Below are 115,343 nucleotides of genomic sequence, written 5' to 3'. Positions count from 1 at the left end.
GGCGGCCAAATTGTCTTCGATCTGCTCGGCGACCTGTACCTGATGCCGATCACGGGAGCCGACGGAACCGAAGCGACGGGCAAGCAATTTCCAAAAAACTTGACCAATACGGTCGCTTGGGAAATGCAGCCACGCTTTAGCCCGGACGGCAGCCAGATCGCGATGACCAGTGACCGGACCGGAAACAACAAGAAAGCCGGCGACAACCTGTGGATCATCAATCTCGATGGATCTTCGCCGACCCAGGTGACCAGCGAAACGTATCGGTTGATTTGCAATCCAGTCTGGTCGCCCGACGGTCAGTACCTGGTCGGTCGCAAACACTTCACCAGCCGACGTTCGCTCGGTGCCGGCGAGTTTTGGATGTACCACCGCGATGCCGTGGCCAGCGGGGCGACCGCGGGCGTGCAGCTGACCAAGCGCCCCAACGACCAAAAAGATGTCAACGAACAGGTTTTTTCTCCCGACGGACGCTACCTGTATTACAGCCAAGACGTGACGCCGGGCGACACCTTTGAGTACGACAAGAATTCGCACCAAGGCATCTACGCGTTCAAGCGATTGGATCTGGTCGAAGGCGAGACCGAAACCCTGATCCGCGGACCCGGCGGAGCCTGCCGCCCGACGCCGTCGCCGGACGGCAAAACACTGGCATTTGTTCGCCGTGTCGGGGCGAAGACCGGATTGCATTTGTTCGATCTGCAGTCGGGCGAGATTCGACTGGTCGATGACAACCTGGAACGTGACATGCAAGAATCGTGGGCGATCCACGGCGTCTATAGCGCGTTTGATTTCGCCCCCGACGGTCGATCCATCGTGATCTGGGCGAAAGGGAAGATTCGCCGGATCGATCTTGAAAGCGGCGATTCCGAAATCATCCCCTTTCGCATCCGAGACAAGCGAACCGTCAAAACCGTCGTCCGCCACAAGACGCCGGTCGCGGAGGACGAGTTTGACGTCAAGATGTTGCGTGACGTCGCTGTGTCGCCGACCGGTGACCGGGTCGCCTATCAAGCACTGGGATACATCTACACCAAAGCCCTACCCGACGGTGACCCGGTTCGTTTGACGAATCAAACTCAACACTTTGAATTTGCACCGTGTTTCTCCCGTGACGGACACTACATCGTTTACACCACTTGGAATGATCGTGATCTCGGGACGATCCGAATCGCATCGACCGATCCGGCGGCCGACGAAAACTGGATCGTGACCGAGCAACCGGGACACTACACCAACCCGACGTTTTCACCCGATGGGAAACGGGTGGTGTTTGAACGTCGCGGCGGCGGCCATTTGCGGTCACCGCTTTGGTCACGCGAACAAGGGGTCTACCAAATCCATTGGCGCGACGGGGGAGCAGAACGGATCACCGAATCGGGGAGCGATCCGCAGTTTGCCGCTTCGGGCGATCGGATCTTCTTGACCCGCCGCGGCGGTGGGAAAGAATCGGACAACGTCACCCTGTACTCGGTCGACCTTTCCGGCCAACACGCCCGCGATCACTACACCAGTGATTGGGCGACCGAGTTGCAGGTCTCGCCGGACGGCAAGTCGCTGGCGCTGATCGAGCGGTTCCATGTCTATGTCACTCCCTTCGTTCACGCCCCGTCGGCGATCAAAGTCGGTCCCGGCGGGAAAGGGTTGCCGATCGCCCAGGTCAGCGAACAAGCCGGCGACTTTGTCCATTTCTCCGGTGACGGTTCGGCATTGCACTGGTCCCTCGGACCGGAACTGTTCACCTGTGACGTTTCCCGGGCGAGGGGCAAGTTGGCAACCGATGGTGCTGAACCGGAGCAGGCGGATCCAGAGCGGGAAGATGCGGAGCAGGAAGATGCGGAGCAGGAAGATGCGGAGACCGATCCCGAGGCGACCGAAGCAGGCGAATCGTCTGTGCCGGTCGTGCAGAACCTCCACATCGGATTCACCCATCCTCACGCCCAACCCGATGCAACACGGGTACTGGTCGGCGGACGGATCGTGACGATGGGGCCGGCCGGAGTGATCGAAGACGGCGTCGTCCTGATCCGGGGAAATCGGATCGTTGCCGTAGGAAACCGCGATCAAGTCGAACTGCCGGACGATGCGATCAAAACGAATCTCAAGGGACAAATCGTGCTGCCCGGGTTGATTGACACGCATGCCCACGGGGCCCAAGCCACCGCTGGAATCACGCCTCAACAGAATTGGATTGATTACGCCCGTCTGGCGTTTGGTGTCACCACGATCCATGACCCCAGCAATGACACGCACAGTATTTTCGCGGCCAGCGAAATGACCAAGGCGGGCGTGATCCATGCCCCGCGGACCTTTTCGACCGGCAAGATTCTGTACGGTGCAACCGGTTCCTACAAAGCCGAAATCGAATCCCTGGCCGACGCCGAGTTCCATCTCAAACGCATGCAGGCCGTCGGTGCGTTCAGCGTCAAAAGCTACAACCAACCGCGACGGGATCAACGGCAGCAAGTCTTGGCGGCGGCTCGAAAGCTGGACATGTTGGTCGTCCCCGAAGGCGGTTCCACGTTCATGCACAACATGACCATGATCGTCGATGGACACACCGGGATCGAACACACCCTGCCGGTGCAAACGGCTTATGACGATGTCATGGATCTATGGCGTGGCACCGGCGTGGGATACACACCGACGTTGAACGTCGCCTACGGAGGTCTTTCCGGCGAGCGTTATTGGTATGAAATCGACGACCTGTGGTTGCACACGCGTTTAAAAACCTTCATCCCACCCCACATCTTGAACCCCCGCGCCCGGCGCCGCGAAAAATCACCGCTGGAAGATTACAACCACATCAAGGTCGCGGAGATCGCCAGACAAGTGGTCGAGCAAGGCGGGCTGGTTCAAACCGGCGGTCATGGGCAACTTCCGGGAATCTGCACGCACTGGGAAATGTGGAGTTTCGTGCAGGGAGGAATGACTCCCATGCAGGCACTCCGCTGTGGAACGATCAATGGAGCGAAGTATTTGGGGCTGGATGACGATCTGGGATCGATCGAAGCGGGCAAGTTGGCGGACCTGATCGTGATTCGCCGGGGCGCCGACCCGACCAAGCAGATTCGCGATTCGGAAAAGATCCAATTCGTGATCGCCAACGGCAACCTGTTCGAAGCCGATCGGATGAATCGCATCGGAGACAATGCGCCCCGGGCAGAATTCTATTGGGAAGGCAACGCAGGTGCGGGGGTGTTGGCGACGGCATCCGATGCGGTCGGTTGCAGTTGCCATCGCGGGAGGTAGGTCACGCTGTGCGTGACAACCGGCATGCACAGCATGCCCTACGCTTCACGCAGACAATCGGCATGCACAGCATGCCCTACGCGTCGCGCAGCAACTGCATGAACCGGCCGAGCAATTGGTCGGTCGCGGGCGTGTCTTGCACGCTCGCCTCGAACGCTTCCAGCGATTCTCCGGTGATCGATTTGACGTAGGCCGGATAGGCGTGGATCCGTTGGATGAAGGCGAGGCGGTCCAGTTCGGGATGAAATTGGGTCCCATAGATCGGCCGATCCTTGACGCGAAACGCCTGGTTTTGGTTCGTTTCACTTTCCGCCAACAAGACGGCTTGTGGGGGCAATTGGACGACGCAATCCTGGTGTCCCATCGGGGCAAGGAAGCGGTCCCCCAACGGGCCGAACAGTGGATCGTCACGACCGGCCTGGGTCAATTGAACTTCGATGGAGCCCAGTTCGGCGCGTGAAGCGTCGGTCACGACTTCACCGCCGAGCGCCTTGGCCATCGCCTGGAATCCCCAGCAGGACGCAAAGGTGGGTTTGCCCAGTTCATACAACTCCCACATCGCCAGCAACGCCGGTGGCAGCCAGTCTCCACCCTCGGCGACCGAGTAGTCACCGCTGCCCCCCAGCAGAACAACGTCGACGGCATCGAGTTCTTGAATCGTTGGCGGTCCGGCCAACAAATCATGAACCCCGATCTGCGCCCGGTCACAGTTCAACGCCCTGGCAAAACACCCGATTTCTTGATCACGCATCAGGTCGTCCGCATTGCGGATTTGCAGCAATAGAAATCTGTCCATCGATCGCATTCTCTTCTGCGTTAGATCACTGTTCCGGCGAAAGTTTATCACACCATGTCAATCTATACCGGTTGCAGTGATTCGCCGGTAGGCGTGCCGTGCTTTCGAGGCTCAGGTCCGGTACAAGGCAAAGCATCGCGACAATCGTTCCGATAGGAAAACCGTATTGCACGTCGATCGGATGTGCTGTGGATCAGCTTGGCAGGGAGGCCTGTTGATCGTTTCTCATTTTGGAGTCTCGCGGTGTGCACGGATGCCATCAGACGTCGCAAGATGTCGCTATCGGCCTGTTGCTTGTTGTCCCTGGTCGGTTGCGCACAAGTCGGTTCGCGTCCCGACCCGCCAGCAATTTCGTCAACTAATCCATCGTCTGTGACCCCGCCGGAGCGCGCTGGGTTCACCGGTATCGAGTCCGGCGAGACAACGCGTGGACGCTCCACGTCCGCGAGTGAATCGGCCGGTAGGGTCGACACGGTCGCCTACGCGGAAGATGGCGACGAGGACGCGATCAGTTTTGCCGATCAATTGGAACGAATCGCATTGCAGCCGGTCGATATCCAGGCGGCTGAATCGCGATTGGAATCGTTCAGCGATCTGGTCACGACCGACGGGCCGCAAACGGTTGGCGAACCCGTCTACTCGCTCGAACAACTCGAACAGCTCGCGCTCGGCAATAACCCCGCGATCATCGCCGCCGGCGCGACGGCCAGCAAGGCTGCCGGTTTGCGGAGCCAAGTGGGGACGCGCCCGAACCCGACACTGGGCTATTTCGGGCAACAGCTCGCCGATGAGAATACCGACCAGCACGGCGTGTTTGTGGAACAGGAGTTCGTTCGTGGCAACAAGTTGGAACTCAATCGAGAAGTCTTGGGGCACACGATGTCGGCCCAACGTTGGGAGATGCAGACCCAACGGCATCGCGTCTTGACGGATGTTCGCGTCCGCTTTTTCGAGGCGGTTGCGGCGCAGCGACGAGCCGACGCGACTCGCAGTTTTGAAACCGTTGCCCGGCGCGGCGTTCAGGTCGCGACGGAGCGTCAGGAGGCCGAAGAAGGCAATCTGATCGAAGTCTTGCAGGCCCAGACCCTGCTCAGTGAAATCATGCTCGCCGCCGAACAGGCGGAAATCGAGTATCGGGGGGCGTGGCAGGATCTGGCCGCCGTCGCCGGACTGGGCGAAACCGCCCCCGCGCGACTGGTCGACGTTCCGGCGACACCGCAATCCTCACGCGATTGGGAAGCCGCCTACAGCCAGATTCTGGCCGAGAGTCCCGAACTGTCCGCCGCCAACGCGCTGGTGTGTGAAAAGTACGCGCTGCTGAAACGACAACGCGTTCAGATGATCCCCAACCTGACCGCTCAATTCGGTGCCGGCTATGACAACGCCACCGACTCGGGAATGATCAATCTGCAATTCGACGCGCCCCTTCCCGTCTGGAACAAAAACGCGGGCAACATCTCCGCAGCCTACGCCGACTACACGCGGGCCCTCGAAGATGTCAAACGTATCGAACAAGCGATCAAGTCTCGCCTGGCACGCACCGCGCAAGCCTTTGATTCATCATTGGCAGCGGTCACGAAGTACGAACAAGAGATCATCCCCCAGACGCAAAAGAGCTTGGACCTGAGTGAAGAAGCCTACCGCGCCGGCGAACTGGAGTTCTTGCAAGTCTTGGTCGTTCGCCGCAGCTATTTCGAATCGGCGATCCGATTGATTACCGCCCAAGGCCGACTGGCACAGGCCGACGCCCAAGTCGAAGGGCTGTTGTTGACCGGCGGGTTGGACGCACCGGCCGACTATACCGACGGCGACGGAATCCGAGGCGCATCCTTCGGCGGACAGTGACGCAGATGGGGGCGGAGTCGAAAGGCAAAACGATGGGGGCAAAACGATGGAGTGGCAGAATGATGGAGTGGCAGAATGATGGAGTGGCAGAATGATGGAGTGGCAGAATGATGGAGTGGCAGAATGATGGAGTGGCAGAATGATGGAGTGGCAGAATGATGGAGTGGCAGAATGATGGAGTGGCAGAATGATGGAGTGGCAGAATGATGGAGTGGCAGAATGATGGAGTGGCAGAATGATGGAGTGGCAGAATGATGGAGTGGAGTGGCAGAATGATGGAGTGGCAGAATGATGGAGTGGCAGAATGATGGAGTGGCAGAATGATGGAGTGGCAGAATAATGGAGTGGCAGAATAATGGAGTGGCAGAATAATGGAGTGGCAGAATAATGGAGTGGCAGAATAATGGAGTGGCAGAATAATGGAGTGGCAGCTGGGGCTTCGCAGGTCTTGCTCCGATCGCTCGCTCTCCCCCTCTCCTTGTCTCCTTGTCTCCTTGTCCCCTTCCCCGCTCGACCATGCCTTACCTCCATCGTTCTACCCGTCTCCGCGTCGGCATGTTGAATTGAAAGATCGCGTGGAAGGCAAGAGTTGATCACACGATGGACAGTTTCTATCCATGGAGACCGGCCAGCGACGTCATCGGATTGAAATTCCGGTGAGAAACGGCGGGCATTGGCGGGAATCGCGGGTGTTGTACCGAGGGAGTCGCGGGGGAGCGGTTTGGCACATCGGTTGCAAACCCGTCGAGAGGTCGATGGGATGGTGATCACCGCGAGTGCCAGAGATGTTCGATGCCGAAATCACTGATAGAATGGGAACTCTCCACCTGCCCGATTCAGGCACGCGAGCCGGAGGGTGGCTGGCGTCCTGTCACGCGGGTGCCTCGAATTCCCAGCCTTCGTCAGTGGTTTCGCATGTCCAACCGCGTGTCCGCCTTGTCATCGATCCTGCGTTCACCGACGCGAATTCTGGGGATCGTTTTGATGCTGGTCTTCACCGCCGAAGTCGGCGTGATGTTTCTATTGCCCCACGTGATGCCCGAGTTTCTCGGCGAATCGGGGACGGCGGTGCTCGATGCGGTGTTGCTGACGATGGTTTGCGCGCCCGTGTTGTGGTGGGTCATCATCGGCCCCTTGCGGCGAATCGCGATCCAGGAGCATCAACGTTCTGAAACGATCGTGGCCAACGCCAGCGAGGGGATCATCACGTTTGATCGTCAGGGGCGGGTCGCGTCATGCAATCGCGCCAGTTCGGAACTGTTGGGCGTCGACGCCGCAGATTGGGTCGGAAACACGACGCAATCGCGGATGCCGGACTTCCCCGACTCGTTCCAGACGCTTCCCTGTGAGTTTCGGATCAACGTCGATCGGCAGGACGGAACGTCGTTTCCGGTCCAGGTCTCCGTCAGCGAATACCCCTCCGAAACCGGGCAACTAAGAATCGCGATCATTCGTGATTTGACCGAGTTTGAGCGGGCCGAACGGGAACGATTGCTGATGGCGCGGGAAACCGAAGCGTTGCGTGCACAACAGATGGCCACGCTTGCTCAACTGGCTACGGGCGTCGCACACGAAATCCGCAATCCGCTGACGTCGATCAAAATGTTGATCCAAGTCAATCGCAGCAAGTTCGCCGACGAGGGGTTGCCGACCGACGATTTGGAATTGGTCGAGCAAGAGATTCGGCGGATGGAACGCTCGGTCAACAGTCTGCTCGACTATGCCCGCCCCGAACAAGGTGAATCGAAGACGTTTCCGATTCAAGACGCCATCGGCCGCACGGTTCAATTGATCGAAGGACGCTGCGGCACGCAAAACGTCAGCCTGACTCTGGATTGCCCCGATGCCCCGATCGCCATCGACGGCGACGTCGCACAGATTCAACAATTGCTCTTGAACCTGACACTCAATTCTCTCGATGCGATGCCCGATGGAGGAGAGTTGTCGATCGCGGTCACGTTGGATGATTCACAGGTCCAGGTCACCGTTGTGGACAGCGGGGAAGGAATCAGCGAGACGATCTTGGACAAACTCTTTACGCCCTTTGCGACCAGCAAACCCAATGGCGTCGGTCTGGGGCTGGGCATCTGTCGCCGGATCGCCCAAACACATCACGGCAGCTTGGTCGGTTCCAACCGAATCCCGCGGGGGGCACAGTTTCGACTGACGCTGCCGATCGCCAATCCAACCGGCGGCGCATCCGACCGAGATCCCGGCGCAGCGGACAGCGGTTCCGGCGACGCGCCGACGAGCGAGAAATCATGCAAAGCCTGTTAGTCATCGATGACGAAGCCTCCATTTTGAAGGCGTTTGAGCGCGCCTTCACGACCGAAACGACCTCGGTCATGACCGCAAAAAACGGAGCCGACGGGGAAGCGCTGTTCGTCCAGGCCAAACCCGACGTCGTGGTCTTGGACCTCAGCCTTCCCGACACCAACGGATTGGAATTGTTCAAGCGGCTGCGCGAGATCGACCCCCGCATCCCCTTCATCTTTATCACCGGTCACGGCACCGTCGAATCCGCGATCGAAGCGACCAAGTTGGGAGCGTACGACTATCTGTTCAAGCCGTTGGAGCTCGATGAGATGCGTGCGCTATTGGAAAAGGCGTTTAACCTCAGCCGCATGGTGCGGGTCCAACCGGTGTTGGCCGACGAAGACGCCCCGATGGATGAATCGGTTGCCGACGCGATCGTCGGTCGTTGTCACGCGATGAAAGAAGTTTACAAGGCGATCGGGCGTGTCGCATCGCAAAACTTGACCGTCCTGCTGTTGGGCGAAAGTGGAACCGGGAAAGAAGTCGTCGCCCAAGCGATCTATCACCACAGCGCCCGATCCAGCGGACCGTTCCAAGCCATCAATTGCGCGGCGATTCCCGACGCGCTGTTGGAAAGCGAGATCTTTGGCCACGAGAAAGGAGCGTTCACCGACGCCCATCGCCAGCGGATCGGTAAACTGGAACAGGCCGACCGCGGCACCTTGTTCTTAGACGAAGTCGGTGACATGTCGCCGATGACGCAAGCCAAACTGTTGCGTGTGCTGCAAGACCAGACGTTCGAACGTGTCGGCGGCAACACACCGATCAAAGTCGACGCGCGGATCATCGCGGCGACGAACCATGATCTCAAAAAGCTGGTCACCGAAGGCCTGTTTCGCTCGGACCTTTATTTCCGGCTCAGCGTGGTGACCATCCATCTGCCCCCGTTGCGCGAGCGTGAAGACGACTTAAAGGTATTGGCCGAGTATTTTCTGCGCCGCTACAGCAACGAATTCGGCAAAGACATTCGCACGATCGCCCCCGAGACGCTTGAAATCCTGGATCAATATCACTGGCCCGGCAATGTTCGAGAACTCGAAAGCGTCATGAAACAGTCGCTGTTGACGGCACGGGGCAACATCTTGCTGCCCGACTTCCTGCCGCCGCTCAGCGCCGTTAGCCCGCACGCGGACTCGCAGTCCGACAAGTCGAGTTTTCTGTCCGAGCAGTTTGTCGCCGAACGTTTAGAAGCGGGGAGTGACAACCTGTACGCCGAAGCGATCGCGATCGCCGAACGGCAACTGATCACGCAAGTGCTGGACCACACCACGGGCAACCAACTGAAGGCCGCGACGATCCTGGGCATCTCCCGCGTGACGCTGCGCAGCAAGATCAAATCGCTGGGCATCGACATCAAACAATTCTCCTGACGTGGGTTCTTCGTGGATTTTAGTGGCTAATCGCTTAGGACCCAGGTTTTTCGAGGCATTGCTGCGATGTCCGAATGGGGAGAGCGAGGACAAACGCTCGGTTCAAACGACCCTCCGCCGACACGGGGGCCGGCGGAGGGCACGAAGCACCTTCGGAGCATCGCAGACCAGGTTGTTCCTTGGCGGGTTGCTCCTCAGCCGCCGCAGGCCACAAGTGACCAAATGATTCCGAGGAACTGGGTGTGAGGATTATCATGTCGGATACGCGGCGGGTCGTGGAGGCCGTTCTCTACGTGGTGCTTCGTGCCCGCTTCTCAGCCTGGTCCCGGGAGTTTGCTTGAAAATGACATTGGTGGCTCGCCTCACGGCGTTGACCCCGTTTGAGAGAATAACAGAGCCCTACTCCCGCGCCTGCCGCGTTTTTCCGTTGAAGTCACCTTTCGGAGTTCCGCCATGGCCAAGAAGAAATCCTCTGGGAAACCTAAGCGTCGATCACGTGGTGGGTTTCCGATTGACAACGCACCCGTTCCACAATCACTTGACACAATCAACTTGAACGCTGCCGGCATCGATATTGGTTCGACCCAGCACTATGTTGCCGTGCCCTCCGATCGCGACTCATCACACGTTCGCTGCTTCGGCACCTTTACATCCGATCTGGCGTCGCTCGCAGATTGGTTGGAAGAGTTCGGCAATTTGTGTTCTGCGTTCTTACATGCGGCAACGAGCCATGCTCGTCGCCAACGCGAGCGAGCATATCCAACGGATGCAGAAGGCGATGATGGAAATGAATGTCCAGCTCCATCACGTCATTTCGGACATCACCGGCACCACTGGCCTTGCCATTTTGGATGCCATTGTTGCGGGCAGTCGAGACCCTCACCTACTCGCAAAACTTCGCGATCCAAGGTGCAAAAATGACGAGTCGACGATCGCGAAAGCTCTGGAAGGCAATTGGCGTGAAGAACATGTATTTGCGTTAAAGCAGGCTCTGGAACTGTACCGTTTTTACGGTTCCAAACTGTCGGAAGTCGATTCCAAGCTTGAAGAACATTTGGGTACATTTTCCGACCGAAGTGACGGTGAGATTCTGCCGAAGCTGAAGGCTCCTAAAGCTGGAAGCAATAGCCCCCGGTTCGATATGCGCAATCAGCTCTACCGGGTGCTGGGCGTCGACATGACGACCATTGATGGGATTAGCGGTCAATCCGCAATCACACTGATTTCTGAAATCGGTACCGACATGAGTAGGTGGGCAACAGAGAAGCATTTCACTTCTTGGCTTTGCCTATGTCCGGGCAGTAAGAAGACAGGTGGGAAATTGCTCAGTGGTAAAACACGTACAAGTGCGAACCGAGCCGCCGCCGCACTTCGAACAGCCGCCGCGTCCCTGGCACGATCAAACTGCGCCTTAGGAGCGTTCTTTCGCAGGATCCGTTCCCGTCTTGGTTCACCCAAAGCGATCACGGCGACGGCCCACAAGCTCGCGAAAATAGTTTATGGGATGCTGAAGTACGGGAGGGAATATGTCGATGTCGGCAACGACTATTACGAACAGCAATACAAGAAGCGAGCAATGGAAAACCTGGCGAAACGGGCAGCTGCACTCAACCTGAGAGTGGTCCCCAATGAACTAGCTGGGTAGGAAGTTCCTTGAGAGCAGAGCCCGCCTCCGCTTCACCTGGCTTCGCCATCCTACCGAACAGAACCATCGGACATCGCAGTCATCCCTCAAAAAACCTTCCCCGAGTATTCGAAAGCAGCCACTAAAATCCGCGAAGAACCCCTGACGTGGGAGAGGCTTCCAGGCTCTTCGATGCTGAATGACAGGCTGGAAGCCTATCCCACTGGGAACGACAGGCTGGAAGCCTATCCCACTGGGGATGACAGGCTGGAAGCCTATCCCACTGGCTTTCCAGCCGATCCGTCAGTGCAGCGTCGGTTCCGGTTCGCCATGATGCGTCAGTTTGATGTTCTGCAATCCACGTGCGAACCAGGGATAGATGCAGGGCACCACCAACGAGGTCAACAGGGTCGACGTGATCAAGCCCCCGATCACGACCGTCGCCAACGGACGCTGCATCTCCGCGCCGTCGCTCGTGGACAGTGCCATCGGCAAGAACCCCAGACTCGCCACCAAGGCGGTCATCAGCACCGGCCGCAGACGCACCTGGGCCGTTTCCGCACTGACCTCTCGCAGTGGAATCCCGGTGTGACGCAGATTTTCCGCGGCACTGACCCAAACCAACCCGTTCAGGACCGCGACGCCAAACAGTGCGATAAAACCGACGCCGGCGGAGATACTGAAGGGCATCGACCGCAGGTACAGCGCGATCACGCCGCCGGATGCCGCCATCGGGACGGCCAAGAAGATCAGCAGCGCCAATCGCAGGGATCCCAGGCTGGTGTGCAACAGCAACATGATGATGATCAACACGATCGGCAAAATGATGGCGAGTCGACGACTGGCCGATTGCAGGTTTTCAAAGTCACCGCCCCAGCGGATCTCGTAGCCGGGGGCGAATTCAACCTTCTCTTCCACCGTGGTTTGAGCCTCGTTGACGAACGTCGCGACATCACGCCCACGCACATTGGCGGAAATGAAGGTCCGCCGCCGTTGGCCTTCGTGTTCGATCGTCGGCGGTGTTTCTTCCAACCGAATGTCCGCAAGTTCCTTCAGCGGGATTGATTTGCCGGCCGCATTCGCCACGGGGACCTGTTCGAGCAGTTCGAGATTCTCCCGCCACTCGACCGGGACACGGACCATGATCGGATACCGGGCGCGGCCTTCAAAGATCTGACCGACTTGGTGCCCACCGAGCGACGAGACGACGTCGAGAACGGTTTGCGCATCGATGCCGTATTGTGCGAGCGCTTGGGGTTTGGTTTTGATGGTCAGCGTCGACAGGTTGGCTTGGTAATCCGCTTTGACGTCCACCGCTCCGGGAATCGACCGCAACACCGACTCGATCTCTTTGCCCTTGATTCCCAGTTCTTCCATGTCGTCCCCGTACAGCAACACGGCGACATCGGCCTTGACGCCGGCGACCAATTCGTCGACCCGCATTTCGATCGGTTGGGTGAATCCGAAGGCCACACCGGGAACGTTTGCGTTCAGCTCGTCGGACATCTGTTCGATCAACTCGTCACGCGTCTTCGGCTCAGGCCAACTGGCGACGGGTTTAAGCAGCACCCAGACGTCCGTTTGGTGCACGCCCATCACGTCATTGGCGATCTCCGGTCGCCCGGTTTTGGAAAACACGGTTTCGACTTCGGGGTACTTTTTCAGGATGTTTTCGATCTGGGTCGACATTTCGATCGATCCCTCCAGCGTCGCACTGGGCAACCGCAAGGCTTCGACCAACAAGTCGCCCTCTTCCAACCGCGGCATGAACTCCGCCCCCAAATTGCGTGCCATCGGCAAACTGACCGCAAAGATAGTGAGCGCCGAAGCGATCGTCACGATCGGGTGCTTGATCGCGCGGGTGACCAGCGGTGTGTAAAAGAACTTCACCACCCGCACCAGAAAGACCTCTTTCTCCTTCATCTTTTTGGGAAGAAAGATGGAGGCCATCGCGGGCATAAACGACAGGGACAGAACCAATGAGCCGCCCAGCGCGAACAGCACCGTCAACGCCATCGGCCGAAACAGCTTGCCTTCGGTCCCTTCCAGCAGCAAGATCGGCAAGAACACGACGGCGATGATTAATTCGCCGAACATGGTCGGCTTTCGGACTTCGACCGCCGCGTCGCGGATCACGTCTTCGTGTTTGGTGTCACCGTTGTCATGAGACAGCTTGCGGATGCAGTTCTCGACCATGATGACACTGCTGTCGACGATCAATCCGAAATCGATCGCCCCCAGACTCATCAGGCTGGCGGTGACGCCGGTGTAGGCCATCACGTTCGTGGCAAATAACATAGACAATGGGATCGCCAAGGCGACGATGATGCCGGCGCGCAGATTACCCAGCATCAGCAACAGCACGACGATCACCAGCATGCCGCCTTCGGTCAGATTGGTCAGTACCGTTTTCAGCGTTCGGCCGATCAGCGCGGCCCGGTCATAGGTCACTTCCAACCTCACCCCGTCGGGCAGCGTGACCTCGATCTCTTTCAGACGCTGTTTCGCCGCATGGACCACCTCGCGGGAGTTTTCACCGATCAGCATCATCACCAATCCCGTCACGACTTCGCCCCGACCGTCGCGTGTGACCGCACCTTGACGTGTCATCGGTTGGATGCTGACGCTGGCGATGTCGCGAATCAGAATCGGATTGCCGTCGCTTTCGCGCCGCACCACCACCTCTTCGATGTCTCCAGCGGTTTCCAACAACGACACGCCGCGGATGAAACGCTGTTCACCGTGGTGGATCACGTAGCCACCGCCGGAGGTGTTGTTATTGTTTTGCAGACGCTCGAACAGCAGTTCCATCGAAATGCCATAGCTGGTCATGCGGTCGGGATCGGGTTGCACCTCGAACGTTTTGTAGTAGCCGCCGTGGGTGTTGATTTCCGTCACGCCGCTGACTTCGCGCAACCGCGGTGCGACATCCCATTCCAACAGCGTGCGCAATTCCATGGGAGTGTGCCGTTCGCTGCGGACTTCGAACTGCAGGATTTCTCCCAGTGCGGTCGTCAACGGCCCGACGGTGGGGGATCCGTAACCGGGAGGAATGCTGGCCGCGGCATCCCCCAGACGTTCGGTCACCAGTTGGCGTGCACGATAGATATCGGTGCCTTCGGTGAACACAATCGTGACGACGGAGATGCCGAACTTGGAAACGCTGCGGAGTTCCTCCACGTCCGGCAGCCCCCCCATCGTGTTCTCGACCGGGTACGTGACGTAGCGTTCGACTTCGACCGGCGAGAGTGAACCGGCGTCGGTGACGACTTGCACTTGCACGTTCGTCATGTCGGGCACGGCGTCGATCGGCAGGTGCAACGCCGAATACATTCCCGCGGCGGCCATCAACAAGGTCAAAATGATGACCAGACCACGGTTGGTCAGTGAGAGTTCAATGATGCGAGTGAGCATGGTGTCAGAGTCGGAGTTGCTGCGCGAGTTGAGGTAGGATCAGTGGGATAGGCTTCTAGCCTGTCGATTCAGAGCTGACAGGCTGGAAGCCTATCCCACGTCGGGATGACAGGCTGGAAGCCTATCCCACGGGCGGTCACTCGCCTTCGCCTTGCAGCAACAGTTCGGACTTCAGCAGGAACGCCCCTTCGGTCACGACCCTTTGTTGCGGCGACAATCCTGCCGTGATTTCCACCCAGTCGTCCGAGACGTCGCCGGTGGTCACGTCGACGCGTCGATAGGAACCGCCATCGAGGTCGACGAAGACGAATTGCTGGTTGTCGTGTTGGATCACCGATTCGGGTTTGACCGACAACGCTTGGCGGCCTTGGCCGATGGGAATCGTCACGCGGACAAACATGCCCGGCCGCAACAGGCCGTCGCGATTGTCGATTCTTGCGACCAACGGGACGGAGTTGGTGTCGGATTGAACTTCGCGACCGACGTAGTGAATGTTTGCGCCGAAGGTCTGGTTCTCCAACGCCGGAACGCGGACCGAGATCTCCGTTCCGGGTTGCAGCGACACCGCGGACCAATCGCTTTCGCGAAGACTCGCTTCGACGTACAACGAATCGGTGTTGGCCAGCACGATCAGGGAGTCGCCACGTGAGACGCGTTCGTTGTCGGCGAACATCCGCGATTCGACGGTCCCGTCAAAGGGGGCGCGGACTTCCAGTCGCGACAACGCTTCTTCGTTGCTCAGATTTGCGGTTCGTTTGTCTTCCTTGTATCCGAGCAAGGTTTCGAGCGACTGCCATGCCAGATTCAGTTGACGGTCGGCCTGAGATAACTCGGCTTCGGCTTTCAGTTTTGCTTGTTCGGCGGCGAACGTCGCCTGGTCGCGGGCGGTTCGGAACGCCGTTTCGGCCAGTTGCCGCTCGCCCTCGCGCTGCCGCGCCGTCCGTCCTGAAACCGATCCCGATTCGACCAAGGGTTGAATCTTGGCGATCAACGTGTCGGCCAACTTCATTTTCGAGTAGCTCGACAAAATCTCTTGCCGGTAGCTGCCCAAGGCCTCGTCGGCGAACGCGGCTTCGATCACCTCGACAGATTCCCCCCGATCGAGCATCTCCGAGAGCAGCTGCAGGTTTTTGGAAAGTGTCGTTTCCCGTGCCAGCACCTGCCCCGCGATCTCACGCTCCTTTTGGCGTTTCAAGATTTCGGCACGTGCCTGTCCGATTTCGGGACTGCGCAAAACGGCGATCAGCTGACCGCTGGCCACGGCGTCGCCGGGGGTCACCAAGATTTCAGACAAAATCCCATCCATCGGGGCTTTCACGTCGACGTGTCTGGTTTGGTCGTAGCGCAGTCTGCCCGGAACGGTGTGAACATGTTGAACCCATTGACGCTGGGCCGGAACGGTTTGGATCCGCGCGACCGCCAGCTTGCCCTCGGGCAGGATCACGGTATTCGGATCGGCGGGCTGCTGGGCGTCCTCGGTCTGTGTTTCGATCGCCGCGGGGTTGTTGATTTTGTGGATCGCCAGCCAGCCGCCGGCCATGACGACCAACACCAGCAGTGTTGGAAGACCCTGCGAAAGTGTCTGCAAGAAATTCGGCTTGGCGGCGGGGCTCGTTGGATCGGTCATCGCGGGGAGCACTCGGGAGGGAAGGGATTCGGGGCGTGCCGGAATCCAGAAGCACGCACCGTGCCAGAGTGCGATAGAAGCACGAGGACGAGGTTTTGGGGCCGTTTTGGCCGGATTCGAAAGGCCACGGCCGTGCAAAGCACAGAGATTCGCCACGGGGGTGGACAGTTTCTGTCCATCGCAGCACGCCGTGACAGCCACCGGTACTGGTCCAACCACGCCGGCGAAACCTGTCGCTCTCGATGGGACCCATTGGTCTTATGCGACCCATACGTCCTATCTGTCCCATTCGTCCCACGGGACGGTCATTGCGCCAGCGAGCAACCGGCATTCAATACCAACGCATCAGTCGATCGCATCGAGCGGGGCGCGGAGTGGAAGCCATCGTTGGTTTCGGGTACTCTTGGCCCTGAACCAGGGGGCAGACTCACGATCGGTCGTCGCTCAGGATCGGCACGTCATGGTTGGGGATCACAGGAGCTTAAGGAGCAGTCATGTTCGACGCGGCAGAGCTGGGGCAACGTGTTAGCCAGCGTGAATTCAAGGAACGGGAGCTCGAGCTGCGGACCAAGCTGCTGACGTTGCAGTATCGCACGAACGAACTCGCACGATTTCCTGTCCTGATCGACTTTGCCGGCGTGGAAGGGGCCGGCAAGGCCACGGCGATCAACATGCTGAACATGTGGATGGATCCGCGTTGGATCCGGACGATCGGGTACCAGCGGCCGACGCATCTGGAAGCGGCACGCCCGCGGTTTTGGCGGTACTGGCGCGACATGCCGCCCAAAGGCCGCATCGGTCTGTACCTCAGCGGCCGTTACTCCGAGCCGTTGCTGGGCCGGGTCTATGGCGAGATCGACGAGCGGGAATTCGACAATCGCCTGTCCGAAATCATCCGTTTCGAAAACGCGCTGGTGGACGACGGCGCGCTGATTTTGAAGTTCTGGATGCACCTCGGCGCCACCCAGCAGGAAGCGCGTCTCCGAGAGCTCGAGGCCGATCCGCTGCTGAGCTACCAGGTCACCCAGGAAGATTGGAACAACCACGAGCACTACGACGATTTCATCGCGGCCGCCGAACGGCTGATCACCCGGACCAACCGCGGCGCCGCGTCGTGGCACATCGTCGAAGGGGGCAATGAGAACTACCGGCACCTCCGCGTCGGCGAAATCATCGCCGCCGAACTGGCTCGCCATCTCGACGCGCAAGAGCGAACAGCGGCCGCCGCGTCGGATCCGGTGCGGGTCGCCAGCCCCGACATGCCCAAGGTCGACACGGTCTTCGATGCGCTCGACCTGACACGCTCGGTGCCGAAGTCGGAGTACAAGAAAGAGATCAAAACCGGCCAGGCTCGACTCGGCGAACTCGGTCGCAAGGCCCAGGCCATGGAACAGTCGACCGTACTCGTTTTCGAAGGTCCCGACGCCAGTGGCAAAGGCGGCGCGATCCGCCGCACGGTCTGGAGTTTGGATGCCCGCACCTACCGCGTCTTCCAGTTCGCCGCACCCACCGAAGAGGAGCGCGCGCATCACTACCTGTGGCGTTTTTGGCGCCACCTGCCACGAGCGGGCCATGTTTCAGTGTTCGATCGAAGCTGGTACGGGCGGGTGCTCGTCGAACGCGCCGAGGGCTTCGCCAGCGAGGACGAGTGGCGGCGCGCCTACAACGAGATCAATGACTTCGAGCACCAGATCGTCGATCACGGCATCCTGCTGCTCAAGTTTTGGCTGCACATCGACGAGGACGAACAGCTCAAACGCTTCAAGAAACGCGAGAAATCGCTGTACAAGCACTGGAAGCTGACCGACGAGGACTGGCGCAACCGCGAACTGTGGCAAGCCTACAAACAGTACGGACAGGACATCATCCAGTACACGAGCACCAAAAAAGCACCCTGGATCCTCGTGGAGGCGAAGAACAAGCAGTATGCCCGCCTCAAGGTCTTGCAGACCGTGATCGATCATCTGCAGGAAAGGCTCGGCTGAACAACGCGAAACGAACTTAGGACCGTCGGAAGAAGAAGTGGGATAGGCTTCCAGCCTGTCATGACGAAAACGACAGGCTGGAAGCCTATCCCACAATCACTCCCCGCCACTTACTCTTCCAACGGTCCTAAGCAACGCACGATAAAAACCGATGACGTGGTGCAAGGGACCGACAGCACTCGGGGGGCGTGAAGCGTCGAAATTGTTGCGATCTCCGCGAATTTGTGGTCGATCGATCAGGACGGCCGTGGCCGGCGATATCGCCCTCCGGTGACTACACCAACATGTCCTTGAGAACACGAGCCTCTTCCACCCCGGTCAAACGCACATCAAGCCCCTGGAATCGCACGCTCAATCGCTCGTGATCCAGCCCCAATTGGTGCAAAATCGTGGCGTGAATGTCTCGCACGTGACAAGGGTTCTCGACCGGACCGAAACCAAACTCATCCGTCTCGCCGTAGACATGACCCGGCTTAAATCCGCCGCCGGCGAACCACATCGTGAACGCATCGATATGGTGGTTGCGACCGGTCGATTGACGCACTTCACCCATCGGTGTCCGACCAAACTCACCACCCCAGATCACCAGCGTTTCGTCAAGCAATCCACGCTGCTTGAGATCTGCGATCAAACCGGCGGTCGACTTGTCGATCTCTTCGCAAATCTTTGGCAAGTGTGTCTCCAGATTCTCCGTCGGTCCGCCGTGGTGGTCCCAATTCGTGTGATACAACTGCACAAACCGCACGCCACGTTCGACCAACCGACGCGCCAGTAGACAGTTGCGCGCATAACTCGATTCATTCGGATCCTTGATGCCATACTGCTCAAACGTCTCGGCCTTTTCGTCGCTCGTGTCCATCAGTTCCGGTGCACTCGATTGCATTCGGTAGGCCATTTCATAGGCATTGATGCGGGTTCCGATTTCCGGATCGCCGGTTGCCACGAGACGCTTCAGGTTCAATTCTTTCAGCGTGTCGACAAGTTGTCGTTGCTGGGTTTGGGTGACCGAATCGGGCGTTGAGAGATTCAAAATGGGGTCGCCTTGATTTCGCAGCGGCACGCCCTGATAAGTGGTCGGCAACATGCCGCTACTCCAGTGAACCGCTCCACCGCGCGGGCCACGTGGACCACTTTGCAAGACAACAAACCCGGGCAGGTTGTCGCATTCGCTGCCCAAGCCGTACGTCGTCCAAGCCCCCAAGCTCGGCCGACCGAACTGGCCGGTTCCCGTGTTCATGAACAACTTTGCCGGCGCATGGTTGAACAAATCGGTGCTGCACGTTTTCACGAGACTCAGCTCGTCGACGATGCCGGCCGTATGTGGCAAATAATCGCTGACCCAGATTCCGTTTTCGCCATGCTGTTGGAATTTGGGGCGGAACCCGAGCAGGTCCGTGCGGTGGCTACTGCTCATGAACGCGAACCGCTTTCCCTTGGTGAAACTTTCAGGGATCGGTTGGCCGCTGAGTTCGTTCAATTTCGGTTTGTAGTCGAACGTCTCGAGCTGTGACGGCCCGCCCGCCATGAACAGAAAAATCACGCTCTTCACTTTCGGTGGAAAATGGGCGACGCGAGGTTCGAGCGGATTCTTGATCGCAGCCATCGGATCGTCGCCGAGCGATTTGTCGGCCATCAACGATGCCAAGGCGATCGAACCGATGCCCATCGCGCAGTCGCTGAAGAAATGGCGCCGTGTCGAAGCCTGGAGTTCGACGTCATGATGAGGATGCATTTGATTATTCGCGATTGATGGTTTCATCGAGGTTCAAGAGGGCCCGCGCCGCGCCGAGCGAACCGAGTTGTTCGAGCAGCTCGAGTTCTTCTTTCATCGGTTTGCGTGTGGTGCAGCGGATGAAGGCAGACTCCAGCCCTTCGTCTTCGATGCGTTTTTGCAGCGCTTGGGCGAATTCGAAGAACGCGGCGTCGTTGAGCAACGTGAGTGCTTGCAGGGGCGTGTTGCTGCGAATTCGCCGCGTGCAACTGCTTTGCCCGTCGGGAGCGTCGAACACGTTGAGTGCCGGCGGTGGTGTGGCCCGATAGACGAACGTGTACAAGCCACGACGATAGCGATCTTCCCCTTTGCTGGCATTCCAGCTACGCCGCACTTGACCCAACGACATCACTCCATCAGGAATCGGTGGGAACACCGGTGGGCCGCCCATCTTCGGAGCGAACAATCCACTCGCAACGAGTGCGACGTCGCGCACAATTTCGGCATCGATTCGCAAGCGGTTTTGTCTCGCCAGCAGTAGATTGAGCGGATCGACCTCGCTCAAGTCTGCGCGCGCCAACGAACTCTGGCGGTAGGTTTGCGACATCACGATTTGGCGGTGCAGTTCCTTCATGCTCCAACCGGACTCGCGAAACGACACCGCCAACCAATCCAGCAATTCCGGATGCGACGGCGAGGTTCCTTGCAATCCAAAGTCGCTGTCGGTTTCGACGAGCCCTCGGCCGAAGTACTGTTGCCAGATTCGGTTCGCAATCACGCGCGCCGTCAAAGGGTTTTCGTCGGCAACCAACCAACGGGCCAAATCCAGTCGAGTTGCCAATTCCTGCTCGCTGTTGAGCGGATGCAGGACGGCGGGCGTGCCCGGTTGAACGGGCTCGTCAGGGCGGGTGAAGTCACCTTTGATAAAGACCGTTGTTTGTCGTGGCGTGGAACGCTCGGACAACACCATCGTCGAAACCCCTTTCGCCAATTCTCGATCGATGGCTGCAATGCGAGCTTGCTTGGTTTTGACTTCGTCCAACGAGTCCAAGGCACCGCTGGCCGCAAGGATCGTCAGCTTGTCGGTGAGTTTGCGTTTTTTGGCGTCAACGCCGATGGCTTTTTTGACATCGTCGGCCAGGTCTTGCCTGACCGAGTCATCGTCATCGAGGGCTTGTTCCCATGCGGCGACCGAATCGGCATGCTGGTCAACAAGCGTTCGCAACTCATTTTCAAGTCGCTTTTTCTCGACACCAAGTTTGGGCGCGTCGACGTCGTCGGGATAGACCTTCAGGTTCGGTTCGTCTTGATTGTTCAAGAACGCAAACATCCGGTAAAAGTCTTTTTGGGTGATCGGATCAAATTTATGGTCGTGGCACTGCGCACAACCAATCGTTAACCCCAGCCAAACGGTCCCCGTGGTGCCAACTCGATCAAAGATGCTGTCGACACGAAACTGTTCCGGATCGACGCCGCCTTCCTGGTTGATTTGCGTGTTGCGGTGGAAACCCGTTGCGACTTTTTGGTCGGTCGTTGCGTCGGGCAATAAATCACCGGCCAACTGCTCGACGGTAAATTGGTCAAATGGCATGTCGGTGTTGATCGCGTCGATGACCCAGTCACGGAACTTCCAAATCTGGCGTGGACCGTCGATGGAATACCCGTGGCTGTCGGCGTAACGAGCTTGGTCGAGCCACCATCGCCCCCAACGTTCTCCGTGGTGCGAACTGGCGAGCAAACGATTCACCAGCGATTGGTAAGCGGCATCCGGATCGGTTTGAGCCTCCCGCTGGAACGCTTCCACCTGTTCAAGCGTCGGCGGCAAGCCTGTTAGATCCAGACTGACTCGACGAAGCAAGGTTGTCGCGTCGGCAGGCGGTGACGGTGCGATCCCGTTTGCGTCGAGTTTGGCCCGCACGAAGCGATCGATTGGGTGGTCAACGCCGTCGACCTTCGGCGGCGTCGGTGCGGTCGGCGCGGTAAAGGCCCAGTGCGTTTCGTACTCGGCTCCCTGCTCGATCCACTGGATCAGTTTTTCTTTTTGGACGGCCGTCAAGGTTCGGCCCGATTCCGGCGGCGGCATCATCTCGTCGTGATCGGTCGACAAAATTCGCTCGACGAACAGGCTCGCCTGCGGGTCGCCCGGGACGATTGCCTCGGCATCTTCGGTCGCCCCTTGGCGTGTATCCAGTCGCAAGTCCGCCTCGCGCGCTTTGGCGTCGAACCCATGACAGGCAAAGCAGTTTTCCGACAAGATTGGTCGAATGTCGCGATCGAAACTCAATTTGTTTCCGACCGGGGGCTCCGCAGCCAATGTCTCAGCCGCCAACTTGTTACCAAGAAAGCCGACAGAACTGGTCGCGGCAAGCAAAGAAAGACTGAAGAACAGGCGATTCATGAAGACTGGATGACCTCGGAAGGAAGCTGATCAAAACTGACTCGCTTCAGGTTAACCGATCGCCCACCCATTTCCCATCTCGCGTGGAAGAACTCGGTGCAGAATTCCCCTGGGGGTTCTTCGTGGATTTTAGTGGCTAATCGCTCAGGACCGAGGTTTTTCGAGGCATTGCTGCGATGTCCGAATGGGGAGAGCGAGGACAAACGCTCGGTTCAAACGACCCGCCGCCGACACGGGGGCCGGCGGAGGGCACGAAGCACCTTCGGCGCATCGCAGACCAGGTGATTCCTTGGCGGGTTGCTCCTCAGCCGCCGCAGGCCACAAGTGACCAAATGATTCCGAGGAACTGGGTGTGAGGATTATCATGTCGGATACGCGGCGGGTCGTGGAGGCCGTTCTCTACGTGGTGCTTCGTGCCCGCTTCTCAGCCTGGTCCCGGGAGTTTGCTTGAAAATGACATTGGTGGCTCGCCTCACGGCGTTGACCCCGTTTGAGAGAATAACAGAGCCCTACTCCCGCGCCTGCCGCGTTTTTCCGTTGAAGTCACCTTTCGGAGTTCCGCCATGGCCAAGAAGAAATCCTCTGGGAAACCTAAGCGTCGATCACGTGGTGGGTTTCCGATTGACAACGCACCCGTTCCACAATCACTTGACACAATCAACTTGAACGCTGCCGGCATCGATATTGGTTCGACCCAGCACTATGTTGCCGTGCCCTCCGATCGCGACTCATCACACGTTCGCTGCTTCGGCACCTTTACATCCGATCTGGCGTCGCTCGCAGATTGGTTGGAAGAGTTCGGCAATTTGTGTTCTGCGTTCTTACATGCGGCAACGAGCCATGCTCGTCGCCAACGCGAGCGAGCATATCCAACGGATGCAGAAGGCGATGATGGAAATGAATGTCCAGCTCCATCACGTCATTTCGGACATCACCGGCACCACTGGCCTTGCCATTTTGGATGCCATTGTTGCGGGCAGTCGAGACCCTCACCTACTCGCAAAACTTCGCGATCCAAGGTGCAAAAATGACGAGTCGACGATCGCGAAAGCTCTGGAAGGCAATTGGCGTGAAGAACATGTATTTGCGTTAAAACAGGCTCTGGAACTGTACCGTTTTTACGGTTCCAAACTGTCGGAAGTCGATTCCAAGCTTGAAGAACATTTGGGTACATTTTCCGACCGAAGTGACGGTGAGATTCTGCCGAAGCTGAAGGCTCCTAAAGCTGGAAGCAATAGCCCCCGGTTCGATATGCGCAATCAGCTCTACCGGGTGCTGGGCGTCGACATGACGACCATTGATGGGATTAGCGGTCAATCCGCAATCACACTGATTTCTGAAATCGGTACCGACATGAGTAGGTGGGCAACAGAGAAGCATTTCACTTCTTGGCTTTGCCTATGTCCGGGCAGTAAGAAGACAGGTGGGAAATTGCTCAGTGGTAAAACACGTACAAGTGCGAACCGAGCCGCCGCCGCACTTCGAACAGCCGCCGCGTCCCTGGCACGATCAAACTGCGCCTTAGGAGCGTTCTTTCGCAGGATCCGTTCCCGTCTTGGTTCACCCAAAGCGATCACGGCGACGGCCCACAAGCTCGCGAAAATAGTTTATGGGATGCTGAAGTACGGGAGGGAATATGTCGATGTCGGCAACGACTATTACGAACAGCAATACAAGAAGCGAGCAATGGAAAACCTGGCGAAACGGGCAGCTGCACTCAACCTGCGAGTGGTCCCCAATGAACTAGCTGGGTAGGAAGTTCCTTGAGAGCAGAGCCCGCCTCCGCTACAGCTGGCTTCGCCAGCCTACCGAACAGAACCATCGGACATCGCAGTCATCCCTCAAAAAACCTTCCCCGAGTATTCGAGAGCACCCACTAAACTCGCGGAAGAACCCCCCGCAGGTGAGCTGCCAACCGGTTTGCTTACGAAAATGCAACATTGTGTCGCGGCCGTCGCCGGCAGAATCTCTGCCATAACACCGGAGGGCTCGCGCCCTGCCGCTAAAACCTCAAGAAACAGATGGGGAAAATGCTTCACAGCGTTGGGTGACGGCGCGGTGATCTCGCTGAGATTACTTGAGATTTGGGTGGGGAGTCGTCAAACTGCAAATCGGTCTGAACGTGATGATCAAGTTTTCCCACCCCATCTCGCCTGGTTGCACCCGCATGTTCCCGCGTCTCTCGCTACATCGAATGGCTACATTGACAGTACTCGCGACTGCATTCCTGTTCGCGGAGTTCCTGTCTGGGACGATGCTCAGGGCCGAGTCGGCTGATCGTCCCAACATCGTTCTGATCTTGGCCGATGATTTGGGGTTCTCGGATTTGGGGTGTTACGGCGGCGAGATCCAGACGCCGAACTTGGATGCGTTGGCCGAAAACGGGTTGCGGTTCACCCAGTTCTACAACACCGGACGCTGCTGGCCGACGCGCGGTTCGATGATGACCGGCTACTACGCCCAGCAGATTCGTCGCGACTATTTGCCGGGCGTTCCCAGCGGCGGAGGCAACCGCAGTCTGCGACCGGACTGGGCCGTGCTGCTACCGGAGATGTTGTCGCACGTGGGCTATCGCTCTTATCACACAGGCAAATGGCATATCGACGATACGCCGACCAACTGCGGGTTTGTGAAAACGTCGCTGAACCGGACAGGGCGTTACTTCAACCCCAAAACCGGTCCGAACGGAAAGCCTCTGCGACCGCTGGAGTTCGACGAGGAGTTTTACTTGACCAGCGCGATGGCTGATGATGCGATTACAAATTTGAAGGAACACGCCGAACAGCATCCCGACCAACCGTTCTTTCAATACCTCGCCTTCACCGCGCCGCACTTTCCGCTGCACGCCCTGCCTGAAGACATCGCCGTCTATGCCGACACCTACACGGAAGGCTGGGAGTCGATTCGTCGAGAGCGTTGGCAGCAGATGCAAGCGATGGGAATTTTGGATCCCGAATCCGCTCGCCACGTTTCGCCGGTCGAACGAGACTTGGGGCCGCCGTATCACTTTCCCGAAGCCTTCGAAATTCTTGGCGACGGAGAAACCAACCGGCCCGTTGCGTGGAATCGATTAACCGACAAACAGAAGTCGTTCCAGGCGACCAAGATGGCAATCCATGCGGCCATGGTCCACCGGATGGACATCGCGATTGGACGTGTCTTGGACCAAGTCCGAGCGATGGGCTGCTGGGAAGACACGATTGTGATGTTTCTGTCCGACAATGGTGCCAGCGCCGAAATCATGGTCCGCGGTGACGGACATGATCCCGCCCAGCCGCCGGGGTCGGCACTGACCTATTTGTGCCTCGGCCCCGGTTGGTCGACGACCTCCAACACGCCGTTTCGACGCCACAAAACGTGGACGCACGAAGGCGGCATCGCGACTCCGTTCATCGTCTCCTGGCCGAACCGAATCAAAGACCGCGGCCAATTTCGCCGCAACCCCCAGCACGTGATCGACGTGGCCGCAACGTTGTTGGACTTGACCGGCGCGACGCACCCCGACGACGCCCCGTCGCCGCCCGGGAGCAGTTTTCTGGCAGACCTTGAAGACGACCACTCCGCCGATGAACGGACGCTTTGGTGGTACCACGACGGCCACCGGGCGATCCGACGGGGCCGCTGGAAAGCCGTGTCTCCCGTCGGTGAACCGTGGGAGCTGTACGATCTGTCGAATGACCGGATCGAGTCGGTGGATCTTGCCTTGCCGCACGCCGATATCCTGGCCGAGTTGGTCGCGGCGTGGGAACAGCAACTTCAGGAATCGATCGAACTCGCCACCAAAGATCTCAGTGACGAAGCCCGTGGGAAGAAAGCTCAGTGGACTCGCCAGTCTGCCGTGATGTCCAAGGCCCAGCAGGACGGACGCATCAAACGCACCCAAGTACTGCCCAACGGAGAATCGTTCTTCGTCGCCGATCGGCATGCGTTTTTGATGAAACCCGATGCGCCGGCAAAGACCAAGCTCGGCAAGCCGTGGGTTTTTTACGCGCCCGCGCTGTCCCGCTATCCCGACACGCATGAGTCGTGGATGCACCAACAGTTTCTCGATGCCGGGATCGCCGTCGCGGGAATCGACGTGGGGGAAGCCTATGGAAGCCCGCACAGCCAACCGTTCTTTGACGCGCTGTACGATGAAATGACGTCTCGCGGATACAGCACCAAGCCGGCCTTGCTGGGGCGTAGTCGAGGCGGTTTGTACGTCAGCCGGTTTGCGATCGAGCGTCCCGAACGCGTCGCGGCAATCGGCGGGATCTATCCGGTGCTGGACTACACCAGCTATCCGGGCGTAGAACGGGCCGCGGCGGTCTACGGGGTTTCTGCGGATGAACTTCAACAGCGACAAGATGAACTCAATCCCGTCAAAAACTTGGACGTGATCGCCGAAGCCGGCATCCCCGTATACGTGATTCATGGAACCGACGACCGGGTGGTTCCGATCGAACGGAATTCGGCGGTGTTGGAATCGGCTTACCAATCGGCCGGCAATGAGTCCGCGATCACGCTCGAACGCGTCGATGGCCAAGGACACAATTTCTGGGAAGGCTTTTTCCGCAGCCAGAAGTTGATCGATTTCTTGATCGCTGCGGCCAAAGGCGACTGAGCAGGAGCGGAGGAGTAAGTCGGGTTGACCGACGCACTGTGGAGGAGCCGTGGGGACTTTGAAAGGTAGGAAGATTTTGGGTAAGAAAATTGGATGCTGCAGAGAGCCGTGACCTGCGGGGCAGCTATCGCAGCTGGGAATCTTCCTGCCCTTAATTTTCCTACCTCTTCTCTCGAGGCGCTGTGCACGGCGCAGTTCTGTGGGGGCCGGTCGGGTTGACCGACGCACTGTGGAGGAGCCGTGGGGAGTTTTGAAGGTAGGAAGATTTTGGGTAAGAAAATTGGATGCTGCAGAGAACCGTGACCGGCGGGGCAGCTATCGCAGCTGGGAATCTTCCTACCCTTAATTTTCCTACCTCTTCTCTCGAGGCGCTGTGCACGGCGCAGTTCTGTGGGGGCCGGTCGGGTTGACCGACGCACTGTGGAGGAGCCGTGGGGAGTTTTGAAGGTAGGAAGATTTTGGGTAAGAAAATTGGATGCTGCAGAGAGCCGTGACCTGCGGGGCAGCTATCGCAGCTGGGAATCTTCCTACCCTTAATTTTCCTACTTTTCTCTCTCGGTGCGTCGTGCACGGCGCAGTTCTGTGGGGGCCGGTCGGGTTGACCGACGCACTGTGGAGGAGCCGTGGGGACTTTAGAAGGTAGGAAGATTCTGGGTAGGAAAATTGGATGCTGTTGAGAACCGTGACCGGCGGGGCAGCTATCGCAGCTGGGATTTTTCCTGCCCGTAATTTTCCTACTTCTTCTCTCGGTGCTCTAGGCGTCTCTCGGGTGCCAAGGAAACGGCTAAAACTCAATGCCGGCAAGTGAAGGGCGAGCGCCTTGACACCGACAGCTTGTGCCGTTGCCATTGGTGACGAAGCTTTCTCAGCAGTGCGGCCTGCACCATCATTCCTTCTGCTTGGCGAGATGTTTGGCCAATTCGATCAGCGAAACACGTTTGTCGTCATCTTCGTCGGCCTGCTTCAAAGTGGTTTTGGCAAGTTGGCCGCTGACCGGTGACTCAAAGAATTCAGCCTCTTCGATGTAGGTGCTGCGGTCCTTGTCGTGGCGGGTGAGTAACTTGCGAGCCTCGGCCAGGTGATCGTCGTTAAAGCCGAGCGATTTTCGCGTCTGGGTGATGACTTGCTGGACTTCCATTTGCGTCAATTGGCCGTCTTTGTTTTTGTCCAATTCATTCAGAGGATTGGCACCGGCGTTGCCACCGAATGGTGTTGCCGCCGCCGCGTACTCTGTTTCATCAATCGTGCCATCGGAGTTCCGGTCATAGCGTTCAAACAGTGACCGCACCTTTGCGAGATCCGACTTGCTCATTCCGGACTCGCGGCGATGCTTGGCCAGCATTGTGGCAATCTCCATGATGCCGAGTTTGCCGTCGTCGTCTTCGTCAAATTCTTTGACGGGCAAGGGCAGAAAGGCACCGGCTTGTTCGTCCTTGTCAAGCTTTTGGTCCCGATCGGTATCAAACGTTCGGACGGTGCGAATCGCGGTGACTTGATCGACTTGTTCGATCCCCATTTCACGCCGCAAACCGGCCATGTAAGCAAATCGTTTTGCCATTTCCGCGAGCGTGATCACCCCGTCGTGGTTGGTGTCAAACTCTTCCGGATCGCTGGGCCAACCGCCTGCGATCTCGTCGGGATCGAGCTGGCCGTTGCCGTTCTTGTCGTGTCGCCGCAGATAGACCTTGGCATTGTTGACGACTTTCTGGGTCACGCCCGATTCGTCGCGCAGTTTTGCGAACCGGACGCAGAGTTCCAGGTGGGTCAGTTTGCCGTCGCGATTGAGATCGAACTGATCGATTTTGTCTTTCCAGCCGATCCGTTTCTGTTCGTCTTTGTCAATCGAGCCGTCTTCGTCGGTATCGTAGACGGTCATCGATCGCGCCGCATCGGTCAAATCGATCGGCTCGATGATCAACGCATAGAGGTCCGGTTTATCGCCGCTGAGAATCTGTGCCGACGCGGTGCCGGCGAAGATGACGATCGACAGACCGACGAGAGAGAGAGTCCTGGACATGCGACACCTAAACGAAACGCGAAGAGAAGGGTGTGGTCATCACCCCTGCGATTCTATTCGATCTGGTGTCATTGCGGGGCAAGACGTCTTGTTCCCAGGCTCCCGCCTGGGAACGCGGATTCCCGGAGGCTCCGCCTCTGGTCGCCCGGCCGATTGTGGCGGGAGCCACATGTACCGTGCGTTCCAAGTCAGAGCCTTGGAACGAGGTTGACGAGGTTGGCGAGTTGTTAGCGGAAGGGCGCAAGCCCTCCGGTTCCGCGTCTTTGCCAAAACACCGGAGGGCTCGCGCCCTGCCGCTAATAATCGTTCATGGCGTAGGGCTCCGCCTCCCGTGCGTTCCAAGGCAGAGCCTTGGAACGAGAGCTTCGACGGAACACTCACGTTCCGATCAGTTTCCGATCGCGATGCAGGCGGCTTCTTCGGTGCTGCGGACGTAGATGCGTCCGTCGCTGTAGGCCGGTGTCGACCAGCACTTGCCGCTGAGCACGTCGGCGCGGGCCAGTTCCTGGTACGCGTCGGGGGCCGCCGCGGCGATCACGACTTCACCGGAATCCGACAACACGACCAGCTTTTCACCGACCAGGATGCAGTTGCCGGGGCCAAATCCGTATTCTTTCCACTTGATCTCGCCGGTCGCCAGCTCGACACATTGAAGCGGTGCACGGCCGTACTTTTTGAATTCAAAGATCCCGTACAGGTGTCCGTTGTGAACGATCGGGGTGCTCCAGTGATTCATCAGCTCGTTGGCCTTGAACCAGACCTCGTCGACGTTGCCGTCACCTTGGACCTTGAACAGTCCGGCGCCGACGCCGTAACCGGCGGAGCAATAGACCAAGTTGCCATCGACGACCGGCGACGCGGCGGTGGAAACACTGAAGGGAAACTTGGCTCGCCAACGTTCCGTTCCCGTCGCCGCATCGACTGCGACCAAACCGGATTGCACGAAGAAGACCAATTGTTTTTCGCCTGAGATCGTCGACAGGGAGGGCGTCGCGTGGGTGATGGTTTCGTCACCGCTTTTCCAGACCAGCTGGCCATCGTGCTTGTTGAATGCGAGGAAAGATTGTCCCGCTCCGCCGCCGCTGACATAGACCACGTCTCCGTCGACGATGGGGCTGCTGGCATTGAGCCACTTGATGTTGCGGCCGGCAAAGTCTTTGATGATGTCTTGTTTCCAAATCAGGTTTCCGGTCTTGGCGTCGAAGCACTGCAACACCATGTAGGAATCGTAGACATAGACGTTGCCGTCGGAGACCGAGGGCGTCGAGCGTGGTCCGTCACCGCCTTTGTTACCCGCCGCCCCGGCGTTGCCGCCGCCCTGTTCGTATTGGCTGCTGCCCATCGGCTCCCGCCACAGTTCGTCGCCCGAAGTTGCATCGAGCGCCAACAGCACTTCGTTCTGGTCGGTCGCGATCACGGTGAACAACCGCCCGTCTGCGACGGCGAAGGAGCTGAAGCCGAGCGGAGTCTCAGTTTTCCAAACGACGTTTGGACCGTTGCTCCAGTTCGTCCGGCCGATCGACTCGGCCGATTTACCATCGGCGGCAACGCCACGGTACTGGGGCCAGTCTTCGGCAACGCCGACGGAAGAAACAATGGTGAAGCAGGCAGCCGCAAAGGTGACGACGTTTTTCATTTTCACTCTGGATGCGCAGGTGGGATCAAACAGGCGGGAATTCAATCCGACCAGAATAATCGATCGAATCGGTTTCCGAAAGGAAGCGAAAGCCGGGAGTCGTCGTCGGGAATCCCTCCGAAGATCGCGGGTTGGCTGGAGCCATCTCACTAGTCGTGGAGAAGACGGATGGGCGGTTACCCTTGACGCCGTTGCTGGCCAGACGTGCTGCCCCTCACCCCCGGCCCCTCTCCCCAAAAAACGCTCGACGCTTCGCGTCTTTGGCGTTTTTTGGGGAGAGGGGAGCCAGTGTATTTATTAGATGTCCGCAGTCATGAAATCAACGTCCCGAGGGATGTCAGCGAGTAGCCGGAGGTAATCGCAGCGACACCTCCGAGAAACACGTCATCGGAGCCTATCGCCTCCCGTTCCGGGGCATGCCAACAATCGTACCGGCAGCTAGCCGGCGATCGCCCCGCCGCGTTTCTTGACGAAACCGACGATCACCGCGACGCCGTACACGACGATCAACCCGATGATCACGGGGAAGGATTTCGGATCGTTGGCCTTCTCGCTGATCGCCGACACGGCCGCCACGGTCGCTCCGATGACCGCAAACAACATCAACACATTCCAAGCAAGCATCCGCCCACCGGTCGGTTTTTCTGCACCCAGGATCCGTTTGTTGTTCATCATCAGGAAAAACGTCACGTAGGCGATCGGCAACAGCATCATGCCGAACGTGCTGGCAAAAATGGCCAGCCAGAACTTGGCTTCCCCGTCCCACAAATACCACCACGTCGCGCCGCTCAGTCCCGCGACCAGACAACCGGCGACAAACGGGACCGCCCCGTCGGGCTGCCCGGCCATTTCGCGAAACGCATAACCGTTGATCAGCATCAGGATCACGATCGTGGAGAAACCCATTCCGAACACGCCGAGGCCGAACACGAGGTTGGAAAGCGATTGACCGAGCAGGGGTTCCAGCGTGCCGGACAATTGAAACGCATTGCGTTTGACCAGCGACAAGGCGACTCGTTTTTCTTCCACGCTGAGCGCGGCGATTCGCTGCAGTTTCTCTTCGCCGGACATCGATGCGGCCGCTTCGGGGCCAAGTTCGTGATCGACCCGACCCAACAAGATCGGTTCGACGCCGGTGTAATACGGGCTTTCTTGCATCGTCGCCAGATTATTGCTGGCCAGCGAATCATCGATCTTGTTGTGCAGCGAAAATGATGCGGCGATCACGACGCAACTGGTCACCACCACGTAGGGGATGGCCATGCCGGTGGACAGGTCGAATCGTGCCAATCCGCGGAACGGTTTGTCCCAGCCGCGGGCGAGCATCGAATAGGGCAAGAGAAATGTCATGTTGATCCCGACCGCGGTGGCGGCTGCGGCGATCATCACCGATCGCTGCGTGCTGACCAGTTGGCCCGTCCAATAGGATTGCTCGGATTGCCCCAGCGATGCCACGACCGCCGTCATCTCACCGGCCGGATTGTTCCATTGCCCCAGGTCGGGGATGAATCCGGCCAAGATTCCTCCGAATTCAAGTTCGCCGTTGATGGCCAGCAACACCACGACGCCGAAGAAGCAGATCACGACCATGCCGACCAACGATTTGAGCACGATGTCAAACAGCTTGGCAGCGCGACCCTGTTTGGTGTTCAGCAGCACCACAAATCCGGCGGCGAAAAAGAGCAAGACGGTGACGATGATCTTGGTGCTCCTGGCATCGCCGAGCCCGTCGCCTCCGGCCAGGTTGGCGAGGTTTTTGTCGATCGCGTCATAACAGAGACTGAATTGTGGCATGCACCAAATGATGTTCGCCATCGCCGTCGCGATGATCCATCCCCACCCCAACGCCGGATTGATTTCATTGTTGATCGCTTCAAACGGGCGCCGCCCGGTCGACAGCGTCACGTAACTGATCGCCGACAGCATGATCACACCCATCGTGATCGCCAGCAGTTGCAGCCACAGCATGCTGGTCCCACCCAGCACGCCCAGGAACAGTGCACCGGCCAAGGAGCCGCCACCCAGGGTGATCGCGGCTTGCAACCAGCCCGGCCCGGACAGCCGCACGTACGTTGACAGCGTCTTACCGCTGGCCTGGGCGTCGAGCAACAGCTTGCGGTCGGCGAGCACTTTTTCGCTGACTGGGGGGCCAGACACGGATGGAGCGTCAGAATCAGAGGTGGGTTGATCGGTCATCGAACACGCGGCAAAGGAAAAGGAGGTGAGGGAGGGGGCGATCTGCCGCGAAATATAGCCGAAGATGCGCCGCGTGTGGTGCAGGGACACGCAAAGTGGGGTAAGCATCCTGCTTGCCACCGTCGCAACGTGGGGTAAGCATCCTGCTTGCCACCCCCGCCGGCTCCGCCGGCGGGCTCACGAGGCGGGAGCCTCCGACACACCTGCGTGACGAGGCGGGAGCCTCGTCACGAGGGAAAGACTGAAGATCCTACTCCAATTCGACCAGATACCGTTCGGCGTCGAGTGCGGCCATGCAGCCGGTGCCGGCCGAGGTGATCGCTTGGCGGTAGTAGTCGTCGGCGACGTCGCCGGCGGCGAACACGCCCGCGACCGAGGTGTGGGTGCGAAACGCCTTGGCCCATTGGATGTAGCCGGCTTCGTTCATTTCGACGGCCCCTTCCAGGAAGGACGTGTTGGGCGTGTGCCCGATGGCGACAAACATGCCGCCGACTTTCAAATCGCGAACCGAATCGTCGACGGTGCTTTTGACGCGGAGATTATTGACCAGGTTGCCGTCGCCCTGGACTTCGTCGACCACTGTGTTCCACTGGATGTCGATGTTGGGGTGATTGATCGCGCGGTCTTGCATGACCTTGCTGGCCCGCATTTCATCGCGTCGCACCAGCAGGTAAATCGTGTCGGCGCCTTTCAAGTTGGCCAAGTAGGTGGCTTCTTCGACCGCGGAGTCGCCGCCGCCGACGACGGCCAGCGGCTTGCTGCGATAGATCGGCAAGGCGCCGTCGCAGACCGCACAGGCGCTGACGCCCTTGTTCTTGTAATCCTCTTCGCTGGGCAGTCCCAGGTAGTTCGCCCGGGCACCGGTGGCGATGATCACCGTGTGAGCCTGGACGGTCGCCCCGCCGCTGGTGGTCAGCTTTTTCACCGGCGCGCTGAAATCCACGCTGACGATGTCTTCACCGATCACACGGGTCCCGAAGTTGAGCGCCTGTTGTTTCATCAATTCCATCAATTCGACGCCTTGAACCGCGTAGTGCGGCTTGCCGTCTCGCTCATGGCCTGCCGGAACCGGCGGCAAGTTCCAGTGGCGGTCCTTGTCGACGGCCGATTCGACAAACGAGCGGATGTCACCGGCCGGAAAACCCGCAAAGTTTTCCACTTCGGTCGTGAACGCCAATTGCCCCAGCGGGATCATCTCCGGCTTGACGGTTCCCTCGTAGACGACCGGGTTCAGGTTGGCCCGAGCGGCGTAAATGGCGGCGGACCAGCCGGCAGGGCCGCTGCCGATGATGATGGTTTTTTCGATCTCGTTGCTCACCGTGTGAGAACTCCTTCAGAGATGGTTCTGGCAAATGTTCGGGGCTGATTCGGGGGGATTATAGGACCGCGTCACCGGCTGTTCCATGGCAGGCAGGCGTGTACACCCGCGGGCTTCGCTGTGAAGCATCTTTTTTAGCGGTAGGGCGCGAGCGGGCTGTCGTTTTTGTGAGCCGCGACGCGTAAGCGGCCGGGCACTCGGGCGCCCGCCCGAGGCCTGACGGCCGACGGCTCACCAATGACTCAGCAGATCCCGACTCAATCGACAGCCCGCGAGCCTCTCCGGTGTTTTGGCAAAGATGAAGAACCGGAGGGCTCGCGGCCTGTCGCTAAAACCTCAAGAAACACAGGGGGAGAATGCTTCACCGTGTTACCCTGCGCGGTGCATTCGATCTGACGTGGAAACGACAAACCGCCGCCGATCGGTTAAACTCCTCGATTCTTCTCATTGCCTTCCGAATCGAATTCCCGCCATTTTGGGCCGCTGGCCGTATCCCCCATGAGCACTCTCCTCGTCGCCGTCTTGTCGATGGTCGGATTTGTCGTCGCCTACAACACGTATGGCCGTTGGCTGGCCAAGCGTCTGTTCGGGCTGACCGACGACGCCACGATGCCGAGCGAGGAATGCCGCGACGATGTCGATTTCGTCCCGACTCGCAAATCGATCGTGTTCGGTCACCATTTCACCAGCATCGCCGGGACGGGACCGATCGTCGGACCGGCATTGGCCGTGTTTTGGGGCTGGCTGCCGGCGCTGCTGTGGGTGGTGTTCGGGTCCATTCTGATCGGAGGCGTGCATGACTTGGCGGCCCTGGTGATCTCGATCCGCAACAAGGGGCAGACGATCGGACAAGCGGCCGGTCGACTGATTTCTCCACGCGCCAAGGTGCTGTTTTTGATCGTCCTGGCGCTCGCACTCTCGATCGTTTTGGCCGTCTTCGGATTGGTCATCGCCAGTATCTTTGCGATCTACCCCGAATCGGTGCTGAGCGTTTGGATTGCGATGCCGATCGCCGTCGTGATCGGGCTGCGGTATCGCAGCGGCGGCGGATTGGTGATTCCCAGCCTGGTCGGATTGGCCGCGTTGTACGTTGCGGTTTACCTGGGTGCCTATCACTTGCCCGTCGATTTGACGCCCTACCTGCCCGCGGACAGCCTGCTGTGGACGCCGACGGTCGTCTGGACCATCGCGCTGCTGATTTACGCGTTCATCGCCTCGGTGCTTCCCGTTTGGTTGTTGCTGCAGCCGCGGGACTACATCAACAGCCTGCAGTTGTTCGTCGCACTGGCGCTATTGTTGGCCGGTTTGGGCATCGCGTCGATGACCGGTCAAGCACAGTTGTCTGATTCGGCTCCGATGATCGCCAGCGAAGTTCCGGCCGATGCGCCGAGCATGTTCCCGTTCTTGTTCATCACGATCGCCTGCGGAGCCTGCAGCGGGTTTCATTGTCTGGTCAGCAGCGGAACGACCAGCAAGCAGCTCGAAAAAGCGAGCGATGCCCAGGCGGTCGGCTACGGCAGCATGTTGCTCGAAGGCATGTTGGCCGTGCTGGTGATCCTGGCCTGTTCGGCCGGCGTGGGCATGGGGCCGCTCAATCGTAGCGTGACGATGGTGGGCGAAGGAGCCGCGGCCCGGTCCGTCGTCAACATCGAGCGGGCCGATGTGTCGGGAAACCAGGCTTGGCGGGAATACTATCGAACCGGGGCTGACGGAGAGCCGGACGCGGGTTGGAAGAAGCAGAACCTGGCCAAGAAACTTCGGGCCTTCGTCGACGGTGGGGCAAACTTCTTGTCCGCACTCGGCCTGCCGTTACGCATGGCGATTGCGATCATGGCGGTCCTGGTCGCCTGTTTCGCCGCCACGACGCTGGACACCGCCACCCGTCTGCAACGCTACGTGATCAGCGAACTGGCGCTCTCGGCGGGCGCCAAGCCGTTGGCCAACAAATACGTGGCCACCGCGATCGCCGTCGGGATCGGATTGGCCATCGCCGTGTTCGCCGGTGACAGTCCCGGCAAGGGAGGCTTGGTGCTGTGGCCCCTGTTCGGCGCGACCAACCAGCTGTTGGCCGGATTGGCGCTGATGGTCGCGCTGATTTTCTTGGCCCGCCGCAGCAAACCGCTCGCGTCGGTCATGATCCCGATGTTTGTGATGTTGTTGATGCCCGCCTGGGCGATCACCTACGACCTGTTTTTCAACTGGCTGCCGTCCGGCAACGTCGTGCTGACCACGTTCGGGTTCTCGATTCTGGGGCTGCAGATCTGGATGGCCATCGAAGGCCTGATGGTGTGGGGACGCTGCCGAGGTGTCTTGGAACAGCCCGCCGAAACCGCCGCCGGCTAGTGGGGTAAGCATCTCACTAGTCTTAAAATGAGAATGGGGCTATGATAGGGGTGGTCGACTGCGGGAGAATTCCCCGTCGCAACAGGGGCTTCGAATCGCGGTTTGATCGCCAGATCCGTGAGTTCGTCACGAAATCTCTGAGCACGGCGGGGGATCGTAGTCGTTGACAAGGCGAAGATCGCTTTGAGTCGACCGTCACTCACCCCCCACGACGTGAATGAATCATGGTCGCGTACTTAGCGGTCGAAACCGGGCCCGAGAAGGGCCGCCATTACCCCTTGGACCCCGAGCGGCCGATGCACGTTGGGCGCGGGTCGACCTGTGAGATCATGTTGTCCGATCCGGTCTGTAGCCGGTTTCACGCCGTCGTGTTCTATGAGGACGACCGCTGGCAGGTCCGGGACACGGGCAGCCGGAACGGGACGTTGGTCAACAGCCAAAAGATCGATACGGCCCAGATCGCCGACCAGTGTGTGCTGACCATCGGCGGCACGGAGCTGCGTTTCATCGATCCGTCGTCCGACAGTGGCGAGCTGGACGATGCGTTTCAGACGATCGTCCAAGACGTTTCGTTGATCGATACCAAGTCGACCGATGACCCGATGCGCGACGTTGCCCACGCCGGGTATTTGTTCGATCTGTATCTGCTCAGTCTGTCGATGCTGCGGTTGGAGAATCCCGACGAAGTGATCGACTCGGTGCTCAAATTGCTGCGTGACCGAACCAGTGCCGACGCCGTGGGGCTTTCCTTTGACAGCGGCGACGGTCGGCAACGTCCGCACAAGGTCGAACCCGCCGATGAAGTCGACAAAGTCAAAGTCAGCCGGGCGATCTTGCGTCGTGTCGTCGGCGGCGGTGAAGCCATCTGGGTCAATGACAAACGATCGCAAGACACCGACTTGCAGGAAAAACTGCCGGCGAAGTCCGTTTGGTCCGATGCGATCTACGTTCCGCTGGACACCAATGAAGCGAACATCGGCATTCTGCACCTGTACCGCAACCGTCCGTCTTTCAATGAAATCGACTTCGAATTGTCGATCGCCGCGGCCCGCTTGTTGGCCGTCGGATTGGATCGCGCGTTGCAGCACGACCAGTTGCGCGTCGAAGCCAAACAGATCGCGAAGCGGAACGCCGACACGGATGAGTTGATCGGCGAAAGCCCCGTGATGCTGCGGCTGAAAGAAAAGATTGCTCGCGTCGCCGCGGCCAACGGATGCGTTTTGGTGCGGGGTGAAAGCGGTTGCGGAAAGGAACTGGTCGCCCGCGCCGTCCATCGCAGCAGCAAACGGGCGAAGCGACCGATGTTGACCGTCAACTGTGCGGCGATTCCCGCCGAGCTGATCGAAAGCCAACTGTTCGGACACAAAAAAGGATCCTTCACCGGCGCCGACAGCGACCACGAAGGCTGGTTCCAACAAGCCCACACCGGCACGCTGTTTCTCGATGAGATCGGTGAACTGACGTTGGAAGGACAAGCCAAACTGTTGCGGATCCTCGAAGGCCATCCGTTCTTGCCCGTCGGCGGAACCCAGGAAGTCCACGTCGATGTTCGCGTGATCGCGGCGACCAATCGTGATCTGGCCGAATTCGTTCGCGAGAAACGTTTCCGCGAAGATCTGTTTTATCGATTGAGTGTTTTTGAATTGCTGTTGCCCCCGTTGCGCGAACGTGGCGACGATTTGGATCTGCTGATCGACCATTTTCTGGAACACTTTCGGCTGCAACATGGTCGTGCCCAGCTGAAACTTTCCGACGCCGCTCGCGCGCGGATGCACCAGTACATGTGGCCGGGGAATATCCGACAATTGCGCAACGTCATCGACAGCGCGATCGTGATGGCCGACGACGTCGAAATCCAACCCGACGACCTCGGGCTGCGCGACGCGGGAATCAGCCGCCTGGATACGTTCCGGATCGATGAGTGGGAAAAACGTTTGATCGTCAAAGCGCTCGAACGAACCGCCGGCAGTGTGCCCGAAGCGGCCAAGCTATTGGGGATCAGCCGAGCCACAGCGTATCGCAAGATCACCGAATACGAAATCGACCGCTGAATCCCATTGAACAGCTCCCCCCATCGCCGGCTGGCCATCCTCTCCGCCCCCGGCTCGCGCGGCGATGTCAATCCGATGCTCGCGATCGGGACGGAGCTTAAACGCCGTGGCTACGATGTCGCGATCTCGTTGGCCGAACCGTACGCCGATCTCGCCGAAGCGGCCGGTTTAGAACCGCATCCCTTGATGGATCGCCAAGCGTTCGACACGATGCTCGCCGATCCGGCGATGTGGACGCTGCTGCGTGGCATGCGGCGAGTGATCGGTGGCGTTGCGGCGGCGTATTTGCAGCCACTTTTCGATCTGATCCGATCGCTGCACCGCCCGGGGCGAACGGTGTTGGTCTCGCACCCGCTGGATTTTTCCGCGCGGATCTTTCGTGATCTGGATCCGACGACGCCGCTGGTCGACGTGCACCTGGCACCGGTCATGTTGCGAACGCCCGAGCAACCCGCGCGTTTGACGCCATGGCGATTTGAACCGACGCGCCATCGCCGCACCTTTCGACTGGCCTATTGGTTGGGCGACAAGATCCTCTTGGACCCACTGCTGGCCGGTCCGATCAATCGCATTCGGCGGCAACACGGTCTTGCCCCCGTGCGGCGGATCATGCATCGCTGGTGGCTGTCGCCCGACCGGGTGCTGGCCTGCTATCCGGAATGGTTCGCGCCGTCGACGATCGACGCGATCCCGCAATTGCGCCACGTGGGATTTCCCCTCTCCGATGGACCACTGTCTGATGGGGACCTGTCCGATGGCCCCGATCAACCGCTCGATCTGCCGACGGACCGGCCGCTCGTGTTCACCGCCGGTTCGGCCAACTGGCACACGCGTGAGTTCTTTCTGCGTGCTGGCGAGGCGTGCGTGAAACTCGACCGGCCCGGCTTGTTGCTCGGTGGCAATCCCGATTGTTTTCCCCCATCACTGCCGCCCGGTGTTCGCACGCAAGGCTACGTGCCGTTGGGCAAGTTGTTGCCGCACTGCAGTGCCATCGTGCACCACGGCGGGATCGGCACAACCTCACAGGCCTTGCGCGCCGGGGTGCCGCAAATCATTCGCCCGCTGGCGTTCGACCAGTTCGACAACGCCGATCGGGTGGCAGCACTGGGGTGCGGCGTTTGCTTGCATCGCGATCGTGACCTTGCCGGCAAGCTGGCATTTGTCCTAAACGATGTCGGTACGGCGGAATCGACGCGACGGATTCGAGATCGATTTGGTGGTTCGTCCGCCCCACAGCTTGCGGCGGACGAGATTGATGCCGTCCTGACCGGCAGAATCGCGCAGGTTTGACATCCGCTGTGAGAGTTTGCCGACTGTGACGAAGATGCGACACGAATTCGTGGTCCGGTTGTTCCAGTTCTGCCGTGCAGATGGTCGATAGGACAAAAACCAATTCGACCCGATGGCGGGTTCGTCCGGATGCTGCCGGCATCGCCGGCTGATCGCCACCCTACGCGGCAAACATTGATGACCAGATCCAACGTGCGTACCACGAACACCAAACGTCGACTTTTGCGCAACCTCGTCACCGCGCTGACGATCGCGACGACACTGCCGGCTAGCGTCGGTTGCCACGTCTGGGATCGAATCGGTCCCGGCCCCCATGATACCACCGCCTCGTACCATCGTGGCGTGGGGCTGTCGATCGAGTACCCCGAAGTGGCCGAATGTGCGACCGCGGTGACGGTCGCCGCCGGGGCGGCCAGTGCGCCGCATTCGTTGGAAGACCCGTCGAAGCTCCCCGCGATCGAACTTTCGCTTGAAGAAGCCGTGGCGATGGCCATGCGGGACAGCCCCGTGATTCGGGCGCTTCCGATTGGTGCATCGTTCAGCACCCAGAACGCGACAACGGTCTTCGACCCGGCCCAAATGGCGTCCTCGACCCAGGGCGTCGAAGCGGCATTGGCGCAGTATGATGCGCAATATAGCAACACGCTGAATTGGTCGGGGGCGGACACGCCGCGGAACATTCTGATCAACCCGTTCACACAGGCCTTCCAGCGTCAAGTCGACGAAGGGACGTCCGCCGCCTATGCAAGTTCGCTCAGCAAAAAGTCCGCCTTCGGATCTCAGTTCACCATCCGGCACGTCGTCAATTACACCCGCAACAACAACCCGAACCGCAACTTTTCTAGCGATTTCGTCGGATGGGTCGAAGCGGAGTGGCGGCAGCCCATCCTGCGCGGATCGGGATTGCAGTACAACCGGATCGTCGGATCCAGCCAGACACCGGGCGTCTACAACGGTGTGTTGATTGCGCGAACCAACGAGGACGTCGCGCTGGCTGATTTCGAGGACTCGGTCACCAAACTGGTTGCTGATGTCGAACAAGCCTACTGGGATTTGACAACCGCCTATCGGTTGCTGGAAGCAAACATCAAAGGCCGTGAGTCGGCACTGCGAACGTACCAGTACCAAAAGGTGCGGCTGGATGTCGGTGCGGGACGCCAGGACGAAGAAGCGCAAGCTCAGTCACAGTACTACCAATTCGAAGCAAACGTTCAATCGCAACTCGGTGGATCCACCGGCCTCTACGCGACCGAACAAAAACTGCGCTACCTGCTGGGCATGCCCGCATCGGATGGGAAAATCATCAAACCGACGACCGACCCGCTGGATTCCAAAGTCGTCTTCGATTGGAATTCCGCACTGTCGCAAGCACTCGATCGCCGCGTCGAAATCCGCAGACAGCGATTCCTTGTCAAGCGACGTGAGTTTGAACTCTATGCATCGCGGCTCAATAAACGTCCCCAACTCGACTTCGTAGGACTCTATCGCTACCGAGGCTTGGGCGATCACCTTCTCGGTGACATCGACGATGGACGCTTCGACGGACTCAGTTCATCGATTCTCAACGGCGAATTTCAGGAGTGGCAGGCTGGCATCGAATTCACGCTACCGGTCGGCTTACGTCAAGCCAGCGTCGCGATTGCCAACGCAAATTTACAGTTGCAACGAGAACGAGCGATCCTGGCTGAAGTCGAGCTCAGGGTCAGCCACGACTTGACCGAGGCCGCACGCAACATTGACGTGACCTATCAATTGGTGGAAACCAATTACAACCGCTACCAAGCCGATCTGCGACAGGTCGAGGTCCTTGTCCGTCGCTACTTGGACGGAACCGATAACATTAACTTCTTATTGCAAGCCCAGCGATCAGTGGTCCAAAGTGAAATCGCGTTCTATCAGGCACTTGCCAATTACAATTTGGCCGTCCGAGACTTGCATTGGGAAAAGGGGTCCTTGCTGGCGTACAACCAAATCCAGCTGGCCGAAGATGCCTGGGCGGCCGGTGCCGGGCGCGACGCCTACGAGAAAGGCTTGTTCCTGACGCCACGTCAAGATCCGAGCGACGTCACGATGACGCCACCGGTGACGCGGCAGTCGTTTGACCCGTCGCAAGTCCAGGCGACCGGAGTCGGATTCTCGATGCAAGACGGGGCGACCATCACCGAGCAGGGCCTCGTGCCGAGCGAAGCTCCCGTCCCGGACACCGACGTGTCTCCGCTGATCGATGAAGCCGTGCCGGCGGACGGGCTGCAGTTGAGCGAGTAGGTGGGGCGCCGGCGGAGCCGGCGGGGGTGGCAAGCAGGATGCTTACCCCACTTCCGTTGTTCCACAGCGGAGCGAGGGCCTGCAGAAGTTACGGTTGCTTCACCGTTCGCGTGGTCGGCGTGTGCGGCGTGATCCGGCCCAAGCTGCCGCGTCCGTCTTCCAGACGCGATTGCACGTCCTCGGCAAGTTGTTCGCTGTCGGCATCCCAATAGGCGTGCTTCTGCGCCTCCGTCATCGGCGCCAGCGGCGCGATGATTCGAAATCCCGTCGTTCGGCTTTCTTCAGACGTCATCCACCACGAGCTGCGTGGAAACTCGGGATCGTCGTCCCACCACTCGACCGTCGTCCGAACCATCGATTCCGCCGTGCAGTCTTCCGCGGCGCTGTCACGGTCTCCGCCGCAGGCGACGTGGCCCTCACGCAATCCCGTGACCGCCGTGTCTTCGATCACCAATTCAGCAACGTTGCCGTGAACATCATGCAGCCCCCAGGCGTTCGGTTTCTTGGTGCCCACGCGCAGGGTCAACGCATCGTCCGACGTGTTCTCCAGATAGACGGCAAACTCGCCGAGCCGTTCGACGTCGTCCCCGTAACAGTAACGCGTCCCGCTGCCCGCTCGGCAGGCATGTTGCCATTCGCTCCGCAGCGGCAGGCGATAGGTTTGGCCGGTCAGCAGACTCAGATACTTGGTGTACTGGCGAGCCGCAAATTGACTGACCGTCGGCACGGGTGAATCCGGCGCATCGGAATACTCGAAATTGTATCGGGGGTCATAAATGTCCGTCGGTCCCGTCACGGCGTCGATATCCGTCGGTGAGTTCGCTTGATTGACGCCCTTGGATTCATCCTTCTTCTGCACGTAGTACAGCTGTCGATACGGCAGGTACTGCTCCATCGTGATTTCGTACTTGCCGACCCAGAACGGTCCAAAGGAAACCGTTTGCTCGGTTCCCGCCGGTTGGTCCTTTGCGACCGGTTTTCCGAAGTCATCGAAGTGCTGAAACGGTGGCGGTGGCTGAATCGTTACCGTACCACCGGGAACCGGCAGCATCTCGATCACCACGTTGGAACCGGGGATGGGCTGCTCATAGGGGACCATGAATCCCTGTGCCGTCTTCACGAACCGCCCCTCGGCGGGCTGATTCGGCACCAACCGCGTTTCGGGGCCTCCGGCAAAGGTGCAGGATGCAAACAGGGCCACCGTCAATGCAACGCGAGTTGACAGGTTCATCAAGAACTCTCCTCAGGTATGCCCACCGCGAATCAGCCCTGCCTAGTCAAACCAGCATAGCCGTTCTCGGACTCTGCCGGGGAAGGGTGCTCGAGAGAACAATTTCTCCCTTGTTCCCGGGCTCCGCCTGGGAACACCATGTGACGGAGGCTCCCGCCTCCTGCCGGCCATCGCGTGTGGCGGGAGCCACACCGGTCGTGCGTTCCAAGGCGGAGCCCTGGAACGAGTTGAAAACTCAATGCATTTTCTGAGCTTTTCATTCTCTTATTAGCGTTCATCAGTGTTCATTAGCGGTTTCCACACTCACCACTCCTCGCCAATCCACCCTACCTCGCACTCAGTTCTTTGACGGTTTCGACCAGCGCGATCGCGTTTTCGACCGGCGTCTCTTTGAACACACCGTGACCGAGGTTGAAGATGTGTCCGTTGCGGCCGGCGACGCTGTCCAATAGGTCTGCGGCGCGATCACGAATCACCTCGGGATCCGCCAACAGGACCGCCGGATCGAGATTCCCTTGCACACTCTTGTCGCGGCCGATGCGATCCCAGGCCAGCGGCAGCGGGATCCGCCAGTCCACGCCGACCACCGTCCGGCTGTCGCCGCGAAGCAACGGCAACAACTCGGGATTTCCGGTGGCGAAATTGATCACCGGCACTCCCGGCGCGATTCCCGCAATGATCTGATTCATCCAGGGCAACACGAACTCGGTGTACTCGATCGGCGACAGGCATCCGGCCCAGCTGTCGAACAGTTGCACGCATTGCGCCCCGGCGGCGATTTGATGATTCAAGTAAACCGTGATCGCTTCGGACAACGTGCTCATCAATTCCGCCCAGGCCCCGCCGCCCGATTGGGAACACGACTGGTACATCAACTTCTTCGTGTTCGTGTAAACCTTGCTTCCGCCGCCTTCGATCGCGTAACTGGCCAACGTGAACGGTGATCCGGCGAACCCGATCAAGGGGATCTCGGCGGGCAGATCGGCGCGGGTTTGTCGGACCGTTTCATAGACAAATCCCAGCGACTGGGGATCGTCCAGGCGTTTCAGTCGTGTCAGGTCTTCGCTGCTGCGGATCGGATTGTGGATCACCGGCCCGTCGCCGGCGACAAATTCCAGATCAAACCCGAGCGGTTGCAACAGCGGCAACAGGTCCGAAAAAATGATGGCCGCATCGACGCCCAGTCGGGCCACGGCGGTGCACATCACTTCGCTGCACAGGGCCGGGTTGGCACACAGTTCCAAGAAGCTCTGTTTGGCGCGGACTTCGCGGTATTCGCTCATGTAGCGTCCGGCTTGCCGCATCAACCAGATCGGTGTCCGTTCGGTCGGTTCGCCGCGACAGGCTTTCAAGAACAGGCTGTCGTGGGACGGATGTTTCTCGGTCGTCACCTGTGACTCCGTGACGAACGAAATGGATTGACGAATCTTGTCGTCGGTTTCTTTCAATCGTTTCTTGGCGGCAACCAGTTGCGCCGAACGTCGGGCCGATTCGACGACCAAGTGTCCCATCTTGGGATGCGACGGTTCCAGGTCGGCGTGCAAGTCACATTCGGTCAACATTTGCGACGTCGTCGGGCCGATCGATGCGATGGCGGTGGTTCGCAATCCCGATCGCAATTGATCGGTGATGCCCATCGTTTCGGCCATCCGCATCATGTTGACGATCTGGTGGGCGCTGGTCAGCAACAACAGGTCCCGCTGTCCGTCGGCGATGGCCTGGATGTTTTCGCGCAGCGGATCGGTTTGTTCGGGAAAGTCCCAGCCGTAGACGCGAATCGGTCGGACCGACGCGCCACGGGCCTCCAGTCCGGCGACCAGCGAGGCGTTGGAGATGCCGTACTCCTGCAACCCGATCTCTTGATTGGCGACGGCCAGTTTGTGTTCATCGATGTAACGCAAGATCTCGCGCCAGGTATTCGGTTCGCCGATGCGGTGTGTCGCTTTGACCCCTGCTTCGCGTAGCGCCGCGACGGGTTTGGGGCCGCGGCAAATGGTGGTGATGTCCGAGAGCGAATCGAGGAATCGCTGGGTATTGACGTGTTTTTCGATCGAACGCATCAGGAAGCGAAATCCGACGCCGGTCATGAAAATCACGGTGCTGATTTCGCCGGTCATCACGCGATAGGCAAAATCGATGGCCGCACGGTTCGGTTCAATCGGGACTTCGCGCATCGACGGGCTCACGTGGGGGACGCCTCCGTGCCGCTCGATCAATCGCCGCATGTCGTCGGCGCGGCGGCTTTCCAAGGAAGCGACGTGGAGGCCGGCGAAATCAGCGTCTTTGGGCATGGGTCGTTTTTTGTGCTGTTCAAGTGGAGAAGCGGAGGGCACCGGATCGGTGGCGGCATTGTAGACGTTTTCGCTGTCGTTACGATTACCTCTTGACGGCCAATTGACATCATCCCCCGACGACCGGTTCCGATTTTTCCGATGCCCCGCAGCCCCATTCGCGCCCCGAAACCGACGCTTGACTTGACCGACCATTTGTTCGTTTTCCGCCAGCCCGTCCCAGGCGAATTGGCCTCGGGAAGCGACACCGGATCGGAAATGCCCTTCCCCGAAGTGCCCGAGACGCTCGCCAGTGAAACCGTTTTCGGAAACGATCAGCCGTTGGAAATCGAAGTCGGCAGCGGAAAAGGGCTGTTTTTGACCAACGAGTCCGGCCGCAATCCCGAGCACAATTTCTTGGGCATCGAAATCATCCACAAATACGCCAAACATTCCGCCGCACGGCTGGCCAAAGCCGGCCGCGACAACGCCAAGATGATTTCGGGCAACGCCGAGCCGTTGCTCTCCCAACGGGTGCCCGCCGAATCACTCGAAGCCGTTCACGTTTATTTTCCCGATCCCTGGTGGAAAAAACGGCACCGCAAACGCCGCGTCGTCAATGAACGCAGCGTCAAAAATTTCTTGGCCGCGCTCCGCCCCGGCGGCCGGTTCCATTTTTGGACCGACGTGCTGGACTACTTCGAAGCCACCATCGAGATGATTGCCGAAATCGCCCCGGAATTCGGCGTCCCGATCCCGGAGGAAAAAGCAGCCTCGTCCCACGACCTGGACTACCGCACGCATTTCGAACGCCGTAGCCGGCAAAACCAGATCCCGGTTTACCGGGTCCGGTACGAGAAGCGGTGATGGGGCAAAACAATGGGGGCAAAACAATGATTTGCTCGAATAAAGATCGGGATGGGAGCCACCGGGGCATTCTCGAAACAGGCGTCTCAATCGGGCATTTTATCGTTTTGCCCCCATCGTTTTGCCCCCTCTTACCCCCGGTCCGTCCAATTATCGGAGCGGTGGCAGACTGCTAGAATGACCGCCGATCGAGCCTCAGCCAGCCTACCCACGGAAGAGCCTTTTCGCATGTCGGACAACGTCAGCAGCGACACCATCATCACGCCCGCCAAGCCCTTCGTCCACCTGCATTGTCACAGCCACTACAGCTTGCTGGACGGTGCCGGTGACATCAAACGTCTGGTCAACCGCGCCGTCGACCACGGGATGAACGCGTTGGCGTTGACCGATCACGGCAATCTGCACGGGGCGTTGGAATTCTATCGCGCGGCCAAAGGTGCCGGGATCAACCCGATCATCGGCTACGAAGCCTACATCGCGCCGGGCAGTCGGTTCGACAAGGGCGGCGCCGGACGCAGCAAGGATGCCAGCTATCACCTGACGCTGCTGGCCAAGAACCGCACCGGTTTCAAAAACCTGATCAAGTTGGCCAGTGCGGCGTCGTTGGAAGGATTTTATTTCAAACCGCGAATCGACAAAGAAATCCTGCAGACGTTCAACGAGGGCATCATCTGTCTGTCCGGGTGCGTGAGCAGCGAATTCAGTCGCACGGTGATGAAATCCAGTGACACCGGCGAACACGAAAAGGAAGCGATGGAGATCGCCGGCTGGTTCCACAAGGTGTTCGGCGACCGTTACTTCATCGAAGTGATGAACAACGGCTTGGACATCCAACGGATGCAACTCGAAGGCGCCGTCGACATCGCCAACAAGATGGGATTGCCGGTGGTCACGACCAGTGATTGCCACTACGTCAACCAGGAAGACGCCGAAGCGCAAGACATCATGCTGTGCATCAACACCGGACGTTTCCGAACGGACACGTCGCGGATGAAGATGGAGAACGACCAGTTCTTCCTGCGCAGCCCCGAACAGATGTACGAAAATTTTCCCGGCATGGAAGATTGCGTCGCGCGGAGCCAGGAAATCGCCGACAGCGTCGACATCGATATCGAATTGGGCAAGTACTACTTCCCCAAGTTCGAATGCCCCAACGAGATGAAGCCGATCGACTACTTGCGCGAGCTGTGCATCAAAGGGTTGCTGGAACGCTACGAAGGCGACGATGAACGGATCGTCGACGGCAAGCTGTCCGACGAAGTGATGGCGCGGCTGGATCGGGAACTCGGCGTCATCGAAAAACTGAATTATCCGACGTACTTCCTGATCGTCTGGGACTTCGTCATCCACGCTCGGAAAAAGGGGATCTCGGCGACCGCGCGGGGTAGCGGCGTGGGGGCCATCGTGTGTTACGCCCTGTACATGTCGCACGTGTGTCCGCTCCGCTATGACCTGCTGTTCGAACGGTTCTTGGACGAAAGCCGAACCGAGCCGCCGGATATCGATATCGACTTCGAAAAAGAACGCCGCGTCGAAGTCATTGACTACGTGAAAGAACGTTACGGCAGCGAAAACGTCTGCCAGATCGGAACGTTCGGAACCCTGGCCGCACGGGCCGCGATCAAGGACACCGGGCGGGCGCTGGGGATTCCGCTCTCTCGCGTCAACCAGATCACCGAGATGGTGCCCGATGAGCTGAAGATCACGATCAAGAAAGCGCTGGAAAAAAGCGCGGACATGAAGCAGACCTATGACGGCGATCCGGAGATCCGCGAGCTGTTGGATCTGGCGATGAAGATCGAAGGTCTGGCGCGGAACGTCGGCACGCACGCCGCCGCGGTCGTGATCGCCGACAAACCGCTCTCCGAATACGTTCCGCTGACGCGCGTCCCCGGCAAGCAAGACGTCATCACCCAGTGGTCGATGAACGACGTCGAAGCCAGCGGCTTGCTGAAGATGGACTTCCTGGGGCTCCGCAACCTGACGATGCTCAGCCGTTCGGTGAAGTTCATCAAGCAGACGACGGGCAAAACCGTCGATCCGCTCAAATTCCCGCTCGACGACAAAGCGACCTATGCGCTGTTGCAACGCGGCGAAACCAAGGGCGTGTTCCAACTGGAATCCGGCGGGATTCGCGACCTGCTGACGCGGATGAAGCCCGACTGTTTCCACGACATTATCGCGACCGCCGCACTGTATCGTCCCGGTCCGCTCGAAGGCGGCATGGTCGACGACTATGTGAACATCAAACACGGTCGACAGAGCCCGGAATACAAACACCCGGTCTTGAAAGAGATCCTGGAAGAAACCAACAGCATCATGGTTTACCAGGAACAGGTGATGCGGATCCTGAACCGCCTGGGCGGCGTCCCGCTGGCCAAAGCGTACACGTGCATCAAGGCGATCAGTAAAAAGAAAGAAGCGCTGATCAACCAGAACCAGGAGGTGTTCTTAAAAGGCGCCGTCGAAAGCGGGCTCGCCCAGAAAGACGCCGAAGACATTTGGAATCTGATCGTCAAGTTCGCCGGTTACGGATTCAATAAATGCGTCGTCGGCGAAACAGAAGTGATCGACGCGGTCAGCGGAGAATCGACAACCGTTGAAGAGCTCTTTCAAAGCAAACGGGCATTCACGATCCATGCATTGAACGACCGTCAAAAACTGGTGCCGCGCAAGGTCACCGATGTCGTCTGGAATGGCGTCCGTCAAACATACACCGTCACCACGCGCACCGGACGTCAAATCACAGCCACGGGCAACCACCCGATGAAGACTTTCGACGGCTGGGCGAACATCGACGATCTGAACGTCGGAGACAAGATCGCGGTCGCCAGAACGATCGAACCGATGCAAACCGTCCAGTGGTCCGATCACGAAGTGATCACCCTGGGCTGGCTGATCTCAGAAGGAAATCTTTGCCACCCGACCTGCCTGTACTTCTATTCGAATTCGCAGTCTCAGGTCGACGACTTTGTCTATCATTCGGAACAATTTGACGAGACATCGGCGCGAAGCGATTACCGCAGCGACGGGCGTATCGAAGTTTGTCTGTCGACCGGTCGTGACACGCGACTGGGAAGTCTCGATCATTCAGGGGTTGGAACCGCGGTTGCCGCAAAACGCATCACCGGGCTGCGGAGCGGTGCCTTTACCTGGGCCAGTTCTCTCGGGCTGACAGGAAAGAAAGCCACCGAAAAACACCTCCCAGAAGCGGTGTTCCAATTCGATCAGCGTCAGACGGCATTGCTTCTGGGAAGACTTTGGGCAGGTGATGGATATGTCGAACAACCGTCGCAACAATCCTATTACGCGACGTCGTCGTTACGTCTGGCCAGAGACGTTCAGAGGCTTTTGCAACGTTTGGGAATTGTTTCGCGGGTCACTGAAAAGTCATTCGCCTACGCGGGACGGGCAGACGGAAAGCCAAGGAACGGTTACACGGTTCATCTCATTGGGCACGAATCGCGGCTCAAGTTTCTTCAAACCGTCGGCCCGCAGATCGTTGACAAACAAGCAGCTGTGATGTCAGCGCTTGATCGTATCGACGCGGGCGAAGCAAGAACGACTGGAGACTTGGTGCCAGTCGAGGTGCGCTCGCTCGTTGCGGAGGAACGCGTTCGTCGCCAGATTCCGTGGCGCGACTTGGAGTCACAAAGCGGCGTTTCGATCCGTGAGTTTTGCCGTACGGGGCAATCGTCCAAGCGAGGCTTCCAGCGCTCGACGGTCCAGCGTCTGGCTGATTTTTTTGACTCGGAATCCCTCGCCGATCACGCTCAGAGCGATCTTTACTGGGACGATATCGTTTCGATTGAGCCTGCGGACGTGGTGGACGTTTACGACTTGACGGTCGAGAACGATCACAACTTCGTGGCCAACGGATTGGTCGTCCATAATTCGCACAGTACCGCCTACGCCCTGGTCGCGTTCCAGACCGCGTACTTGAAGGCGCATTATCCGGTGGAGTTCATGGCGTCGTTGTTGTCCAGCGATATCGATGGGCGCAACTTCAAACGCAAGGACGCGCTCGTGGAGCACATGGAGGATTGCGATCGGATGGGCATCGAAGTGGTGCCGCCGAGCGTCAACACCTCCGAGGCGGACTTTAGCGTCGCCGACGGCAAGATCCACTTCGCCATGTCTGCGATCAAAGCCTGTGGCGGCTCGACCGCGATCTCGATCGAAGAAGAACGAAAAAAGAACGGCCCCTTCAAAGACATCTTTGATTTCTGTGAACGCGTCGACCCCCACGCTTGCAACAAGTCCGCGATCGAAACGCTAATCAAAGCCGGCGCGATGGATTGTTTCGGTGCCAAACGCAGCCAACTGGTCGCCGTGATCGAAAAAGCGATGCAGGCCGGTGCCGCCGTCCAAGCGGACAAAAAGAGCGGACAAGCCAGCTTGTTCGGTGCCTTTGAGGAAGAGGAAGAATCCGGCGACGCGCCCGCGGTCGTCCTGCCGGAGATGGACGAATGGCCCGACCGCGAAAAACTGGGCAACGAAAAAGAAGTCCTGGGCTACTACCTGGATTCCCACCCGCTGGCCGAGTATGAGCCGAAACTCGCCACGTTCCGCACGCACACGACCGACTCGCTGTCCGAAATCCAGGACCGTGGCGAAGTGATTTTGGGCGGCATGATCAGCTCGATCAAAATCGCCCACACCAAAAACCCCAAGCCGGGCCAGCCGTCCAAGTACGCCAACTTTGACCTGGAAGACATGCAGGGCGCGATCCGCTGCATCCTGTGGCCGCGCGGCTTTGCCGACCATGGCGAAAAGGTCCTTCCGGACGCGGTGGTGCTGGCCAAAGGGAAAGTCGATCGGCGGGGCGGCGGCGATGAAGCCAATTTAATCATCGACGAACTCATCCCGCTCGATGATTTGGACAACCGCTACACCCACGGGATGCGAATTCGGCTGGACGAAGCGAAACACGACGGGCAGACGATCTCACGTTTGCGTGAGATCGTTCGCGGCTACCCCGGCAATCAAGAGTTGCTGTTCAGTATGAAACTGGCCGAAGGCGAATTGGTGCACCTGAAAGCGGACAAATTCAAAGTCCAGGTGACCCCCGAGATGCGCTCGCGGATCGATGATCTGTTGGGATCTGGAAACTACCGCTTGATGATGAGCAAACCAAGGTAGCGCGCCTGACTCGGCGAGCGGTGCATGAGCCGTCGGGAGCTTAAAACACCCCAGTCCCGATTGGCACGTCCCGATTGGCACGTCCCGAATGGCACGGGCATTAGTAAAACGGGATTCAGCGACCGTTGGTGTCTAGCCTTTAGCCCGGATATTGCATCCGCTGATACGATTCCCCCTATAGCGCGAAAGCCTTAGTTCGTGTATCTATTGGAGTTACGACACTTCACAGAACACGAAACCAAGGCTTTCGGCAATGACAAAGCGTAATCGAAAACGTCCCGCATTGAAACGCCTCCGCAGGCAGGCCGTTGAGGTGGATTTCAACGGCGGATCGCTCACCTCCGACGGAGGCCTCGTCCTGCTTCGTGAAGTCGACAAAAAGCTCAATTTGATCGAGCGGATTGACCAAGCCATCGACGACCCACGTGATCCGTTTCACACCAAGCATTCGCAAGCGGAAATCCTCATCAGTCGAATCTTTGCGATCGCTGCAGGATACGAAGATGCAAACGATCAACAGCATCTTCGCAACGATGCCGCCTTTCAAGTCGCCGCCGGACGGACCCCTCGAATCAATGCCGGGGCGGACGACGATGAAGATCCCACTCTGGCAAGTCCCTCGACGCATTCGCGATTTGAAAATCGAATCGGCAAAAAAGAACTCTTCGAGCTCAGCAAGATCCTCGTTGATATTTTCCTTGACAGCTTCGACACCCCGCCTGGTGAAATCACGCTCGATCTAGACGCAACGGACGACAAGGTACACGGCGAGCAAGAAAGAAGGGCTTTCAATGCCTACTACGACAGTTACTGCTTCCAACCGCTGTACGTATTTTGCGGCGACCAACTTCTCGTCTCTTATCTTCGTGCGGCCAATCTCGGTGATGCACACCACGCACGCGGGATCACAAAATTACTCGTCGCAAGGATCCGCAAACGATGGCCTCAGGTCAAAATTACCCTTCGTGGTGACGGAGGCTTTGCGATCGAACGCCTGATGCGTTGGTGCGACAAAAACGATGTCCACTACATCTTTGGTTTGCCCAAGAATAAGGTTTTAGTCAAGGAAATTGCTTGCGAAATGACACGGGCAAGAATCCTTCGATCACACCGGGGTGGGAAACAAGCCTGCTTCAAATGGTTTCGCTATCGCACCGGCAGGACTTGGGACCGCCATCGCTGGGTGGTCGGCAAAGCAGAGTACACTGGCAAAGGCCCCAATCCTCGCTTCGTCGTAACAAACCGTTTCTCAAGTGATGGCATTGTCGACACGACCTACCATCGACCGATGGTCAACGGCAAAAGGCAACCGTTGCAAGTTAAGACTCCAGGAACATGGTGTTCTGTCGCCTTTGACCCGGAGAAGTTTTATCGAGAGCACTACTGCATGCGTGGCGAGATGGAGAATCGGATCAAAGAACAACAGCTTTGCCTGTTCGCTGATCGCACCAGTTGCACCCGTTTTATTGCCAATCAGTTCCGCGTGATGCTTTCATCATTTGCTTACGTTCTACTCGATGGGGTGCGTCGCCTGGGCCTGAGTGGAACGAAACATAGTCGTCTACGCGTGGACACAATTCGATTGCGTCTATTGAAAATTGCAGCACGCGTGCGTGTGACTTGCCGTCGTGTGATCTTTCATCTCTGCAGCCACTGCCCCTGGGAACCGCTGTTCAATCAGGTGCTGACGCGTCTTTGTCGTAGCGACTAGCTACCCCCATCGCATCGCGATTCATCACCCAGCGACAATTTTGTCCTCTGGGGGTGGGGGGCCTCTGCCCAAAGCCAATCAATTGCAGCGAAAATCGGCCATAATAGGCAACGCCGCCGTAACTCAGTCCAAAATCACAGTCAACCACTCAGCGGATGCAATATCCGGGTTAGGCGATTCCCGGTCGCTGCTACGCAGCGATAATGGGCGGCTAAAGCCTGCACACCAACGCTTATGCCCGTGCCATTTACCCCCGTCCCCTTTTCGCTGAAAAATAGCCCTCCGATCGCTACGTCTCCCGCCCGTCTGCAATCTGCATGAGATGGATGGCTCGCGACGTGTCGAGCGTCGTGTCATGACTGGCGATTTCAATGCTCTTGGTGAGCCAAAGCTTGGCAGAATTAGGTTCGTCGCATTGGAGATACTGCTCTGCGATTTCAACCATGGTCGTGTGACTCTCGAAATCGGATACCCCGTTCGTCGCAAGCAGCTTCGTGTACTCCTCTATACATCGCTTTCGGCTACCAAGCTTGTCGTAAGCCAGGGCGCGAAGTCCAAATAGCTGTCTCTTGGTAAACTCTGAAGCATCGGAAAAGGTAGATTGGTCGAATTCAACAACACCTACGTAATTCTGTTGTTGAAGCATCCGGACCATTCGGCGGAGCGTCTCCGCGCTCTCGTCGCGTTCACTCATTCTCGTTTCACCAGAAATCGATCGTTTGCCCAGGTGTGATCCCGGTTTCTCCTTGTCTCCGAGACACTATTGAGCGGGGGCTCCGGCGGTGAACCCCAAAACGTGGGGAAGAGCCAAGCAGAGTTTTGAAGGTAGGAAAATTTTGGGTAAGAAAAGTGGATGCCGGAAAGCATCGAGACCGGTGAATCAGCCATTGCGGCTGAGATTCTTCCTACCCGTAATTTTCCTACCTCACTCTCGGAACGCCTCGAATCGCGTTGTTCGTTCAGCGACCCGATTCGTTTAAAACCCCTTGTCTCCTTGTCTACTTGTCTACTCTTCTCCCTGCTGCGACTCTCGGTGGCGGCGCAGGTTTTGGCTGACTCGTTGCAGTAACGCGCGGTCTTCGTGGCTGAGGCCTTGGGTGCCGTGCTGGCTGACGATCTGTAACACTTGGTCCAGGCGGGCCGCATCGTTTGCTTCCTCGTGCTCACGTCGCATTGCCGCGCGGACTCGTTTGCGTTTTTGACGCATCCGCACCGAGTCGATCATCTCGCTGATCCAGGGTGTGCGGGTGGTCACGGCGGTCGAGTCGTCGGCGACGTCACCGGCACGTAATTCGGTGACGTCGAAATGCGCCGCGATGGGGTCTGCAGCGGCGAGATGGACGGAGGTGATCCAGTCACGCAGATCGCTTTTTCGGGTCGAGACCCACAGCACGACGGCGAGGAACAACAGGACCGGCCAACGGGGCAGGTTGACGTCGCCGTCCCCGATCAGGGTCGCGATCGCGATCACGACGGTGATCAGCGAAATCAATTGCAGCAATCGGCGCAGCAATTTGAGTTGCAAGTCATCCTTGGCATCGGCGGCGAACAATGCGATCGCCGACGCGATGGCTCCGCGGCCCAGGTTTTTCGGCAGCGGATACGCCTGGCACGCCGCTTGAATCCAAAACAACCAGGCGGCCGTCAAGTAGCAGTTCTCCACGGCATCCAACCCTAAACCCGGCGTGGCCAGCTCTTGCAACCACAGCGTGCCGTCGGCATAACCGGCCGTCCGCGTCAGCATGTGAACGGCCAGACAGGCGGCGCCAAAGATCACCAAAGCGGTCAACGAAAAACACGCCGCCATCAGATTGGCGACCGCGGACCAGGGGTAGCGACGGTACAGCGGATTGGCGGCCTCGACGCCCAATAACCCGATCGTGATCGATTCACTTTTGGCATCCGTCCAGGCATGCAGCCCGAGTTGCACGAGCAGCTGCAGCCCCCATCCGAAGCACCAGATTGCCACGGCGGTCAGGGTGATCAGCGGCAGGTCGCCGTTGCCTTGGCGGCTTTGGACCGTCGCGACCAGCCCCGCCAGGATCGCCAGCGCGACGAACACGGAATACGAGATGTACAGCCGGATGCCGGCAATCGCTCCCAGCGGCATCGACCAGTTGTCAGTCGGCTGGGGTTCAAAGGAGCCGCCCGGGCTCTGCGAATCGACGTCGAATGCGGGCATGGTCCGGACTGGCGAAGCAAGCGTTCCAGGGAGGGACGGGGTAGATTCCGGTGATTATACCGACGAGAAACCGTTTCTTCGCGATGAGATTTGGCAAAGTTCAGTGAAAAAGGGAACGGGGCGAAGGTTTAATCGTGCCCAAGGAAGCCGCGAGAAATTCGCGTGAAACTGATCTTGACGTGAAAACAGCCGATCGTGAAACTCCCCGGGCTCGTATGCGAAGCATCGATCAGGCCCCCTCCTCTCCAGACGGGAGTGATCCCCGTCGGAGTCCGGTGGGGCCCGAGATTTGTTACGCTGCAACGGAGTGCGTGTGATCGAAATTTGCTCGAACGGCTTTCAGGAGAAAGCCTTTGCCGCCCCGCGGGAGAGAAGGGACGCCGTGAAACGGACCCTTGATCCGGCGGACCAGGCACGAGTCGACCGATCCGGATGGTTTCGCCAATCCTGCGCGATTTCGGAATGAATTCGCAGGGACATTTTCAGCGAGTGGCTTTGTCCGCAATGATGGACCTGGACCTCAAAGAGCGAGTGCGTGCCGCCGTCGACCTTGTCGACGTCATCGGTGCGTCGTTGACGCTGGTCCCGAAAGGACGCATGCTGGCCGCCCAGTGCCCCTGGCACGACGACCGCTCGCCTTCGCTGACCGTCAACCGCGAACGCCAGACCTGGAAGTGCTGGGTCTGTGACATCGGTGGAGACGTGTTCAGCTATGTGATGCGCCGCGACGGCGTCGACTTTGTCACCGCGCTGCGATCGTTGGCCGAACAAGCCGGGATCGAATACCAGACCGGGCCCAAGGTGGACGCCGGATCCAAAGACGACAAGTCCACGTTGCTGGCGGCGGTCAAGCTGATTTGCGACGCCTACTTTGATCAACTCGATTCGCCGTCAACCGACGACGCCAAAATCGCTCGCGACTATCTGGCCAGCCGCGGAATCGACGACGAACACCGACATCTGTTTCGCATCGGGTTCGCCCCCGACAGCTGGGACTTCGCCACCGGGCTGCTGAAGCAAAACAAGTTCCGCGCCGAGATCCCGGTCGCCGCCGGCGTCGCACTCAACCGACGCGGCGGGAACGGCAGCTACGATCTGTTCCGCGGCCGATTGATGTTTCCGATTCACGACATGCAGAACCGCCCGATCTCGATGGGCGGCCGGGTGATCCCGGAGATCGCGGCACGGCACGGTGAGAACGCCGGCGGGAAGTACATCAACGGGCCCGAGACCAAACTGTTTCGAAAGTCGGAGCAGCTGTACGGGTTGCAGCTTGCCAGGGAATCGATCCGCAAGGGCGGCCAGGCCCTGGTGATGGAAGGGTACACCGACGTCATCGCGGCCCGGCAATCGGGGATCGAGCCGGTTGTCGCCGTCCTCGGCACCGCGCTCGGTGAAGCCCACGTCCGCACGCTTAAGCGACTGGCCGACCGCGTCGTGCTGGTGCTCGACGGCGATGCGGCCGGCCAACGCCGCGCCGACGAAGTGCTGGAATTGTTCATCAAGGCCGATGCCGACCTGCGTGTCCTGACGCTGCCCGATGCGATGGACCCGGCTGATTACCTGAATCAACACGGCCGCGAAGCGTTGCAGCATTTGGTTGCCGAGGCGCCCGATGCCTTGGAACACAAATTGGGATCCCTGACGGCGGGAATCGACGTCACCCATGACACGCACGCGGTGATGCAGGCGATCGACACGATGACGGGGATTCTGGCCAAAGCCCCGATGCTGGATCCGCTCAAGCAAGACCAGATGATCCTGCGGCTTTCGCGAACCTTCGAGATTTCCCAGGCGCGGCTGGAAGATCGCTTGGAAAAGAAACGTGCGGAAGAGAAGGAGCGGAAACGCAAGGCGGCGCGATTCCGCGCCGCCGCGGACGCTGCCGGCAGGGATTCGCGTCCGAGCGAGACGTCCGCCGGTCCTGGCGCACGAAACGCCGGCCCCGCCACACGGAACACGCCTCCGGCGCCGGCCGGATCGGCAACCGGGCCGATCGACCCGAACCTGTTGCTGGCCGAAGCCGCCGAAATGGAATTGGACGATCCGTGGTCGATGGAGCAATCCGGGGCTGCCGCGGGCCCTGCAGCGGCGACTGCCAAACCGAGCCAGGATCGCGAAGTCCCGCTCAGCGGTTTTGATCGCGAGTTGTTTGAAACGATGATCGAATCGCCCGAGTTGGCCGGCCGAGCGGTCGAGGCGATCGATCCCGAATGGCTGGACACCCTGTCGGCGAAAATGATCTTGGCGGCGTATCAAGAACTGGATCTGCAGGGGCGAGAGCTGACCGTCGAAACCTTGCTGGCATTGATTGAAAACGACTTCTTGAAAAACGAAGTCGTCACGATGCAGTTTCGCCTGGCGCAGCGCGAAGGAAAAATCACGCAAACTCCCGAGCAGCGGTTCCAGTCTTTGCTGGAACAATTTCATCGGCGAGAAAACATCGCAGAAAAGCATCGACAAATTGCAAAACTTGAATCATTGGCCTTGGACGAAAACGAAGAGCTGGATCTACTGAAGCAGCTTTTCGATTCGGAAAAAGATCGTCAGCAAATCGATCACTAGGGAGGAGCTGAACGACCACGACCGAACGACGCCCGCAACGTCAAGCAAACATCAACGCCGCGTCTGGATGAAAGCACCGACGCGGTGAAAAGGAACGACCCGCACGCCCATGATGGGCAACTCAAACATGAGGTTTTGAACAATGCTTTTGATGGATCGAGAACTTGCCGAATTGGTAGAGCGTAGTCACGAGCACGGATGCCTGACCTACGATGACATCAACGCCTACCTTCCCGACGAAGACGGCAGCCCGAAAAAGCTGAACAAGCTGATCGAAGTGATCGAGCGATTCGGGATCAAGCTGGTCGACGGGCACAGCGTGCCCGCTGCAACGACGCGGCGCCCCGAGCCCAACGTCCGCGGACTGCGGGACGTCGCCGATGGCGGTCCTGCGGCGGACGAGGACGACGATCAAATGCCCGGTGCCGCGGCCGCGGAAGAACTGGCAAGCGTGGACATGCCCAGGGCGAGTGACGATCCGATTCGCATGTACCTGAGCCAAATGGCCGAGATCCCGTTGCTGGGCCGCGACCAAGAAATCTCGCTGGCAAAAAAGATCGAAGTCACGCGACGCCAATTCCGACGCTGCCTGCTGGAATCCGACTACGCCTTGCGTCACACCGTCGAAGTCCTGCATCGCGTCCACGAAGGCGAACTGCCCTTCGATCGCACCATCAAGGTCTCGCTGACCGAGCACCTGACCAAAGAACAGATCTCGGCCCGGATGCCCCACAACCTGCGGACGCTCGATCGCCTGATCACTCAAAACCGCGAAGACTTCGAAGCGCTCGCCCGCAAGAGCACCCCGCCACGGTTGAAGGCCGAAGTCCGTCGCCGATTCATCGCCCGTCGCCGAAAGGCATTGGAGCTGGTCGAGGAACTGAGCCTTCGCAGCCGACGCGTCACCCCGATGCTGGCTCGGCTGGAAGAGTTTTCCAAACGCATGAACTACATCCGCGCCCGTCTGGCCGAACTCGGCAAAGACGCGATCAGCCGTGACGAAGCCGCCGATCTGCGTCAAGAACTGCGCGAGTTGATGATGCTGACGCAAGAGACTCCCGAAAGCTTGCACAAACGCGTCACCAAAGCTCGCGAACACTTTGAACGATTCGAAGCCACCAAACGAGAACTCAGCAGCGGCAACCTGCGATTGGTCGTTTCGATCGCCAAGAAATACCGCAACCGCGGATTGTCTTTCCTGGACCTGATCCAAGAAGGCAACACGGGGCTGATGCGCGCGGTCGACAAGTACGAGTATCGACGCGGATTTAAATTCAGCACGTACGCGACGTGGTGGATTCGTCAAGCGATCACCCGGGCGATCGCCGATCAGGCACGCACCATTCGGATCCCCGTTCACATGATCGACGTGTTGAGCAAACTGCGTCAGGCACAGAAGAAGCTGACCCAGCAACTCAAACGAGAACCGTCGTACGAAGAAATTGCCGAGCTGACTGAAGTGCCGTTGGAAGAGGTTCAGCGTGTGATGGACATCGGCCGGCATCCGGTCAGCCTGGATCGTCCCGTCGGCGAAGGCGAAGACAGCAGCTTTGGCGAGTTCGTCGAAGACAACGACAGCCTGAATCCGGTGCACATGGCATCCGGCGGAATCCTGCGTGGCAAAATCGATGAATTGCTCAAGACGTTGACGTATCGGGAACGCGAAATCATTCGTTTGCGTTACGGCCTGGTCGATGGTTACAGCTACACGCTGGAAGAATGCGGCCGGATCTTCAAGGTCACACGTGAACGGGTGCGTCAGATCGAAGCCAAGGCGGTCGCAAAGCTGCAAAGCCCCAGCCGCGCCGATCGACTCGCCTCGTTCATCAAAGTCGCCGCGTAACGGGCGGCTTGGTTGCTCGCAGTGACCGAGAGCCGTTGTACGACGTCCTTTCCAGGTCGTCGGGGCGAGCCCTGGGGGCGACGGCCCGGAAGGGCCATCGTACGTGCGGACGGTTGTACGACGTCCTTTCCAGGTCGTCGGGGCGAGCCCTGGGGACGACGGCCCGGAAGGGCCATCGTACGTGCGGACGGTTGTACGACGTCCTTTCTAGGTCGTCGGGGCGAGCCCTGGGGACGACGGCCCGGAAGGGCCATCGTACATCAGAAAAGCGACCGCCTTAAGCTGAATGGTCTCTGAAGGCTGGACACCAACAGGCGGGCGTTCTCCCCGCACTGGCAACAGCTGACACTTGGGGGTAGCCGATGCGCTACTGTGCGTCAGGTCTTTTCACGCCCCCTCTTGATTCGTGCCATCATGAAATTTCGCCGCCTCTTGTCCTGTTTCTTGGTCTGCTGTTCGTCCCAGATTGTCGCTGCCGATCCGGGCGATTGGAGTCAGTGGCGGGGCGAGAATCGCGACGGCCAACTGGCCGTCGGCGAGCTGCCAGAAAAACTGCAGGGGAACCTGACGCTGGCTTGGGAAAAGCCGCATGCGCCCAGCTACAGTGGACCGGTTGTGTTTGACGGCATGCTGTACACGACCGAGACGGTCGACAAAAAAGACGAGAAAGTCACCGCGTACAACCTGAGTGATGGTCGCGTCGCCTGGACCGCTCAGTGGGAAGGATCGATGGCCGTGCCATTCTTCGCAGCCTCCAACGGAGACTGGATTCGCGCCACGCCGGCGTGCAGCCCCGATGGATTGGTCGTCGTCGGAATGCGCGACGTGATCGTCTGTCTGGATCCGAAAACAGGTGCCGAAACGTGGCGGGTTGATTTTCCCAAGGCGATGGGAACGCCGTTGCCGATGTTCGGTGCGAATTGCTCGCCGTTGATCGACGGGGATGCCGTCTACATGCAAACCGGCGGCGCCACGGTCAAACTTTCGATGAAAGACGGATCGGTGATCTGGCAGACACTGGAAAACGCCACCTCCAGTTCACCCGGTGCCTTCTCCAGCCCGATCATCGCAACGATCGCCGGAAAGCGACAACTGTTGGTACAAACCCGGTTGGAGTTGTGTGGCGTGGAACTGGAAACCGGCCAGCCGCTGTGGAAGCAACCGATCCGAGCGTTTCGTGGGATGAATATCTTGACGCCGCTGCCGATCGGCGATCGCGTTTTCACATCCGCCCACAGCGGCACCGCTCAGCTGTTTGAAGTGTCCCGCGACGGCGACGATTGGACGGTCCAAGAGGTCTGGAGCCAGAAGCAGCAAGCCTACATGTCATCGCCCGTTCTGTTGGATGGGCGGATCTACATGCATCTGAAGAACGAGCGGATGACGGCGCTGGACGCCGAAACCGGCGAAGCCAGTTTCACGACCAGGCCGATCGGAAAGTACGCGAGTCTGATCAGCGACGGAAATCGAATCCTCGCGCTGACCAACAGCGGCACGCTGATGCTGCTCGACGGTTCCACAGCGGATTACAAACTGATCGACGAAATGAAGGTGGCTCAGAATTCTTGGGCGCACGTCGCAGTGGCCGCTGACTACCTGGTCGTGCGAGACCTCGGGACGCTCAAGGTGTACCGCATCAGCTGCTGATCAGCTTGTTGGCGAAATAGGCGAGCAGCAGTCCGCGGGCTGTCCATAAGATCGTGCGGATCCAATTGCTGCCGACGAGCAGTTGGTAGTCGGCTTGGCTGAAACCGTGTTGCGTCAGCCGGTTATGACACGGCACTTGAATGAACGCGGTCGATAACCAGATTGCGACGGCGGCCAGGAATGCCGTCACCAACGCCCAGCGTGGAATCCCGGCCGGCGCAAGCGCGAGCAACATCCCTGCCGTCGCGATTTCGATCAGCATGGGCGGGCCGACGATTGGCGTGATCAGATTGGAATGATCGATTTCGTACTTCACGAACTCCGCTTCGCCGACGCGGTCGAACATCTTGTAATGCACGATTTGAACCATCCAGATCAATCCGACCATGTACCAGGTGGCCACCAGATTGACCAAAAAGACCAGGTTCGCATTCATTCGATCGATTCCAATCGATTGATGCCCAGGTGGTAACGCAACGCTTCGTCGGCTTGGGTGAAGCGAAATTCGTATCCGGTCTTTTGCAGCACCGATGGGATCACGCGCGTACTGGACAGGAGCAACGCGTCGGCCATTTCGCCGAGCGCGAGACGCAGCGCGAACGCGGGAGCCGGGATCAACGCCGGGCGCGAGATCACTCGCCCGAGCGTCTCGGCAAAGTCGCGATTGGTTAGCGCTTCAGGTGCGGTGACATTAAACGGACCGGAGACGCGGTCGTCGCAAATCGCGTGGTAGATGGACCCGATCACGTCATCGATCGATACCCAGCTCCACCACTGATTGCCGCTACCCAATGCGCCGCCGAATAGTTTCGCGGGGGTCAGCATTTTTTCGAGCGCTCCACCGCCCGGGTCCAGGACGACCCCCAGCCGAGCATTGGCGACGCGAATGCCTGCTTGTTCGGCCGGCCGACACGCCTGCTCCCATTCCGATGCAACCTCCGCCAGGAATGTGTCGCCCGGCGCACTTGATTCGAACAACACTTCGTCCCCACGGTCTCCATAGATCCCGATCGCCGAGGCGCAAAGAAAGACCTTGGGCGGATCCGTCAGTCCGGCCAGCGCATCGGCCAAACGATGGGTCAGATCGACACGGCTCTCTCGAATCGCTTGTTTGACGGAGTCGGTCCAGCGCCGGTCCGCGATCGACTTCCCGGCCAGGTGCACGACGGCATCGACGCCGGAAAGCTTAGCCGCCTGTTCGGGCGAGTCCCACGGAGCGATCGCGGCTTGGCCATCTTCGATGCGATCGAGGGAGCGTTCCAGCCGAATCACCTCGTGCCCAAGCAACGTCAGCAACGCGCAGAGCTTTCGTCCGACCAGTCCGGACGAACCCGAGACGGCAATCTTCATCGGGGCGGCTTGGTACTTGGCTGCCAGTTCCAGGTCGTCGCGCGTGACGCGGTGGCGGTAGGCGAACATCGTCTCCAGCTCTTTGCGGGCGAACGAATCGCCGAGCGTTCCGCCGAGTGCACCGAGCGGCAATTGGTACGTGATCGAATCACGCAGCACGCAGCCGTCGGAGGTGGCTGCGTCGAACAAGTGGCGATGTTCCCAGTGGGCGAAGGGACCGGAACGCTGGACGTCGACAAAGCAGTGGGGGGGATCGTACTCGGTGTGCTGCGCGACCCATCGCATCGAGAGCGGGCCGGACTTCAGCCGCAACACGACCACGCTGTTCGGTTTCAGGCTGCCGTCGGACGATTCAACGGAGACCTTCTTCCAGGGTGGGATCAAACGATCGAGGGCGCCCGGTCGTTCGTGGTAGGCAAAGGCCTGCTCCGCATCGACCGGCAACGTCGTTGAAGCCAAATAAGTTTTCACTGCGTCTCCAGTTCCGCAAGGTTGACATCGCCTGCCATCGCACGCAACTTGTCCATCGCCCGACGTTCGAGCTGGCGGACCCGTTCCTTGGAAACACCAAGCCGGTTGGCGAGCGATTGCAGTGTATGAACTTTGCGGTGCGCCCCGAGCGAAAAACGGGCACGGATGATAAATTTCTCGCGACGATCCAAATCATTCAACATCACGCTCAAGCGACTTCGTAATTCGTGCCAGCGTTTTTCGCTGATCGCCGACTCGCGACCTTCATCGGTCAAATCCAGATCCATGTCTTGCAGTCCGCCCACCGTCTTCTGACGTTCTTGTTGTTTCAAGACGACGGTGCGATACGAGTTTCTACGGATGACCTGGGTCGCATAGGTGCTGAAGCGAAATCCGCGGTCGAAGTCAAACTTTTCCACCGCACGGATCAGCGCGACGATTCCGTCGCTGAGCAGATCATCAAAGCTGTTGTTCGGATTGACGAATTTCTTGACGATCGAAAAGACGAGTCGCAAGTTCGCTTCCACGATCCGGTCACGGTGCCACGAGGCCAACGCGATCAAGCGATCGATCAATTCCAGCCGCACGCGCGAGGGTCGCGATGGATTCAGAAGGCTGCGATGGACTGCGGCCTGCTGCAGCAAATAATTCATTCGCTGGAACAGCATTTGTTCCTGTTCGGGGGTCAACAGCGGTGCTTCGCACAACCGCCCCAAATGGATCGGCATGTCGATCCCACTGCGACGGATCGCCGCAATGCCCAACTCCGCTTTCCGGGGAGCCAATTTCAGGGGCTCGGCGAACAGCTTTTTACCCAGGTCGGTGTCGCCGAAATCGGGATTGGAGATGAAATCGATCTCCTCACGGAGTCGACGCTTGGTCCGGCTTTTCAGTTCGTCGCTGGTCGCTGCCGCCAGAGGGACGAGCATGCCGTCCGCTTCGTGGTTCGCATCGTTCAATTCGTCCATGTTCAACCAAGCCGGCCGACGGGCACGGAGTTTCGACGCGCCCGGCTGGGGAGCGGTTTTCTTCGTGGCGGTCGCAGGGGCGGGGGCAAGCTTGGTGGCCATCGGTTGTTCCTTGGAGTAGGTGCCCGAACGAGAAATCGTTCAAAACGTTCAATACGGTATATCGAGAGATTCGTGCAACAACAATGCCCGGATGCAGAAAATGGCGAAATATGTTTGAGATCCGCCAAACTGCTGCGGAAAACACGAAAGTTTTACGATTCCAAGGTTGGCGTGGCGGAGGTTTTCGCTACGATTCAAAAACGTCCACCGTGGACGTTTTTCGGCCAAAACGTTCATGGCTGTTTGGTTGAAGCTGTCCGATCCCATTCCCTTGGGCCATCCGCCTGTGACTGACTCGTTGCCCCAATTTTCTCCGAAACAGATTGCCAGCTCGCTGCATGTCAGCGAATCGTCCGTCAAGCGTTGGTGCGACCAGGGGGTGATCCCGACGGTCCGAACGGTCGGCGGGCACCGTCGAATCACCCTGTCGGGTTTGCGTCAGTTCCTCCAGTCGACCGAGCGAACGATTGTCGACACGAAGGTGTTGGGGATCGATGGCAGCGAGCTGGAGATCGCGTCCAAGCCGGCGTCCCGCCGCACCCCGATCCGCGGCGCCGGCACCGAGCCGACGCAGCAGGAGTTTCGGGCGGCACTGGCCGATGGAGACGAGCGTCATTGCATGGGTCTGCTCGAGGAGCGGATTGGGTTGGGTTGGTCCCGTGCCGAAGCGGCGGAGGATCTGATCACCGACGCGATGCGGGGGCTCGGTGATGCATGGGACTGCGGGGAGCTGGAGGTGTACCAGGAGCGTCGCAGTTGCACGATCTGCACGCGGTTGATCTACAGCCTTCGCGAGGGGCTAGCATCCCTTCCTGTGGAGGCGCCGATAGCGATCGGTGCGGCGCCGGAGTCGGACCCCTACCAATTACCCACCGCGTTGGTGGAGCTGGCGTTGCGAGAAAGCGGCTGGAACGCGGTCAATTTGGGTAACGATTTGCCGCTGGTTTCGTTGATGCAGGCGGTCCAGGATTACCAGCCCAAGATGGTTTGGTTGAGCGTGACGGCGGTCGCCGATCCGGTCCGTTTTGTGCGTGAGCAGAACAAACTGGCCGACTCGCTGGGCGACCGGGTCGGCCTGATCGTCGGGGGGCGTGCGTTGGATGATCAGTTGCGTCCCAAGCTGCGTTACACGGCGCATTGCGACAGCCTTCGGCACCTGATTGAGCTGGCTGACATTCTGAAGCGTTAGTTTTGAAAGCGTTTCTAATTTTGTCTTTTTGACACTGGCTTTCTGTGCTTCAGCGTTGACACATCGTCCGCGCTGTCCCTACGTTTGTAGCGAGCCGTCAGCAGCGTGTTGATGCTTTTTCACTTGCTGAGTCCCGGTTTGCTATGAACCGTTTTGATGCGACCATGATTTGGAATTCCGTTAGCGATCACGTTGCCGACGGAAAGGACAGCGCCCCGCACCCCGTCGACGCACTCGATGCGGAAGAGCACGCCGACGGTACACCGAGCAGTTGGTCCGCGGCGATCCGTTCGCAGACGTTTTTCGTACCGCTGCATTACGAAGCGAACTACCGCTACCCGTTGGTCGTCTGGCTGCACAGCGACGGGTTCAACGAAAATCAAGTTTGCCACGTGATGCCGCATGTCAGCTCGCGGAACTACTTGGCCACCGGCATTCGCGGTCCGATGGCGTCGGATGCGTCGGGCCATCGGTTCGGGTGGAGCAACTCGGCGGCGGCCTTGCAATCGGCGGAGCGCAGCGTGCTCGAAGCGATCGATCGCGCCGCAAGTCAATACAGCGTCCATGCCGAACGCATCGTGTTGGCGGGTTACCAAAGTGGTGGCACAATGGCGACGCGGATCGCGATGCGTCACCCGGAACTGTTTGCCGCCGCGGTTTCACTCGGCGGCGCGTTCAATCTGCCCGCCCATCCGGAACTGGACCGTCAGCGACTGAAGGAACGGCGATTGCCAATGCTGTGGCAGCGATCCATCGAGAGTGAGTTTTATGACCAGGCACGCTTGGTTTCCGAAATTCAAGACGCCAGTTCGATCGGAGCACAACTGGAAATTCGTCAGTACCGTAACGACGATGAAATGAATACCGTCGTTTTGTCGGATCTGGACCGATGGGTCATGAATCATGTGGTGAGCGGTGCTCCAGTTGCTAAACTAAGCCATTGGGATACGAGTCCGACTTCGTTCTCGGACAATTAAACTTCTAGTTTCACCTCCAGGTTCCACTGTATGGCCGACGAAGACTCTGACGATCTCCCCGAAGTGGTTCAAAGCGATCGCGGTGCCAAAATTCTGATCGTCGACGACGATGTAGAAATCATCGAGTCGGTGCGTTATGCGTTGGAAGGTGCCGGGTACGAGGTCGTCGTTGCCCGTGACGGAAACCAGGGGTTGGCGTTGGCCGAGCGCGAATCGCCGGACCTGATCATCTTGGACATGATGATGCCCAAACGCAGCGGATTTCTGGTGCTGGAAAAGTTGCGTCGGATGTCCGAATCCATGGTGCCGGTGATCATGATCACCGGCAATGAAGGCAGCCGCCACAAAGCCTACGCCGAGCTGCTGGGCGTCAGCGAATACATTCGCAAACCCTTTCAGATGGACAAGCTGCTGCGCGCCGTTGACACCCAGCTGACCTCGGCATGACCCCTCCCAATCGATTCCTGCTCGTTGCCGCCGCGATTGCCGGCGCCACGGGCGTGGCCCTGGGGGCCTTTGCGGCGCATGGGCTGGAGGGGTTTCTGCAATCCCAAGGCTTGGAACCCGAACGGGTCGCAAAGCGGGTGGGGCAATTCGAAACCGGATCCAGGTACCACCTCGTTCACGCGGTCGTCTTGTTGGCGCTGAGTGCCTTGGGCACCAACGCCTCGTCGCTGATCGTGAAATCCGGCAGCTTGTTCTTGGCCGGCATCGTGCTGTTCAGCGGCAGCCTGTATCTGCTGGTGTTGACCGAGACAACTTGGATGGGAGCGATCACACCGTTGGGAGGTGTGGCCTGGATCATCGCCTGGGCGATGCTCGCGTTTGCGACATCCAAGCTGTAACGCGGCAAAGCATCGATTCCCTCTGTTTTGCGAGGTGTTAGCGGAACGGCGCGAGCGGGCTGTCGTATTTGTGAGCCGCGCCGCGTAAGCGGCCGGGCACTGCGACGCTGCCCGAGGCCTTACGGCCAGCGGCTCACCATTAACTCAGCAGAACCGGACTAAATCGACAGGCCGCTCGCGCCGTCCCGCTCCAACGGCCGACGGGAAGCCTCTGCCACTTCCTTTCCGCCCGCTCGCGGATTTGCCATCAATTCATTAGGCTAACGTTCCGTCGCCCTTTGGAACAAGAAATCGGCTGGTCACGGAGAAAGGTGGTTGATGAACGTGCCTGATTTGACATCGTTTGCGGAGCGTTGGGATCGTCGGCACTTGTTGGATTTGGAATCCCTGTCGGCCGAAGAAATCACCATTTTGCTGGACGTCGCGAGTCGGTTGAAGGAAGCGACCGAGGGTTGTCGCCGCAAGTTGTCGCTGTTGAGCGGCAAGACGTGTGCGAACCTGTTTTTCGAAAACAGCACGCGGACGCGGAACAGTTTTTCCTTGGCGGCCAAACGCCTCGGCGCGGACACGGTCGAATTCGGCTCGAGCGGTTCCAGCACCGCCAAGGGGGAGACGTTTGCCGACACCGCCAAGACGATCGAAGCGATGGGGGTGGACTGGGTGGTCACCCGTCACGGGACGCCCGGAACCCCGAACCTGCTGGCCCGCGAACTGGGCTGTTGCGTCTTGAACGCCGGGGACGGTCCACACGAACATCCCACCCAGGGGCTGTTGGATCTGTTGACGATTCGCCAGCATCGCGGCAGTCTGGACGGTTTGACCGTTGCACTGGTCGGGGACATCGCACACAGCCGCACCGCGCGGAGCAACATCTGGGGGCTCAAACGCATGGGGGCGCACGTGATCATTTGCGGGCCGCCGACCCTGGTCAGCCCACGCTGGCAGGAGTTGGGTTTCGAAGTGGCCCACCACTTGGACGAAATCCTGCCCCGCTGTGACGTCTTGAATCTGCTGCGGATTCAATTTGAACGCCAGCACGCGCGGCCGTTTCCCAGTGTCCGCGAATACGCGGCGTTGTACGCGATGAACGCCGTGCGAATGCGCCAGGCCAAAGAGAACATCCTGATCATGGCGCCGGGGCCGATCAACCGCGGCGTGGAAATCACCCCGGAGGTCGCCGATGGCCCGCACTCGGTGATCCTGGAACAGGTCACCAACGGAATTGCCGTTCGCATGTCGGCCTTGTACTTGTTGTCCGCGGCCGACGATCGGTACCGCAGCGGCAACCAAGCATCCGCTTAGGAATTTGAAGAGATCGAGCGACTGATGAAGAAGCCCCTGCTGATCGAAAACGGTACTTTGATCGACCCCAGCCAGAACTTGAATCGTGGCGGTCGAATCATGATGGTCGACGGCGTGTTCGCGGCGGTTGATCCGAGTGACGGCGACATCCCACAGGACTGCGATGTGATCGACGCCGGCGGATGCCTAGTCGCGCCGGGTTTGGTCGATTTGGGAGTCGAACTCCGAGAGCCGGGATTCGAGGAAGACGAAACCATCCATAGCGGATCACACGCCGCGCTGGCCGGCGGCTACACGTCGATTTTGGCCGCGTCCAGCACCGATCCGGTGATCGATTCCCACGGCGCGGTCGAATTTGTTCGCCAAAAAGCAACCGCGGCACGAGGCGCGCGGGTTTACGTCGTCGGTTGCCTGAGCAAGGGGCGTTCGGGTAAACAGATGGCCGAACTGGGCCTGTTATCCGAAGCCGGGGCGGTCGCGTTCAGCGATGCACCGCGTGCCGCGCCCAGTGACGCGCTGTTGAAACGGGCGCTTGAATACTGCCGCATGCTCGGCCGTCCGATTTTTGATTCGCCCGAAGTCCCCGAGTTGGCGCTCGGCGGTGTGATGCATGACGGTCAGGTTTCCCTGGTGCTGGGATTAAAAGGATTGCCGACCGAAGCGGAAGATTTGGCCGTCGCGCGCGATGTTCGTCTGGCCGAAGCCACCGACGGGCGACTGCATGTCGGTCCGGTCAGCACGATGGGGGCGGTCGACATGTTCCGGCGCGTCAAGTCGCGCGGCGTTGTCGTGACCGCTTCGGTGTGTCCGCACAATTTGATGTTGAGCGACGCGGCCATGCGTTCTTACGAATCCCGATTCAAGGTTCATCCGCCGCTGCGCAGTCCCCGTCACGTGGCGACGCTCTGCCAGGCGGTCAAAGACAAGACGATCGACGCGATCCAGTCCGGCCACATGCCGCGCAGTCGCGAAAAGATGATGAACGACCTGGATCAATCCCCGTTCGGAATCTCCTCGTTGGAAACCGCCTTGGCGACCGCCGCGACGGCTTTGGTGCGAACCGGCACCCTGGATTGGATCGAATTGATCGACCGCATGTCGACGCGTCCGGCACAGATCGCCGGACTGGACGCCGGCACGCTCGGCATCGGCCGCCCGGCCGACGTCACCATCATCGATCCCAACGCGGGATGGAAAGTCGATCCCGGTCAGTTTCGATCAACCTGTATCAGCACGCCGTTCGCCGGCATGGAACTGATCGGCCGGGTCCGGCACACGATCGTCGGCGGCGAGTTGCGGTTTAGTGGTTGAAGGTAAACTCGGTACTCGTCAACACGCTCCAGGCGACATCTTGCAGCCCGGTCAAACGATCTTCCCGGCCGTATTCTGACAACACGCCCAGCAAGGCATCCCGTTCCGATTCCAGGGGCTCGCGGGAGAGCCCGCGAAGAAACAAGGCGCGGAGGATGGCTTCGTCATCAAGCCCTTGTTCGACCGCTTCGGTGATGACGTTTCGCTTGGCGGTCAGTTTTGGATTCAACGTGTCGCCGTTGGACAAGTGCAACACCTGAACCATGCTCGGTTCGTCACTGCGTTCGCATTCACAGGTGATTTCGCGCGGGTTACGCCCGAAGGTTTTCAGGAAGTACGAATTGACCGACGCGTCAAACAGTTCGATCGCGCGGGTGCCGGTTTCATAAAAATCGGTCTTTTGGCGGTCTGCACCGGGAAACGCCACCTCGTTGAACGTTGTCGAGGTACCCAGGACCTGGTCGATCGAATCCAGCATGACTTCGGCCATCAGACGTTTGGGATAGTATCGACTGTGATACTTTCCTTCGCTGCCGTTTTCGGGTAGCGCAACGCTGCTCCGCTGATACGTTTCGCTCTGCAAAATCGTCCGCATCAGTTGCTTTAAATCAAAGTCCACGTCGACGACGTGATCACTGAGTGCGGTGAGCAACGATTCGTTGGACGCCGGATTGCTGAGGCGTAGATCGTCGACTTGCTCAACCAACCCACGGCCGAAGAAGTTGGCCCAAACACGATTGCTGATCGAGCGGGCGAAGTACGGGTTGTCGGGATCGGTCATCCAAGTCGCCAGAACCTGGCGCCGGTCGTCTGGATTATCGAACGCGATCGGCGGGGCATCCAGCGGGGCGGGCGGTTGGGGGTGACCGCGGTTGGGTTGAATCAATTCACCCGACGTCGAAACGTACAGGGTTCGCAATCCGTCACCGTTGCGGCCGTCGCCGCCCCAGCCCTTGGCGCGGACACGGGCGAACAGATTGGCCATCGCGTAATATTGCTCGTTGGTCCACTTTTCCAGCGGATGGTTGTGACACTTCGCACAGCCGATCGAAAGCCCCAAGAAAGCCTGGCATGCGTTTTCGGTCATGTCTTCGGGCGATTGATGCAGCGCGTAGAAATTGGTGGCGCCGTTTTCATCGCTGCGTCCGGTCGCGGTCAAAATCTCGCGGACGAATTCGTCCCAGGGCTGGTTTTGCCGGACCCGGTCACGCACCCACGCGTAATACGTCTTCACGGCGATCGGCCGCAGGCGTGTGCCGTTGATCAGCAGCATGTCGGACCACTTGTAGGCCCAATACGAAACAAAGTCGTCGCTGGACAGCAGCCGTTCGATCCAATCATCGCGTCGATCGCGGGGGTCGGATGCGAGGAACTGTTGACGTTCCTCCGGCGTGGGCAGACGTCCGATCGTGTCCAGGGTGGAACGTCGCAAGAAGGTTTCGTCGCTGCAGCGCGGCGATGGAAGTAAATTCAGCGTTCGCAACTGCGTCAAGTTCTCTTGATCGATGAAGTTTCGCCGCGGAGCGTCCTGGTAGGATTCCGCCGCAACGCTGTGTTCGTAGGGCACCGTCATCCGGGCCAACACGACCTTGCTTCCGAACCAGACCAGCACCGCCGCTTCGCCGCTTCCGCGCACCCGCGCCAAGCCGTCACCATCGACGCCGGCGACGGCTTCATCGGTGGCGGTGAATTTTGCCCAGTGGGTGACATCGATGACGCGCCCGTCATCGTAGTGGGCGCTGACCAAAACCTGGGACGTGTCTCCCGGCGACAACAGCGCGTTTTCGGGCATCACGCTGATGCGTTCCAGCGTCGGATCGTCATCACGGGGGCCTTCGGCGCCGTCGGCGATCCATCGGCTGATCACCCGATAGTCATGCGAATCCACCTCCAGACGCAGTCCGCCCTTGTGCGGCAGGGCTCCGGTCGGTTTGGCCAGCAACAAGCTTCGCCCCGGGTCGGCCATCTCAATCCGACGGCCGCGCGCCTGACGCGTGATCGACAAGAAATCGCTTTGGCTGTCATAGCCGCGCAGCGAGAGGCGAAACCCGCCCTTGCCGGCCAGCGCGCCGTGGCAAGAACCCATGTTGCATCCGGCCTTTGCCAGCACCGACTGCACGTCATGACGGAAACTCCAACGATGTGTCGTCTCAGTTCCCGAAACGACGACGGGGACATCGATCACCCGTGCGCCGACCCGACACCGCAGCGTCGTTTGCCCATCGGCCACCGCCGTCACGACACCGTCCTGAATGGTGGCGATTGTGGGATCTTCGATGGTGATGGAGTAGGATTCTCGATCGAGCACCGCCGACGGCATCTGATCGCGGAGGCCGACGATCGAAATTCGCTGGCGGGATTCGCGGCCCTGCAACTCGATCGTCGGCGGAAGCACGGCGAAATCGGCTTCGCCGGCTGGTGCGGCGGCCGAAACGATGCAGTCGCCGAGGAACGCAATCACGACAACGAGCAGCAGCGAACGGAATGACTTCAGGCGTGGTCGCATGATGAGAGGTTTCAATGTGGAAGCAATGGACGAGGAAATCATCGGTGGCAGTGGCGTAAGCTTCCAGCTTGCGAACACGAGCAACCGCAAGCTGGAAGCTTACGCCACTGACCTGCTACGCAAACAGCTCTTTGACTTCGCGCATGCCGAAGTCGACCAAGGGGAACGGGCGCCCGCCGGGGCCGGGGATTTCGGCGTGCAAGTCCAACCCCAGGGAGTGAAAGATCGTGGCGATCAACTCGCCCGGTTGAGTCGGTCGCTCGGCCGGCACCGCGCCGATCGGGTCGCTCGCACCGATCGCTCGTCCGCCTTGCACGCCGCCGCCGGCAAACGTGGTGGAGAAGCATTGCGGCCAATGGTCCCTGCCGCCGGCCGGATTGACTTTGGGCGTTCGCCCGAATTCGGCCAATCCACAAACCAGCGTGTCGTCCAACATGCCCCGATCGTCCAAGTCGCTCAGCAGCGCCGAGTAGCCCTGGTCGTACATCGGTGCGACGATGTTCTTCATGCCTTCGATGGTGGTGAATGGTTTGCTGCCGTGGATGTCCCAAGTGACTTCGTTGAACACGGTCAGGAACGTGTTGATGGTGACAAACCGGACGCCCGCTTCGATCAAGCGTCGCGACAACAGGCAGCATTGTCCAAAGCGGTTCATCCCGTAACGCTCGCGAACCGTGGTCGGCTCCTTGGTCAAATCAAACGCCTGGCGAGCTTGTGTGCTGTTCATCAACCGATAAGCGGCTTCGAAATTTTTGTCCAGCATCTTGGCCGACTCGGTGGATTCCAGTTCGTTCATCCGGCCTTCGATCGCCGCCCGCATCCGTCGCCGACGATCGATCCGCACGTCGCCGAGCGTCGGCGGCGGCAGCAGGTCGGGAACTTTGAAATTCTCTTTGCTGGGATCGGCCATCAAGGCAAAGGGATCATAGGTTTTGCCCAAGAACCCGCCGGCTTGGCCGTTGGGCAGGTTGCCGCCGCCGCGTCCCATCGTTTCGGGCAGGACGACGTGGGCGGGCAGATCGCTGCGACGTCCGCGCATGTATTGCAACACGGCCCCGGCGTGCGGGTAATTCACGCCGCCGGTAAATTGGCGTCCGGTTTGAAGCATTTGCCAGCCCGCATCGTGCACGGCCGCCGCGGTGTGATAACAGGACCGAATGATCGAAAACTTGTCGGCGATCTCGGCGTGGCGCGGCAGGATTTCGGAGAGCTGGAAATCACCCTTGGTCGAGATCGCTTGGAACGGTCCGCGGACCTCGGCCGGCGCCTCCGGCTTCATGTCGAACGTGTCCAACTGGCTGGGCGCACCCAGGTTGAAGATCATGATGCAGGAACGCTTGTCCTTGTGCGGATCCACCACGCCGCGCTCGGCGGCGGCAAGGTACTGGGGCAGCCCCAGCCCGAGCGCACCCAAGGTTCCGATTTGCAAGAAGTCGCGTCGGGTCGTGCCGTTGCAGGTGTGGGACGTTCCGCGAGCGGTCAGATTGAGCATGACGAATCCAATGACGGATTGGGAGGGTCGGGGGGGGAGAATCGAGTGAAGATCAGGGTCGGAAGGCTCGATTCCACCGACGGAGGGACCTTCATTCTATTAGATTGAAGCGGCAAACGGAAAATCGAATTTCGAATTCATGGGACGGCAAGGGCATTTTCTTGGACTCGACGCAATTTAATCGCCGTGCATGGGATAAGATCGCGACCAGCCGGCGAAAGTGGTTCACACCGGCGACCGCCGACCAAATCGATGCGGCCCGCCGCGGAGAGTTTTCGATCCGGCTGACGGCGACCAAGCCGATCCCCGCCTCTTGGATGGGCGACGTGCGTGGCCAAGCGATCTTGGCGTTGGCGGCGGGGGGAGGGCACCAGGGGCCGCTGTTGGCCGCCGCCGGAGCGGACGTGACGGTGGTCGATTTTAGCGCCGGCCAACTGGCGATCGATCAACGACTGGCCCGCGAACAGGAACTGGCGATCCAGACGATTCAGGCCGACATGGCGGATCTGGCCCCGCTCGCGGACGGACAGTTTGATCTGGTGATCAATCCCTGTTCGGTCAACTTCGTCCCAGACGTGCGGCCGGTTTGGAAGGAAGCGGCACGGGTGTTGAAACCCGGCGGGGCACTGATCAGCGGCGTGATCCAGCCGGTCAACTTTCTGTTCGACGCGGTCAAACGCGATCGCGGCAAGTTGAAGGTGCGGTTTAAAATCCCCTACAGCGATCTGGATTTGCCGCCCGAGGAACTCGACCAAACCATCGGACCGGAACGCCCCATCGATTTCGGACACTCCTTGACGGATTTGCTGGGGGGCCAGCTCGACGCCGGGTTCATGCTGACAGATATAATGGAGGACGGTTGGGGAGGTGAGGATGCGTTGTCCGACCGAATCGCAACTTTCATGGCGACCCGAGCGATGAAACGAAACTGAATCCGCAATGAAATCACAGCTTGCACTCGGAATGCTCTTCGCCTGGGCCATCACCGCGTCGGCGGCCGACCGCTTTCAAGCGGCACGTGATCGATTGGTCGACGAACGCGTGGCGACGGCCGGGGTCACCGACACGCGTGTGCTCGACGCGATTCGCAGGACTCCACGTCACGAGTTTGTCCCCCGCAGCCAATGGCCGCGCGCGTACTTTGACATGGCGCTTCCGATCGGGCATTCGCAAACGATTAGCAGCCCCTTCATCGTGGCGTCGATGACCGAAGCGTTGCAGCCTCAATCGACCGACAAGGTTTTGGAGATCGGCACCGGCAGCGGCTACCAGGCGGCGGTCTTGAGCCCGCTGGTCGAACATGTTTACACGATCGAGATCGTCCGTGAACTCGGCGAGCGTGCCGCCGATACGCTGGCTCGGCTGGACTACGGAAACGTCTCGACCCGCGTCGGGGACGGTTTTTTGGGTTGGCCCGACGCCGCACCCTTCGACAAGATCATCGTCACCTGTAGCCCCGAATCGGTGCCGACGCCGTTGGTCGAACAGTTGCGCGAAGGCGGCGTGATGATCATTCCGGTCGGCCAACGCTACCAGCAGACCCTGTATCGATTGATCAAGACCGATGGCAAATTGATCCGCGAAGCGCTGCGTCCGACACTGTTTGTGCCGATGACGGGCGAAGCGGAAGAAAACCGCCAGACGCTTCCCGATCCGGCCAACCCCGTCGCCATCAATGGCGATTTCGAAGTCGCGGCGTCCGGTGACGAAGCCACGTTGTTGGAGTTTGTCCCCGGCTGGTACTACGGCCGCCAAGTGACACAGCTCGAATCCTCCTCCGGCGATCCGGCGCCCCAGGGCAAGCGTTACGCGAGTTTTCGCAATGAAACGCCCGGCCGCAACTCGCATCTGTTGCAGGGAATCGCGATCGACGGCCGCGAGGTGTCGCAGATCCGGCTGAGCGGGCAGGTCCGCACCGACGGCATCCAAAAGGGGCCCGGCTCCGACGCGATGCCGATGATCGCGATCTCGCTGTATGACGAACTGAGAAGCGACCTGGGCACGTTTTATTTGGGGCCGTTTCGCGGCACACGGGACTGGAGAAGCCACAGCCGGCTGATTCGCGTGCCGATCAAGACTCGTGAAGCGATCCTCCGCGTCGGCCTGTTCGGGGCCACCGGCAAAGCCGACTTCGACGACATCAAACTGGAGACGGTCGACCGCTGATTGGCGGACCTGCGCCGGCGGGCTGCCGGAAAAGCTTCGCCGACCCGGACCACCGGTCGCCAGGATGGTGTCAGAGCTGCATTCTGAGGCCGCTTTGAAGTAGACCCCAGCGGCCGAACCGGCTATTTTTTCGGTTGATTCTTTGGGCGACAGTGAGGGATCGGGGCGCCAGACGCCGCCCCGCCGGAACTCCGCCCCCCCAACACCCAACACCATCGGAAACCCACCCCCCATGCCAAACCCCCAGCAAGACAACGGCCCGACGGAGCGGCCATTGCTGGAGCGCCGGACGCTCTTCGGAGTTTCCTTCGCACTGGTTGTGCTGTTCGGCTTCTTCTTCTTGATGCCGTTCGCGTTTCGCGCCGCGCGGTTGAGCCTGAATAAGAAGGAAAACGACATCAAGGACTGGCTTCCGTCGGATTTCGTCGAGACGGCGGAATTGGAATGGTTTGCCGACCATTTCGCCGGGGAAAGCTTTGTCATCGCCACGTGGCCGGGGTGCACCGAAGACGACCAGCGATTGAAACTGCTCGAATCCAAGCTTCGCCATGAATCCAGCAAAACGGATCCGGGAGCCGGAATCGCGGACCCCGAGCTGGCCGAGGACTATCGAGCGGCCAAGGAATATGGAATCCGGCTGGGATTGTTGCCCGCTTCACGCAAGCTCGACAATTGGGGCGGTGAAAACGAACGGTGGTTCGCGACCGCCGACGGCAAGTGGTATTACATCAAACCGAACGGGCATCTGCATCGTTGGGAAGGGAAATCCAACGGTCCCGCCGCACTGATCCGCGGCATCAAACAGTCGATGGGCAAGCACGAATTGCAGGGCACCTTCGTCGCCGCATTTGGCCCCCAAGACGAGGAGCGTGCCAACCCGTTCCACAACGACCCGTCGTTGCTGTGCGCCCCGATGTTTCGCTCGGTCGAGACCGGCGTGTCGCTGGTCAATGAATTGTCCAAAGAAGGCGGATTGCTGTGGCCGATTGACTTTAGCGATCAAGCAAGGCGTCCGATCATTGCCCGCCGACGCGCCATGGAACGACTGACCGGTTCGCTGTTCGCCCCGGCGGTCCCACAGGACTTTGACTGGACACCGGAAGCGTTTCGCGAGGCCGTGCCCAATGATCGACGCTCGGCCATCCCGGAAAACTTTGAGGAGCTGGTTGAGATCACGCTGCGGACGTTCGCCGAGGAAAACTTCGACGGTGATCGTCAGCGATTGGCGACCGCTAGCACCGAAACACAAACCGACGCTTGGTATGCGGTGTTTGATGCCGCCGGGGTCCAGCCACCACCGCGCCAGACCTGTTTGTTGATCACGCTGACCGACATCGCCCAGGACAACCTGGCGTATGCGCTCGGCCGTGGCGTGTTGGGCGCACCACGCGGCCGGCTGTTGGAACTGGCCAACGACTCGGGGGTTCAACCCGCGGCGCCTCCCTCGATGGCTCCGCCACCGTTCAACCGGACGGAAGTCGAATCGATTGCCGGCGCTCCGCCGCTGCGTCTCGGTGGCCCTCCGGTCGACAACATCGCGATCGACGAGGAAGGCACGGTGACGCTGGTGCGTCTGGTCGGCTACAGCATCCTGGTCGGTGCCTTGCTGTCCTACCTGTGTTTCAGCAGCGTCAAGATCACATTGATGGTGTTTGTGGTCGGCGGCTCGGCGGCGATGCTCAGCATGGCCGTCGTCGGTTGGACCAACGGCAGTGTGGATGCGATTTTGATGAGCATGCCCTCGTTGGTCTACGTGCTGGGACTTTCTGGCGCGATTCACGTGATCAATTACTATCGCGACGAAGTGCGTCAAAAAGGGCGTGGTGGTGCGGCCGGCCGCGCCCTGCAGCACGCGATTTTTCCCTGTTCACTTGCGGCGCTGACTACCGCGATCGGACTCGGTTCGTTGTACACCAGCAATTTGGCACCGATCAGCAATTTTGGGCTGTACTCGGCGATCGGCGTGATCGCGACGCTCGCGATCCTGTTTTCCTACCTGCCCGCGGCGCTGCAAATCTTCATCACCGAATCGCACGCCGAACCGGAAACGCCGACTCCACAGCCAGCGGAAGAAAAAGAATCTTGGCTGTCGGACCGATGGGCAGCCGCCGGCGCGTGGATCTGCAGACGACACCTGTTGGTGACCAGCGGGTGCTTGATCGCGTTGGTCGCCGCCGGGCTGGGGCTTTCCAAAATCAAGACGTCGGTGCTATTGCTGAAGCTGTTCGACGAAAACGCCCGAATCATTCGCGACTATGCCTGGCTGGAGAGCAACTTTGGAAAGCTGGTCCCGATGGAGCTGGTGCTGCGTGTACCGCCCTCGATGCAGTTGGAAACCGTCGCCCAGGCAACCCCCGCGGCGGAACAAGACGGCCCAACCGAATCCGCGGCGCCGGAGTCGGCACTGCCGCTGAACGTCTTGGAACGCGTCGAAGCGGTCGCCCGAATCAACAATGTCGTTCATCGAACCCTCGGCGAACCCGGCCTGGGCATTGTCGGTTCCGCGACGGCCGTCAACACGTTTTTAAAGCCCCTCCCGGGTGTGACCAACAGCTGGAATCCGGTTCGTTCTCAATACATCACCGAGCTGAACGAGGGCCGTGAGGAATTGTTGGCCAACGACTACGTTCGTCTGGAAAAGAATGGCCCTTACGCGGGAAGCGAACTTTGGCGGATCAGTCTTCGCGTCGGTGCGCTGGCGGATGTCGACTATGGCGAGTTCATCAAGACGCTTCGTGTCTCGGTCGAACCGGTGCTCCGTGCCTACGACATGCGTGACGAATTGCTGAATCAAATCGCGGCGGCGTCGCAATCGGGCCAAAGCAAACAGCCGGTCATTGTGATGATGGGCGCCCCACGCCCGAGTCCGTTGTCGGAAACGGAACTGGTGGATCTGGGCGATGACGTCGATCTGGCCAGCGAAGACCGCATCCGAACCCGATCGATTTATTTGTCCGTCCTGGAAGAGTTGCTCCGCGGCGAACGGCTGCGTGAACCGATCTGGGTGGACCACCGCTCGGAAGACAACCCGATTGAAATCGGCGGTGATCTTTGGAACAAAGTCATCGGCAAAGCAGACGTGTTGGTCTGGGTCGGCGACCAGCCGGCGCCCGAAACCGCGCTGGCGAACGCCAAAACCTTGATCGACGCGCAAGCGATCTTCACCAAACCGATCAGCCATGACTTGGTCGGCGACGGCATCCCCGAGGTGACCGGCGCCGGATCGATGCAGGTCGTTTACACGGGTGTGGTCCCGGTCGTTTACAAGGCGCAGCGGACACTGCTGGGCAGCCTGGTGGAATCCATCGCGCTGGCGTTTGTGTTGATCTCCGTGGTGATGATCATCTTGCTCAATCCGGCCCGCACACCGTTGCGGATGTTGGGGCCGGTCAATCTGGGCTCCGGTCTAGGCGCGGGGGCTATTTCGATGATCCCCAACATGTTCCCGGTGCTGTTGGTGTTTGGACTGATGGGGCACTTTGGCCGCCTGGTCGATATCGGAACGATGATGACCGCATCGGTCGCCATGGGTGTGGCGGTCGACGACACGATTCACTTCCTCAGTTGGTTCCGTTCGTATTTGGATCGTGGCTATGATCGCATCAAGGCGGTGGAGTTGACCTACCGTCGCGTCGGTCCGGCGATGACGCAAACCACGATCGTCGGTGGGCTGGGTTTGTTTGTCTTTGCCTTGTCGACGTTCACGCCGACGCAGCGTTTCGGGACGCTGATGTTGGTGCTGTTGGTCGCCGCTTTGGTCGGTGACCTGGTACTGCTACCCGCCCTGCTGGCCGGCCCGTTTGGAAAACTGTTCCGACCGCGTGTCGGTTCTCGCGGTGCAAGCGGAGCAGAGCCGCTCGAAGAACTGGCGGTGCTGCAACCCGACGATGGCGGCCCCGACGGCGGTTCGTCCCAGGTTGACGAACAGGAGGCTGCGGCGACCACGTTGGTGATCGACAAAGAATCGCTGCCGAGCCTGAAAGTGCACTCCCCATCGCGTCGCAGCGATCGCCCCCACCGGATGAAAGGCCGTTAATCTCTTCTGGGATCGAGGTCGGTGGGGTAGCGTTTCGAGGTAGGATTGAACGCTCGACGGACCATTACGCTGCGGCCGTTTTTCGCAGGTACGACGGCCCTTCCGGGCGGTCGTCCGTGGGGCTCGCCCCGACGGGGCTGGAAAGGACGTCGTACAACGATCCGCCGACCGCATCACACCCAATCGACGAAACCGTTGGTTATTGTCACGTTTTGAATCTCTCCTAAGCTGGCCGGTCCCTCGACGCCATCCACCGGGCAAGTGAGCACCGTGTCGACTTCCGCTACACTACCTCACTGGCCGCCAGACCATTCAGCTTCGGGAGACGCAATCGGTGAGTCTAGTCCAACGTGTAGAACATCCACTGATCGACCATCATCTGTGTAGAATTCGCGACGCGGCGACGCCGCCGAGTGAATTCCGTGCCGCGGTCAATCGCCTGTCGATGATCCTGGGGGTCTCGGCCACCGTCGATTTGGCGACTCGCCCGAGAAAGATCACCACGCCGATTTGCGAGACGACGGGATACGAACTGTCGGTCCATGTGGGCATCGTTCCGATCTTGCGCGCCGGGCTGGGGATGGTCGACCCGATTCTGGAACTGCTACCCGACGCGTCGGTCTGGCACCTGGGGCTGTATCGCAACGAGGAGACCGCCGAACCGGTCGGGTACTACGACAAGCTGCCCCACGAGAACGCGCCCAACATCGCGATGGTTGTCGATCCGATGCTGGCGACCGGCGGCAGCATCGACTTGGTGATTCGGCGATTGCAGCGTTGGGGCGTCGATGAAATTCGAGTGCTCAGTCTGATCGCCTCGCAGCCGGGCATCGATCGCGTCAGACGTGACTTTCCGGACGTCAAATTATTCGTCGCGGCGATTGACCCGGAACTGAATGAACGATCCTTTATCGTGCCGGGACTTGGCGATGCAGGGGACCGAATTTTTGACACCCCACAAAACGGCTAGTCCGGATCATGGAACGACTCATCTGCGCCTTGGGACTGGTGGTCTTCATCGGCGTTGCGTGGCTGATCAGCAGTGATCGCAAACGTTTTCCGATTCGAATCGTGATCGGCGGTTTGGCGTTACAAATTCTGCTTGCGTTTTTGGTTTTGGGAACGTCGTGGGGGCAACGTTTTTTTCAGTCCATCGGCGGTGCGTTCACGTTGGTGATGGACTCAGTGACCGCCGGCAGCGGATTTCTGTTTTCCGCCCAGGCGCCGACGATCGGCGATTCGATGTTGGGAACGTTCGCCTTTGGGGTGCTGCCCACGGTGATTTTCTTTTCCGCGCTGATGAGCATTCTGTATCACCTCCGCATCATGCAGTGGGTGGTTTGGGCGATGGCCTGGGTGATGCGTTTCACGTTGAAGACGAGTGGTCCGGAAACCTTGGCCGCGGCGGCCAACGTGTTTGTCGGCCACACCGAAGCGCCACTGGTGGTCCGCCCGTATTTGGCCACGATGACGCGGAGCGAACTCAATGCGATGATGACCGGCGGGTTTGCGACCGTGACTGGCGGATTGCTGGGGGCCTATGCCGGGATGGGAATCGACATTTCCCACCTGTTGACCGCTTCGGTGATCAGCGCCCCGGCGGCCTTGTTGATCGCCAAAGTGATGGAACCGGAAGCGGAGGGTGCCCAAGTGTCTTCGTCGCTGCAGATGAATCACGCGGCGTCCGAAACAGACGGAGACGACGTCGGGCATGTGAATGTCATCGCCGCAGCCGTCGCCGGCGCCAGCGACGGATTGAAATTGGCGCTCAACGTCGGCGCGATGCTGATCGCGTTTCTGGCGATCTTGAAACTGATCGACGTGCTGCTGGGGCTCGGTTGTGAGCAACTCGGCTGGGTCGATCTGACCGGCACACCGTTGATCAGCCTGGGCGTCATCCTCGGCTATGCCTGTTGGCCGATCGCCTGGTTGTTGGGGATTCCGGCGGCCGAGTGCGTCGAGGCGGGCCGATTGATCGGGCTGAAAACGGTCGCCAACGAATTCATCGCGTATCAATCGCTGGGTGAGATGATGCGGTCGAGCGATCCGGCGATTTCTCAGCGGACGGCCGTCATTTTGACCTATGCGTTGGCCGGATTCAGCAATTTTGGCGCGATCGGGATTCAAGTGGGCGGCATCGGCGGCCTGGAACCGTCGCGAAAGCAAGACCTGGCCCGGCTGGGATTGCGGGCCATGTTCGGGGGGCTACTGGCTTGCTGTATGACGGGGGCCGTCGCGGGACTGTTGCTGTAAGCCGTTCCCGTCGGTGACGTTGTGCGTCACGATGGGCCGTGGGAACAATGCTCAGCCGTTTTGAACCAATTCTCATTGGAATCGGGCGGGGGCTTGGGCCAAAATGGTAAACTGAACAGCCCACCTGAACCGAGCGTGTTCGTTTGCGGCTCGTTTTGCCCGGACGATTCGTGCCGGAGACAAACGAGCGGCGCTCCCCTTCCTGCCGCCGCACGCTTCGAACCGTTCGACTGCTGGCCCAATGACCCGCCTCCGGCAACACCACCATGATGCCCCATTCTGAGTCCGTCTTGAAAAAACGCATTCTGATCGCCGCCGCCTTGACCTGTTTGTGGGGACAAGTGACCTTCGCCGCGACAACGGAAATCGACTTTCAAAAACAAATCCAACCGATCCTGGCAAAGAAGTGTTATGCCTGTCACGGACCGGATGTGGCCGAAAGCGGTTTGAAATTCACCAGTCGCGACGCCGCGTTGGCGGAGACCGAGTCGGGCAGCTTTGCGATCGTGCCGGGCGACCTGGACGCGAGCTTGTTGATCGAGCGGATCACGACCGACGATGAATTCGAACGGATGCCACCGGAGGGTGATCCGGTCACCGAGGACGAAGCGGCATTGCTGAGCGCGTGGATCGCCGAGGGCGCCGCATGGCAAAAACATTGGGCGTTTGAACCGCTGTCCAATCCAACGCCGCCGACGGTTGCGTCGGCCGATTGGCAATCCAACCCGATCGACGCCTTCATCTACGATTCGCTTTCCGACGCCGGTTTAAAACCCAACGGTCCGGCGGGCAAACGCGAATTGATCCGGCGCGTCTATTACGACCTGACGGGGTTGCCGCCGACCAAGGCCGAGGTGGATGCGTTCATCGCCGACGAGTCGCCCGAGGCAATCAAGCGGGTGGCCGATCGGCTGCTCGATTCACCGCACTACGGCGAGCGTTGGGGCCGCCATTGGCTGGACCTGGTTCGCTTTGCCGAAACCAATTCGTTCGAACGGGACGGCCCCAAAGACAACGCGTGGAAGTTCCGCGATTATGTGATTCGGTCGTTCAACGAAGACAAGCCGTATGATCAATTCATCCGCGAGCAACTTGCCGGGGACGAGCTGGATGAAGTCACCAAGGAAACGTTGACCGCGACCGGTTACTACCGCTTGGGGATTTGGGATGACGAACCTGCCGATGAGCTGCAGGCCCGTTTTGATGGGCTGGACGACATCATCCTGACGACCGGACAGGTGTTCTTGGGATTGACCATGAATTGTGCGCGTTGCCACGACCACAAGATCGATCCGATCCCGCAGAAAGACTACTACAGCATGCTGTCGTTCTTCGAGGACGTGACCCCCTACGCCCGTCGCGGCGATTTAGCCTCCTTCAGCCAGATTGACGTCAGCTCCGACCAGTTGCGGGCACGCTATGCCGCCAACGACCAACAGCGGCGATCGATCGAGCAGGAAATGCACGACATCGAGCAGGCCGGGATCGCCAAGATGTCGGCTCCCGATCAACGCGCCACCGAAGGGGCCAAACGTGATCGCAATCGCGTGCTGGGCCAAAAACTGAAGGCCAATCTGAGCGACGAGCAGTGGGGCCGATACAAGGAACTGAAATCACAACTGAAACAGAACGCCGAACAGCTCAAGACACTGCCCGAGCGGGAACGCGTGATGGGGCTGGCGACGTATCGCGCGGTAGACGAGCCGACGTACGTGCTGTATCGCGGCAGCCCGCATTCGCCCAGCGACGAAGTCTCACCCGCGTTTCCGACTCTGTTTGAAGACGAACCGCCGGCGTTGCCCCCGACCGAATCGACGTCCAACCAATCTACCGGGCGTCGTCGCGTCCTGGCCGATTGGATCGCCAGTGAGAACAATCGGTTGACCGCCCGAGTGATCGTCAATCGAATCTGGCAATTCCATTTCGGCCGTGGCATCGTCCGCAGCAGCAACAACTTCGGCCAACTCGGCACGCCGCCGACCCATCCCGAGCTGTTGGACTTCCTGGCCAATCGCTTTATCCAAGACGGTTGGAGCCTCAAGTCGATGCACCGGCTGATTCTTTCCAGTCGCGCCTATCAGATGTCATCCCAAGGCAGCGAAACCTCCTTGGCCGCCGACCCCGACAACGATCTGTTTTGGCGATTTGATCCGCGACGATTAAGTGCCGAAGAGGTCCGTGATTCGATCCTGGCCGCAAACGGTTCGCTGAACACCGCGGTTTACGGACCGAGTGTCTACCCGACGCTGTCGCCCGAAGTCCTGGCCGGTCAATCCAGACCGGGCAGCGGTTGGGGAAATTCCAGCGAGAGCGACCAGAATCGACGCAGCGTTTACATCTATGTCAAACGATCCTTGTTGACGCCGATGTTGTCCGCGTTCGACTTTCCGGATCCCGATCAAACCTGCGAAGCGAGGTTCATGACGTTGCAGCCCGCGCAAGCCCTCTCGCTGCTCAACGGAGACTTCGCCGCCGAGCAGGCCGCCAAGCTGGCCGATAGCGTCGATGCCGGGGCAATCGACAATCGCGAATTGGTCCGCCGCGTCGTCGCCGCCGTGCTGGCTCGGCCGGCGAGCGAAGCGGAAATGGATGACGGTGATCGATTGATCGCAAGCCTTCAAAAGAAACATCATCTCGATGCCGGGCAGGCCAAAACGTTGTACTGTCTGAGCGTGATGAATTGGAACGAATTTTTGTTTGTCGACTGACGGAAGTGTTATGAAGAATCAAAAGCGAAACTTTTGCGGCCGCACACGTCGTGAGTTCCTGTGGCAAACCGGTGGCGGCTTCGGCGCCGCGGCGTTGTCATCGATGCTCTCACAAGACGGGTTTCTCTCCGCCGCGGATTCCGTCGGCGACGCCAACCCCTTGGCCGCCAAACTGCCCCACTTTGCCCCGAAAGCGAAGAGCGTGATCTTTTTGTTCATGTACGGCGGGCCGAGCCACATCGATACGTTTGATTACAAACCCAAGATGGTCGGCATGGACGGCAAGACCGTCGACGTGAAAACGTTCGGCCGCGGCGGTCGAAAAAACGGCGGCCGCATCGTCGAACCACGCTGGGAATTTTCACAGCACGGGCAATGCGGCAAGTACGTCAGTACGCTGTTCCCCCATCTGGCCAACCACGTCGACGACATCGCGTTCTTGCATTCGATGACCGCCGATTCGCCGATCCACGGTTCGGCCATGTTGATGATGAACAGCGGCAAAATCCTGTCCGGCAGCCCCGCACTCGGTTCCTGGGCGACCTACGGTCTCGGTTCGGTCAACGAGAACCTGCCCGGTTACGTCGTCATGCTGGACCCCAAAGCCGGACCGATCAGCGGTGCAAAAAACTGGAGCAGCGGTTACATGCCGGCGACCTACGCCGGAACCGTCTTCCGCACCAAAGGCGCACCGATTCTGAACCTGGATCGTCCCGACGGCATGACCGAAGACGTGCAGCGTGAATTGATCGATTCGATTCAACACGCGAACCAACGTCATCTGGAAACCCGCAGCGACAACGACGACTTGGCGTCGCGGATCGCCAGCTACGAACTGGCCTTCAAGATGCAATCGGCCGCCCCCGAAGCGGTCGATCTGTCGACCGAAGATGAACGCACGTTGTCGATGTACGGGATTGATCGCGAGCAGACCAATGACTTTGGCACCCGCTGCCTGATCGCCCGACGTCTGGTCGATCGCGGCGTCCGCTTCGTGCAACTCTACAGTGGCGGGGCGCACAACGATGACAATTGGGACGCCCACGGCGACTTGGAACTCAACCACAATCGCCATGCCGGTCGAACCGATCTTCCGATCGCCGCGCTGCTGACCGACCTGAAACAACGTGGCATGCTGGACGAAACGTTGGTGGTCTGGGGCGGCGAATTCGGTCGCCAGCCGACCGCGGAATACGCCAAGGGGTCCGGCCGCGATCACAATTCCTTCGGCTTTACGATGTGGATGGCCGGCGGCGGCATCAAGGGCGGAGTGTCCTTCGGCACCACCGACGAACTCGGCTCGGCCGCCGTGGAAAACCCGCTGCACGTCAAGAACATGCACGCAACCGTGTTGCACCAGATGGGACTGGACCCCAATCACCTGTCGTACTTCTACGGCGGACTCGATCAAAAACTCGTCGGCGTCGAACACGTCGAACCGATCCACGAAATCATCGGTTAGGACCGTCCAGCATAAGGGGACCGCATTTCGCACGTACGATGGCCCTTCCGGGCTGTCGTCCGTTGGACTCTCCCCGACGACCTGGAAAAGACGTCGTACAACATTCCGCTCACCTTCCCCCTCGGCGACATCCCATGAACCTCACCACTCTCTTCTCGCTCGTCGCCTTGCTCACCTCGCTGGTCGTGGGCACCGTCAACGCCGCACCGCCCAACGTGTTGATCATCTTGGCCGACGACTGCACCTACAACGATTTGCCGTTGTACGGTGGGCAGAACGCAAAGACACCGAACTTGGATCGTTTGGCCAGCCAAGGTCTGACCTTCAACCGCGCGTTTTTGTCCGAAGCGATGTGCCAACCCTGTCGCGCGGAACTTTATTCGGGCCTGTACCCGATGCGAAACGGCTGTGCCTGGAACCACTCCTCCAGCCACAGCGACATCGAAAGTATGCCGCATCATCTGGGAGTCGCGGGGTATCGAGTCGGATTGGCCGGGAAGGTGCACGTTTTGCCCCGACAGGCCTTTCCCTTTGAACCCGTCGGCGGATTCGACAAAAATTGTGTCCGCGACCCGACGCATCCACACCAGATCGATCCCGCGGCCGAATTCATGTCGCGAAGTGATGATCCGTTTTGTTTGGTCGTCGCACTGGTCGAGCCCCATGTGCCGTGGGTGATGGGCGATGCCAGTGCGTATCCTCCCAAGTCGCTGAAGCTGCCACCGAACATCGCCGACACCCCCGAAACGCGACGCGCGTTCGGCGCCTACTTGGCCGAGATCACCTACATGGACTCCCAAGTCGGCCAGTTGCTCGAAACGCTCGAAGCGAGCGGCAAGGCGGACGACACGTTGGTGCTGTTTTCCTCGGAACAAGGGTCACAGTACCCGGGGAACAAGTGGACCAACTACAACACCGGCGTGCACACGGCGTTGATCGCTCGATTCCCCGGCGTGATCGAAGCGGGAAGGCGGACGGATGCGTTGGTCCAGTACGCCGATGTCTTGCCGACCTTGATGGACCTGGCCGGAATTCAGCACGACACGAACCGGTTCGACGGCAACAGCTTTGCGGATGTGCTGCGTGGCCAAACCGAACAGCATCGGCAGTATGTTTACGGTGTTCACAACAATGTTCCCGAAGGCCCGCCGTATCCGATTCGCTCGATCAGCGACGGACGCTACCACTACATCCGAAACCTGCAGAACCAGAATCTGTACATCGAAAAGCACTTGATGGGCGTCAAGGGCAACGGGAAATTGAACAATCACTATTGGCAAACGTGGGTCTTCGAGTCGTTTGATAATCCGAAAGCGTTGCGATTGATTCAACGCTACCAGTTGCGGCCGGCGGAAGAACTTTTTGATCTGGAGAATGATCCTTACGAGATGAACAATCTGGCCGGCAGCGCGAGCGTCGCGGCGATCCAATCCGAGCTGGGCGATGAACTCGATCGCTGGCTCGCCGCACAAGCCGATCCGGGGATCGAGCAAGACACCGTCCGAACGCACCAAGCCGCCAAGCAGGGCCGGCATCGATTCCGCCCGAAGTGACGGTGACGCCCGCGACCGTCCATCCGCCGGGCGACCGTTCCGATGTGCTGCGTAGGGCATGCTGTGCATGCCAACGTGCCGTCAGGCACAGCCTGACTTACTGGCCTCGGCGAGTCAGGGATGGCAGAACGATGGAGTGGCAGAATGATAGGGTAGCCGTATGATTCTGCCCCGTCTCATTCTGCCACTTCTAAATCACGGGTTCCTCAGTCCGACAGCGCGACGACCCAGGCCATCGACACGATCACGATGGTGGCCAGTCCGGCCAGCCACTGGACTTTTTCGTCGGCCAGCCAGTGCGTCGGCAGACGACTGCTGATGGCACCCAACAGCAGTCCTGCCAAAAAACCGGTCACGTGAGCGGTGACATCGGTTCGTTCGCCGCCAACGCCGATCAGGCCGAGCAACATCAAACCGCCGACCAGCGGTCGCCAGCGGCGCAACAAACTTTCGTGGCTGGACACTCTCGGCCGCAAGGCATTGGCGACCAGCAATCCGAGCGCGGCGAAGACGGCGGTCGAAGCGCCCACCGACGTGTGTTCGGGTTGCTGGACGAGCGCGTTGAGCAGATTGCCCAGGGCTCCCGCCAACACGATCGTAAGCCAGCCGACGCCGCCACCGACGGCACGACCGGCGAGGAACCCGAACAGGATCCCGAACAGCAGGTTCGAGGCCACGTGTCCTTCGTCCACGTGCAGGGTCAGCGCCGTCACCGTCCGCCACCCGTCGCCCGCCAGCACCTTGCCGGTCTGCATTTCACCCGGCGTGAACAGGTCGAGTGCCAACCCCCACGGCAGCGTCGCCAGGGCGATCAGCGTGACCAAGGCCGCGTACGCGATCACTCCCACGGTCGCACCCGCATAGACCGGCGCGACCGGAATTGCCGCGGTGGAACGCGACTCGTTTTCGCGGCGGTAGGCGTCCAGTTCCGCTTCCGCCTCGGACAAATCCCCGGCTCCGACGATCAGAAACCATTGCCCGTGCTGCCGCTCCGCTCGGGCCGCGATCCCGGCGGCCTCGAGCACGAAACGCAACTCCATGCATTCCGCTCGATCGGTCGATTGGAACGCCACCGCAGGGTCTTGATGTAATCCATTCACGCTATTTTCGGCGTCCCGTTCCAGTCGACCATCGGATTGTCATTTCTGCTTCATTTCGTACGTCAAGACGAAGGACTTCACCCAATCGTCCGTTGCGTCATCTTTTTTGTACATCGTCATCGTCGAGGGCTCGCCAGGGACATCCGTCAAGACGGACTTCATCTTCTCCGGCTGGTTGGTTGCCGGATCGATGTCGTCGAAGATCATCGTTAATTCGTGCTTCGATTCATCGTACGTCCCCTCCATCACGGCCAGATAGGGCGACATATTGTTCGCCCAGGTTCCGATGTATTTCTTCTTGATGGGATCGTATCCGCTCATCCCACGTCCCTTGTAGGGCCCCGCCTGAAACTCGGACTGCACCCAGTTGCCACCGAGAATCACGGTGTTGGTTTCGGTGAACGGGAATTCCATCGCGTTGCCGGCGGGCCCCTGTGGCCAAACTTTCATCGTGCCGCCACGCGCGCCAGCAATTTTCGCCAAGTAGGCATGCTCTTTCGAGGGAGTCGGCGCCTCCTGCGCCAGAACTGTGGGGCTGGTCATGCAAATCAACGCTACAAAAACGAGAGATCTCATCGCTTGCTCCGGGATCGGTTGAGGGTTGTGCATCACGCACCTGAGAAATCTGTGGTATCACAAAACCTTGTCCAGATCGATCGCCACGCGGCGAAAATGAAGAAAAGATCGAATGGGACGCCGGAAATGCGTTTCGCCGATCCGGCGGATTTCTTGGCACTGTCTCGATGGGCGGCGACTCAATCGCCAAGGATTGACAGTGACCATCGAATCCCCGATCAATACGAGTTCCATGCCACGGGACCGGTCATTTCCCGCGGCAGTCGTTTCCCCGCATGCCGGAGCCGTTCAGCTTGATCGCCTTCCTGCAGGATCACACGGTTGCCTTGGCCTGGATCGCCGCAGTTTCCGGCGTGCTGTTCGTCGGCTGCTTGTTAGTTGCGCCGTGGTTGGTCCTGAAAATACCGGCGGACTACTTCGTCGGCGATCATCGGCCCCGAACACTGTTTGCCGATCGGCACCCCGTGCTGCGATGGACGGGATTGCTGGCCAAGAATCTTGTCGGGGGGATCCTGATCCTCGCGGGTCTGGTGATGCTGGTCCTGCCCGGGCAGGGGCTGTTGACCATTCTGGTCGGCATTTTGATGCTCGATTTTCCCGGCAAGCATCACCTGGAGAAAAAACTGGCCGGCATGCCCCCCGTTTTTAAATCGATCAACTGGATCCGGCATCGTTGGAACGTTGCCCCGATCGTGTTGACGCGACAACCGCTCGACGCCGATCGCGAAAAAGGGGTCAGGTCTCTTTGATGCCTCACGGGCAGATCTACCAACAAAGAGACCTGACCCCTTTTGTTCCTCGCGGTGCCCGCCGCTGCGCCACTCGCCTCGCTGTGGTGTTTTGGGCATGGAACAAACCGATATCGTAACCCGAAGCGAGAACCCGGGAGGGAGCACGAAGCGATGACCCCCGACGGACGCGTCGACAGGCCGCAAGTGGGGGCTGTCGAATGAGTCGGGATCTTCTAAGTCCATGGTGAGCCGCTGGCCGTAAGGCCTCGGGCGGGCGTCGCCGTGCCCGGCCGCTTACGCGTCGCGGCTCACGATGACGACAGGCCGCAAGTGGGGTGTTGATCGGCCGGGACGCGGGGCAAGCATCGTCGAAGAAACGAAAAAAGCCCGTGAAACACGGGCTTTTCTCGAATGCGGCCGAGAGGACTCGAACCTCCACGGGATTATCTCCCACTAGGCCCTCAACCTAGCGCGTCTGCCAGTTCCGCCACGGCCGCGTCAAACTGGGAGCGGCAGTTTCCGAGAATCTTTGCCCCTCGTCAAGCTCCCCCCAACGTTTCCGCCGGAACTTCCGCAGTTCCTGAAAGGGCGGGGTCCGATCATGCCGCTTCGATCGTTGCAGTGCCGTGTGGAGGTCGTGCGGTCTGCGTTGACACGGAGCCCGCCGGCTTTCTACTGTCCGCCCAGCTGCGCGAATGTTGTGCCCCTCTCGCCCCCACCGCTTCGACTGACAGGATGTTGTTCGAACCCACTTCCGCTCCGTTTGGCCGACCGCGATCCGAATCCGATGCCGATGCGACCACGCGTCACGCTGCAACCTGCGGTGCTGCGCCGGTCCCTGGGACATGGGAATTCGAACCGGCGGGTGCAGGCGTGGCGGCGTCGGTGGTTTTGAAACGGGGCCGCCAGCTGGTGGGGCTGCTGCTGCTGCTGTGCCTATCCAGCGGCTGCTCGACCGCTCGGTACCTGACGGCTCGGTCGGTTCGCGACAATCCCTTGGCCGCCCAGCTGCGGCTGATGACCCGTCAAGGCCCCCAAATCAGCGAGCGGACGTGGAACACGCTGCGTCGCTACGGACTTCGCGACGGTTATGACCAAGACGCCCACGTTTGTCTGCGGAAAATCCAAACGACGCTGCGGGACAATCGTGACCCCGAGCTGATTCACGCACTCGCCGAATTGTCTTATGTCGAAGGCAAGAAAGCGGAAGCCAAGGGCGACCAGAGCGACGCGCTCGGCTACTTCGGCGTCGCGCTGACCAACAGCTACGACTACCTGTTCGACGAAGACCTGTCGGAAACGCGAAATCAATACGATCCGCAGTTTCGTGCGACGTGTGATTTGTACAACGAATCGCTGGAAGACACGCTTCGCCTGCTGTGCGAAGAGCATCACATCAAACCGGGCCAAACCTACCGGGTCAAAACCCCCGACCGCGAGTTCGTCATCCAGACTCAACTGCGCGGAAATTGGAAACCTGACGAATTTGATCACTATGAATTTGTCAGTGACTACGAGATCGCGACGCTGCGGAGCAAGCACACGACGTTCGGATTGGGCGTCCCGATGATCGCGGTTCGCAAGAGCGACGAACACGCCGATCCGCGCGAAAAATACTATCCCGACGGGCTCAGCTACAGCGTCACCGCGATGATGCGCTGCGCCAAACCAGAGCACGGCGAATACGGTGACGCCAACACCTGTGTCCTCGAGTTCTTTGACCCGCTGTCGGCCAACCAAGTCAAGCTGGCCGACCACTGGGTGCCGTTGGAAACCGATCTGACCACGCCGTTGGCATTCTTTCTCGACACGCCGCGATTCCGAGAACAAAACCAGGAAACCGAAGGTTTACTGAACCCCGCCGATGCCGCCAAAAACCGCGGCTTGTACATGCTGGAACCGTATGATCCCAACCGGATCCCGGTGCTGATGGTGCACGGTCTGTGGTCCAGCCCCCGAACATGGATGGACATGTTCAATGACCTGCGCAGTTTTCCAGAGATTCGCCAACGCTACCAGTTCTGGTTCTATCTGTATCCGTCCGGCCAGCCGTTTTGGTTGAGTGCGACGCAATTGCGCTCGGACCTTCACGATCTGCGCCAGACGTTTGATCCGACACACAACGATGCACCGATGGACCAGATGGTGTTGGTCGGCCACAGCATGGGCGGATTGATCAGCCGCATGCAGACGATCGATAGCGGTGATGATTTCTGGAGAATCGTCAGCGACCAACCGAGAGAAAAACTTCGTGGCGAAGCGGAAGAACGCAACAAGCTGGTCAGCACGTTGTTCTTCAAATCCAATCAATCGGTCAGCCGGGTGATCACCATCGGTACGCCCCACCGCGGCAGCCAGTTCGCCAATGAACTGACCCGCTGGTTGGCCCGGAAATTCATCAAGCTGCCGAAATTGAACAAGACCGTGGGGGAGAATCTGGTCAAAAACAATCCCGACCTGTTTCGTGATACCGAACTGTTGACCATGGCCAACGCGATCGATTCGCTGGCCCCCGATTCGCCGATCTTTCCCGTCATGCAGCGGGCCAAATACTCACCGGCGGTCAAGTACCACAACATCATCGGTGTCCTGCAAGACCCGACGCTGCTGCAAAAGAAAGCCGGCCGCGGCGATGGCATTGTCGCCTACGAAAGTGCCAAGATGGACGACACCGAAAGCGAACTGATCGTCGATGCCGAACACACCAAAATCCACATGACCGGTCAAGCGATCTTCGAAGTCCGACGTATCCTGCTCGAACATCTCCGCGAGATCGATTCAGCCGACCGCGTCGCGACGATGCCCCACAGCGGGCCCAAGTCGCCGGTTGGAACCACTTCGGTTCGAAAGGTCGGGTTTGAGGAATAGGCGGTCAGCTCGGTGAGACACTTCGGATTTGATATTTCAGATTTCAGATTTCGGGTGGGACAGGGAATCGGGCCGCGAGTCCATTCGCGGGGCGGGGAGGTGTTGAACGGCCCGGGCCTACGACGCCGAAACGAAACTCGCCAAGGGAGCCGACTTGCCGTTCCGCGATGACGAATCGCTCACCAGTTTGACCTTGCCGCCGTCGGCGGTGACGGATCCGGAGAAGACCTGGGGCTGGGCGGAATCACCTGTCCGCGACCGGGTCGACCGGATTCGATCCGATGCGTTTTGGTGGGCGAAGGCGAATTCTCGCTCGGAAAGCTCGAACTCGACCTCCCCGTTGACCGCTTGTTCGGCGTCCAATTCACCGCGCAGGATGCGGACGTCGCGGGGCGCGCTGATTCCGATTCGAACTCGGTTTCCTTCCACGCGGACCACGGTCACCGTGACGTCGTCGCCAATCTTGATCTGCTGATCGACTTTTCGTGAGAGAACTAACATGGCAGTTTCCTTTGCCGATACCGGCGAGAGAGGGTGAGAAACTCGTCAAGGCTGTCACATCCTTGTACGTGGCAGGGGAGTGATGCAGTAACCGTGCCAATCGCCGCATGAAAATCCACCTGTTTTCCGCAACCTGTTTTCAAACAAGCGGTTACGGCACATGGCGGATCTGGACGCCGGCGCTTGTCGTCTCCAGAATTGGAAGACTTTACACCGATTTGAAAGATTGACGCGCAGCACAGAATCATTAAACTCCTCTGTTGTTGAGAATCAATTTCAACACCGCGCAGTTTTTGACGTCCCTCCTTCATCCGCGTCACGCATTCAGGTTCCTGATGAATTCGACGATTCTGAACGTCTTCCCGAGCGATTCCGGCGACCAGCGGCTGGTGCTTGCAAGCGAAAGCGATGCCGAGGGCTCGAGCACGCTGGTGCTCCGCCAAGAAAGTCGTTCTCCGCACGTCGGCTGGTTTGTGCAAAGCCGTATCGCGATCGAGCCGAATCAGGTTGCGGCGTTGAAGATGACGCTGACCAGCAATCTGGTGAAGGAAGCGTTGCCGGCCGACGAGACGCCCGCGGTGTTGAGTTTCCGCTCCGCCATGGCCGGTTAGTGCTTCGGCCGGGTTTCAACGTTTACGTTGCGGTTGTCGACCTAGAAATCGGGGCAGGCGGTGACTTGTGGAGCGATGAAATAGCCACTGAACCCGCGGATAGCAGCGCGAACCCGCGGATTGTTGGCACCCTGTCATCCGTGGGTTCGCGCTGCCATCCGTGGGAGAATTTGTTCGATGGTTTATTCCTTGAGTTGCGACTCGAGCTGTTGCAGTTGGTCGCGAAGTCGCTGAATCTCGGCTTGCACCGAGTCCGATTCGCCTGACGGGGCAGTTTGCGTCTCGCTTTCCTGCTGCGGCTCCTTTGCCGCGGGAAGCAATTCCGGCTCAGCGGCCTGTTTCGCCTGATCAGCTTTCGGATCCGTCGTGTTGGAGGGTGTTTGGGATGATGGGGCGGTCTGGCCGAACATGCCGCCGAGGACCGAACCGAGGCCGCCGACCAATGACTCGCTGGGGGCGGGCGTGGAGCCGGTGGCGTCCGTCGCTTGACCCGCGACCGCTGGTCCGTCATCGGATCCCAGCGACAGCGTGGCGTTGACCAGACGATTGTCTCGGATCAATTGCAGGTCCACCGGCGCGTTCGTCGAAGCCAGCGTCAGCAGGTCGAACAGACGCTGGGTGTCTGAAACCATTTTGCTGTCAATCGCTACGATGCGGTCTTCGACTTTCAGCCCGGCCTTGTCTGCCGGCGATCCGGGTTGGATTTCCAACACGCGGACGCCACGTCGGCCGGGCACATCGCGGACTTCCGCACCGATCTTTGGCCGTGCGACAGTCTCGGTGGGGACGGCGACTGGATTGACGGCCCGTGGTGACTGGGCGACCCGCGGTGGCTGGGCGGTGAGCGGTGGTGTCGCACCAATCGTTGGGCCTGGGTTGGTGCCGGGTTTGGCAACCAACGTGATGTCTAGATCACTGACTTGTCCTCCCCGCCCGATCCGCAAGCGAACTTGGTCGCCGGGCTGACGAGCGGAAACTTGATCGACCAAAGCGGCCACCGATGGCGTGGGCACCCCGTCGATGGCAAAGATGAAGTCGCCGACGCGCAACCCGTCTCGGTCGGCCCGGGAGTGGCTGGCGAATTCGGTGATTTGAACGCCGGGGTAGCCCGGATCGGCGTCGATCGCCTTGATGCCGATTGATGCTTCGGTGCCGGCGGAGGCCGATGTCGGCCCGGTTTCGTCGTCAAAGTCCAGCGGGGAGAGAATCGATCGACCGAACGAATTGGATCGCGGGGTTGCTGGAGAGCCGGCGTCGGAACGCGGCTGCGTCTCGGCACCCGCCTGTCGAACTCCGCTCGGCCCGATTGCCGGCGTCGGACTGACAGCCGCAGCAACCGGCGGCGTGACGGCCGGAATGCGGCTGACTCCGCCGGCCCCGGGACGAGCCAGGGAGCGATAGCGGGCGCGCGGATTCGTCCGGCCGGCGGCAGCATCCGGGGCCGCTTCGTTTGCCGGATCGCCGGCAGCGGGCTGATTGCCTGAGCCGGGCAGTGGGCGCGCCGGCAGGGCGTTGTTGGCAGCTTCACCGTCTCGCGGTTCCAATTGATCTTGAATCAGCGGCGCGATCCGACTTCGCAGCCGTTGCAGCAGTCCTTGCCCGCGGGCATCGTCGGCGAAACAGGTGGCGGAGACCACGAGCGTGGTGATGGACAGTAGGAGTGGCAGTGAACGCATGGAAAGTACGAATTTTTTGTGGGGCAGAGAGTGTTGCAGTCAAAAACGCAGCGAGCGGAAAAGGGGTCAGGTCTCAAAAATGCGAAGCACCCGTTGGGCCATTTGGTTTTGGGTACCTGACCCCTTTTCCGCGGCACCCGAAATCGAATCGTTGACAAAGCACTCGTGCCATCATACGCCCGATCGGCAAAAAATCGAGGCGTCCGAGGGGACGCCGCCCCCTGCTTGTCGCTCGGGGCTGCATTTTGTCGGGCCGATCCGCCTTGCGACCACCGACGGGAAAAGACTATGCCGGTCCATTGTGGAGAACGACTTGAGTCATTCCGGTGATTTTCCCCTGGTTTTAATCAGGTGAGGTCCGTCGCCGGCGTCGATGGCGTGTCGCACCCCGCGGGTCGTCATAATCATTTGAACATTCGATAAATGCGGAGGCCACGATGGCCAAAGGATGGATGGAACCGGAACAGTGCAGGAACCTCTTGGTTCTTGTCGAGACTGTGACCGCACCGTTATTGATCCAACACCAGGCTCCGGTGTGTTTGGAATTGGACATCGACTTGGAAATCCCCATCCCCTGCGACCACCAACGCACGGCGGATCTGATCACGGCGCTCAGCAAGCAGGCGTTGGAGGCGATGCCTGATGGTGGCGATCTAATGATCACCGCTTGCCAGAGCGACACGGGATTGGAGTTGGAGATCGCCGACAGCGGGACCGACGCGACCAAACGCGAGCGTCACCTGCCGATCGCGGCGGCCGCCATCAACGCGGAGCTGCAGTGGCAGAACTGCCCCCAGGGCGGAGTGGCTGTGACCATTGTGTTTCCCTCGCAATCATCCCGTAGTCGATTGGCAGCCTAAGCGTGTTGCGTCAGCGGACCGAACGATTCAAGTCCCACCTGGACACCGTCCCGCCTCTTTCCGGGGCGTCGGCGTTGTCACGAGCCGTCGCTTGTGTGATCGCGGGGCTGCTGATTCTCGGCGGGATCTATTACGTCACCCCTGCCGGCTCGACGGAATCCATGGAGCCACTCTTCGGCGGGAAGGTGCTCCGAGAGATGGAGCTCAGTCAACTCGAGTTCGCGTTCAGCCGAGCGGGCTTGAGCGATTGGCGACGTGAAGACGGACGGATGTTGATCCCGCGTGAGACCCGGCACGAATACCTGGCGGCGCTCGAGCAAGCCTCCGCGCTGCCCTACGCGTTGCAGAGCAGCGTCGAAGAGGCGCTTGTTGAGGCGCCCTATTTCGAATCGGAATCGGCCCGGCGGACCCGTCACCAATATGCCAAGGCGCGCGATCTGGGGAAAAAGATTGCGGCCTTTGACGACATCCTCTGGGCCAGTGTCGACTATGACGAGCAATCTGCCGGCGGATTTGACGAGCGCAGGATCCGATCTGCCAGCGTGCTGCTGGTCTCGGACAGTGGCAAGCCGATCGCGCCGGGGCGGATCAGCATGATTCAAAACCTCGTCGCCGGTGCCTACGCCGGCATGGACGCGGACCAAGTGACGGTGACGGACACGTCGGCGCGGAAAACGTACAACGGTTCGGACGATCCATTGACCCGCCAGCAGCGTCAAGCGGAGTACGAACTGGAGCAACGCCTGACCGAGCTGCTGGGCGGCTATCGCGGGCTGCACATCGCCGCGCGGTCGGTGTACCGCGAGTCCGGTGACGGAAAACCGATCGCGTTGTCCAAGTCGATTCAGAAAGAATCGACACCCGGTGAGTTTCTGATCCGCGTTTCGGTCGGTGTGCCCGAAAGCCAGTTCCACGCCCAATGGGTCAACGATCATCGCTCCCAACATCCCGAGAGCGCTTTGCCGCTGGCACCGACCCAAGAACAATTGGACGGCGTCCGCGTGAAAGTCATGGACAATATCCGTGATGCGGTCAAACCGTTGGTGGCGACCGCTGCCGACACGGACGAACAAACGGTTCGCGTCTGGAGCTTTCCAGATCCCGACAAGACGCCCAAGTATCCATCACCGGTCGATCGGGTCGGCCAGTGGGCCGGCGTGGTCGGACCGTTTCAAGCCAACCCGGTGCTGGCGATTTCCCTGGGATGCCTGTTGTTGGTCGCCAGCGTCTTCGCGCTCGCCGCCATGCGACTGCGACTGCGAAACCCTGCGATGACGACATCCTCGGTCGCAGAGATGCCAACCCCCGAACCAGCACCGCGACAAACCGATCGGTCTGCCAAGACCATGTCCAACGCCGCGGATACCACCATGCGAGACGACTTGGCCGAGTTGGTCGAATCCAACCCGGAACTGGCCGCACAGATCGTCCACAGTTGGATCGCCGACGCTGCCTGAGAACGTTGGGTGTCCGCCAACGGTGTCCGATCGTTTCAATGACCTGACCCATCCATCACGTCCATGATCACCCCGACCGAAACCCACACCGGCACTCACGACGATCGCGGCGATACGATCCGCCAGATCGCTATCCTGCTGCACACCCTGCCACGACGAACCCACCGTGTCTTGCTGGGACAGCTGGGTAATGATGACAAACAACGCATCGCCCGAGAGATGTCGGCGATGGGTGAAGTCGATGCCATGGAACAGGTCCATGTGATGAAGCGGATGCGCGACGAGCTGCAGACCGAAACCAGCCGTGTCGAAAAAGTGGAATCGGAGATTCAGGACGAAATTCAAATCGGTCGCGCCAGGGTCTCCCCCAAACGCTCCAAATCGATCTACCGAGGTACCGATTCGGTCGCCGACGCCGCGGCGGATTTTCAACGCGAAAGCGGCCACCGCCAAACGCCCCCGACGGAATCGGCCGCGGTCGAAGTGCCGACGGCTGAACACGCCCGGCCAACCGACGCCGATGCCACAACGGCCCCGGCCCCGATGCCGGCCGCGATGCCGGCCGCGATGCCGCCGAACCGCGAAACGGTGGAGAGCATGTTTGCCCAATTTCACCAGACACAAGCCGCCGGCGTGTTGCCGTCGGCGCTGCTCCAACAGGAAGCCCGGCAACCGCACGACGACGGGTCGGACCAGTCTCCCGTGGTGTTGCCCATTGACCAGCACCGAGATGCAGCGGCGCGTCGACAGGGGAGTGATGAACCCTGTGTGGACCAAGCACTGTGTCACCCGGCGGAATTGGCCGAACGCGTTGATCGTTTTCTGACGCAACTTCCGCCCCAGGATCTTTGCCGTGCCCTGGGGATGGTGTCAACCAAACAAGCGTTCCTGGTTTTGTGCGGTCTGCCCAACGAGACCGCGGAAACCGTGCTCGACATGTTGCCGCGACGGCAATCACGCAAAGTACGCAGCGACATGCGGCGGATGGGACAACTGCAGCTTTCCGAGATCGACGCCGCAAAACAAATTGTCGCGCAAATCGCGATCGGATTCACTCCACAGCCGACGTCATTCGCGGCATAGACGTGGGGTAAGCTTCCAGCTTGTCGATCGCAACTTGGAAGCTTACTCTCAATGCCGCTTCGCTTGACGCCAAGCGGAGTGTTGTTGTTAGCGGTAGGGCGCGTGCCCTCCGGTCTTTCGCGGTGTTTTTGAAGCGCGACCGGACGGCTCGCGCCGTTCCGCTAACACCTCAAGAGCCAAAGGTGTTGACATTGAGCTTAGGCGACTGGTTGCAGGGGGATTCAGGTTTTGGAACACCAAGCGTCGAAATTCGGTAGACGAATCGTGGTTTCAACGTTGATGTTGGGGCTTTCGATTTTCTTGGGTTGGTACCAGTACCGCGGGCCGACGCCATTGGGGCCAGACGCCCCGGCCGATCAGCCGTCGGCGGCGCGGATGCGCGCGACGCTGGTTGAATTGTTGGGCGATCCTGCACTGAAACACACGACCGGTACCGCGGCCGGCGAAGCGTTTTTGCAACGCCTGGAACAAAAGCTTCGCGGCTTCGGTGTCTCACCCCAGAGAATCGAAATCCCGTTCGACCCCGAGCGTCAGAATCGACATCCGCGGGGGCGCATTGATTTATTGCCGCCCGACACCGTGCTGAAGAACCTGTGGGTCACGATCCAAGGCTCGGATCCTTCGTTGGCCCCGATTCTGGTTGCCACCCATCATGATTCCTGTCGCTGGGGCCCCGGCGCCGGGGACGCCGGATCGGCGGTCGTCGCGCTGGTCGAACACATCCGCTTTCTGGCGACGACGCCGCCGGTCCGCACCACCCATTACCTGTTTACCGACGGAGAGGAATTCGGGTTGTTGGGTGCCTATGCGATCGCGGCCCAGCAATCGCTGCCGTTCGCCCGACCGGTGTTCGTGTTGAACTTCGATGCCCGCGGCAGCCGTGGCGGCATCCCGATGTTCGAAACACACTCCGGCAACCATGCTTGGGTCAGCGCGTTGATCGACGACATGGCCCGGCCCAAGATCACGTCCTCGCTGGCCGTCACTGTCTATCGGATGCTCCCCAACGCGACCGACTTCAACGCTTGGCATGGCGAACTCGGTCTACCCGGATTCAATTATGCGGTCATCGGAGGCGCCCATCGCTATCACCGGCCGGACGATACGCCGGCCAACCTGAGCGATCGAACGTTGCAACACATGGGGGCGCATCTGTTCTCGATGCACCACGCCATCGATCGCCTGCCCGCCGACGCGGTGCAACGCGTGCAGCAGGAATCCACCCGACCGGCCGGCAGCGCCGTGTTCTTTGATCTATACGGTTTGACCGTGATTCACTTCAGCGAGCGGGTGCAAACGGTGTTGGCGTTGATCGCGGTCGCCTTGATCGGCTGGACTTGTCTGCGTCAACGGTCGCGGCATCGTTGGCGACGTTTGCCCCGCCATGGGCTGAACACGTTGTTGGCGGCGCTGGTCGGTCTGGCCGTCGGACTGGTAATCCATTTCGCCTTGCTGATCACGCCGTGGAACGCGCTGAAATACACGCCGATCGATTTGCCGGCGGGGTTATTCACGATCGCCGCCTCGTTTCTGGCCGCGACGTTGCTGCTGGAGTGGCTGGAATCGCGATCCTCAGCGGAGGAATCGAACGCCCTGAGCGATTGGATTTGGATGGTGACCGCCGCGCTGGGCACTGCGTTGGCCTTGGGGTTGCCCGGTGGCGGCTACTTGTTGGTCCTGCCCAGTCTCGTCTACGGCTTGATTCGCGGCGTGACGGCCAACGTCCGTTTGGCGGCCTGGTCGGGCTGGACGGTAGCCATCATCTTGGATGGCCCGTTGCTGGTCTTGCTGGTCCAATCACTGGGGCCGTGGCGACAACCGCTCTACGCCGTACTGGCCAGTTTGCTGGCGGTCCTGGCGATGACAACCTGGTCGACGCGGAAACGAAAAAAGGCGAGGCCGATTCCGAAGAACCGACCCCGCCTCGCACGGGGGGACGCTTAATATCTCGTTGTTGTGCTTGCTGCGTGTCGCGTCCCTCGCACACCTAGACAGTAGTCCGATTCCGGCGGGTTCCACACAAAAGCTTCAGGAAAAGTGCCGTTTTGACCTTTCCGGTCCCGGAAACGCGTCCGGTTGTTCCGGACGCAACGGTCCTAGCGGTTGTTGGCATCGTTGAAACGCAGGGCGCCGCGGAAAAGGGGTCAGGTACCAAAAATGCGAAGCACCCTTCGGGCCATTTGGTTTTTGGTACCTGACCCCTTTTCCGCTCGGATGAAACGCTAGCGGTTGTTGTCAGACGCCGAGTGCGTTGCGCATCCGATCCAGGGCCGCTGGAATGTGGGCGTAGGGGTTTTCGTCTTCGTATTCCAAGACCACAAACCCCTGATAGCCGCTGTCGCGCAGGATCCCGGCGATCCGATCCATGTCGGCCGGATACTCCGTGCCATCGGGTTTCTTCATGTTGACTTTGACTTGAACGTTGACGGCGAAGGGCACGCATTTCTCCAAATCGCCATAGGGATCGTCGCTGTAGAAATTGCCCGTGTCCAAGTTGATGCCGACCCAAGGATGGTCGACGGCATGGATGATCGGCAGCAGCTGGTCGGGCCGGAGATTGCCGTGGTTTTCGATGCCCAAGAAGACACCCTGCTCGCCCGCCCGCATGGCGCAGCGTTTCATCGCGGCAACCGCCTCGTTCATGCGTTCGGGATGATCATCCAATTCCTTCCCTTTGCCAGCGAAGAACCGGATGTGCGGAGCCCCCATCACGGCGGCTTTGTCGATCCACTCGATCGCCGTTTCAATCTCCCGCTCCATTTTGTCGCCCGCGCCTTGGGTGAAGTTGTTGCCGATGGCGGTGCCGGAAATGGTCACGCCACGCAGGAACGCCTGGCGTTTCAGCTCCAAAAAATACGCGTCGTCGGCATCCGGCGGGAAAAAGTAACTCGTCAATTCAGCCGCTTCCAAACCTTGCGCGACGCAGTAATCCAGGAAGCCCACCATGTCGATCGCCTTGCCCCCGTCGGCGGGTTCCTTTCGCTTGCCCTTCATGAGCGAAAAGTAGCTGCGTAGCGAATAGGCGGCCAACCCGACGCGAAAGCGTGCGCCACCGCTGCGGGCAAACGGTTCCGCAGCCGCGACGGTGGCCGGGGCAAGGCCATCGCCGGATGACGCACAGGCGGCGACGCAAGTCGCGCCGGCGACGGCGATGAATTGACGGCGACTGGATGGATTGGAGACGCGGTCGGATGGCGTGGGACGTGTCAGCACCGGTGTGTACCTTGGGATGTGGGGGACGAGGGGGGATGTGGAACGGATGCAACGTTTTGTCGACCGATTTTAGCGTCTCGCGGCGCGCTGCATCACGAATCATCGACGCGTACTGTGTTGCCTGCGGCCAGGGCTAACGAAATATCGAAAGTGTTGGCGGAACGGCGCGAGCGGGCTGTCGTTTTTGTCGGGATTTGCTGAGTCAATGGTGAGCCGCTGGCCGTAAGGCCCCGGACAGCGTCGGAATGCCCGGCCGCTTAGGTGTCGCGGCTCACAAAATCGACAGCCCGCGAGCCGTCCGGTGGCAGATCGCAAACAGCTGCAAGACCGGAGGGCTCGCGCCCTGCCGCTAACAAACAACGCCCCGGTTGGTGTCAAAGGCGGTGGCATGGGGCTTGCGCAAACGGTTAGAAACGTCAATTGTATAAGTGGCGGATTTGATCGTCGCGGAAGGCGCTAAGACGTTCGCAGCGCCGGCCCTCTCTGGCGTTTGCTTGCTGCGCAAACGCCGTCTCTCCCAGAGGGAGAGAATCTAAATGGGTTGCAAAATCCTGCAGCAAAAGAATCGACGTTCCGACCATGGCTCACCGGCCGGCTTCGATCAGCGGTCTGGCTCCCCGGTCGATCAGCATCTCGGCGACCTGCCGCCCCAACGCGATGGCCGTGGTTTGCCAATCGTCAGATGCCAAATCCAGGGGCGTGTCGGCTTCGGATTCCAAGCAGACCTTGCCATCGAGCGACAACACGCGGGCGACCAAATGCAGGACCGACACGGTTTGCCCGTCCGCGGCGACTTCGGAAACCGTTCCCAACGCGGCGATGGGGGCTAAACAGCCGCCGTGAAGCTGCGACAGCAACGTCCGTTCGGCCAGCGTGCAAGCGGCCGAACGGGGAACATTGATCTGCGAGACCACCGCGACGGCATCGCTATCGTCGCCACGGACTTCGATCGCCAAGGCGCCTTGTCCGGGAGCGGGCAACATGCAATCCAGCGGCAGCACCGCGCGGGGCAAATCATGCATCTCCAACCGCTCGATGCCTGCCGCGGCGAGAACGATCGCGTCGTAGTCGCCGTCGTGCATTTTTTGCAGCCGTGTCTGGACGTTGCCCCGAATCGGTTGCACGTCCAGGTCGGGACGGAGCTTCAGCAATTGTGCCGCGCGGCGGCGGCTGCCGGTGCCGATCCGGGCGGCTTTGGGCAACGCGTCTAGTTCCACCCCCTTCGGCGAGACCAGGCAGTCGGCCACCGTTTCTCGCGCCGGCGAGGCGACCATGCGAAGGCTCGGGTGGGCTTCGGTCGGCAGATCCTTCATCGAATGCACCGCCACGTCCCCCTCGTCGTCCAGCAGGGCCTGCTGGATCCGTTTGGTGAAGACGCCGACGGAGCGTTTGCCGTCGATCGGCCGCATGTCGACATCGCCGCTGCTGACCATCGGCACGATCCGCGGCGCAACGGTATGCGTGGCCAGCAGTTGGGCGACGTGCTGTGCCTGCCAAAGGGCCAGTGGGCTTTCTCGGGTTGCAATCCGAAGGACGCGGGGATCCGACGCGCCCGCCGGTTGATCGCAGGGCTCGCGGTTGGATATTGACGATTGATCCGGTGCTGGCAAGATAATGGGCCGAGTTCGTGTGAAGGCTAACGGACGAGTCGGCCGACAACCCGCCGACTTCGTATTCCGACGTCTTAGAGTAACGTGCCTGATCCAACTCCGACAACTCCACCGGTATTTCGATATATTGGAAAGGGGGCGATCGGGTGGACGGATCTCACTCGACCATCACCTGACCCCCGTCCCTCCTGCGACGACCAACAATTTGTCCCGCCCCATCCCAGATAGCGATGATTTGACGCCCGATTCGCTTTCCAGCGAGTTCGAAGGCCGCCTCGTCGATTCGACGGAACTTGGCAGTGCGCCGACGTATAGCGAAGCGGTCGCCGCCGATCCCGCGACCTGCGAACTCGGCGACCTTTCCGAGCCGGAAATCGAACTCAGCGTGGCCTCCGATCAGCCCATCGAAGCGGTGCAGGCCGCCGCCGTCAGCATGCCGGGAAAACGCTCGGCGAGCTCCGAAGCCACCGTCCCCAAGCAGATCGGCGAGTATCGCATCACGGGGCTGATCGGTTCGGGCGGCATGGGGCAGGTGTTTTCCGCCGAACATGTGCGGATGCAGCGCAAGGTCGCGCTCAAGGTGTTGCGGAGCGATCGGATCTCGGACGAGGCGTCGGTGGAGCGGTTTTATGACGAAGTCCGTGCCGCGTCCCGCGTCATGCACCCGAACATTGTCACCGCCTTTGACGCCGGCGAATTTGGCGGGATCCACTATTTGGTGATGGAGTATGTCGACGGTTTGACGTTGACGAAACTGGTTTCCAAAAACGGTCCGCTGTCACCCGGAATGGCCGCCGCGATCGTGCGACAAGCCGCTCTGGGGCTGTTGCACGCGCATCGCGCCGGCATCGTGCATCGCGATGTCAAACCCGGCAACCTGATCCGCGCCGTCGACGGGACGATCAAGGTCTTGGATTTGGGGCTGGCTCAAATCAGCAACGTCCTGTGGTCCGAAGACGGCCGTGAATTGGGCCGCGTGCAAGACCCCGATTCCCATCACAAACGCAAGGGACGGCTGATCGGGACGTTGGCCTACATGTCTCCCGAACAGCTCGAATCGCCCGACGACGCGGACCCCAGGAGTGACATTTATTCCTTGGGGGCGGTGCTGTTCTTTCTGTTGACCGCCAAGCCGCCGTTTCAGGGGGAATACCTGGACCAGGTCTATGGCCATCGTCACGGCGAGATCCCCGATCTGATGCAACTCCGCAGCGACGTCGACCTGGGGCTGTCCAATCTGCTGCGTCGGATGATGGCCAAACGGCTCAGTGAACGCTACGCGTCATTGGACGAAGTCGTGGAAGATCTGGGAGCCTATGCCGAGGAATCGCATAGTCCCGCCTGGTTGGCGGAATTCGTCAATCGACAATCCAGCGTCAACGATTCCACGATGTCCGGCGGCTCCACGGCGATCGCCAATCAACCCGTGTTCGGAATCGACATGGGGATGTCCTACGCCGCGGCGGCGGAATCTGTGCAAGGGGTCGGCATCCACAACTTGGTCGCCGGCGCCGAGGACCAGCCTTTGTTCCGGATGGTGATCGCCAACGATCAGGGGCGACTGTTGTTTGACATGGACGCCAACCAGATGCGCCGGGTCGCGCCGAAGAACGTCGTGCACTGTCTGCCGATGTACATCGGCAAAGACGTGGTCCGCCGCGAGATTGCCGGAAGCCATTGTCCGCCGGAAGTGCTGTTGGCGTTGGCGATCCGACGAATCGTCTCCAACGCCTGGCCGGGACGCGCCATGCCCAAGTTGACGTCGATGGTGGTCCCGGCGTGTTACGACCAATTTCATCGACGCAGCATCAAGCAAGCCTGTCGTATCGCGGGGCTCGAATCCGTTCGTCTGGTCGACCGAAACGTCGCAGCCATCCAGTCGCTGTTGTTGGATATCGATGGCGTGGTGTCCAGCGAGAATAAGCCGATCGACATCAATTCGGCTGAAACGATGCTGTTCATCGGATTGTCGGGGCAAGCCACCGAGGTCGCCTTGGTGCAACGCGACGGCATGCAGTTGAAACAACTGGCCAACGCCGGCCATTGGCATACCAGCATGTTGAGCTGGCAACACCGATTGGTCACGCTCGCCGCCGAGGGGTTTCGAAAGCGCCATGGTTTCGACCCGACCGAAAACACGATCCAGGCGTCGCGGTTGCAGATGGCTTGCGAGCACGCAATGAACTCGTTGCTCATGCTGTCGGAGGTGACCATCAGCATTGAAAAAGACGAGCGCGCCCATTCGATCACGGTATCGCGAAAAACGTGGCTGGAACGATGTGCCGATCTGATCCACGGCATCCGCCGCGACATGCACGCGGTTTGTCAGCAAGCGGGAGTGCATCCCAAGAAAATTGATTCAGCCGTGATCCACGGGCCGCTGTTGCGGATCGATGAATTGCAGACCCGTTTGTTCAAGAAACTCTCGCCCGATCTGGACGTCCGTGTCGTCGATCACAGTGACATCGCCCGCGGTGCGGCCGCCTGTCTGGCCGCCGAACTGCCGCAACGCAGCGATCTGCTGTTGCCGCCGCGATGCGTTTCCAGTCAAACGATCGGAATCGTGATCGAAGACAGTCGCGGGCGGCGGCGGATCTTGCCGATCATCCCGCGGGGCGAAAAATTGCCGGCACGCACCAACCGAAAGTTGACGATCGCCAAAAATCGCTTCTCCATGACCCTGTCGGTCGTCGAATCCTCCGGCGTCCAAGGCGACAAATGGCACTCGCTGGGACGCTACGAATTTCAGGTCGACAAGGATTCCAACAATCAACTCAAACGAACACGATCGATCGGTTTCGAATTGAACGTCGATGGATTGCTGACCGTCCGAGCCCAGACGCCGGGCACGCCCGAAAGCAAGCGCCTGCCCATCATTCCCGAACCGCTGTTGGATCCCCTGGACGAACCCGATTGGGCCCGCTGGGTGGCCGGATTGGATCTGTGATCAATCGCAAACGGAAATCACCGCCTTGATGACCCCGGTTTCCGGCTTCGTGTAGGATTCAAAATCCGACAGGACGCGGTCCATGTCGGTTCGGTGGGTGATCCAAGCATCGGTGTTGATCATCCCCATTTCGATCAATTGAATGATCCGGGTGAAATCGCCCGGCAGCGCGTTTCGTGATGCCAGGATTGAAGCTTCCGGCTTGTGCATGGTCGGGTGTCGAAACGTGATTTCGTCGGTCGTGATGCCGACGTAGACCAACGATCCGGTGCTGGCCAAATAATTCAGCGCGCCGCCCATCGAATGGCGGTTTCCCGTCGCGTCGACGATCGATTGATACAGATCGCCGCCGGTCAGCTCACGCATCCGCTCCAATTCGCTGCCATCCCCTTTGAACTCGATGGTGTTTTCGACCCCGTAATTCTGTCGGACGAACTCCAGCCGATCGGGATTCATGTCCATCACGCTGATTTTCGCGCCGGTGAATTTTGCAAACTCCAACGTCGCCAATCCGATCGGCCCCATCCCGATGATCATCGCATGATCGGCCGGTTGTGGATTGGCACGGTCATTGGCGTGACAACCGATCGCCAGTGTCTCCACGAGCGCGAGTTGGTCGAACGTGAGTTTCTTGGACGGGTGCAGTTTGTCGGCGCGAACCAAAAAGGATTCGCACAGCCCGCCGTCCATCATCACCCCGATGACTTTCAGGTTTTGACAACAGTTCGTCGCGCCGCGGCGACAGGGGTAACACGTCCCACAGTTCATGTAGGGCTCCACACTGCAACGGTCCCCGGCGACAACATTCGTCACGCCTTCACCGACCGAAACGACCTCCACGCCCAACTCGTGGCCGGGGATGCGGGGGAAATCAAAAAACGGAAACTTCCCCAGGTAGCAACTGATGTCGGTTCCACAAACGCCCATCCGGTGCGTTCGCACCAGGGCTTGTCCGGGCCCGGGGGCGGCCGGCGGGTCGATTTCGATCGGCTTTAGCGTTTGGACTTCACTGATTTGTATCGCGCGCATGTTCGAATTTACTCCAAGTGATAAATGCGTTTGGCGGTACCGCCAAAAAACTGTTTTTGTTCGTCGCTGGACAGTTCGCCGGTCAAGGACCGGACCGCCTCCAGCCATCGTTCGTAGGTTGATTTCAACAGGCAGACGGGCCAATCGCTTCCATACATCAATCGATCGGGGCCAAACGCGTCGAGGACGACTTCCCAATAGGGCCGAATCGTTTCAACGTCCCAGCAGGTGTCGCGGACTTCCGTGACCACGCCGGAAAATTTGCAGGAAAGATTCGGCAAGGCAGCGATCTGGCGGATTTGTGATGCCCACTGACGATCGAGCTCGCCGTCCCGGATCGTCGGTTTGGCGATGTGATCGAGCACCATCGGGATGTCGGCGTGTGACCGCACGAACTCGATGGAGCTTTCCAATTGCCGTGCGAAGATCAAGACGTCGTAGACCAGCCCGCGTCCGGCCAGTTTGCGGATGCCCGAATTAAAGTCCGCGCCCAGAATGAATCGATCGTCCGGTTCATCCTGAACGACGTGCCGCAACCCCTTCAGTTTGTCGTTGTCGGCGAATCGATCCAGTTGGTCGCTGATTTGATCGGACGCAAAATCGACCCAGCCGACCACGCCTTTGATCAATGGTTGTGAATCGGCAAGCGAGAGCAACGTCTCGGTTTCTTCCAACGATTGCCTGGCCTGGACGGTGACGAAACCTTCGACCCCGTGTTCGTCGGACAGCCTGTTCAAGTCGTCGGACCAAAAATCATTTCGCAGCACCGACATCTTGTCACTGATCCACGGATACTGCTCGGCGGAGTATTTCCAAAGGTGATGGTGGGAGTCGATCAACATGTCGGGAAAACAACCGTGCGGGGAGTCAGTTTCGGTTCCGGGGACCGACAAAGTAAACGGCATTGGTTGACCGACGACAAGCCACCTTCGCGCCGCTCGGGCTTCCCAGCCGCGTTTTGTGAACAATCGGAAGGACCGGAACAATCGCCAACGCTGGCAAACCCGTGACCGATTCACTGGAATTGCAGTTTCGCCGACCTGGGATCCGATGCTGTCCTTACGGCATCCCCGAATGCCGGCTGCCAGCTGCTCACGTACCTCTCTCCGGCAGTCGCCCGTCAGCGGTGACCACCGGCGCACGTCCGCGGTGGCGGTGGTCGCACCGATTCAACCTACCAAAAATTCTCATGTCTGAATTCGTCGCCCCCTCAGTTGATCCGGATCTCGCTGATGTCAAGAAAACTCGCAAGGTGAGTCGCAGGACCGATGCGGCGCAGTCACCGCTGGAGACCTATCTGCGTGAGATCAACGAGACGGCATTGTTGACCGCCAAAGAAGAGCTGGAACTGGCCGCCCAGATCGAACAAGGCGATGTCGAAGCACGCGATCGGATGGTCCGCGCCAATTTGCGTCTGGTCGTCAACATCTCCCGCGGCTACACCGGCAAAGGCCTCAGCCTGCAGGACCTGATCGAAGAAGGAAACCTGGGGCTGTTGCGGGCCGTCGAAGGTTTTGATCCCACCGTCGGGACCCGGTTCAGCACCTACGCCAGTTACTGGATCAAACAGTCGATCAAACGGGCGTTGATCAACAGCGCCAAAACGATCCGAATCCCGGCCTACATGGTCGAATTGCTCAGCAAGTGGCGTCGTGCGACCGCCCGGTTGAGCGAAGAGCTCGGCCGCACCCCGACCAACGAAGAAGTCGCACGGGTGTTGGGATTGCCCAAGAAGAAGCTGCCGATCATTCGCAAAGCGATCCGAATCAGCAACAGCACGCCGCAAAGCGACCAGAGCGAATCGGGATGGTCGCTCGGTGAGATGGTCATGGACGAGCGTTTAAAAGCTCCCGACGAGATGATGCTCGATCACGACATCTTGCGTCACGCCATGGAACTGCTGGGCGATTTGGAAGAACGCGAAGCGATGGTGTTGAAACTACGCTTCGGCCTGGACGGCAGCGAGCCGAAGACGCTCAAAGAAATCGGCGCCGAACTCGGCCTGACCCGCGAACGCGTCCGACAGATCGAAACCGAAGCCCTGCGGCGGCTTGCCGACGGATTGACCGATCCACGCGAACGTTTCGGCGTTTAAACAATCAACTCAAGGTGTTAGCGGAACGGCGCGAGCCGTCCGGTGTCAGCGTGAAAGCACCTTGCAAGACCGGAGGGCTCGCGCCCTGCCGCTAACAAAAAGCCTGTTCACCCGACGCTCCGCTAGCGGAGGACCACGGAGTTGGACACCGAATTGCCCAGGTGCTCAAAATCGGTGAACGACCAGACGACGTTCTTCTTTCGATCGATTTCGATGATTTGCGGTTGGCCTTCGCCGGCGTGACAGTTGCCGACGATGATGTTCCCGTTGTCGAGTACCTGCAACGTCGTCACCCAGGCCAGCGTGATGTCTTTTAAATCGTGCTGGTCGACTTGCCACACGATTTGTTTTTCCGGCGTGACCTCCAGGATGCTGTGTCCGTTTCCGGTCGCGATCAACGTGTTTCCATTCTGCAGACGCAGGGCGCTGAAGACGGAATCCCCAAACGCTTCCGGTCCGTGTCCGCCTTTGGGCTGCTTGCCGAACAGCGGCACGTCATACTCCCAGACGATCTTGCCGTCACGATTGTACTCGCGGACAAATCCGTCGCCCTCTTGAGCGACCAAATACGTCCATCGGTCGCCGTCGATGATCGGGCGGACCAGACGCGTGTCACGGTGGGGATGGGGGCGATCGCGTTGGAGGTCGAACTGCTTGTGAATGTTTCCGTCGCGGTCGATCTCATAGATCTTTCCTTCGCCGCTGAGCGCCACCATCACCTGACCGTTGGGCAACAGCGCGATCGAGTGCAATTCGACTTTCTTGGCAGTCGCCAACGAACGCGCGTCGAATCTCCAGACGATCTCGCGTGACTGCGCATCCAATTCGACGATTTCGGTTCCCTGGTGCGTCAGCACGTTGCCGTTCTCGAGCACGTGAATGTCATGGGGTGCCCCCTTTAGCTCCACCTTCGCCGTCACCTTCCCTTCGGCATCAAACCAGAACAGCAGGTTGCGTTCATTGGCCACCAGCGGAGAACCGGCGGCAAGCGGGGCGGCAAACAGCAACGCCAGGGACAGGCAAAGGATCGATCGCATGGATGGAAATGGGGGGGAGCGAGGGGAGGGGGCTGACTGAAGTGGGGCATCATCCGTGTCGATGGAACACGGCGTGGGTGCGGTGGATTGTAACGGATTCGTGCCCGAGGCGGTCCGACGGGGACACGCGAGCTACACCGCCAGGGGAACATCGCTGTCAAAATGGGGCTCGATCTCCGCGAGGCTCGGCAGACCGGATCGTGAGAGCAACTGATCGAGTTGTTGTCGGCGTTGTTGGGGATCCAGCGGTCCGGCGGCGGCCGGTTCGTTCTCGTCAGGCATCGCCGGGTCGCGATGGACCTCGGACAGCGTGGCGGCAAAACCACGCCGAAATTTTCGCTCGATCAGTTTGAACGTGATCACCACCAATGCCACGATCACGCCGATCGTGATTCCCCCCGCTTTCCAATTCCCGGAGATCAAGGCAAAGATCACGAAGGGCAGGCAAATCAGCACCGTGACCACGGTCACCAGTTTCGCCATCAAGCCCTTGAAGGATTTCCCGAGTTCGCCGAGCATCGTCGAGGGATCGAAGTTTTCGGTCATCAGCAGCATCGGGACCAGCGTTCCGAGCGCCTCTGCGGCCGTCATCGGTGTTCCGGTCGGGCCGCTGAAACGGCACTGATGCTCGTACCCGTCGGTTTCGAGACACTGCACGTCCCAGCCCGGCCAATGGAGTGCCATTTCACCGGCGGCGGCACGAATGTCGCGGCCTCCCCAGATTTCGATTCGTCGCTCGGGCTCGTCGACGATGATCGCTTCGATGACGTTCTGTTCGGCGGGCACGTCATAGGCGGGAAGTGATTTCAATCGCGACAACGGGTCGTCTTCGTTTCGAATCACGTCCGAGGTGATCTCTCCGATCAATCGATGGTGGATCAACTGGTCTGCATCCAGGATCGTCACCCAGGCGAAACGCTCCTCTTCGTCATCGAGATCAAACTGTTCGCAATGCGGAGACTCCTCGTCGAGCGTCTCACTGCGAAATTCCAGCGGATCGACGCTCTCGTCGATGACTTTCAACCGTTGCTGGCTGGCGTGGCTGATCGAATCGCCGGCGGCAATCTGCAGATCGCACATTCCGTCGGCGTACAAGATCTCGAATCCCTGCCAGGCTTCGGCGATCAACGTGTCGAGCAACTGCATCGTTCGCGGCTGATCCACCGGCTCCTCTTCGCTGTACCAAAGCAACGCTTGGGCATCAAAATCGATCACCGCGCCGGCTTCACAATCGGTGTCGAATTGATGGACCGGTTCGCGTCCGGCGAGCCATCGTTCCAATGCATCTTGGCCCCAGATCAATTGACGCGCGAAACACACCGATCCGAACGGATCAATGTAAATCGTTGTTTCCCCGTCGCGAATCAACGCAATCAGTGCGGGCTGGATCATCGAAGTCGGCCTGCGAGTTTACGGTTGCCAAGCGACACGTCCGCCGCGCTGGATGTGTGCCTGAAGCGAACGCTTCAGCTGGCCGACGATTTTCGGATTCGTTTCAATCACGTTGTGCTCTTCGTACGGGTCGGCTTCCAGATCATACAGTTCCAGCGGCGAGAACGGGTCGTTCTGCATCAATTTCCATTTCCCCCGGATGAGGGCGTGATACGCGCCACCCACGTAGCGTTGGTTGCCTTCGCGTCGCACAAAATAGAGTTCACGGGACTCGTCCGGCATTGGATCGCCTTGCAAAATCGGCCCCAGACTGACCGCGTCCGATTCTGCGTCCCGCGGGGCGCCGGCCAAGTCCAAGAATGTCGCCGTCAGGTCAAAGGTCAACCCAGCATAGTCTGATTTGGTTCCGGCAAAGCGTCTGTAGAGCGGCCGAATGATGAACGGGACCTTTAACCCGCCATCATAATGGCTCTGTTTTCCGTCGCGCCAGGGTAGATTCCGCTGTCCGTGCGGGAGCGATCCGCCGTTGTCAGACGTGAAGGCGACCAAGGTGTTATCGCGAAAACCGAGACTGTCCAGGTGCGTGAGGAATCTGCCCAAGTTGTAATCGAGGTGTTCGACGAACGCCACGTTGCGGGCCCGTTTGTCCTCCATGTCCGGGTATCGGGCCTTCGTTCGGTCCAGCCACTCTTGGGGCGGCTGGATCGGAAAGTGCGGCGCGTTGTAGGGCAGGTACAGAAAGAAAGGCTGCTTGGGTGATTTGCTGCGACGCGTCAAGTAATCGATCGCCCACTGCGTGAACAACTCCGTCGCGTGGCCTTGCGGATCGATCTCCTGCGCATTGCGACGCATGAAGTTGATGCCGCCACGACGGTGGTTGTAGTAGTCATCCATCATGTCGCCCAGAAAACCGTGGAACAGATCAAATCCACGTTCGTTCGGCGTGTTGGGCGAAGCCAATCCCAAATGCCACTTGCCGATGATCGCGGTGTGATACCCGACATCGCCCAGTCGATCGGCGATCGTCGGCACGTCGGGGGAGAGGTGCCCCCACGAGTTGGCCGGCGTGGTCCGGATGACTCCCGGCACACCGACACGATCGGCGTAACGTCCGGTCATGATCGCGGCGCGGGTCGGAGAGCAAACGGTGCAATTGGCCCGCATGCCGGTGAACGTGATGCCCTCGGCGGCCAATCGATCCAGGTTGGGCGTTTTGACATCCGGCGCGCCCTGATAACTGACGTCGCCGTAACCCAAATCATCGGCCAGAATCAAAACGAGGTTGGGAAGCGTTACCGGTTCGGCCTGCAAAACCGTCGGCGAAAGAACGGACGCGGTCAGTGCCGCGGCGATTCCCAACGCCAGTGCAGCGAGTCTGCGTCGCACATCGACAGGGAATGACCGGCGGCAAGGGGCCCGCATCGAGGCAAGGAAGTGGAGCATGTTGAATCCCATTCATTGTAGTGCGGACGCCGGGCGGTCGTCTCGAACCCGACGGATGCCATTGCGGGTGACCTCCGCGCACAAAAAAACCAGAGGATCGCTGTCTGAAAACCGCGTGGTGATCCCCTGGCGGCAAGAAACCGGGTACGTTTCCTTCCCCTAGTTTCTTCTTTCCAGTCGCCCAAGTCAAATCCGACCGGCGGTGCGCCATGGACGTCTGGCGGATCCCGGGGGTTGACGCGGTCCATCAAGATCGATGTGTGTTGCACGCGATCGAGCTTCGTGGCGATCCGCTGTCAGCAACCTGCTCAGGCCTTCTGCTTGGGATAGGGCCTTAATCCGAGCAGCATCTCCGCTCTCTCGGTGAGCGGTTTGGCCACAAACTCTTTGTCGGTGTGCTCAGCCAGATGGCTGACGACTTCGTCATAAACCGCTTGGCGACTTTGGCTCGTGTCGATCTCAACACACTTGCCTTGGCTTTTGAACAATTCAACGGTCGGCAGCGTCTGCGCCTTGAACGTATCAAATCGCTTCTTCAAACTCTCCACATTGTCATCGCGTCTGCCGGTGTACTTCGCTCGGCCCAGAATACGCTGCCGCAAAACATCGTAAGGGCACTCGAAGTACAGCATCTTTGGCAACTCCGCATCTCGACCGAAGCTGTCGTACCAGCCTTCGAGGTTGCCCAACGAGCGGGGAAAGCCGTCCAACAGAAAATTCTTCTTGCCGGTCGTTCGAGTAATCGTCTCCATCGATTTCTTCAGCAGACTGACGATGATTTCATCCGGCGCCAACTTTCCGTCGCGAATGACCTCGTTGATGATCGCAGCGGTCGGGCCGCCCGCTTCACGCTCGGCGCGAAGCAGGTCGCCGGCGGATAAGTGGTGCCAGCCGAGTTGCGACTCGGC

Annotated in this window: 69 protein-coding genes, 1 tRNA gene and 2 pseudogenes (2 of these 72 only partly in view); 41 read left to right on the top strand and 31 right to left on the bottom strand. The window is 59.6% G+C overall.

Annotated elements, in window-relative coordinates:
* Nucleotides 1-3,252, top strand: the 3' portion of a protein-coding gene (locus Enr13x_RS24435) for an amidohydrolase family protein (protein WP_145389445.1). Its footprint begins 210 nt before the window's first position; 3,252 of the gene's 3,462 nt are visible here — the last part of the coding sequence; its start codon lies beyond the left edge, outside the window; it ends in the stop codon at nucleotides 3,250-3,252.
* 76 nt (nucleotides 3,253-3,328) lie between these two features.
* Here the strand turns inward: Enr13x_RS24435 and Enr13x_RS24430 are convergent, their stop codons facing one another.
* Nucleotides 3,329-4,048 carry a type 1 glutamine amidotransferase gene (locus Enr13x_RS24430; RefSeq protein WP_145389444.1) on the bottom strand — a complete coding sequence of 240 codons (720 nt, stop codon included), beginning with the start codon at nucleotides 4,046-4,048 and terminating at the stop codon, nucleotides 3,329-3,331.
* A gap of 372 nt (nucleotides 4,049-4,420) precedes the next feature.
* Here Enr13x_RS24430 and Enr13x_RS24425 point away from each other — a divergent pair, with 372 nt between their 5' ends.
* From Enr13x_RS24425 to Enr13x_RS24405, 4 genes and pseudogenes are all read left to right on the top strand, one after another.
* Nucleotides 4,421-5,893, top strand: coding sequence for a TolC family protein (locus Enr13x_RS24425; RefSeq protein WP_231743755.1), 1,473 nt, complete (start codon nucleotides 4,421-4,423; stop codon nucleotides 5,891-5,893).
* 792 nt (nucleotides 5,894-6,685) lie between these two features.
* Complete coding sequence (locus Enr13x_RS24415) at nucleotides 6,686-8,170, top strand: sensor histidine kinase (RefSeq protein ID WP_145389442.1); 1,485 nt, start codon at nucleotides 6,686-6,688, stop codon at nucleotides 8,168-8,170.
* The gene (locus Enr13x_RS24410) at nucleotides 8,155-9,579 is read left to right on the top strand and encodes a sigma-54-dependent transcriptional regulator (protein ID WP_145389441.1); all 1,425 of its coding nucleotides are present in this window, start codon (nucleotides 8,155-8,157) and stop codon (nucleotides 9,577-9,579) included. The genes Enr13x_RS24415 and Enr13x_RS24410 overlap by 16 nt, the downstream gene beginning before the upstream one ends.
* A 510-nt stretch (nucleotides 9,580-10,089) precedes the next feature.
* Nucleotides 10,090-11,224, top strand: a pseudogene (locus Enr13x_RS24405) (transposase).
* Nucleotides 11,225-11,506: 282 nt separating this feature from the next.
* Here Enr13x_RS24405 and Enr13x_RS24400 read toward each other — a convergent pair.
* Both Enr13x_RS24400 and Enr13x_RS24395 read right to left on the bottom strand, forming a co-directional pair.
* On the bottom strand, nucleotides 11,507-14,617 hold the full coding sequence (locus Enr13x_RS24400) for an efflux RND transporter permease subunit (protein ID WP_145389440.1): 3,111 nt from the start codon (nucleotides 14,615-14,617) through the stop codon (nucleotides 11,507-11,509).
* Between the two features lie 136 nt (nucleotides 14,618-14,753).
* Nucleotides 14,754-16,244, bottom strand: a complete 1,491-nt coding sequence (locus tag Enr13x_RS24395) for an efflux RND transporter periplasmic adaptor subunit (protein ID WP_145389439.1) — start codon at nucleotides 16,242-16,244, stop codon at nucleotides 14,754-14,756.
* A gap of 494 nt (nucleotides 16,245-16,738) precedes the next feature.
* Here Enr13x_RS24395 and pap point away from each other — a divergent pair, with 494 nt between their 5' ends.
* Nucleotides 16,739-18,229, top strand: a complete 1,491-nt coding sequence (pap, locus tag Enr13x_RS24390; protein ID WP_145389438.1) for a polyphosphate:AMP phosphotransferase — start codon at nucleotides 16,739-16,741, stop codon at nucleotides 18,227-18,229.
* 274 nt (nucleotides 18,230-18,503) lie between these two features.
* Here the strand turns inward: pap and Enr13x_RS24385 are convergent, their stop codons facing one another.
* On the bottom strand, nucleotides 18,504-19,961 hold the full coding sequence (locus tag Enr13x_RS24385; protein ID WP_145389437.1) for a DUF1501 domain-containing protein: 1,458 nt from the start codon (nucleotides 19,959-19,961) through the stop codon (nucleotides 18,504-18,506).
* 4 nt (nucleotides 19,962-19,965) lie between these two features.
* Nucleotides 19,966-22,338: a PSD1 and planctomycete cytochrome C domain-containing protein gene (locus Enr13x_RS24380; RefSeq protein WP_145389436.1), complete on the bottom strand. Its 2,373-nt coding sequence runs from the start codon at nucleotides 22,336-22,338 to the stop codon at nucleotides 19,966-19,968.
* Between the two features lie 620 nt (nucleotides 22,339-22,958).
* Here Enr13x_RS24380 and Enr13x_RS24375 point away from each other — a divergent pair.
* Both Enr13x_RS24375 and Enr13x_RS24370 read left to right on the top strand, forming a co-directional pair.
* Nucleotides 22,959-24,093, top strand: a pseudogene (locus Enr13x_RS24375) (transposase).
* 439 nt (nucleotides 24,094-24,532) lie between these two features.
* Entirely contained in the window at nucleotides 24,533-26,941 is a 2,409-nt protein-coding gene (locus Enr13x_RS24370) for a sulfatase-like hydrolase/transferase (RefSeq protein ID WP_145389435.1), read from the top strand.
* An 886-nt stretch (nucleotides 26,942-27,827) separates the two neighbouring features.
* Here the strand turns inward: Enr13x_RS24370 and Enr13x_RS24365 are convergent.
* From Enr13x_RS24365 to Enr13x_RS24350, 4 genes are all read right to left on the bottom strand, one after another.
* A complete protein-coding gene (locus Enr13x_RS24365) occupies nucleotides 27,828-28,958 on the bottom strand; it encodes an EF-hand domain-containing protein (RefSeq protein ID WP_145389434.1) in 1,131 nt (376 codons plus the stop codon).
* 388 nt (nucleotides 28,959-29,346) lie between these two features.
* On the bottom strand, nucleotides 29,347-30,594 hold the full coding sequence (locus Enr13x_RS24360; RefSeq protein ID WP_145389433.1) for a PQQ-binding-like beta-propeller repeat protein: 1,248 nt from the start codon (nucleotides 30,592-30,594) through the stop codon (nucleotides 29,347-29,349).
* Nucleotides 30,595-31,032: 438 nt separating this feature from the next.
* A complete protein-coding gene (locus tag Enr13x_RS24355; protein ID WP_145389432.1) occupies nucleotides 31,033-32,790 on the bottom strand; it encodes a divalent metal cation transporter in 1,758 nt (585 codons plus the stop codon).
* Nucleotides 32,791-33,040: 250 nt separating this feature from the next.
* Entirely contained in the window at nucleotides 33,041-34,108 is a 1,068-nt protein-coding gene (locus tag Enr13x_RS24350) for an FAD-dependent oxidoreductase (RefSeq protein WP_145389431.1), read from the bottom strand.
* 498 nt (nucleotides 34,109-34,606) lie between these two features.
* Between Enr13x_RS24350 and Enr13x_RS24345 the strand changes: the two genes are divergently transcribed.
* The 4 genes from Enr13x_RS24345 (at nucleotide 34,607) to Enr13x_RS24330 (ending at nucleotide 42,057) form a co-directional block, all read left to right on the top strand.
* Nucleotides 34,607-36,451: a carbon starvation CstA family protein gene (locus tag Enr13x_RS24345; protein ID WP_145389430.1), complete on the top strand. Its 1,845-nt coding sequence runs from the start codon at nucleotides 34,607-34,609 to the stop codon at nucleotides 36,449-36,451.
* Nucleotides 36,452-36,675: 224 nt separating this feature from the next.
* A complete protein-coding gene (locus tag Enr13x_RS24340; protein WP_145389429.1) occupies nucleotides 36,676-38,502 on the top strand; it encodes a sigma 54-interacting transcriptional regulator in 1,827 nt (608 codons plus the stop codon).
* Nucleotides 38,503-38,508: 6 nt separating this feature from the next.
* Entirely contained in the window at nucleotides 38,509-39,792 is a 1,284-nt protein-coding gene (locus Enr13x_RS39470; protein ID WP_261344150.1) for a glycosyltransferase, read from the top strand.
* 177 nt (nucleotides 39,793-39,969) lie between these two features.
* On the top strand, nucleotides 39,970-42,057 hold the full coding sequence (locus Enr13x_RS24330; RefSeq protein ID WP_145389428.1) for a TolC family protein: 2,088 nt from the start codon (nucleotides 39,970-39,972) through the stop codon (nucleotides 42,055-42,057).
* A gap of 88 nt (nucleotides 42,058-42,145) precedes the next feature.
* Here the strand turns inward: Enr13x_RS24330 and Enr13x_RS24325 are convergent, their stop codons facing one another.
* The gene (locus Enr13x_RS24325) at nucleotides 42,146-43,288 is read right to left on the bottom strand and encodes a formylglycine-generating enzyme family protein (protein WP_145389427.1); all 1,143 of its coding nucleotides are present in this window, start codon (nucleotides 43,286-43,288) and stop codon (nucleotides 42,146-42,148) included.
* 326 nt (nucleotides 43,289-43,614) lie between these two features.
* Nucleotides 43,615-45,579 carry a uroporphyrinogen decarboxylase gene (gene hemE / locus Enr13x_RS24320; protein WP_145389426.1) on the bottom strand — a complete coding sequence of 655 codons (1,965 nt, stop codon included), beginning with the start codon at nucleotides 45,577-45,579 and terminating at the stop codon, nucleotides 43,615-43,617.
* Between the two features lie 141 nt (nucleotides 45,580-45,720).
* Between hemE and trmB the strand changes: the two genes are divergently transcribed.
* The 3 genes from trmB to Enr13x_RS24305 all read left to right on the top strand — a co-directional run bounded on the left by trmB (nucleotide 45,721) and on the right by Enr13x_RS24305 (nucleotide 53,278).
* A complete protein-coding gene (trmB, locus tag Enr13x_RS24315; RefSeq protein ID WP_145389425.1) occupies nucleotides 45,721-46,425 on the top strand; it encodes a tRNA (guanosine(46)-N7)-methyltransferase TrmB in 705 nt (234 codons plus the stop codon).
* A gap of 228 nt (nucleotides 46,426-46,653) precedes the next feature.
* The gene (gene dnaE / locus Enr13x_RS24310) at nucleotides 46,654-51,567 is read left to right on the top strand and encodes a DNA polymerase III subunit alpha (RefSeq protein WP_145389424.1); all 4,914 of its coding nucleotides are present in this window, start codon (nucleotides 46,654-46,656) and stop codon (nucleotides 51,565-51,567) included.
* A gap of 253 nt (nucleotides 51,568-51,820) precedes the next feature.
* The gene (locus Enr13x_RS24305; RefSeq protein WP_145384429.1) at nucleotides 51,821-53,278 is read left to right on the top strand and encodes an IS1380 family transposase; all 1,458 of its coding nucleotides are present in this window, start codon (nucleotides 51,821-51,823) and stop codon (nucleotides 53,276-53,278) included.
* Between the two features lie 289 nt (nucleotides 53,279-53,567).
* On the opposite strand, the gene Enr13x_RS24300 is transcribed toward Enr13x_RS24305, so the two are convergent.
* Together Enr13x_RS24300 and Enr13x_RS24295 are read right to left on the bottom strand one after the other, a co-directional pair.
* The gene (locus tag Enr13x_RS24300) at nucleotides 53,568-53,972 is read right to left on the bottom strand and encodes a hypothetical protein (RefSeq protein WP_145389423.1); all 405 of its coding nucleotides are present in this window, start codon (nucleotides 53,970-53,972) and stop codon (nucleotides 53,568-53,570) included.
* 312 nt (nucleotides 53,973-54,284) lie between these two features.
* Nucleotides 54,285-55,460, bottom strand: coding sequence for a hypothetical protein (locus Enr13x_RS24295; protein ID WP_145389422.1), 1,176 nt, complete (start codon nucleotides 55,458-55,460; stop codon nucleotides 54,285-54,287).
* A 432-nt stretch (nucleotides 55,461-55,892) separates the two neighbouring features.
* Between Enr13x_RS24295 and dnaG the strand changes: the two genes are divergently transcribed.
* From dnaG to Enr13x_RS24280, 3 genes are all read left to right on the top strand, one after another.
* Entirely contained in the window at nucleotides 55,893-58,025 is a 2,133-nt protein-coding gene (dnaG, locus tag Enr13x_RS24290) for a DNA primase (RefSeq protein ID WP_231743754.1), read from the top strand.
* Nucleotides 58,026-58,167: 142 nt separating this feature from the next.
* On the top strand, nucleotides 58,168-59,868 hold the full coding sequence (locus tag Enr13x_RS24285; RefSeq protein ID WP_145389421.1) for a sigma-70 family RNA polymerase sigma factor: 1,701 nt from the start codon (nucleotides 58,168-58,170) through the stop codon (nucleotides 59,866-59,868).
* A 414-nt stretch (nucleotides 59,869-60,282) separates the two neighbouring features.
* Entirely contained in the window at nucleotides 60,283-61,515 is a 1,233-nt protein-coding gene (locus Enr13x_RS24280; RefSeq protein ID WP_145389420.1) for a PQQ-binding-like beta-propeller repeat protein, read from the top strand.
* On the opposite strand, the gene Enr13x_RS24275 is transcribed toward Enr13x_RS24280, so the two are convergent.
* The 3 genes from Enr13x_RS24275 to Enr13x_RS24265 are packed head-to-tail and all read right to left on the bottom strand — an operon-like array spanning nucleotide 61,505 to nucleotide 64,406.
* A complete protein-coding gene (locus Enr13x_RS24275) occupies nucleotides 61,505-61,951 on the bottom strand; it encodes a hypothetical protein (protein ID WP_145389419.1) in 447 nt (148 codons plus the stop codon). The genes Enr13x_RS24280 and Enr13x_RS24275 overlap by 11 nt on opposite strands.
* A complete protein-coding gene (locus tag Enr13x_RS24270) occupies nucleotides 61,948-63,336 on the bottom strand; it encodes a TIGR01777 family oxidoreductase (protein ID WP_145389418.1) in 1,389 nt (462 codons plus the stop codon). Before Enr13x_RS24270 ends, Enr13x_RS24275 begins: the two co-directional genes overlap by 4 nt.
* Nucleotides 63,333-64,406, bottom strand: coding sequence for a sigma-70 family RNA polymerase sigma factor (locus tag Enr13x_RS24265; protein WP_145389417.1), 1,074 nt, complete (start codon nucleotides 64,404-64,406; stop codon nucleotides 63,333-63,335). The genes Enr13x_RS24270 and Enr13x_RS24265 overlap by 4 nt, the downstream gene beginning before the upstream one ends.
* A gap of 235 nt (nucleotides 64,407-64,641) precedes the next feature.
* Between Enr13x_RS24265 and Enr13x_RS24260 the strand changes: the two genes are divergently transcribed.
* From Enr13x_RS24260 to Enr13x_RS24235, 6 genes are all read left to right on the top strand, one after another.
* A complete protein-coding gene (locus tag Enr13x_RS24260; RefSeq protein WP_145389416.1) occupies nucleotides 64,642-65,595 on the top strand; it encodes a MerR family transcriptional regulator in 954 nt (317 codons plus the stop codon).
* A gap of 164 nt (nucleotides 65,596-65,759) precedes the next feature.
* Nucleotides 65,760-66,572 (top strand): alpha/beta hydrolase, encoded by an 813-nt coding sequence (locus tag Enr13x_RS24255; protein WP_197455322.1) that lies wholly within the window; start codon nucleotides 65,760-65,762, stop codon nucleotides 66,570-66,572.
* A gap of 30 nt (nucleotides 66,573-66,602) precedes the next feature.
* Nucleotides 66,603-67,019, top strand: coding sequence for a response regulator (locus Enr13x_RS24250; RefSeq protein ID WP_145389414.1), 417 nt, complete (start codon nucleotides 66,603-66,605; stop codon nucleotides 67,017-67,019).
* On the top strand, nucleotides 67,016-67,417 hold the full coding sequence (locus Enr13x_RS24245; RefSeq protein WP_145389413.1) for a DUF423 domain-containing protein: 402 nt from the start codon (nucleotides 67,016-67,018) through the stop codon (nucleotides 67,415-67,417). Before Enr13x_RS24250 ends, Enr13x_RS24245 begins: the two co-directional genes overlap by 4 nt.
* A 318-nt stretch (nucleotides 67,418-67,735) precedes the next feature.
* Nucleotides 67,736-68,719, top strand: coding sequence for an aspartate carbamoyltransferase catalytic subunit (locus tag Enr13x_RS24240; protein ID WP_145389412.1), 984 nt, complete (start codon nucleotides 67,736-67,738; stop codon nucleotides 68,717-68,719).
* A gap of 24 nt (nucleotides 68,720-68,743) precedes the next feature.
* The gene (locus tag Enr13x_RS24235; protein WP_145389411.1) at nucleotides 68,744-70,030 is read left to right on the top strand and encodes a dihydroorotase; all 1,287 of its coding nucleotides are present in this window, start codon (nucleotides 68,744-68,746) and stop codon (nucleotides 70,028-70,030) included.
* Here the strand turns inward: Enr13x_RS24235 and Enr13x_RS24230 are convergent.
* Together Enr13x_RS24230 and Enr13x_RS24225 are read right to left on the bottom strand one after the other, a co-directional pair.
* The gene (locus Enr13x_RS24230; protein ID WP_145389410.1) at nucleotides 70,020-72,536 is read right to left on the bottom strand and encodes a DUF1549 and DUF1553 domain-containing protein; all 2,517 of its coding nucleotides are present in this window, start codon (nucleotides 72,534-72,536) and stop codon (nucleotides 70,020-70,022) included. The two genes, Enr13x_RS24235 and Enr13x_RS24230, sit on opposite strands and share 11 nt — an antisense overlap.
* Nucleotides 72,537-72,651: 115 nt before the next feature.
* A complete protein-coding gene (locus tag Enr13x_RS24225; RefSeq protein ID WP_145389409.1) occupies nucleotides 72,652-74,028 on the bottom strand; it encodes a DUF1501 domain-containing protein in 1,377 nt (458 codons plus the stop codon).
* 161 nt (nucleotides 74,029-74,189) lie between these two features.
* On the opposite strand from Enr13x_RS24225, the gene Enr13x_RS24220 reads away from it, so the two are divergent.
* The 8 genes from Enr13x_RS24220 to Enr13x_RS24185 all read left to right on the top strand — a co-directional run bounded on the left by Enr13x_RS24220 (nucleotide 74,190) and on the right by Enr13x_RS24185 (nucleotide 88,206).
* Entirely contained in the window at nucleotides 74,190-74,960 is a 771-nt protein-coding gene (locus Enr13x_RS24220) for a class I SAM-dependent methyltransferase (RefSeq protein ID WP_145389408.1), read from the top strand.
* 7 nt (nucleotides 74,961-74,967) lie between these two features.
* Complete coding sequence (locus tag Enr13x_RS24215) at nucleotides 74,968-76,194, top strand: protein-L-isoaspartate(D-aspartate) O-methyltransferase (protein WP_145389407.1); 1,227 nt, start codon at nucleotides 74,968-74,970, stop codon at nucleotides 76,192-76,194.
* A 232-nt stretch (nucleotides 76,195-76,426) separates the two neighbouring features.
* Nucleotides 76,427-80,230: an efflux RND transporter permease subunit gene (locus Enr13x_RS24210; protein ID WP_145389406.1), complete on the top strand. Its 3,804-nt coding sequence runs from the start codon at nucleotides 76,427-76,429 to the stop codon at nucleotides 80,228-80,230.
* Between the two features lie 334 nt (nucleotides 80,231-80,564).
* Entirely contained in the window at nucleotides 80,565-81,200 is a 636-nt protein-coding gene (gene upp / locus Enr13x_RS24205; protein WP_145389405.1) for a uracil phosphoribosyltransferase, read from the top strand.
* An 8-nt stretch (nucleotides 81,201-81,208) separates the two neighbouring features.
* Entirely contained in the window at nucleotides 81,209-82,483 is a 1,275-nt protein-coding gene (locus Enr13x_RS24200) for a NupC/NupG family nucleoside CNT transporter (protein ID WP_145389404.1), read from the top strand.
* 266 nt (nucleotides 82,484-82,749) lie between these two features.
* A complete protein-coding gene (locus Enr13x_RS24195) occupies nucleotides 82,750-85,191 on the top strand; it encodes a PSD1 and planctomycete cytochrome C domain-containing protein (protein ID WP_145389403.1) in 2,442 nt (813 codons plus the stop codon).
* Nucleotides 85,192-85,201: 10 nt separating this feature from the next.
* On the top strand, nucleotides 85,202-86,653 hold the full coding sequence (locus Enr13x_RS24190; RefSeq protein ID WP_145389402.1) for a DUF1501 domain-containing protein: 1,452 nt from the start codon (nucleotides 85,202-85,204) through the stop codon (nucleotides 86,651-86,653).
* Between the two features lie 134 nt (nucleotides 86,654-86,787).
* Entirely contained in the window at nucleotides 86,788-88,206 is a 1,419-nt protein-coding gene (locus Enr13x_RS24185) for a sulfatase family protein (protein WP_145389401.1), read from the top strand.
* A gap of 206 nt (nucleotides 88,207-88,412) precedes the next feature.
* On the opposite strand, the gene Enr13x_RS24180 is transcribed toward Enr13x_RS24185, so the two are convergent.
* Together Enr13x_RS24180 and Enr13x_RS24175 are read right to left on the bottom strand one after the other, a co-directional pair.
* Nucleotides 88,413-89,306 carry a rhomboid family intramembrane serine protease gene (locus Enr13x_RS24180; protein WP_145389400.1) on the bottom strand — a complete coding sequence of 298 codons (894 nt, stop codon included), beginning with the start codon at nucleotides 89,304-89,306 and terminating at the stop codon, nucleotides 88,413-88,415.
* 39 nt (nucleotides 89,307-89,345) lie between these two features.
* A complete protein-coding gene (locus tag Enr13x_RS24175) occupies nucleotides 89,346-89,882 on the bottom strand; it encodes a DUF1579 family protein (protein ID WP_197455321.1) in 537 nt (178 codons plus the stop codon).
* Nucleotides 89,883-90,157: 275 nt separating this feature from the next.
* Between Enr13x_RS24175 and Enr13x_RS24170 the strand changes: the two genes are divergently transcribed.
* A complete protein-coding gene (locus Enr13x_RS24170) occupies nucleotides 90,158-90,631 on the top strand; it encodes a PGPGW domain-containing protein (RefSeq protein WP_145389398.1) in 474 nt (157 codons plus the stop codon).
* Between the two features lie 394 nt (nucleotides 90,632-91,025).
* Here Enr13x_RS24170 and Enr13x_RS24165 read toward each other — a convergent pair.
* Nucleotides 91,026-91,110: transfer RNA gene (locus Enr13x_RS24165), tRNA-Leu, on the bottom strand.
* 238 nt (nucleotides 91,111-91,348) lie between these two features.
* Between Enr13x_RS24165 and Enr13x_RS24160 the strand changes: the two genes are divergently transcribed.
* Entirely contained in the window at nucleotides 91,349-93,481 is a 2,133-nt protein-coding gene (locus Enr13x_RS24160; protein ID WP_145389397.1) for an esterase/lipase family protein, read from the top strand.
* A gap of 117 nt (nucleotides 93,482-93,598) precedes the next feature.
* Here Enr13x_RS24160 and Enr13x_RS39570 read toward each other — a convergent pair whose 3' ends face one another.
* Complete coding sequence (locus tag Enr13x_RS39570) at nucleotides 93,599-93,982, bottom strand: carbon storage regulator (protein WP_145389396.1); 384 nt, start codon at nucleotides 93,980-93,982, stop codon at nucleotides 93,599-93,601.
* A gap of 335 nt (nucleotides 93,983-94,317) precedes the next feature.
* On the opposite strand from Enr13x_RS39570, the gene Enr13x_RS24150 reads away from it, so the two are divergent.
* A complete protein-coding gene (locus Enr13x_RS24150) occupies nucleotides 94,318-94,593 on the top strand; it encodes a hypothetical protein (RefSeq protein ID WP_145389395.1) in 276 nt (91 codons plus the stop codon).
* Between the two features lie 182 nt (nucleotides 94,594-94,775).
* Here Enr13x_RS24150 and Enr13x_RS24145 read toward each other — a convergent pair whose 3' ends face one another.
* The gene (locus Enr13x_RS24145) at nucleotides 94,776-96,269 is read right to left on the bottom strand and encodes a PDZ domain-containing protein (RefSeq protein ID WP_145389394.1); all 1,494 of its coding nucleotides are present in this window, start codon (nucleotides 96,267-96,269) and stop codon (nucleotides 94,776-94,778) included.
* Nucleotides 96,270-96,766: 497 nt separating this feature from the next.
* On the opposite strand from Enr13x_RS24145, the gene Enr13x_RS24140 reads away from it, so the two are divergent.
* The 4 genes from Enr13x_RS24140 (at nucleotide 96,767) to Enr13x_RS24125 (ending at nucleotide 101,613) form a co-directional block, all read left to right on the top strand.
* Complete coding sequence (locus Enr13x_RS24140) at nucleotides 96,767-97,129, top strand: ATPase (RefSeq protein WP_231743753.1); 363 nt, start codon at nucleotides 96,767-96,769, stop codon at nucleotides 97,127-97,129.
* Between the two features lie 5 nt (nucleotides 97,130-97,134).
* Complete coding sequence (locus Enr13x_RS24135) at nucleotides 97,135-98,586, top strand: hypothetical protein (RefSeq protein ID WP_197455320.1); 1,452 nt, start codon at nucleotides 97,135-97,137, stop codon at nucleotides 98,584-98,586.
* Nucleotides 98,587-98,649: 63 nt separating this feature from the next.
* Nucleotides 98,650-99,669 (top strand): FliG C-terminal domain-containing protein, encoded by a 1,020-nt coding sequence (locus Enr13x_RS24130; RefSeq protein ID WP_145389391.1) that lies wholly within the window; start codon nucleotides 98,650-98,652, stop codon nucleotides 99,667-99,669.
* A gap of 264 nt (nucleotides 99,670-99,933) precedes the next feature.
* Entirely contained in the window at nucleotides 99,934-101,613 is a 1,680-nt protein-coding gene (locus tag Enr13x_RS24125; protein ID WP_145389390.1) for a M28 family peptidase, read from the top strand.
* A 291-nt stretch (nucleotides 101,614-101,904) separates the two neighbouring features.
* On the opposite strand, the gene Enr13x_RS24120 is transcribed toward Enr13x_RS24125, so the two are convergent.
* Complete coding sequence (locus tag Enr13x_RS24120; protein ID WP_231743752.1) at nucleotides 101,905-102,882, bottom strand: sugar phosphate isomerase/epimerase family protein; 978 nt, start codon at nucleotides 102,880-102,882, stop codon at nucleotides 101,905-101,907.
* A 584-nt stretch (nucleotides 102,883-103,466) separates the two neighbouring features.
* Entirely contained in the window at nucleotides 103,467-104,492 is a 1,026-nt protein-coding gene (hemC, locus tag Enr13x_RS24115; RefSeq protein WP_315856906.1) for a hydroxymethylbilane synthase, read from the bottom strand.
* A 205-nt stretch (nucleotides 104,493-104,697) separates the two neighbouring features.
* Between hemC and Enr13x_RS24110 the strand changes: the two genes are divergently transcribed.
* Nucleotides 104,698-107,439 carry a protein kinase domain-containing protein gene (locus Enr13x_RS24110; protein ID WP_197455319.1) on the top strand — a complete coding sequence of 914 codons (2,742 nt, stop codon included), beginning with the start codon at nucleotides 104,698-104,700 and terminating at the stop codon, nucleotides 107,437-107,439.
* Here Enr13x_RS24110 and Enr13x_RS24105 read toward each other — a convergent pair whose 3' ends face one another.
* A complete protein-coding gene (locus tag Enr13x_RS24105) occupies nucleotides 107,440-108,468 on the bottom strand; it encodes a zinc-binding alcohol dehydrogenase family protein (protein WP_145389388.1) in 1,029 nt (342 codons plus the stop codon). It lies immediately after the preceding gene.
* An 8-nt stretch (nucleotides 108,469-108,476) separates the two neighbouring features.
* The gene (locus Enr13x_RS24100) at nucleotides 108,477-109,373 is read right to left on the bottom strand and encodes an amidohydrolase family protein (protein WP_231743751.1); all 897 of its coding nucleotides are present in this window, start codon (nucleotides 109,371-109,373) and stop codon (nucleotides 108,477-108,479) included.
* A gap of 284 nt (nucleotides 109,374-109,657) precedes the next feature.
* Here Enr13x_RS24100 and Enr13x_RS24095 point away from each other — a divergent pair, with 284 nt between their 5' ends.
* Entirely contained in the window at nucleotides 109,658-110,563 is a 906-nt protein-coding gene (locus Enr13x_RS24095; RefSeq protein ID WP_145389386.1) for a sigma-70 family RNA polymerase sigma factor, read from the top strand.
* 122 nt (nucleotides 110,564-110,685) lie between these two features.
* Here Enr13x_RS24095 and Enr13x_RS24090 read toward each other — a convergent pair whose 3' ends face one another.
* The 4 genes from Enr13x_RS24090 to Enr13x_RS24075 all read right to left on the bottom strand — a co-directional run.
* Nucleotides 110,686-111,600: a beta-propeller domain-containing protein gene (locus tag Enr13x_RS24090; RefSeq protein ID WP_145389385.1), complete on the bottom strand. Its 915-nt coding sequence runs from the start codon at nucleotides 111,598-111,600 to the stop codon at nucleotides 110,686-110,688.
* 132 nt (nucleotides 111,601-111,732) lie between these two features.
* Nucleotides 111,733-112,992: a hypothetical protein gene (locus tag Enr13x_RS24085; protein WP_145389384.1), complete on the bottom strand. Its 1,260-nt coding sequence runs from the start codon at nucleotides 112,990-112,992 to the stop codon at nucleotides 111,733-111,735.
* A gap of 18 nt (nucleotides 112,993-113,010) precedes the next feature.
* A complete protein-coding gene (locus Enr13x_RS24080; protein ID WP_231743750.1) occupies nucleotides 113,011-114,435 on the bottom strand; it encodes a sulfatase-like hydrolase/transferase in 1,425 nt (474 codons plus the stop codon).
* A 308-nt stretch (nucleotides 114,436-114,743) separates the two neighbouring features.
* Nucleotides 114,744-115,343 carry the 3' portion of a nucleoside monophosphate kinase gene (locus tag Enr13x_RS24075; RefSeq protein WP_145389383.1) on the bottom strand. It continues 447 nt past the right edge of the window, so only the last 600 of its 1,047 coding nucleotides appear in the window; the start codon falls outside the window, past its right edge — the gene reads right to left on this strand; it ends in the stop codon at nucleotides 114,744-114,746.

The sequence above is a fragment of the Stieleria neptunia genome (assembly GCF_007754155.1).
GTDB lineage: Bacteria > Planctomycetota > Planctomycetia > Pirellulales > Pirellulaceae > Stieleria > Stieleria neptunia.
Note: the sequence above shows the minus strand (reverse complement) of the source record. Positions and strands in the feature narration are given on the sequence as shown.

What these genes read in the sequence shown, in the direction of transcription:
- Enr13x_RS24345 (WP_145389430.1), top strand. Translation starts at nt 34,607, where the DNA reads ATGAGCACTCTCCTCGTCGCCGTCTTGTCGATGGTCGGATTTGTCGTC.
- Enr13x_RS24225 (WP_145389409.1), bottom strand. Translation starts at nt 74,028, where the DNA reads ATGCTCAATCTGACCGCTCGCGGAACGTCCCACACCTGCAACGGCACG.
- pap (WP_145389438.1), top strand. Translation starts at nt 16,739, where the DNA reads ATGTTCGACGCGGCAGAGCTGGGGCAACGTGTTAGCCAGCGTGAATTC.
- Enr13x_RS24100 (WP_231743751.1), bottom strand. Translation starts at nt 109,373, where the DNA reads ATGCCGTTTACTTTGTCGGTCCCCGGAACCGAAACTGACTCCCCGCAC.
- Enr13x_RS24090 (WP_145389385.1), bottom strand. Translation starts at nt 111,600, where the DNA reads ATGCGATCGATCCTTTGCCTGTCCCTGGCGTTGCTGTTTGCCGCCCCG.
- Enr13x_RS24130 (WP_145389391.1), top strand. Translation starts at nt 98,650, where the DNA reads ATGATCACCCCGACCGAAACCCACACCGGCACTCACGACGATCGCGGC.
- dnaG (WP_231743754.1), top strand. Translation starts at nt 55,893, where the DNA reads ATGGTTTCGCCAATCCTGCGCGATTTCGGAATGAATTCGCAGGGACAT.
- Enr13x_RS24080 (WP_231743750.1), bottom strand. Translation starts at nt 114,435, where the DNA reads ATGCTCCACTTCCTTGCCTCGATGCGGGCCCCTTGCCGCCGGTCATTC.
- Enr13x_RS24395 (WP_145389439.1), bottom strand. Translation starts at nt 16,244, where the DNA reads ATGACCGATCCAACGAGCCCCGCCGCCAAGCCGAATTTCTTGCAGACA.
- Enr13x_RS24145 (WP_145389394.1), bottom strand. Translation starts at nt 96,269, where the DNA reads ATGCGTTCACTGCCACTCCTACTGTCCATCACCACGCTCGTGGTCTCC.
- Enr13x_RS24255 (WP_197455322.1), top strand. Translation starts at nt 65,760, where the DNA reads ATGATTTGGAATTCCGTTAGCGATCACGTTGCCGACGGAAAGGACAGC.
- Enr13x_RS24295 (WP_145389422.1), bottom strand. Translation starts at nt 55,460, where the DNA reads ATGCCCGCATTCGACGTCGATTCGCAGAGCCCGGGCGGCTCCTTTGAA.
- Enr13x_RS24385 (WP_145389437.1), bottom strand. Translation starts at nt 19,961, where the DNA reads ATGCATCCTCATCATGACGTCGAACTCCAGGCTTCGACACGGCGCCAT.
- Enr13x_RS24190 (WP_145389402.1), top strand. Translation starts at nt 85,202, where the DNA reads ATGAAGAATCAAAAGCGAAACTTTTGCGGCCGCACACGTCGTGAGTTC.
- Enr13x_RS24105 (WP_145389388.1), bottom strand. Translation starts at nt 108,468, where the DNA reads ATGCGCGCGATACAAATCAGTGAAGTCCAAACGCTAAAGCCGATCGAA.
- Enr13x_RS24235 (WP_145389411.1), top strand. Translation starts at nt 68,744, where the DNA reads ATGAAGAAGCCCCTGCTGATCGAAAACGGTACTTTGATCGACCCCAGC.
- Enr13x_RS24085 (WP_145389384.1), bottom strand. Translation starts at nt 112,992, where the DNA reads ATGATCCAGCCCGCACTGATTGCGTTGATTCGCGACGGGGAAACAACG.
- Enr13x_RS24150 (WP_145389395.1), top strand. Translation starts at nt 94,318, where the DNA reads ATGAATTCGACGATTCTGAACGTCTTCCCGAGCGATTCCGGCGACCAG.
- Enr13x_RS24430 (WP_145389444.1), bottom strand. Translation starts at nt 4,048, where the DNA reads ATGGACAGATTTCTATTGCTGCAAATCCGCAATGCGGACGACCTGATG.
- Enr13x_RS24380 (WP_145389436.1), bottom strand. Translation starts at nt 22,338, where the DNA reads ATGAATCGCCTGTTCTTCAGTCTTTCTTTGCTTGCCGCGACCAGTTCT.
- Enr13x_RS24095 (WP_145389386.1), top strand. Translation starts at nt 109,658, where the DNA reads ATGTCTGAATTCGTCGCCCCCTCAGTTGATCCGGATCTCGCTGATGTC.
- Enr13x_RS24370 (WP_145389435.1), top strand. Translation starts at nt 24,533, where the DNA reads ATGGCTACATTGACAGTACTCGCGACTGCATTCCTGTTCGCGGAGTTC.
- hemE (WP_145389426.1), bottom strand. Translation starts at nt 45,579, where the DNA reads ATGCCCAAAGACGCTGATTTCGCCGGCCTCCACGTCGCTTCCTTGGAA.
- Enr13x_RS24365 (WP_145389434.1), bottom strand. Translation starts at nt 28,958, where the DNA reads ATGTCCAGGACTCTCTCTCTCGTCGGTCTGTCGATCGTCATCTTCGCC.
- Enr13x_RS24200 (WP_145389404.1), top strand. Translation starts at nt 81,209, where the DNA reads ATGGAACGACTCATCTGCGCCTTGGGACTGGTGGTCTTCATCGGCGTT.
- Enr13x_RS24305 (WP_145384429.1), top strand. Translation starts at nt 51,821, where the DNA reads ATGACAAAGCGTAATCGAAAACGTCCCGCATTGAAACGCCTCCGCAGG.
- Enr13x_RS24275 (WP_145389419.1), bottom strand. Translation starts at nt 61,951, where the DNA reads ATGAATGCGAACCTGGTCTTTTTGGTCAATCTGGTGGCCACCTGGTAC.
- Enr13x_RS24215 (WP_145389407.1), top strand. Translation starts at nt 74,968, where the DNA reads ATGAAATCACAGCTTGCACTCGGAATGCTCTTCGCCTGGGCCATCACC.
- Enr13x_RS24325 (WP_145389427.1), bottom strand. Translation starts at nt 43,288, where the DNA reads ATGAACCTGTCAACTCGCGTTGCATTGACGGTGGCCCTGTTTGCATCC.
- Enr13x_RS24300 (WP_145389423.1), bottom strand. Translation starts at nt 53,972, where the DNA reads ATGAGTGAACGCGACGAGAGCGCGGAGACGCTCCGCCGAATGGTCCGG.
- Enr13x_RS24340 (WP_145389429.1), top strand. Translation starts at nt 36,676, where the DNA reads ATGGTCGCGTACTTAGCGGTCGAAACCGGGCCCGAGAAGGGCCGCCAT.
- Enr13x_RS24195 (WP_145389403.1), top strand. Translation starts at nt 82,750, where the DNA reads ATGATGCCCCATTCTGAGTCCGTCTTGAAAAAACGCATTCTGATCGCC.
- Enr13x_RS24285 (WP_145389421.1), top strand. Translation starts at nt 58,168, where the DNA reads ATGCTTTTGATGGATCGAGAACTTGCCGAATTGGTAGAGCGTAGTCAC.
- trmB (WP_145389425.1), top strand. Translation starts at nt 45,721, where the DNA reads ATGCCCCGCAGCCCCATTCGCGCCCCGAAACCGACGCTTGACTTGACC.
- Enr13x_RS39570 (WP_145389396.1), bottom strand. Translation starts at nt 93,982, where the DNA reads ATGTTAGTTCTCTCACGAAAAGTCGATCAGCAGATCAAGATTGGCGAC.
- Enr13x_RS24400 (WP_145389440.1), bottom strand. Translation starts at nt 14,617, where the DNA reads ATGCTCACTCGCATCATTGAACTCTCACTGACCAACCGTGGTCTGGTC.
- Enr13x_RS24230 (WP_145389410.1), bottom strand. Translation starts at nt 72,536, where the DNA reads ATGCGACCACGCCTGAAGTCATTCCGTTCGCTGCTGCTCGTTGTCGTG.
- Enr13x_RS24175 (WP_197455321.1), bottom strand. Translation starts at nt 89,882, where the DNA reads ATGAGATCTCTCGTTTTTGTAGCGTTGATTTGCATGACCAGCCCCACA.
- Enr13x_RS24280 (WP_145389420.1), top strand. Translation starts at nt 60,283, where the DNA reads ATGAAATTTCGCCGCCTCTTGTCCTGTTTCTTGGTCTGCTGTTCGTCC.
- Enr13x_RS24185 (WP_145389401.1), top strand. Translation starts at nt 86,788, where the DNA reads ATGAACCTCACCACTCTCTTCTCGCTCGTCGCCTTGCTCACCTCGCTG.
- Enr13x_RS24415 (WP_145389442.1), top strand. Translation starts at nt 6,686, where the DNA reads ATGCCGAAATCACTGATAGAATGGGAACTCTCCACCTGCCCGATTCAG.
- Enr13x_RS24160 (WP_145389397.1), top strand. Translation starts at nt 91,349, where the DNA reads ATGTTGTTCGAACCCACTTCCGCTCCGTTTGGCCGACCGCGATCCGAA.
- Enr13x_RS24260 (WP_145389416.1), top strand. Translation starts at nt 64,642, where the DNA reads ATGGCTGTTTGGTTGAAGCTGTCCGATCCCATTCCCTTGGGCCATCCG.
- Enr13x_RS24250 (WP_145389414.1), top strand. Translation starts at nt 66,603, where the DNA reads ATGGCCGACGAAGACTCTGACGATCTCCCCGAAGTGGTTCAAAGCGAT.
- Enr13x_RS24245 (WP_145389413.1), top strand. Translation starts at nt 67,016, where the DNA reads ATGACCCCTCCCAATCGATTCCTGCTCGTTGCCGCCGCGATTGCCGGC.
- Enr13x_RS24265 (WP_145389417.1), bottom strand. Translation starts at nt 64,406, where the DNA reads ATGGCCACCAAGCTTGCCCCCGCCCCTGCGACCGCCACGAAGAAAACC.
- Enr13x_RS24330 (WP_145389428.1), top strand. Translation starts at nt 39,970, where the DNA reads ATGACCAGATCCAACGTGCGTACCACGAACACCAAACGTCGACTTTTG.
- Enr13x_RS24170 (WP_145389398.1), top strand. Translation starts at nt 90,158, where the DNA reads ATGCCGGAGCCGTTCAGCTTGATCGCCTTCCTGCAGGATCACACGGTT.
- Enr13x_RS24355 (WP_145389432.1), bottom strand. Translation starts at nt 32,790, where the DNA reads ATGACCGATCAACCCACCTCTGATTCTGACGCTCCATCCGTGTCTGGC.
- Enr13x_RS24360 (WP_145389433.1), bottom strand. Translation starts at nt 30,594, where the DNA reads ATGAAAAACGTCGTCACCTTTGCGGCTGCCTGCTTCACCATTGTTTCT.
- Enr13x_RS24240 (WP_145389412.1), top strand. Translation starts at nt 67,736, where the DNA reads ATGAACGTGCCTGATTTGACATCGTTTGCGGAGCGTTGGGATCGTCGG.
- Enr13x_RS24210 (WP_145389406.1), top strand. Translation starts at nt 76,427, where the DNA reads ATGCCAAACCCCCAGCAAGACAACGGCCCGACGGAGCGGCCATTGCTG.
- Enr13x_RS24410 (WP_145389441.1), top strand. Translation starts at nt 8,155, where the DNA reads ATGCAAAGCCTGTTAGTCATCGATGACGAAGCCTCCATTTTGAAGGCG.
- dnaE (WP_145389424.1), top strand. Translation starts at nt 46,654, where the DNA reads ATGTCGGACAACGTCAGCAGCGACACCATCATCACGCCCGCCAAGCCC.